This is a genomic window from Bradyrhizobium sp. WD16 (assembly GCF_024181725.1).
Lineage (GTDB): Bacteria > Pseudomonadota > Alphaproteobacteria > Rhizobiales > Xanthobacteraceae > Bradyrhizobium_A.
Map to the genome: position 1 here is coordinate 5,443,706 of NZ_CP028908.1, position 115,343 is coordinate 5,559,048.

Consider the following 115,343-nt stretch of genomic DNA (forward strand, 5'->3'; position numbering starts at 1 on the left):
CGACATCGTCACGCTTGGCAGCGAGCTCGCCGGCGAGCTTCAACGCGATCTCGTTGAGGTCCTTCTGGTAGTTCACATTGGTCTGCAGGATCGCGTCCTTGGTGCGCTGGATCACCGTCGGCACGATGTTCTGATAGATCTGGTTGGCTTTCTTGATGGTCAGAAGCTCGGTGGCGGCGGCGACGGCGCTGGCCGACGGCGGCGTCGCGTTGGCCGCCTTCTGCGCCTGGGCATGCGCGCTGACGGTCAAGGCGAGACCGAACCCGGCGATCAGCAGGGCTTTCGACAGTTTCATCATTCCATTTCTCCTCAGATTGCGGCGCGCGGCCGCTCGATCACGCGAATACCGTTTGAGCCCGCCAGCACCGCGGCGCTGGCCAGGCCGATGAACAGACCGTGTTCGACGACGCCTGGAATAGCTGCGAGCGAGGCAGCAAGCGCGGGCGCATCGGGGATGGCTCCGAGATGAGCGTCGACGATCCAGTGGCTACCATCGGTGACGAAACCAAGACCGTGATTGGGGCCGGTCCTGACCGTGCGCAGTTCGAGCCGCCCCGTAAGACCGTGTGCGGCCAGCACCTCGGCGATCTCCCGCCGCGTCGCCGCGATGCCGAACGGAATCACCTCGATCGGCAGCGGGAAGCGCCCCAGCGTTTCCACCCACTTGCTATCGTCGGCGATCACGATCATGCGATCGGACGCTGCGGCGACGATCTTCTCGCGCAGCAGCGCGCCGCCACCACCCTTGATCAGGTTGAGCTGCGGGTCGATCTCGTCGGCGCCATCGACGGTGAGATCGAGGTGCTCGATCTCGTCGAGGCTGCCGAGCGGCACGCCGCAGCGCTCGGCATCGGCCCGGGTCGATTCCGAGGTCGGCACGCCGATCACCTTGAGCCCCGCCCGCACCTTCTCGCCAAGCAACTCGACGAAGTGCTTGGCTGTAGAACCGGTTCCGAGTCCGAGTTTCATGCCGTCGCTGACGAATTCGAGCGCGCGCGCCGCCGCCTGGCGTTTCAAATCTTCGGAGTTCATCGAATGCTCGTTGGGCCGGCGAGCACCGCCGGCAGGTTGCGGAGGCGCAGTTCTAGTGTGGTGCCTCCCAATTGCCTACCCCTTTGCGGCAGGGCCGATAGGCAATTGCAAGACATAAGCCACACTAGCCTCGATCAGGGCGAAGGAACAGGCCGGCAAAGAGTTTCGTGGAACCTTTCCTCACCGATCCCTTGCATCAGGCGGAGGGGCCCGGTAGCCAAATTCCATGACAGTCACATCCCTCGACGCTCCGCTGGTGGTTTTTGACTTGGACGGCACTCTCGTCGACACTGCCCCCGACCTCGTCAGCGCCCTCAATCATGTGCTTGATCGCGAGGGACTGCGACCGCTGCCGCTCGCCTCAGCCCGAAAGATGATCGGCGCCGGCGCCCGCCGGATGCTCGAACGCGGCCTTGAGGCCGACGGCCGGGCCGTGGAGCCCGGCGATCTCGACCGCCTGACCGCCGATTTCATCGGCTTCTACGCCGAACACATCGCCGATCTCTCTCGCCCCTTCGAAGGCGTGGTGGACACCCTGGATCATCTGGCCCAGCGTGGCTTTCTTCTCGCGGTCTGCACCAACAAGCTGGAATGGCTGTCGCGGCGCCTCCTCGACCAGCTCGGACTGACCGAGCATTTCGCGGCCATCTGCGGCGCCGACACCTTCGGTGTGTCGAAGCCCGACCCGGCGATCCTGCGCCAGACCATCGCCCGGGCCGGTGGCAGCCTGAAGGCCGCGGTGATGGTGGGAGATTCCGGTCCGGATGTCGGTGTCGCCCGCCGCGCCGGCGTCCCGGTGATCGGCGTGGATTTTGGCTACACCGAAATTCCCATTGCGGAACTGGCGCCCGACACCATCATCAGTGCCATGGTGGAGTTGCCGCGCGCCCTGCGAGACCTGCTTCCCTCACACAATCAGTAGAAAGATGAGGAAGTCCACCTGCTTTTAGAGTGGTTATATGGTACCAACGTTAACCTTTTTTCAACACCTCGCGATCGGCCGCGTTGCATACGGTTAATGACGCCCCTATGGTCCGGCGCGGGGACTGTGGCGGCTAGCCGCAATAATGGACGGTGGAACATGCGTCGCGTCATTACGATCGCCGCTGCGAGCATCACGCTTGCCGGCTGTGGTTCAATGCCATCAATGGATTTTCTCAAGCCGACGCCGCCGAGCGTCACGGTTCGTCTCGAATCCGTGCCACCAGGCGCCGACGCGAGGACGTCGGTCGGTCCGGGCTGCAAGACGCCCTGCACCGTGTCGCTGCCGGCGAGCGACAACTTCACCGTCAGCTACACGCTCGAGAAATATCAGCCGCAAACCGTCGCCGTGACCACGGCGCAGGTTCCGGGGGATCTCGGCAGCCCGCCGACGGTGACCACCGATCCCAATCCGGTGTTCGCGGAACTGCAGCCGGCGACGCCGCCCAAGCGCGTCGTCAAGCATCGCAAGAGGCCCAAGGCCGCAGCAGCGCCCGCCGCTGCCGCTCCGGCGGCAACCCCGGCGACCGCGGATTCGGCCTTCCCGGCGCCGCCGCCCAGCCGCTAATCCGATCACGACGATTGTGCTGCGCACCATCGCGCGCGGCACAATCGCGCGACGGAGCTGCGACGCCTGGGCGCTTGCCGCAGAGGGGTAGGCAATTGCGAGGCGCCGCACTAGATTATGACAGTCGGTGACCTTCGGGTGCCGCGCGCCCGCTGACTGTCACGAAGCAAGGTCCCGGATGAACGGAGTTGCTCCAGGCCCCATGACCGATTCGTTCGGCCGCACCATCACCTATTTGCGGGTGTCGGTGACGGATCGGTGCGACCTGCGCTGTTTCTATTGCATGTCCGAGGACATGACCTTCCTGCCGAAGGCCGATCTCCTCACCCTCGAAGAACTCGACCGGCTCTGCTTTGCCTTCATCGCCCGCGGCGTGCGCAAGCTGCGCCTGACGGGCGGCGAGCCGCTGGTCAGACGCAACGTAATGGCGCTGGTGCGCTCGCTCTCGCGCCATCTCAGTACCGGCGCGCTCGACGAACTCACCCTGACCACCAACGGCTCCCAGCTCGCTCGCTTCGCTCAGGAGTTGCGGGATTGCGGTGTGCGCCGCATCAACGTCTCGCTCGACACTCTCGAAGCCGACAAATTCCGCGCGATCACCCGCTGGGGCGAACTCGACAAGGTCATGGCCGGGATTGATGCGGCCCGTGCCGCGGGCCTCCACGTCAAGATCAATGCCGTAGCGCTCAAGGGGCTGAACGAGGACGAAATCCCGGCCCTGATCGACTGGGCCCACGGCCTCGGCATGGATCTCACCTTGATCGAGGTGATGCCCATGGGCGAGATCGGGAGCGGAAGACTGGAGCAATACGTGCCGCTGTCGCTGATCCGAGCCCGGCTCTCCAGCCACTACACCCTGACCGACCTTGATGAGACCAGCGGCGGCCCGGCCCGCTATGTCCGCGTCGAGGAGACCGGCGGCAAGCTCGGCTTCATTACGCCGATGACCCATAATTTCTGCGAGGCCTGCAACCGGGTGCGCATCACCTGCACCGGGACCCTCCATACCTGCCTCGGTCAGGAGGATGCCGCGGACCTGCGCCGGCCGCTGCGGGCCTCCACCGACGACACCCTGCTCCATGACGCCATTGACCGGGCGATCGGGCAAAAGCCGCGCGGCCATGACTTCATCATCGACCGCCGCCATAACCGGCCGAGCGTCAGCCGCCACATGAGCGTGACCGGGGGCTGAAGCTCCTCGTGGAGTGGTCTCGCAATTGCCTCCCCTCTGCGGCGGGCACTGCAGGCAATCGCGAGGCGTAAGCCGCACCAGCTTTCTGATTTACCAGTGCCCCTACCAACGACGTAGTTGACGGCCCCGCCGGCCGCTGGAATGTTCCGGGCAAGGGTGGTAAACGCCCCGCTAACGCCCGGGTTTCAAAGCTCGCCAGCACCTACCGACCGCTCATTCGGGTCGGCAGGTGCGCTGACCTGCTCACGAACTTCGGACGCTGGGTTCTAGTGTGGCGTCTCGCAATTGCCTACCGCCTTTGCGGCCAGTCTGTCGTAGGCAATTGCGAGACATAAGCCACACTAGCGCTTTGATTTTTCTAGTGTCCTTTATGTCTCCGAATGACCGTGCGAGCGTGAGGCAAATGGAGCGGTAATTCGGAGACAGGACACTAGTGCGGTGGATCTGACGCTCGTTTCAGCATTGCAGCGAGTCCTTCATACGAGCGTCAGATCCAAAACCGCACTAGAATCATAATGGTGCTAGTGTCCCTTTGTTTCCAACGTTCGTAGAAGCACCTGCTGCAAAGGGATACGAACGTTGGAAACGGGACACTAGGTGGGGAAACGCACGGCGCCGAAAACGGCGGACCGGCGCTCGTTCCGAGACAAAGAGGGTAACTTGCAAGCGCTCCTTGGATTGAGCCGCGTCATCGACGCGGTGAACACGGCGATCGGCCGCTGGCTGTCCTGGCTCATCGTCGCCGCGGTACTGATCTCGACCGCGAATGCCATCATCCGCAAGGTTTTCGACGTCTCGTCAAACTCCTTCCTCGAGCTGCAATGGGTGCTGTTCAGCATCGTCTTCCTGCTCTGCTCGCCCTGGACCCTGATCGATAACGAACACATCCGGATCGACATCATCAATCACAGCCTGCCGCTGAAGGTGCGCGGCTGGATCGACATGATCGGCCACGTGTTCTTCCTGCTCCCCTTCATGGCCATTCTGCTCTACACCTCGATCCCCTTCTTCCTCACCTCCTATCATCAGAACGAGCAGTCATTCAGCGCCGGCGGCCTGCCGCAATGGCCGGCGAAGTCGCTGATCATGATCGCCTGCGTGGCGATGATCGCCCAGGGCATATCGGAAATCATCAAGCGCGCCGCGATGATGCAGGGCCTGATCCCCGATCCCAACGCCAAGGTGGTCAATCTCGCCGAACTCGAGGCCGAGCGACTGCTGAACATCGTCGGCGAAACGCCGACTTCAGGCCAACACTGACGCATTCATCCGATCCGAGCGACGGAAAGACACGGGGCTGATCTCGATGACCGCTTTGTTCATCCACTACATGGCGCCGATCATGTTCGCGTCATTGGTGATCTTTTTGCTGCTCGGCTATCCGGTGGCATTCTCGCTGGCGGCCAATGGCCTGATCTTCGCCTTCGCGGGGATCGAACTCGGCCTCTTCCGACCGGACTTCCTGCAGGCCCTGCCCGAGCGCGTGTACGGCGTGATGAACAACGACACGCTGCTGGCGATCCCGTTCTTCACCTTCATGGGACTGGTGCTCGAGCGATCAGGCATGGCCGAGGACCTGCTCGAGACCATCGGCCAACTGTTCGGCAGCATCCGCGGCGGCATCGCCTATGCCGTGGTCTTCGTCGGCGCGCTGCTGGCCGCCACCACCGGCGTCGTCGCCGCGTCGGTGATTTCCATGGGCCTGATCTCGCTGCCGATCATGCTGCGCTACGGCTATGACCGGCGGGTCGCAACTGGCGTCATCGCGGCCTCCGGCACCCTCGCCCAGATCATCCCGCCGTCGCTGGTGCTGATCGTGATGGCCGACCAGCTCGGCCGCTCCGTCGGCGACATGTATGAGGGCGCCTTCATTCCCGGCATCGTCCTGTCGATCCTCTATGCCTTCTACATCTTCCTCGTCAGCACATTCTTTCCGAAGGCAACGCCCGGACTGCCGCTCGAAGCCCAGACCCTGCGCGAGCCGGAGACCGCCAAACATCCGCTGAACGTGCCCGTCGGCCTCTTGGCCGCCGCCGGCGCGGCCTGGCTGTTCGCCGTGCATCTCGACCTGTTCACCTGGTCCGCGCCGCTGTTCGACAAGGTCAGCGCCAATCCTCTGGTACGCCAGGCGTTCTGGTTCGCGATCCTGCTCGGTGTCCTCGCCAGGCCCGGGATCGGCGTCGTCCGCACCATGACGCTGTCGCTGTTCCTGGTGGTGGCCGGCGCCACCGCGATCGGCATGATCGCGATGAGCTACACCAGCGTGAAGGCGGGTGCCGACTACGTCGTGCTGACCATGTCGATCACGGTCGCCGTCAGCTTCGTCCTCGCCGTGATCAATCGCGTGCTGAGGCTGAAGCTGTTGTCCAAGCTCGCCGAACAGGTGGTGTTCGTGATGGTGCCGCCGCTGGGACTGATCTTCCTGGTGCTCGGCACGATCTTCATCGGCGTCGCGACGCCGACCGAAGGCGGCGCCATGGGAGCCTCCGGCGCGATGGTGCTGGCGCTGATGAAACGCCGCCTGACCTTCGACCTGACCCGCCAGGCGGCCGAATCGACCGCGAAGCTTTCGGCATTCGTGGTGCTGATCCTGGTCGGCGCCCGCGTCTTCTCGCTCACCTTCTACGGCGTCGACGGCCATCGCTGGGTCGAGGAGCTGCTGGTCTCCCTCCCCGGCGGCCAGGTCGGCTTCCTGATCTTCGTCAACGCCTTCGTCTTCGTGCTCGCCTTCTTCCTCGACTTCTTCGAGCTCGCCTTCATCGTCATCCCGCTGCTCGGGCCGGCAGCTGAAAAGCTCGGCATCGATCTGATCTGGTTCGGCGTCATGCTCGGCGTCAACATGCAGACCTCGTTCATGCATCCGCCGTTCGGCTTCGCGCTGTTCTACCTGCGCTCGGTTGCGCCGCGGGACTCCTATATCGACCGCGTCAGCGGCAAGCGCATGGAGCCGGTGACGACGGGACAGATCTACTGGGGCTCGGTGCCGTTCGTGATCATCCAGGTGATCATGGTCGGCGCGGTGATCGCCTTCCCGGCCATGGTGATGCACTACAAGGGAGCGGCGTCGACGATCGATCCCAACAAGATCAAGATCGAGCTGCCGCAGATGCCCGACGAGCCGCCCCAGCTCAATCTGAACTTCAAATAGCGGGCACGACACCGAATACGACATTCGAACGAAAAATCCCCGGAGCACCGCTCCGGGGATTTTTTCTGACTGGCCTCATCCTCGACGGGGCACGGCGAAGCATCGGGCTATGACTCCCCAAAAAAGCGCCGGCCGCCGGGCCAGCGCTTTCGTCGGAGCTCGTTTGAAAGCTCAGCCGCGGGTGCGGGAGCGGATCATGAAGCTGTCGTAGGTGTATTCGGCGACCTGCCACCACAGATATTCGTCGGAGCGGTAGGCCTGCATGGCGTCGATCGACTTCTTGAAATCGGCGTTCTTGGCCGAGATCTCCGCCCACAGCTCGTTGGTCGCCTTGAGGCAGGCGTCGAGCACCTCATTGTTGAACGGACGGAGCTGCACGCCACCGGCGACGAGGCGTTTCAGGGCCGCCGGATTCTGCAGATCGTAGCGCGCCGCCATCCAGGTGTTGGTGGCCATCGCCGCGTTGGTGAGAATGCTCTGATAATTCTTCGGCAGCGCGTTGTACTTCTCGAGATTGGCGAAGGCATGCACGGTCGGACCGCCTTCCCAGAACCCGGGATAGTAGTAGTACTGCGCGACCTTCTGGAAGCCGAGCTTCTCGTCGTCATAGGGGCCGACCCACTCGGCCGCGTCGATGGTGCCCTTTTCCAGCGCCGGATAGATGTCGCCGCCGGCGATCTGCTGCGGCACGACGCCGAGCTTCTGAAGGACCTGGCCGGCAATGCCGCCGATGCGGAATTTCAGGCCCTGCAGGTCGGCAACCGTCTTGATCTCCTTGCGGAACCAGCCGCCCATCTGGGTACCGGTGTTGCCGGCCGGGAAGCCGATGACGCCGAACTTCTTGTAGAACTCGTTGGCGAGTTCGTTGCCGCCGCCCTGATAAAGCCAGGAGTTCTGCTGACGGGCATTGAGGCCGAACGGCACCGAGGCGAAGATCGCGAACGTAGGATCCTTGCCGACGTAATAATACGACACCGTGTGGCTCATCTCGACGGTGCCGTTGGAGGTCGCATCCAGCGCCTGCAGGCCGGGGACGATTTCGCCCGCCGCGAAGACCTGGATCTGGAATTTGTTGTCGGTCATCTCGGCGACCTGCTTGGCGAGATATTCCGCGCCGCCGTAGATGGTGTCGAGCGACTTCGGAAAGCTCGAGGTCAGGCGCCACTTCACCTCGGGCGACGACTGGGCGATCGCCGGCGAGGCGACCGCGGCGACCGCCGCTCCTGTCGCCGACACTTTGAGAAATTCACGGCGCTTCATAAGGCATCTCCTCCTGGGGACGTTTCTTCACACGCGAGAGCGGCTCTCTACCACGGAACCGCAGGGACGGAAAACGCGACATATCGGGCGCAAACCCGAATTCAACCAAAGTCGAAGGCCGGTTGAACCGCCCGGCGCCAGATCGCGGCAGAATCAGGCGAAGGTCAGGCGGCCGAGATCACCGGGGCGAGCTGGTCCCGGATCTGCGCAGCAATGGCGCGATAGATCTTGGCATGCGGCCCGTCCGGCTCGCTGTCCACCACCGGCCGGCCCTCGTCCGAGCTGGCGCGGATCGCCATGTGCAGCGGCACTTCGCCCAGGAAGGGCACCCCCAGCCTTTCCGCCTCGTGGCGCGCACCGCCATGACCGAAGACATCGGACCGGGTGCCGCATTCGGGGCAGAGGAAATAGCTCATATTCTCGACGATCCCGAGCACCGGGACATTGACCTTGCGGAACATGCCGATGCCGCGCCGGGCATCGATCAAGGCGAGGTCCTGGGGGGTCGAGACGATCACCACCCCCTTCAATGGCACGGTCTGGGCCAGGGTGAGCTGGGCGTCGCCGGTCCCCGGAGGCATGTCCACGACCAGAACATCGAGCCGGCCCCAGGCCACATCGCGCAGCATCTGGGTCACCGCCGACATCACCATCGGTCCGCGCCAGACCATCGGCGTCTCCTCCTCGACCAGGAAGCCGATAGACATGATGGCGAGACCGAACCTCGACAGCGGAATCATCTTCCGGTTCTGGTCCAGCTCGGGCTTGGTCTTCAGCCCGGTGAGACGCGGCACCGACGGACCATAGATATCGGCATCCAACAGGCCCACCCGCAGGCCCTGGTCGCGCAGTCCGAGCGCCAGATTGAGCGCGGTGGTCGATTTGCCCACCCCGCCCTTGCCGGAAGCGACGGCGATCACCGCCGAGACGCCCGGGATATCGGCCTGCTTGGCCGCCGGCGACGGCGTGCCGGCACCCGGATGACGATGAGCCGATGCCGGGGCCACCCCGCCCGGTACCGCGGCCGCACCCGGCTTGCGCTCGGCAGTCAATGCCACCATCACCGTGCCGACCCCGCCCAGCGACCGCACGGCGGCCTCGGCGCGGCTGCGCACATCCTCCCAGGCCCGCGCCTCCGCGGCATCGACGCCGATGGAAAAGAACACTTTGCCCTCGCCCGCCGAAATCTCCGACAGCACCTGCGCCTGGGTCAGCGGAACGCCGCGGGGCGTCGGCACCTTGGCGAGAGCGTCAAGAACCTGCTGCTTGGTGACGGTCACATCGCTCTCCCGGGAAACACCTGTCCATGAAAAACGGCCTGTCATCGCGCTTCGCTCCCCTTCGGTCAACCCGGGTCGCAGCGCCTCGCCGCAGCTCTGCCGCCTGCGTTTCGCGCCTTGCAATAGCGGACGGGCATTGGCACCTTGCCGGCGCGGCGGAGACTTCCAAGGAACAAGCCCCGCACCGCCCCGGTCGAGGAAACGGGGCCCGCGTCATCCTCCGATGCCAGCGCGGCCAAGGCGTCATGTCCGGTCGGCCGCCTCGTCATCGCATCAGAAAGCAAAGGTCGATCCATGGCTAAAGTCGCATTTCTCGGTCTCGGCGTGATGGGGTTCCCGATGGCGGGACACCTCGTCAAGAAGGGCGGCCACGAGGTCACGGTGTACAACCGCTCGCCCGCCAAGGCCGCGGCCTGGGCAGAGAAGTTCGGCGGCCGTACCGCGCCGACCCCGAAAGCCGCCGCCGAGGGCCAGGATTTCGTCATGGCCTGCGTCGGCAATGACGATGATCTGCGCCAGGTGACGATTGGCGCCGAAGGCGCCTTCGCCGGCGTCAAGGCCGGCGCCGTCTTCGTCGACCACACCACCGCGTCGGCGGCCGTGGCCCGCGAACTGTCCGCCGAGGCGGACAAGCGCGGCTTCAATTTCATCGATGCCCCGGTGTCCGGCGGCCAGGCCGGGGCCGAGAACGGCGTGCTCACGGTGATGTGCGGCGGCGACGAGGCGAGCTATCGACGCGCCGAACCGGTGATCGCCGCCTATGCCCGGATGTGCAAGCTGCTCGGCCCCTCGGGCGCTGGCCAGCTCGCCAAGATGGTCAACCAGATCTGCATCGCCGGCCTCGTCGAAGGTCTCGCCGAAGGCATCCACTTCGCCAAGAAAGCGGGCCTCGACGTCCATGCGGTGATCGAGACCATTTCCAAGGGTGCGGCCCAGTCCTGGCAGATGGAAAACCGCTACAAGGCGATGGACGAAGGCAAGTACGAGTTCGGTTTCGCGGTGGACTGGATGCGCAAGGACCTCTCGATCTGTCTCGCCGAAGCGCGGAGCAATGGCGCTCACCTGCCGGTGACGGCCCTGGTCGACCAATTCTATTCCGAAGTCCAGAAAATGGGCGGCGGCCGCTGGGATACCTGCAGCCTGATGGCCCGACTGCAGCGCTGAACCCGCCGCGGCTTGAAGCCCTTGACCAGCATGATCGCCCGCCGGCCGGCTCTGTCCGGCCCGCGGGCGGCACACCCGCCGCGCCGAGACAAAGCGGCCACAGCTTGCGAATTAATCCCACATTAACCTGGCCGGCGTCTCCTTTAAGGTCAGCGTTAACGATTTATCGTCAGAAATAGATAACGGCAGGAAAACCGTTCGCAACGGGCGCAGCCGTGTGTCCCGGTTGCATCGCGGACTTCCGGCGATGTCGACGTTTCAGAGTTGTGTTGCTGGTGATGAGTGCTTCCGGCGAGATTCCCGAGGTGTTGGCGGCGCCCGAGGCGCCTGCGCCCTCGCCGGCTCGCAAGCGCCGCGAAGCCGCCCAGCGCGTCCGCGAGGCGCGCGATCGATTGACCTCCACGAGCGGCACCCGCCCGGCGTTCGATCACGAACTGCTGCGCCAATACGCCCAGACCCGCATCTCGGCCTCCTTCGTCGTGCTGCTGCTGGTGGTGGCGAGCGGCATGCTCGCCGGCTTCTGGCTGGCGCCGCTGTCGGCCATCCTGTGGACCTGTGCCATCATCGTGATCCATGGCGGCACCATCCAGCTCTGCCGCAAGTTCCTGGCCGCGCCGGCTTCGCCCGGCGAGACGCTCAGATGGCGGCGGCGCTTCGTCGTGCTCGATCTCGTCTACGGCCTCGCCTGGACCGTGATCCTGCTGCATCCCGCCGGCATCGATGTCGTCTCCAACACCCTGATGCTGTTCGTCATGCTGCTGGTGGTGGCCGTCTCGAGCATGCTGGCGGCGAGCCTGCCGATCGCCGCACTCGCCGCGACCGTGCCGGTGACCTCGGCGATCGCCATCAATTTCGTGATGCGCGGCACGCTCGACGACTACATCCTCGCCATGCTCGCGGTCACCGCCGAAGGGTATTTCGCCCTGCTCGCCCATCGCCTGCATTCCACCACGCTGGCGACGCTCGAGGCGCGCGCCGAGAAGGACGCGCTGATCGGCGAGCTCGAGCAGGCCAAGTCGATCTCGGACGAAGCGCGCTATCGCGCCGAGGCGGCCAATGTCGCCAAATCGCGCTTTCTCGCTCAGATGAGCCATGAGCTGCGCACGCCGCTCAACGCCATTCTCGGCTTCTCCGAGGTGATGAAGAGCGAAATCTTCGGGCCCCATGCCGTCCCGGTCTACAAGGATTATTCGGCCGACATCCACAATTCCGGCGTCCACCTCCTCAACCTGATCAACGAAATCCTCGACCTCTCGCGCATCGAGGCCGGCCGCTACGAACTCAACGAGGAAGCGGTGTCGCTCGTCCACGTGGTGACCGACTGCCACCACCTGCTGAAGCTGCGCGCATCGTCTCGCGCTCTCACCATTCACGAGGTGTTCGAGCGCCACATGCCGCGGGTGTGGGCCGACGAGCGCGCGACACGACAGATCGTGCTCAACCTGCTCTCCAACGCCATCAAATTCACGCCCCAGGGCGGCGACGTCTGGCTGAAGGTCGGATGGACCGCGTCCGGAGGCCAGTACATCAGCGTCAAGGATACCGGCTCCGGCATCGCCGAGGACGAGATCCCGATCGTTCTCGCCTCGTTCGGCCAGGGCTCCAACTCGATCAAATCGGCGGAACAGGGCGCCGGCCTCGGCCTGCCGATCGCTAAGAGCCTGATCGATATGCACGGGGGCACCTTCACGCTGAAATCCAGGCTGCGCATCGGCACCGAGGTGATCGTCACCTTTCCTCCGGAGCGGGTGATGTCGGCGCTGGCGCCGCTGTATGAGCCGTCGCCGCCGCTCCAGCCGGACGAAAGCGCAACCCGCCGGCGCCAAAGCTCGCCGATCATGAATGCCGGAACCGGACTGTGAAGGGATGATACGCGTCCTCGCCCTCATTCTGTTGTTCGCCGCCACCGGTAGCGCCGTGCTGGCCTACGGCGATTCCGCCGATCTCGCCCGCGCCCGCAATGCCGTCGCCCAGGTCTTCGCAGCGCCGGGCGCAGGCAAGGACACCAATCATCGCTTCGCGCCGAGGCCGATGGTGGCGCGAACCGCCGAAGTGCCGCGCGGCAACGGCGGAGAATTCGCGCTGAAGGCCAAGATCAACGGCATCGCGGCCCCTATGCTGATCGACACCGGGGCCACGTGGGTGGTGCTGACCTGGGAGACGGCAAAGGCCGCGGGACTGCCGCTCGAGATGCTGAACTATGACGTCGAAGTCGAGACCGCCAACGGCAAGACCCGCGCCGCCCGCCTCACCCTCGATCGCCTCACCATCGGCAAGCTGACCGAACGCTCGGTGCCGGCGCTGGTCGTCCCCCGCGGGTCGATGAAGATCAACCTGCTCGGCATGAGCTTTCTCGACCGGCTGGAGAGCTGGGAAGTGCGCGCCGATCGCCTGATGCTGCGCGGCTACCCTTGAGGCAGCTGTCTCCGCCGGCGGAATTCCTTGATCGACTGTTAATCATGCCGCAGCTATCCTGCCGCCGGAGCGATTGCGCGGTGGAAAGACGGCCATGCTGGAACGACTGATGCGGGCGCGCAGGCATATCGGCTTCCGGACCAGATCGACCGGGCGGGATGCCGAGACCGATCGATCACGGGTCGGCGCCATCGCCGGCCTGATCGAGCGGACCCTCAGCGAGGTCGAGGCGGAGCGCGCAGGCCTGTCGCGCCGGATGGAAAACGTGCGCGCCAACGCCGCCATGACCGCCGGCAACGACATCGACGAATATTCGACGCGCGAGCGCGAAGACAATCAGCGGCTCCACGAGCTGGAGGACGAACTCGCCAATGGCGAGCGCCGCCTGAAGAAGCTCGACGCCGACATCGGCCACTTCAAGTTTCTCAAGGCCGCCGTCGCGACGCGATTTCCCGAGCAGACGCCCCCGGTCGCGTAACTCCGCAGCTCCGGTCACGCGCTACGCCGCGGCCGACACCTCGCGCGGGCGCACCCGCGACAGCGCCTCGCGCAACACCTCGACCCCAGCCTGCGGCGCCACGCCGTGTTCGGCGAGGTGCCGGCGGAAGGCCCGTGCACCCGGCACCGCCTGGAAGGCGCCGACGAAATGGCGGGTGAAGGCATGCAGCCGGCCGCCCCGCGCCAGATGGGCTTCGATCGCCGGAACCAGCGCCACGATCGCCGCTGTCATGTCCGGATGCGGCGCAGCTTCGCCGAACAATTCCGGATCGACCGCGAGCAACTGCCAAGGCTGCTGATAGGCGGCACGGCCGAGCATGACACCATCGACGTGATCGAGATGGCGCCTCGCCGCAGCAACGTCCGGAATCCCGCCGTTGATGATCACCGGCACGTCGGGCAACGCCGCCTTGAGGCGATAGACCCGATCGTAATCCAGCGGCGGGATGTCCCGGTTCTCCTTCGGCGACAGTCCGTCGAGCCAGGCCTTGCGCGCATGCACGATCAAGGCATCGGCGCCGGCATCGACCACGGCGCGGGCCAGGGTGTCGAGGGCGACCTCCGGGTCCTGATGATCGATGCCGATCCGGCACTTGACCGTTACCGGCACCCTGACGCCGCGCTTCATGGCGGCGACGCAATCCGCGACGAGCAGCGGATCGGCCATCAGACAGGCGCCGAAACGGCCATCCTTCACCCGGTCCGACGGGCAGCCGACGTTGAGATTGATCTCGTCATAGCCGAAGCCCTCGGCGATCGCGGCGGCCTCGGCGAGCGCCCCGGGGTCCGAGCCGCCGAGCTGCAGCGCCACCGGATGTTCGGCGGGATCGAAGCCGATCAGACGCTGACGCTGGCCGTGGATCACCGCCGCCGCGGTCACCATCTCGGTATAAAGGCGCGCGCGCCGCGTCAGCTGGCGGTGGAACAGCCGGCAGTGCCGGTCCGTCCAGTCCATCATCGGTGCAATGCAAAATCGGTGCGATAACATATTGATGTTATTTCGCTTTATCGTCTCGTCCGGAATAGTTGATTTTTGGGCCGACAGAAATTCAAAGCTGACTATTGGGGCATTTTCCTTTCGTTTCAAGTGTTTAGTCGATCGCTCGTTCATCCTTCGATGATGCCGCGCCTTGTCCGGTACAGCATTGCAGTACCGGATGAGCTCATGCAGTACCGCGGTGCTAGACGCCACCTACGACTCTCCGCAGCGTTCCCATTGGCGTCGAACAAGCGACTGGAAAGCTGATCAAAGTCAGAGGCAAAGTAACGCTGCGCTTTGCCGGTGCCTAGGCCCGCAATACTACGATCGTAGTTTCGGTGGCCTTGTCGTATGAACACTTGCGCGCGGCGGGACTTGCGATCGTACGGCCCCAAAACGTCGTAGGTCAAATCGGGGACACGCAACCACCGATATCGACATTCGCTGATGGTGGCCGTCCGAAGTGGACAGTTTGTTCCGAAGCAATCAGCACGATAGTCCTGGTGCACAACTAACCACCTCGCTACCGATCAACGACGCAGCGACTTCGCTTCTCGCATTCACGCTGGCAAATCTTACTGATCAACAATATTGCGCTTAGACAGGCGCCGCGACGGCGATAAGCGCGATCTCCACCACGGCGCCCCCGGGCAGAGAGGCGACGCCAATCGCCGCCCGGCTTGCAACGCCCCCTTCCCCGATGCGATCTTCGATGTGGCGCGAAGCGAAGTCGGCAAGGTGGGAGTGGCGCATATACCCCGGAGGCGCATTCACGTAGACCGTCAAACTCAAGGCCGAAGCGACACGTTCGCCCATGGCAAGTTGCGCTCCAGCAGCTTGCAGCGCATTCTCGGCCGCGAGTTCAACCGGCGCACGATAGGTCTCGTCCGGAGCGTCCAGCGTCACCTGACCGGCGTGGAGGAGCTCGCCATTCTTCCTCGGCGTCTGACCGGACACAAAGATCAGGTCACCGTGGCGTTTGGCCGGAACGTACAATCCTTGGGCTGGCGGAGCCGCTCGACCGTTCATGGCGTCTTACCTGCGATAGCGGTCGGCCATCGCGACGATGCGATGGGCTGCGGCAACTGCCGCGTCATGGTCCTGGGAAAAATTCAGGCGGATACTATCGTGGTGTGGACCAAACTCGCTACCAGACGTGACAATGACGTTCGCTTGGTGGTGGAGCAGCCGAACAAAATCATGCTGACTCACCGCAAGCGGAGGCAGCGTCGGAAACAGATAGCTGCCAGCCTGCGGCGTTCGGGTGGCCAAGCCCCCCTTGCGGAAGAGGGCAAGGAGGTCGTCCCGAATCGCCTGGTGTTGCCGGATCCTCTCGTCCAGCCAACCGACAGGTTCGTTGAACCATGTGCGAAGCACCGCTTGGTTATAGCCAGGGGCGCGCAGCGAGACGATCGCCTGTAGCTTCTCCATGCGTTCGACAGTCGGCGGCGAACCGAAGGCGATGCCGAGCCTATATCCGCTCAACGACTCGGTCTTCGACGGGCCCATGATGGTGATGGTGCGCTCCTCCGGAAGCCCGCAGGCGCGAATGTGCGTATAGGATTCGCCCTCATAGAGAAGCCGCGAATAAAGCTGATCGGCGATGATCGTGATGTCGAACGCCGCAGCAAGTTTAGCAAGCTCGCCGATCTCGCGCTCGGAATAGACAGCGCCGGTCGGATTGTTGGGGTTAGAGAAAAGGAAGACCTTGGCGCCAGCCTCAAAGGCCGCGCGCAACTGGGTGAGATCTAGACCTGCTTCGGACGAGCCGTCCATATAGTCCATCGCCACGGGAAGCACTTGTCCGCCGAAGAACTGGACGAGTTTGCGGTTGGCGAAATAGTCCGGCTGGACGATCGCAACTTTGTCATCCTGGTTCACCAAGGATGCGACCGCCAGGAAAAGCGCGCCTTGTGTTCCGGGCGTAATGATCGTGCCGTGCTCGGCGGAAATGGGCGCTCCGGTGAACGCGGCAAGCTTTTCGGCGAGCTCGGCGCGAATGTCGGCAGACCCGCGATATTCCGTGTAGGCCTGACGGCCTCCTGCCGCGACGGCCTCCGAGAAGCGATCGAGGGCCCCGGGCGTGGGGAGGAAGGCGTCTACATCGCCGTGCGAGAAATCAACCAGCCGCCCTGCAATAGATTCTCCGCGCATCAAGTTGCCGATGTTGCCGGCGGCCTGACGCAGCTCTTGACCGGGAGCGTTGTCGGTGGCTAAAGCGGCAAACTTATCGGTGGTCAGCATCGTGGCCTCGTTCTTCCTGTCGGTTTGCAAAGTCGGTTACGCCGCGTGATCGACGGGTCCGGCGCCTAAGTCTAAGTCCAGCGCCTCCTTGAACACGACTGGATCGACATTTCCGCCTGATATGACGACCATGATATTTCCTCCCCGAACGAGTTCCGGACTGCGCAGCACGGAGGCCAGCGCGATGACTCCGCCAGGCTCCGTCACCAACCTGAGCTCGTCATAGGCGAAGCGAATCGCCCGCAATACATCCAGGTCCGAAACGGTCAGCACCCGCGACAGGCGCCTGCGGTTGATCGTGAACGGCAGTTCGGCGGGTGTTGGGGCAAGCAGCGCATCGCAGAGGGATCCGGACAACGCCGGATTGACTTCCCTGTTACCGCTCGCAAGCGAACGCCGAGTATCATCGAATCCTTCAGGCTCAACGGCCCAGACCTCGGCCGGCGAGAGCAGGGCTTCGGTGGCAAGGCATGTGCCGGCGGCAAGTCCGCCGCCCCCGCACGGCACAAGAATAGTCGTCACGTCGGCGGCGCCGATCTGAGCGAGAGCTTCGGCGGCCGCGGTCCCCTGCCCCGCGATGATCAAAGGGTCGTCGCCGGGTGGGACCACCGCCACCGGCGATCTCGCCGCGATCTGCGCCGCGATTTCCTCGCGCGATTGCCGGTTGCGATCGTAAAGCACGATCTCCGCGCCGTTCTCCCTCGCCTTCTTGATCTTCACCGCGGGCGCGTCGTTTGGCATCACAATAGTGGCCGGGATGCTCAACATCCTCCCGACCGTTGCGATCGCTTGTCCATGGTTGCCGGTCGAGTAGGCAACGACACCGCCCGGATAGGCCTGGCGATCGAGGCGTGACAGGCAATTGTAGGCTCCTCTGAACTTGAACGCGCCCGTCCTCTGCAGGTTCTCGCACTTGATATGGACAGAAGCGCCGACAAGGCGGTCCAATCGCTCGGAACGCAGAATGGGGGTGTTGACGGCCACGCCTGCGAGCCTGCGGCAAGCATCGAGAACGTCTTCGGGACCAGGGATGGACAAATTGATCATGTCAGTGGGCCAGAATTCGTGAGAGAAAAAGGCGGGCGCGTTCGGAGGTCGGTGCTTCGAAGAAGCGCTTGGTCTCGCTAATCTCGACGATGGAGCCGTTGTCCATGAAGACCATCCGGTCCGCGGCGGCCTTCGCAAAGCCCATTTCGTGCGTCACGACGATCATCGTCATGCCTTCGCGGGCGAGTTCGAGCATGACGGCGAGAACTTCGCCGATCATCTCCGGATCCAGAGCGGATGTCGGCTCGTCAAAGAGCATAGCAACCGGGTCCATGGCCAGCGCCCGCACGATCGCAATCCGCTGCTGTTGGCCGCCGGACAATTGCGCCGGATAGGCATCTTCCTTCTCTGCTAGGCCGACCCGGTTCAGCAGCGCACGAGCCTTGGCTTGCGCCCCCTCTCGCGTCCGCTTGAGGACATGGATCTGCGCCAGGCAGATGTTCTGAAGGACGGTGAGATGCGGATAGAGCTCGAAATGCTGAAAGACCATGCCCACACGCGCCCGCATCTTGGCCGCCTCGCGTCCGCGAAAGCCGAAGCTGACGCCGTCAATCGTCACGCGGCCCTCCTGAAACTCTTCGATGCCGTTGACGCATTTGACGAAGGTGCTCTTGCCGGAGCCGGAAGGGCCACAGACGACGACGACCTCGCCGCGCTGGACGGTCAAATTGCAGTCCTTGAGAGCCTGCAAGGAGCCGAAGCTCTTCGAAAGCCCTTCGACATTGATCATTTCGTTCGTGGTCATCGGCACATCCATAGATGAAGAAACGTCAGTCCGCCGCGCGGCGATCATATCGCCGGGCGAATGCCTTTCAGCCGCACAGCAACGGCGTTCCCGGTCAGACAGATGAGCAGGTAAACCACAGCCGCGAAGGTATACATCTCGACAGGCCGGTTCGTATTGTTCGCCACAATGCTGACCGACGTCATGAAGTCGTGTAGCGAAACGACGTAGACCAGCGCGGTGTCCTGAAACAGGATCACTCCTTGTGTGACCATGAGCGGCATCATCGTCCGCAACGCCTGCGGCAATGCGACGAGCCTGACAGTTTGCAGATAACTGAAGCCCGATGCCTTGGCGGCTTGCCACTGTCCAGCACGCACGCTCTGCAGACCCGCTCGCATGATCTCGGAATAGTATGCACCCTCGAACATCACGAACGCGACCAATACCGAGTAGAGCGCGCCAACAGGTCTGCCCAGCGCCACCGGCACAAGGAAATAGAACCAAAAGATCACCAGGATCAGGGGGACCGCCCGGAACCCGTTCACGTAGAGGGCCGCGAGGCCGGCGGCCAAGCGTAGCCGCGACAACCGAACGACGGCGATGAACAGGCCGAGGATCAGACCGCCCGCCATGGCAACGACGGTGAGCACTACGCTGAGACCCAAACCTTCCAGCAAGAAAGGCAGCGAGCCGATGATCGTCGAGAGATCAAAACCGGACATGGACACCTCCCGAGATCGTACCGGGAAGCGCGGTCCAGTTTTCGACCCGGCGCATCATCAGCGTGACGGCCAGCGCGATAGCCACGTAGATGACCGTTGCGGCCGTGAAGGCCTCGAAGCCCTGATAGGTAATGCTCTGGATCTGCTGGGTTTGAGCAGTGAGTTCGTACACACCTATGGTGAGGGCGATCGACGAATTCTTGAAAATGGTCAGGATCTCGGAGGTCAGGGGCGGAATGATGATCCGCACGGCTTGCGGCAGCAGCACGAAGCGATAGGCCTGCCATGCCGACAGCCCCGTTGCCCTCGCTGCGGCGCGCTGGCCGCGAGGAACGGCGTCGATGCCTGCGCTCACCTGGACGGCGATGCGCGAACCCGTGAACAGGCCGAGCGCGACGATGGCGGTGACGATTTCCGGATGAGGCAGGTCGCGCTTCAACCAGCGCCCAGCACCGCCCGGCAGTATCTCCGGCACGACGAAGAACCACAGAAACATCTGAAGCAGCAGCGGCACGTTCCGAAAGACGCTGACATAGATACCTGTCATCACTCCAGCGACCCGATTATGTGAACTATGAAGAACCCCGACCCCGGTCCCGACGACCAACGCGATCGCCAAGGCTGCGACGGAGATCGTCATCGTCATCGCGAGGCCCCAGACGAGCCACTGCGCGTAGGGATCTTGGACGAGGACGCTCCAATTCCAGGAATAGTTCATCGCGGCGTCCTTCCGTGACGTTCGACTGGCGGCCGCCCGAATGTCATCACTCGGGAATCGCGATGATCTTCAGGACGGTGGCAAGGACCGGCGAGAGCGGAACGTCGATCGGCACGAACCATTTTTCGTAGAGCTTCTGCAGTCGGCCGTCCCGAGCCATGCGGGACAACGTCGCGTTGACGAGCGAAAGGAATACTGTGCTGTTCTTTTGAACCAGCAAGCCGTAGCTGTCATATGACAGCGGCGCGCCGACAACGCTGTAGTCTGATGGAGTGGGGGCCTTGCTGCGTAAGCCGAACAGGAGAATATCGTCGGTCGAAAAGGCATCGACGCGGTCGGTCGATAGCGCCAGGAACCCTTCCGCGTTGTCTTTCACTGCGACGACGCGGACGTTGAGCTTGTCCTTCTCGATGAGAGACTTGATCAAGCGTTCCGGCACGGAATTGATTGGAAGAGCGATGGCTTTGCCGTCCAGATCCTTGAGCTCAACGATGCCGGATTTGCTTTTCACCAGCAGCCGGGTTTGCGAGATGAAGAAAGGATAGGAGAAGTCCACCTGGCTCTGCCGGGCGATCGTGTTGACCGCCGACTCGCAGGAGATGTCCACGGTTCCGTTGGCAACCAGCGGAATCCGGTTCTGCAGGTTGACCGGGACCATCTTGATCTGGAGATCAGTCAGGCCGATCGCCGATTTCACGGTCTGTGCAACTTCGAGACAGATGTCGTTGGAATAGCCCTGAGGCTTGCCCTGGGCGTCGACGTAGGAGAAAGGGATCGACGAGTCACGGTATCCGATCGAAATCGCGCCTCTACTCCGAATGCGATCGATCACGCCATCGCTTGATTGAGCCTCAGCCCAGGACGCTGAGAGCATGCATATTACGAAAGCGCCCAGTACAGCGCGCGGCCGGATATTCATGACGTTCGCCTCCTCTGTTGGTTTGCTTGGCTTCAGCCGATCGCCTCTAGCATTTCGGCTAGGCTGCCGACGGTGAGGTCTGGACGGGCTTCCGCGGCGCCCTCGCCCGACAGCCCCAGAAGGCGCTTCGGTCGGTTGATCCAGACGCATTTCAGCCCGAGCTTGTTGGCGGGCGTAACGTCGGCGCGCAGGCTCTGGCCGACGTGAAGCACGCGAGATCGGGCAATGCCCATGGCATGGATGTCGGCGAGCGCGGTTTCAAAATGCTCCGGACTCGGCTTGTAAGCACCCACTCGCTCGGCCGTGACGACGATGTCGAATCCAACGCTCATCTTTTTGCAGGAGGACGTCAGCGACGCGTTGTCGATGTTCGAAAGAGCACCGATCTTTGCGCGGGCCTGCAACTGCTTCAGCCCGGCGGGAACGTCCGAATATGCCGGCCACTGGTGCGGTGTGGCCGAGAATGCCGCGCGTCGCTCGGGATCGATCGGCACACCGAAGTCACCGGAGATGCGATCGAAGCACCGCCGCAGGACTTCCGGGTAAAGGTGCGCCGGACGCTCCCTCTGGATGACCGCGCGGGCGCGATCGAACGACATGATCAGTTCTTCGCCGGTAGCCGTCACGCCGTGTTCGGACGCCCATCGCGCAAGGAACTCTACGATCGAGGGCTCCCAATCGATGAGAGTGCCGTAGACGTCGAAGGTGACAACGTCGAAATCAGAGAGGCGAAGCATCGAAATCTCACTGGCTAGATCCATTAACGATTAGCGATAATCGCTAACTATGCTCTTGTCAACATTTGGAACGCTGCGGATGTGATTTCCGGCTAAATACGAAAACTATGTGAGAAAATAGTTAGTTATTGATAAGGAGAGGCTTGCAATGTATACACTGACAGTCCGCAGAACAGCCGAATTCCATTGCATGATTATCGCTACTTTTGGTTGGGAGAATGGATCGTGAGCGCCACGGAAGCATCGGACGGACATAGCCGAGCCAACATCCACTCGGCGGCCGCCGTCGTCGTCGACGAACTGCGCGGAGCGATCTTGCACAACCGGCTCAGTGGCGGCGAAAGGCTGCGGCAAGATGCAGTCGCGACCCAATACGGGGTCAGCCAGATGATCGTCCGGGAAGCCTTCAAACAGTTGACGACCGAAGGATTCCTCAAGGCCGAGCCGCGCCGTGGTGTGAGCGTCGCGATTCTCGGCGCTGACGAGGCATGGGAGGTAACGCAGCTACGGGCGCTTTTGGAATGCCAAGCCTTGCGATGGGCGATACCCAATATGTTGCGCGGCGACTTCGTTCAGTGCGCGCGCATTCTGGACGATTTGGATCGTTCAGATACCGTCGATGCGAAGATCTTGCTCAACGCGCGGTTCCACGCAAGCCTCTACGCGCCGGCGCGAAGAGCACGGACGTTGGATTTGATCGACAATCTCAGGATGAACTTCGAGCGATACCTTCGGTACACTTGGGAAGAAACTCATCACCTGGAGCAGTCGCAGGCCGAGCATCGTCAGATCTTGAACTTTTGCGAGCTACGCGATGTGGAGCGAGCTTGCGACGCACTTCGCAAGCATGTCTTGGCGACCGGAGACTTGCTAGTCGATAGTTTGAAGGGCCTGCCTGGCGAAGGGCGGTGACCACGCATCGGGCGCCAACTGCCCAACAGTTTTTGGCATGGATCTTTGAGAGCTAGATCCCCACGCCTCACCGGGGCATGATGATAATGCCGAGTTTCACTAACTGCTTCACGGTCACGGCTTCGCCTTCCCGGCGGAGCGCGATCAGCCGGAGAATGGTCGCGAGCGAGCCAGTCACACTGAAAGGTTAGGTCCGAGATCCACCCCGATCTTGGATTTGCTCACCAGTTTGTAGCCGACCACGAACCGCAGCTTCGCGCCACAAGCAGCCATTCCATCGCTGTTCATTCTGCGAATTGAGCTCTGGCGGCGACTGGCCTCGAGCATTTTTGGAGACGAAAGCCGTAGAGAACCGCCGCTGAGCTTTTCAAATTCGGCTGAGCCCAAGCAGCGAACGGTGACAACGACGCGCGCGATATTCGCAGCCTCCACCACCTCGATAAACGAGACAGAACGCCGCCTTCGTTCGAAGGAGCACAATCGCGCAGATTGGCGTAGTACGCTGCTCTACGCGCGAGTGACCCAATGCACACCAAATTGCGACATCAATCGCCTGCGTACGCCTCAAACCAGATCGGTACTGCATTTGGTACTGCACGCTTCATTTGGCTGTCGCTAAGTGATGATGATACTTCACTTTTCTGGAGAGTCGGTCCAGTCCATCATCGGGGCGACACAGAAGCGAAAGTCTTCAAGATTCAACACTTTAGGATCTGATCTTCAGTCAAATTCGGGATCTTGGAGGCGGCATCAATAGCCGATCGCACGCCGGGTTGGCGATCAGAAAGATGGGGCCAATGCGGCATGCAGCAACCCTCCCCTTGGCATCTCCGGCCGCCGCCGCACGGGGCTGGTTCGAAAGCCTCGCTCAAATCCATCAGGCGTCGCGCTGGCCGCGCGATATTGCCTCAATGCTTCTTCCTTCGCTGGTCCACCACGAGCCAGGATTCGACGATCTCGATCGCGCGGTTCGTATTGCCGCGATGACCATTTGCCTGCCGCTCCGGCACGCGCAACAGACCGACAATCACAGCGGGAGACGCCACAAATTTGCAATGGAGAGAATGCTATCCTTTGCCATCCGATCCACGCGAGCAGAATTACGATGAAATGCCGGCCGCATGGCACTTCATATGTCAGCGCACCACATCGAACGTTCATCCTAATGGCGATCGCAGTAACGCTGTCGTCCACCGTGGATGCCGCTGAATTCACGGTCGTCAACGCCTCGACGGTTGCGCTTCAGCACCTCTATATATCGCCGTGTGGAGCAAGGCATTGGGGGCCCGACCAGCTCACTGAAGCGCTTCCGCCTTCGAGGTTTTTCACGATCTCCAGCATCGAGCCGGGCTGTTACGACGTCGAATTCGTGGTTGCTCCTTGGAACGTCTGCGTGATCGCCGGCGCCGCTCTGCGTCGAAGCGAAGTCTGGAAGGTAACGCAGTGGACCGTGTTCGGCTCCCAGAGCGGCGATTGCTCCCATGTCGCAGGCTACGTTCCAGCAAAGCGACGGCCGTGGGTCCGGCAACCGGCGTCGGCATCGGAAATGACGAGATAGTGACATGGCAAAGGTGCTGGTGACCGGCGGTGCCGGGTTTCTCGGCTCGCACCTCTGCGAGCGCCTCATCGATCAAGGCCACGACGTTCTTTGCGTCGACAACTATTTCACCGGCAGCAGAGCCAACATCGCGCATCTCATCGGCCACGCGCGCTTCGAGATGATGCGACATGACGTAACCTTCCCGCTCTACGTCGAGGTCGACAAGATCTACAATCTGGCCTGCCCTGCCTCGCCCATCCACTACCAGTTCGATCCGGTGCAGACGACCAAGACCAGCGTGCACGGCGCGATCAATATGTTAGGGCTCGCCAAGCGCGTGAAGGCAACGATCCTGCAGGCCTCGACCTCCGAGGTGTACGGCGACCCGGAGATCCATCCGCAGACCGAGGCCTATTGGGGTCGCGTCAATCCCATCGGCCTGCGTTCTTGCTATGATGAAGGTAAGCGCTGCGCCGAGACGTTGTTCTTCGACTATTGGCGCCAGCACAAGCTGCGGGTCAAGGTCGTGCGGATCTTCAACACCTACGGGCCACGCATGCACCCCAACGATGGTCGGGTGGTGTCGAACTTCATCGTCCAGGCACTCAAAGGCGACGACATCACCATCTACGGCGACGGCAATCAGACTCGCAGCTTCTGCTATGTCGACGATCTCATCGAGGCCATGATCCGGGCGATGAACACGCCCGACGATTTCACAGGCCCCGTGAACATCGGCAACCCGCGCGAATTCACCATCCGCGAGCTGGCGGAAGAGGTCATTGCGCTGACCGGGGCACGGAGCAGGTTGGTGTTCCGGCCATTGCCATCCGACGATCCGCGCCAGCGCCAGCCGGATATTTCGCTGGCTCGCGCCGTGCTCGACTGGTCACCGAAAATCGATCTCAAGAGCGGGCTAGAGAAGACGATCGCGTATTTCCGCGGCGAGATGCTGGACGCCGCCGAGTAACACCGACCCCAACCGCGCTCTCGCGGCCACCGCTTCCACAAGGCCGACGTTCCCCCAAAGTCCGATCGAACCGGGGGGAGCATAAATTCACTCAACGACGGCTCACGCAGCCCTGCGGCGCCAGAAAGCATGCAGGGTCAGGTTGACCTTCAAGACGGGATCCGCGACCGCCCGCTCACCGGAGCCGGCCGGCTGCATCGCCAGCGCATCGACAAAGACGTAAGGAGCGCCGCTCTCGAGCCGATACAGCAGCCGCTGCAGGGCGGGAATCGTGGCATTCAACGTGATCTGCAGTCGGATCGCGTCGCTCTTGTCGTCACGATCGGCGGGCGCGACCCCGGATGAGACAAGGACAGCGCGCTGTTCCGTAACGATCTGCGACAGATAGGCCTGAAACTGGGCCGTGGCCAACCCGCTGGTGGGCGCATCCAGAAATGCAAGCGCGGGAGCTGCCGCGGCTCGGGTCTGCTGGCGTCGGTCGGTACCCGAGCCGGTGCGGGCCTCGAGGCTCTTGAGCCGATGGCGTTGCTCAATGAGGTTTCCCACGGCTTCGGCGCGTGCCTGCAATGTGACCACCACGACGAGGACGCAGACGAGCACGAGCGCGCAGAAGCCGCCCACCGCGAATATCTGCTCCCGATCGAGTCTCAGGACGTTCAACCTCTTCAGCATGGTCAACCTCTATCGATCTTCGGATGTGCCTCGACGCGGGCCTCGATGTGAAATATGAAGCGTCGACCGTCGGCGCCGCGGGTGGTCGGAGCGAAAAAATGCACATCCTTGAGGTGTCCCGATTGCTCGAGCGGAGCAATCAGTGCCGGCGCATCGTCGGCCAGGCCGATGATGCGCAACGTCGCGCCATCGAGATTAAAGTCGGTGATATAGGACGTCTCCGGAAGCGAGCGGGACAGCGCCTCGACGACAATGACGGCTACCGGGGCAGTTTCCTTCAACGCCCATGCGCGCTCCGCCGGCGCCAGTGCAGCGACCGATTGCTGGGGGCGCGCCCCCTGAATCTGGTGCTGCAGCGTGGCTATGCGGGCGACGACACTTTCGCTCTCGCTGTCCGCGGAGGCCGCGTCGAAGAAAGCCCACAGGCTCACAACAATGGTCATGCAGGCCATGGCGGCGACGAGACTTCCGATCGCCAGGCGCGCACGCCCAACGCTCTTGTCGGACGCGTCCGCGAGACGGGACCACAGCGTGATGCGAGGAGCCGCATCGGCAAGGTGCTTGCCTGCCACGACGCGATCGACCCGCAAGCCCAGCGCACCGAGGCGGCTGCACGCATCATCAAGCTGGGCGCGCGAGGTGATGAGCACGCGCACGTCGAGGCTGGTCATGTCACCATTCGCCTGCGCATCGAAGCCATAGGCGGCCTGACCGGCACGCCACGGCGACAAGCGCTCGATCTGATTGCGCACGATGCCGGGCAGCAGGTCCCGAGCCTGGGCGGGAACGCTCATACGACGCGAAATGACCTCGTCGGCCGCGAGTTCCAGGATCACGAAACACTTCCGAGCGGCGCTAACGATCTCGATCGGCATCGCGGCACCCGCGGAAACGGTATCCAGACGGATTTTTTGCTGTCCCCGCATCTGCTGAACGATCAATTGATCGCGCTCCTGCACGATCTTCAGCCAATTCCGCGCGCGTCGGCCTTCGCGCCGGCTGAGCAACAGGCGAGCCAGCACCTCGATCCAGCGCATCAATATCTTGTCGACATGCATCAGCGCCCTCCCATCAGTACGGCGTCACCGCGCGAACCAGCGAAGATGTCGGATTCCAGGCGAGAACCCGATAGGGCTGCTTGTCGTCGGTGAGCAAAACAATGAAAGCCTTGGCCGCGGCCGTATATCCGTCCGACGTACTGGCGACGAGATCCACTGCGACGACCTGCCTTTGCTGAACCTTCAGATATTTCTGTGCAGGACCGAGCAGAAAGGCGAGGCGCTCGGGGTCCACCACAGGCGCACTCCGCATGTCGAGGAAGGTGTCCAGCCGGGCCTCTTCGAAAAACGGCAGCGCCCTGAGGACCGCGACCGGCGCGGTGAGCGGATTTACGGTATCGCTCCCGTAGACGGTGACCAGGGGCGCCATCGCTTCGATCCATTCCGGCCGCATTCCGGGAACGCCCGCAAGTTGCCGCACGTCGGTGAACACCGCGAGAGGCGCGGGCGGGTCGGATGTGACAGGCTTCGCCGGCGGCGCCTGCAGCTTCGCTGCATCGTTCGGCCGGGCCCGCTGATCGGAACCGCGCTGCATGACAACCTCCCGGGACACGATCTCGGCATCGTCGTCCTCGGCACCGACATACCGTAACAGCGACGCAAGCAGGTCGACGGGCGCCTTTCCAATGTCGATACGACCGCCCTCGTCGCTCACGCGGACAACGACCGATCCAGTCGACAGCGCCACCGTGGTGCCGCGCTCCGTGAGCGGTGTATCACCGATGGCTCCAGCCATGCTGGCCGCCACCTCGAGCCCCGCGCTCAGCAGCGCGTCAGCCTGAACGCGGTCGCGGTCGATCACCACGATTCCCGCAAGACCGCGAAACGTCGTCGACGTCGCCATGACAAGCGTCGAGCAGAAGGCGATTGCCCATAGCACGGTGAACAGAACCATGCCTCGTCGGGGGTCACTCATCCCCGCCCCTCCGACGGCTCATTCGGCGATCCGCCCCCGGCCGGCGCGATCGGTGCCTTGCCGCCCCTCAGACACGCCGCGGTAGCCCCGAGCTGCGCGCAATCGACCGGAGCGTCGGCACGCAACACGAAATCCGCTCCGGGAACGAGTTCGGCCCCGCTGGCGCGATCCCGGACCATCAGCCGCACCAGGCGCGGCAGCAGCGGTTGTCCGCTCCAGGTATCGCTCCAGGTCACAGTCCCATCCGTGGCGATGCGCCCGAATGCGAAGGTGATATCGACCTGCCCGTCGAGCAGATCGACGGGATCGCGCACGACGGCACTTTCGAACTGCGTCAGTGGCCCGAGCCATGCGGCGCGGCGCCGGATCAGATGGCTCACGCCGTTGATCTGCTCGACCGTCAGACCGACCACCTCCTCGCCCCGCGCTCCAGTCGCGATCCCGCCCGCCGCGACGAATTTGACCTCGGTCGATGCGCCAACGAAGGCGGCTCCGGCGCTGTTCTTGCCGCCGGACTGCACCAGACGGGCCGATCCGAAGTCAGCCGCCAGACGTTCGACCGCGAGCAGCAGATGGTCCGCCTTCCCCACCCGACCGGCGCCACGATCGAAATTGAGCGCGACGTTGTGAATGAGCGCCGCGGTCGCGATGATCACGACAGAGGCGATCGCCAGCGCGGCGAGCACCTCGATCAGGGTGAAACCGGGTGCGCCGCCGCGCGCCCCGGGGCGGGCGGTCGCGATCATTCATCCGCTCCAAGTCGCAGGGACTCGGCGCTGACCATTTGCCCCGGCGCCCACGAGGCTTTCGCGACCAGCCGGAAGGCCGTCCACTGCCGGCGTTTGGCGGCGGCAGTGTCGGCTGGCTCCTTTGCTGGTTCCTTGGACGTCGTCATCGCCTGCGCCGCCTCCCTCTCCCGCGGGAGCATGGCGTCGATGAACATCGGCTCGGCTGATAACGACCAGCGGATGCCACCGGTCTCACCTTCGCGGGGGCCGTTCGCCAAAGCGAAACGATCGAACGGCGCATCAAGGATCGCGCGCAGCAGCACCTGCGCCGCTATGCGGCCGTCGACCTGGTCGGCGATGCGGCGCGCGTGAAACAAATGCGGTCCAATCACCGATACGAATGCCAGGAGCAGCGCCAACGCGACCAGCGCCTCGATCAGGGTGAAGCCCGCCCGGCTGACGCTGTCCTCACGGCAGATCGGTCGCAACGCCGCCGGTGTACCAGTCGACCTTGACCTCATAGCGAGCTCCTTCCCACGAGAATGCGAGCACCGCGCCGGTCGACGCGCCGTCCGGTTCGAATTGGACCACCGCCTTGCGGCCCGACCATAACTCGCCCACACCGACGACATCGAGCACGATGTCGCGCGGAATCACGATGACCGCACCGCCGTCCCCGATCAGCGAGCGGTCCCTCGCATCCAGCGACACCCGCCGGCTGCGTCCGGTCAGGATCGCCGCGAGGCGCTCGCGCCGCAGCAGCGCGGCGGTCTGCAATGTCAGGGCCTTCAACTGCGCCCGGCCGGTGCCGGGAACCGCCGTCACCACCAGCGTGGCGATCATGGCGATGATCATCATCACCGCCATCATCTCGATCAGGGTGGAGCCAGCGCACGGATCGGCGATCTTCGCTCGCGACATCGGCCACCTACATCGCCAGCTCGGTGATGCTCAGCAGGGCGCTCATGATCGACACGACGAGCCCCCCGATCCCGACGCTGACCAGAATGATGGTGACCGGTCCGATCGCACCCATCAGGCGATCGAGGCCGATCGCCAGCCGCTGCTCGTAGAACTCGGCAGCATGCCGCGCGATCGACGACAGATCGCCGGTCTCGTCCCCGACCCTGAGCATGCGCACGGCGAGCACCGGCACCAGATCGCTCTCGGCCAGGGCATCGATGAAACGGCGCCCGTTGCGGACCTGCTCGTGAATCTCGTCGACAACGGCCGCGTAGCGCGGCTCGGTGACGACGTCGCGCAAGATCTTCAGAGCCGTCGGTAGCGCCACGCCATTCTCGACCAGCAGACCAAGCGTGCCGATGAAGCGGGCGGTTCGGCGGTCGCGCATCGGTCCCGCTATCCCCGGCATCGATGCCAGAGCGCCCACCAGTCCCGCCCGGGCGACCGGCTGCCTCAGTATCATCCAGCCGGCGACGATGCCGGCCACGCAGGAGCCGAGAAACAGATCGAGATGGGTGCGCAACCAGGTCGAGGCCGACAGAGCAAACGCCGCACCGGAGTTCAGCCTCCCGCGCAACTCCGTGAAGACCGACTCGAATTGCGGCACCACAAAGAGCAGAAAGAAGAAGAGGATGAGCATGGCCGATCCGACGAGAAACATCGGATACTGGATTGCCGAACTGATCCGCTGCGACAGCTGTTCACGCCGCGTCCTGTCCTCGACAATCGCCCGCAGCACCACTTCGAGTTTTCCCGACGCCTCACCGGCGCGGATCATCGCAATGTAGATCGGCTCGAAAATCGAGGCGTGGCGCTCCATCGCCTCGGCGAAGCCGTCACCGCCGGACACCGCCGCGCGCAGGCCGGCGGCAAAGCGGGCCACCGCCTTGTTGGCGTCGTCCTCCAGCGTCTGCAGCGCCGCCTCGACCGTTAATCCGGACTTCAGCAGCAGCGCCAGCAAACGCAGAAAGGTCGTGAGCTCGCGGGGGCGCGGCAATCCCCCGCCAGACAACGACAGGCCGGCACGCAACGCATTGCCCGCCGCGATTTCCGCCTCGACCGGCAGATGTCCGAGATATTCGATGCGCCGCAGCACGTCCTCGCGCGAGGCCGCCTCGACGTCGCCGAGGATGATTTCGCCTGCCTTGCTCAACGCGCGGTAGCGATAATGCGGCATGGACGCCCTACAGACTCATGGTCAAGCGGAAGATTTCGTCGAGAGTGGTCTGCCCGGCACGCAGTTTCGCGACCCCGTCCTGTGTCATGGTGGTCATGCCCTCGCGCCTGGCGACGGTTTCGAGATCGGTGGCATCCGTCCTGGGGCCGATCGCCCGCCGCAGCGCCGGACCGACCTCCATGATCTCGAAAGCCCCCTTGCGCCCGCGAAATCCGGAGAAACCGCACCATTCACAGCCTTTGGGACGGCAAACGGTCTCACCCGCCTCGATGCCGAGCGCCGCAAAACGCTCGTCGGCGGCGAGATCGGCCGCCGACAAACGATGCGTCTCCTTGCAATGGTCGCACAGAATTCGCACCAGACGCTGGCCCACGATCGCCCGAACGCACGAGGCCAGCAGAAAGCTTTCGACACCCATGTCGACCAGGCGTGTGACGGCCCCAGCTGCGGTATTGGTGTGCAATGTGGTGAGGACGAGATGCCCGGTCAGCGCTGCCTGGACCCCGATACGCGCCGTCTCGGAATCGCGCATCTCCCCGACCATGATGACATCCGGATCCTGCCGCAAGAACGAGCGCAGGGCGGACGCGAAAGTCATCCCGATGCCCGCATGCACCTGAGTCTGATTGATGCCCAGGATCTGATACTCGACCGGATCCTCGATGGTGAGGATCTTGCGGGTCGGCTCGTTGATGACGGCGAGCGATGCCGCGAGCGTCGTGGTCTTGCCCGATCCGGTCGGCCCGGTGACGATGATCATCCCGAACGGCGCCTGCAGCGCCTTGCGCAAGGTCGCTTCGTCCCGCGGGCTAAGGCCGATCTGATCCAGACTGGCGAGACCCGCGCCCTTGCGCAACAGCCTGATGACGGCACTCTCGCCGCTCATGGTCGGCATGGTGGCGACGCGCAGGTCGATCTCAGCGCCGCTGACGACGATGTGCGCGCGCCCGTCCTGCGCCAGCCGCCGCTCGGTGATATTCAGGCTGGCCATGATCTTGAGCCGCGACAGGATGCCTCTGGCCATGCTCATGGGCGGCGCCGGAACGCTCTTCAGCAGGCCATCGATGCGCAGGCGCACCTGCAGCGCGCCGCCATAAGGCTCGATGTGCAGGTCCGTGGCGCGCTGCTCGACCGCGAGCCGCAGCAAATCGTCGAGCGCGCGCACCACCGGCGCACCGCGCGCGAGGTCGCGCAGATTGTCGAGATCGTCCTCGCCGGCCGCCGTCGCCGCCTGCGGCGCGGCACTGGGCTGGTCGACCTCGAGCTTCAGCGTCAGCGCAGCTTCGAGATCCGCGGCGGTCGCAACCGCGAGCGCCACCGGCCCACGCAGCGCGAGCTCGACCGCCCGCAATGTATCCTCATCGATGGGCGCCGCGACCGCGAGCTTCAGGCTCCCCGGAGGATTTTCATAGGGAAACAGCCTCCCCTCCCTCAGGAAGCGGGTCGACATCTCGCCACCGGCGAAGCGGCCTTCCACCAGATCATCGCGCCGGACCCGGCCGCAGCGATAGAACACTGCAAGCTCATCGGCGAGTGCCGAGGGCGCGAGTTTGGTCACCGCACTCCAGTCGGGATGACCGGGTGATCCGTCGGCGTTGCACCCCGCGCGTGCCACGTCCGTGCCCTGGCCATCGCGTAGCGCCCCTTTGGCCGCGAGATGGCTCAGAAAGTCCGCCGGCAGCGGCGGACGTGTCTCACACACATCGTTGACGGTCGCTATGATGTTCATGTGACATCGCCGAGGTGGAGAGGTGCGGCGGGCGTCATGTGCTTTTTCTGTCGTCGCCGGGCCCGTCGCCGCAGGTCGGGTTTATCTGATAGGCAAGGCACTGCGTTTATGATCGTCGTCACCGGGACAAGCCCGGCGGCGCCGATGGCAGCAGCCACCGGATGTGAAGCGAGATGACAATGCCGATCGACGACAATGCCGATGCGATGCGCGAAGTCACGACGCTCGAGGCCTTGCGGCCGGACCGTCGCGTCGTGCTGGCGGGATCTGCGGCCGTCGCGCTGATTTCCGCGGCGACGTTGCCGTGGCCGGATGCGGTCGCGTCGACCGTGCTCGGGGCTTTGATGATCGCTGGCGCCGATGTCGATGCGCGCAGCTTCCTCCTTCCCGATGTTGTGACCGGCGGCGCCGTGGTGTGCGGACTTGCTGTGGCGAGCGCGCTCGATCCGTTCGCCCCCTGGCCCGGTCTTGTCGCGGCCGCCGCTGGCGCCGTTCTCGTTGGCGCTATGCTCTGGCTGGCGCGCTGGACGTATGCACGGCTGCGGCACCGCGAGGGAATCGGGCTCGGCGACGTCAAGCTTGCCGCCGCCATTGGCGCGTGGTTGCCGCTCGACGCCGTGCCGATCTGCTTTGCGATCGCCACCAGCGCGGCCCTCGTCGCAGTGTCTTTGGCACGGCTTCGCGGCCAGTCCGTCGACCGCACCGCTCGGGTGCCGTTCGGAGCTTTTCTCTGCCCTGCTCTCTGGCTCGTCGACTACGCGACGCGATTTTTGCATGGATAGCGGCTGCATTTCGGCATCCTCATTCCGGCGCCCCAGATCTTGGGGCACCACGTCATCTACCGCCGCCAATCGGCCAGCGGCGCGCAGCCGCTCCATCGGCTGGCGGCGGCGTGCGGTGCGCGAGATCCCTGCGATCGAATGGACCCGGCCGACGATAAGCCGCGCCGGAGACATTCATGCCGCGATCAAGACGCACCGCGCAGTGCGCCAGAGCCTGTTTGATTTCGACCTGGACGGTTCGCACACTGATACCGAACCGCTCGGCGACCTGGCGCAGCGGCTCCTCGTCCACGAAGATCGCAATGAGAATTTCTCGGCGGCGGAGCGGCAGTTCGTCGATCACCCGCTTGAGCGCATCGATCTCCGAGCGGGCCTCGATGATCCTGTCCGGACCGGGACTGTCGTCGGGCAGATCGAAAAGTGCGTCGGTCTCCGACACGGTGAGACGGCGGCGCTCCGCGACGCGCCGATTGCTGGCGACGCTCATCGCCACCCTGAACAGATAAGCGTGCAGGTCTCTCACCGGCCCGATGACCGTCGCGCTGTTCAAGCGCAAGAATGTGTCCTGCAACACTTCGTCGGCGACGTCCGCAGACCCCGCACGCCGCGTCAAACGTTGCTTGAGATCGTCGTAACTTGCGACGAGAAGCGTGAGCAACGCCGTTCGATTGGTGTCGCTCATCGCAGGGACCCCATCCCCAGCTTGCGGCGTTGCGCCGCCACAATTCGGCCCTGCCGTTTCTAGCTTGGGTTGATGACACGACAATGAAGTCGTTGCGCGTGCATGATCGACGATGTACGCCGTCAGTGCTACGAAAAGGCGTTCGATATCCAGTACATAGGCGCGTCGCGCCTTTGCAAACGGTGCCAGTGCGACTCCCGCTGTTGCAAGTCCCGCTCTTGCAATTCTCGCATTCGACGCAAGATTTCGTCCGCGTTTGATCCGTGCCATGCGCGAGCGCGTGCATGTCATGCAGTCTCGGCGATGGCCGCACAATCATCCGGGGCCGGCGCATGTTCGATCCCGCGCAGCGCAGCCGGATTGATCTGATCGACGGCGAGCGCGCGACGGAAGCTCGCCTCGGCGTCCGCCGGACGCTCGAGCACGAGATAGAGATCGCCCAGCGCGCGATGCGCCGTCACACACTGCGGATCGAGCGCGAGCGCATGCTGCAGACTGATTTCCGCGCCTTGCAAATTGCCGCGCGCCGCGCAGGCGCGACCCAGGGCCTCGTAGAATTCCGACGATTGCCGCTGGTTGATCTTCGTCGCCGCCAGGAAATGAATCATGGCGCCGTCGAGATCGCCGAACTCGCACAGGGCAAGAGCGTACTTCGCATGCACAGCATCGTCGGTCGGCGCAAGCTCGACCGCCCTTTGATACTGGGCGAGCGCCTGCTCGTTTTTCTGCGCGTCGCGCAGTGCATCGGCCAGCGCTATCCGCGCCGGTGCGAGATCGGGTGCCAGCACGACGGCGGTCTGCAGCAGCGCGAGTGCGCACGGACCATAGCCCAGGCCGAGCTCCAGCGCGCCGAGATTGCACAGCGTATTGACGTGCCCGGGGTCGAGGGAAAGAACGTGCTCGAAAAGCGCCTTCGAGCGATCGAAGTGTCCCAGGCGATGATGCCGGGACGCCTCGACGAACAGCGCGTCGCAGATTACCGGATCGCTCCCGCGCGTTGGCGTCGACGTCTTTGAGGCGGTCGCCATGAGCGGGTCCGCCATCCCGGTTGCCGGCGACGGCACGCCGGCCCCGGCAAACGACGTCAACTCGGCCTGCAGCCGACTGACCACGTCGGCCCAATCGCCGAGCTTGTGCTGCCTGAACAACCGCGCCTGCGGATACCAGGGGCTATCCTCGCGCCCCCCCTGCCAGCGCCAGTCGGCGCTCCTGGCGAGCAGGATCCAGACCGGCTTGCCGATCGCGCCGGCAAGATGCGCGATCGCGCTGTCGATCGAGATCACGAGATCGAGATTGGCGACGATCGCCGCCGTGTCGGCGAACGAGCCGCTGTCGATATCTGCATTGGGATCGACGATGCGATCGTCGAGCTCCATCAACGGCTCCCGTCCTGGGCCGACCTGCAGGCTGACGAAGCTCACCCCCGGGCAATCGAGCAAGGACCGCAGGCAATCGAGCGGGATGGAGCGGCGCCAGTCGTGGGGATGCGCCGGATTGCCCTGCCACGCCAGGCCGACGGACATCCCGGGCTGCGCGCCAAGGCGCTCGCGCCATTGCGCGACCAGGTCGGGATCGGGCGTGATGTAGGGCACTGCCGCTGGAACCGTGCCGGCCTGCGTGCCGAAAATCAGCGGCAGCGACATCAGAGGCACATGCACATCGAACGGCACGTCGGACGCGGACGCCGCCGACTCCGGATGGACGACGTCATCGACGCCGGCGACCGTCCGCATGAGCGGCAGCAGCGCCTTGTGCGCGCGCAGGATCACCCGGCCGCCGCGCGCCTTGACCATCGGCGCGTAGCGCACGAACTGCAGCGCGTCGCCGTAGCCCTGCTCGGATTGCAGCAGGATGGTCTTGCCGGCGAGATCCTCACCTTGCCAGCGCGGCCGGTCGGTCGGCAACAGGTACCTGTTCACCTCCGGGTCCTCGAGCCGCCATTCGTAGTCCGGCCACGCCGCTCGCCAGTCGCCGCGTGCGAACAGGCAGGCGAACAGCATCGAGTGCAAATCCGCATGCTCGGGATGCCGCGCCAGCGCCTCGCGGAGCAGCGCGATCGCCTCGTCGTGCCGACCGCTGTCATTGAGCAGCGCGGCGAAATCCACCACGGGTTCGATCCATTCGGGCGCGCGGGCCAGCAGGTCGCGGTACGCATCATCGGCAAATTCGATGAGGTCGAGTTTGGTCAGCGCCTGGGCCAGGCCGAACAGCGCCGCCACATTGTCCGGCTGCAGCGTCAGCGCCGAGGCGTAGGCGGCCAGCGCCTGCGGATGCTGGCGGTGTTTGAGCAGGAGGACACCGAGATTTGCGTGAGCCTCGCCATCGGTGGGATCGAGCCGGATCGCCTCTTCGAGGAATTCCAGTGCCCGCTCCTCCTCGCCACGTTGCAGCGCGATCACGCCCCGGATGTGCAGCACCCGCGGCCGCACCGCGGGCTCGGAATCCACGGTCTCGAACAGCACATCCGCGCTGTCGAGCTGGCCGCCGCGATACAGCGCGAGGCCGCGATTGATCACGGCCTGGACGAATTCCATCCGCCGCTCGGCCGACGCCTGCTTCAGCATCGCGGGCCCCGCCGACGCCAGCGCCTCTCCACTCGCTGCCTTCGACATGTGCACGGTCCCTTCTTCTTCAGCGATATCCGGTTTTCTCTGTCATGGCCGGGCATATCCCGTTTCCGATCACGGACGCAGCGCCTTCCGACCCGGGGTCACCGGGACAAGCCCGGCGACGACGACGGGAGAAGCGATGAACTACGCCGCCGAGCGCGCACTGCGCGCCCCGCACCATTCGGTCCACAGCCGCATCAGCTCGCGCGAGAGATTGTCGGCGAAGCGCGGCGCGTCGCACAGCGGCGAGGCCGCGACTCGTGCGCGCAGACCGCGGCGCAGGTCAGCGAGCTCGTCGCGCCGGCGCGTCCACTCGACCGCCATGGCGACGTAGTCGTCGACGCTCGCCGTGCAGAAGCCATCGAGCCCCGCGGCGATCAGATGCGTCGCCGCGTGACGGCCGGCGAAGGTGTCGCCGACGAAGGTCACGGTCGGCACGCCCATCCACATCGCCTCGAGCGTGGTGACGCCTGCCGAGTAGGGAAATGGATCGAGCGCCAGGTCGACCTCGCCATAGGCCTGCAGCAGCTTCGTCTGTTCGGTTTCGCCGACCAGCTCGACGCGCTCGCGCGGCACGCCGCCGCGCGCGAGCACGCCGTAGACGGCGTCGCGGGTGCTGGCCTCGCCGAGACCGCCATAGACCATCAGGACGCGCGAGTCCGGCACCTCATCGAGAATCCGCGCCCAGGCCTTGCCGACCTCGGTGTTGAGCTTCGCGGGCCGGTTGAAGCATCCGAAGGTGAAGCGGCCGCCGGTCGCGCTCGGCAGCGGCGGCACGTCCGGCGCATCGGCGGGCGGGTGATAGCAGACATAGCAATCCGGCAGCCGGATCGGCCGCTCCAGATACGTATGGTCATGCTCCGGTGGAATTTCCACCGGATCGGCGATCAGGCCGTCATACGTATCGAGCCCCACCGTGCCGACATAGCCGGCCCAGCCGAGCTGGATCGGCGCCGCGCGCGTGGCGAACAGCGAGAGGCGGTTGCCGGTGGTGTGGCCGGCGAGATCGAACAGGACATCGATGCGATCATCGGTGATCCGCCGCGCCAGCGCCCCATCATCGATCCCCGACACGTCGCGCCAGTCGGCCGCGATTGCCTTGTAGCGATCGCTGAAATCGTCGTTCAGCCGCTTGTTGTCGGTGTTGTAGCAGACGATCTCGTAGCCGAGCGCTGCAAGCGCTTCGAAGGCGCGCAGGGTGAGGAACGCCACCGCGTGCCGATGCAGGTCCGCCGATACCAGGCCGAGCCGCGGCTTGCGCGCGACGTCCGGCGTGTTCGGGAACGCGAGCCGATCCGCCGGCGCGCCCGGCCGATACAGCAGTCCCCACCGCTTGTGCTCGCGCAGCAGCTCCTCGCGCGTGACGCCGGGCTTGTGCTGGAGCGCGAACAACAGCGTGCCCGCGACCGCGGCATTGGCGGGATCGAGCTCGCCGGCGCGCCGATAGGCAGCGACCGCGTCCTCGACGCGGCCCTGCCCGAGGAATCCGAAGCCGCGCCCGACATGATGCTCGGCCTGCAGCGGATCGAGCGCGAGCGCGCGATCGATATAGCCGAGCCCGCGCTCGAACTGGCGATGATTGATCAGGAAGTGGCCGTAGAGATATTGCGGCAATGCGACGTTCGGCGCGCTTTCGGCGGCGAGCTCGAACAGCCGCGCCGCCTGCTGGTTGCGCTCCGCAGCGCCGAAATTCATGCCGAGCTCGAGGATCGCCTTGTAGTTCTGGCTGTCGATGGTGGAGGCGGCGCGGAGATCGTCGACGGCCTTGTCGAACTGGCCATCCATCACATGGGCAAGGCCGCGGGTGCGATAGGCCTCCGCATAGCCGGCGTCCAGCGCCAGCGCCCTGTCGAGCGCCGCGAGCGCCTCGCTGCGGCGGCTCTCGGTCAACAGCGCGAGGCCGAGACTGTATTGCGCGAGCGGCATGTTGGGCAGCAGGCGCAGACCCTCCTGAAGGTAGGGAATGCCGTCGCGGGCGCGGCCGACGCGCGCGAGACACGTGCCGATCTCGGCCAGCGCCGGCGCATGGGTCGGCGTCACCCTGACTTCCGCCATGAACGCCTCGCGCGCCTCCTCGAAACGATCGAACCGGCACAGCGCGACGCCTTTGCAGTAATTGAAGGCCGGCTGGTCCGGCGCGAGCCGCGCCGCTTCGCCGAATGCGCGCAGCGCCTGGCGCCAGCGATCCTGCCGCGCGTGCGCGATGCCCTGCTGATGCAAGTCCCGCGCACGTTTCAAATCGGCCGACGGGCGCTCGCCTCCGTTCGCGGGCACAAGATCATGACCTGCAGAGGCCTTGGCGGATGATGGCGGCACCTGTCGCGCCATGATTGCATGGCCGCCATGCTCCGCGCGTATCGCGAGTCGCCCGCCCGAATTGTCTTTCATGTGGGAGGCTCCGTTTGAAACGAAATCCCGCGTTGGTCGTGCCGTCGGACCGCATCAGACTTGCGGCGATTGATAAATCATCACTGATCGTACTGCCAAGATTTTTTTCAGATCACACTCGAAAATATTCTCTGCGCGATGCCGATTGTTCAGTTGTCTATTAGACGTGAGCCAATCACCGGCGACGGCGACATCCCTTCGACACACGAACTACTTGTACTCTTCTTGAATCCACCTCACTGGATTCCGGACGAATGACAATAATACGTTCGCTTATCTTGCAATTCCTTGGCGAACTCGTGACGTCGGGATGACGGCGAAGCAACGCCGCTGATACAACCCCACAGGACCAGCGCAATGAGAATGCAATCGTCTACCAGAGACCTGCTCGGCACCGCTTCGGTGCTTGCACTGACAGCCGCGGCCTTCCTTGCATCGTCGGGCGCGCCCGCGAGCGCGGCAGCCAACAAGGGCATCTACGTCGGCGGCAGCACGCTCGCCTCGGAAGCCTTCCGCCAGATCTTCAACTGCTATACGGGCGCCACCGTCGGCGGCGACGGCTTCAGCTTCTCGTCCAGCTTCAATGCCGCGACGCCGACCCCGGGCTTGTTGCCGTCCACCTGCACGGTGGCGTCGACGGTGCAGGGCATGTATGCCGGCGTCGGCTCCGGCAACGGCTTCCGTGGCTTCATCAGCAACAATCCGGCGCAGTGGTACGGCGGCACGGTAACGCCTGTGACCACGATCGCTCCGCCGTTCCCCGCCAGCCAGCCGCCATACATCGACAGCGCCAATTCGACCAATTTCGGCAGCTATCCCTATCCGCGCGTCGACATCGGCCTGTCGGACTCGCCGCTGGCCGCAACCCTCGCGGCCCTCACCACGACGTCGATCAGCTTCACGCCGACGAACAACTGGACGGCGACCTCCGCGGTCACCGCGAGCGGTAGCTCCGTGGTCACCTACAGCACCGGCACCTACGGCAACCCGATCCAGATCCCGGCGTTCGAAGTCAACGTCGCGATCCCGATCAACGTCCAGAGCACCTCGCTCCAGATCAACTCGCAGATCAAGTCCGGCGGCAACATCGTGGGTGGCGGCGCCATCCAGCTCACCGAAGGCCAGATGTGCGCGATCTTCTCGGGCCTGGTGACCGACTGGAACAGCACCGCCACCATCCCCTACCTCGACAGCACCGGCGCGCAAAAGACCGCGAACTTCTACTATGCGAACGTCGGCAACGGCATCAGCGCGGCCCAGCCCTACGCGAACGCCTCCCTGCCGATCCGGGTGGTGTTCCGCACGGACGGCAGCGGCACCAGCTTCATCCTGACCAACTACCTGAAGGCCGTCTGTCCGCTGCTCGATCCCAACGACACCTACAAGTACAAGTCGATCTTCAGCACCGGAACCAAGACGCTCCCCAGCAACGGCTTCGCCGACCTCGTCACCAACATCCAGGCCGCCCGCGGCAACGGGCCCTGGACACCGGCCACGACCGTTGCGGGCGCCTGGGTCGGCGCAAGCGGCAGCGGCGGCGTTCAAGCCGCTGTCGGCATCACCTCCACGCAGGCGGGCCGCATCGGCTACGTCAGCGCCGACTTCACCAAACCCTACGCCATCGCCGCAGTTGCGCCGGATGCAGCCTCCCTGCAGAACGAGCAGTTGCGCATCGCCGGCACCGCCATCCCGAACACGTCCACAAGCCTGACGTTCGTTGCGCCGACGCCGGCTGCCGCCGACGCCGCGTGGAGCGACACCAGGCTGCAGGCGCCGGCCACCACCTGGACCTGGGCCGACTACAACATCTACAACAACACCTTCACCGGCACGGTGACCCAGGGCGGCGTGAACGTGTCTGGTCTGTCGGTGTTGCCGCTCACCAACGTGGCGGCCGCCTATCCGCTCAGCGGCACCACCTTCCTCGCCCTCTATAGCTGCTACAGCGTGCAGACCGACACAGCGCGTGTGACCAATCTCAAGAACTTCCTGAACTGGTACATCAAGGGGGCCGATTCGACCGACCCCAATTACGATGCGAAGGTCTCGCAAGTGATCCAGAACAACGGCTTCCACCACATCCCGGTCAGCTACAAGACAAACATTGTCGCCCAGTACCTGGCGATCGCCGCTAACGGCCTCATCTCCGCTGCGCCCGCATCGGGCACCGGCACCAAGGGATGCGCAAGCGTCACCGGTGGCGCCCTCTAGGCCCTCGCCGCCGCGACAAACGCAATCTCGATTGCGTCGGGACGAGGCGACATTGAACGCGTGACCCGGCCGGGCGCCTCGATCGAGGCGCCCGGCTTCTTTTTGTGCGGGTGTTTTCCAGGAAACGCTTCGCCACCCACCGCCGTCACCGGGCTTGTCATCGCAAGTCGCGATCTATCCCACTTGCGACATTCAAGAAGGTCGCAACTCGGCTCCGCCGAGTTGCTATCGACCTCGATCAGGGAGACACCGCGCCCTACGTGCTGCAAAAAATAACGCGAAAGCCGCTGCGCTTCGCGCCCACTCGAATTGTCTAAGACATGTGAGTCACTGCACCGGCGTCATCATTGATACGGCGCACGGGGCCGTTCGGCCCTGCGCGTCTTGCCGCCGCCCGTCCCGGACTTCCCCGAAGGTCTTTTTCATCGCCTCCAATTCATCGCATCGAACAAGATCTTTTCGGTCCCGGGCCCATGGACGGGCCGCGCGACGCCGCATCACATCGTGAAACAGGGAAGTATCAACATGAAGACGAAATCCTTTGCCGGACGCCTGCTGGGCACGACCTCGCTGGTCGTGCTGTCGGCCGTCGCCGTGATCGGAAGTCAGAAGCCGGCCGCGGCGCAGATCTCGACCGGACTGTATGGCGGCGGCAGCACGCTGTCGTCGCTGGCGCTGCGGCAGATCTTCGACTGCTATGCCGGCACCACGCTCGCCAATGACGGCCAGACGTTCTCGCCGAGCTTCTCGACGGGAACGCCGAGTCCGAACCTGCTGCCGACGAGCTGCACGATGTTCTCCACCACGGTCGAGGGGCTGTTCGCCGCCGTCGGGTCCGGCAACGGCCAGCGCGCCTACATCGCCGACGATGCGCGGCAGCTGTTCCGCGGCAGCCCGGCCACGGCGCCGGCGATCGTGCGCAAGCCCTCGGCCAAGCCGCCGTACCGCGACATCGCCAACGCCAATTTCTCGAGCTATCCGTATCCGCGGCTCGATTTCGCCACCAGCGACGCACCGCTGGCGAGCCCCGTCGCCGGCCTGACCACGATCTCGTTCGGCAGCTTCGTGCCGTCGACCAACTGGCAGACCTCGCAGCTGATCGCCGCGAAAACCAGCGCGACGGCGAGCTTCAGCACCGCGGCCGTCGGCGCACCGATCCAGATCCCGGTGATGGAAGTCCCGATCGCCATCGCGGTGAACACCGCGAACTCGGTCGGCGGCGTGACCTGGACCAACCAGTCGGCGCTGTCGCCGAACACCCAAGCCGGCGGCGCGATCCAGCTCTCCGCGGCGCAGCTCTGCGCGATCTTCTCGGCCACGGTGACCGACTGGCACGACACCTCGAGCCTGATCCCCTATCTCGATGCGAACGGCGTGCAGCAGTTCCAGCACTTCTATGACGACAACACCAACGGCACCCTGACCCCGGTCGCCTATACCAGCGGCCGCCTGCCGATCAAGGTGGTCTACCGCGCCGACGACGCCGGTGCGAGCTACATCCTCACCAACTATCTCGCCAACGTCTGCCCGCTGCTCGACCCCACCGGCACCTCCAAGTACAAGCAGATCTTCACCGGCGTCGGCATCACCCGCGGCGGCGGCGTCGCGACGACGGCCAACCTGCCGTCCAGCATGTTCTCCAACCTGCTCGACAACATCAAGGCGGTGAAGGGCGCCGCCGATCATGAGCACCATGATCCGTACGACGTCGACGACGACGAGGACCGGCCCGATCCCCGCTGGATCGGCGCGGAAGGCAGCAACCAGCAAGCGCTCAAGATCGGAACGGGCGCCCTCCTCGCCGGCCGGATCGGCTATCTCAGCGCCGATTTCATTCAGCCCTACGCGACGACCGTGACCGAGGAAATCGGCGGTGCCACATTCTCCGCCCCGGCCCCGCTGTCAGCCAGCATCCAGAACGAGGCGCTGCGCCTCCTCGGTGTCCATCATCCGGGCCAGACCGGCTTCGACGGCGTGGCGCATAACTTCGCCGCGCCGACGCCGGGCAACGCCGCACAGGCCTTCCAGGGGCTCTCGGCCCCGGCGCTGACCAGCGGCTACGATGCCTGGAACATCTATGCGCAGCTCTATCCCGCCGGAACCATGGTGGGCGGCGTGGCCTATGACGGCCTGTCTGTCATCGGCCTTCCGCTCCAGTCGGAGGTCGACTACCCGCTCACTGGCGCGAGCTTCATCAACGTCTACAGCTGCTACAGCGATGCCGCCGGCACGCGGGTGCCCGCCCTGAAGAACTGGCTGGCCTGGCTGTTCGGCGGATCGCTCGCCGCATTGCCGCCCTACAATCCGGCGACCTCGAATGCCAGCTCCCCCGGCTACGATCCGAACGTCGCCCGGGTGATCCGCAACAATGGCTTCCACGAGCTCGACGGCGCCTGGGCCAGCAACGTGCTGCGCGCCTATCTGAAACCGAGCACGGTGGGCGGCCTGCCGAGCGCGATCGCGGCCTCCGGCACGTCGGGCGCGCAGACCGACGGCTGCCAGGGCGTCACCGGCGGCGCGTTGTAACGCGAGCGGAGATCGCGATCCGGTCAAGCCGGATCATGACCTGAGAACGACAACAGACGGCAGCGGCCGGCCCTCGATCGAGGCCCGGCCGTTTTTTTTTCATCGATGGTTCGCGGGGGCCATTTTCGACTTTTCACTTCGTCGTCACCGGGCCTGTCCCACTGACCTCGATCAGGGTCGCAGTGCCTTACTGCCCCCGATCGAAAGGCCGTGCCTCCCTGATCGGGATGGCCGGGAGACGCCCGACACCGACGGAGAAGAAACCAGAGCGACGTGCCTGGTGCGGTGGATCTGACGCTCGTTTCAGTATTGCAGCGAGTTCGTCATACGTGCGTCGGATCCAAAACCGCACTAGTGTGGCGTCTCGCAATTGCCTATGCCCTTTGCGGCAAGCCCCTGTAGGCAATTGCGAGACATAAGCCACACTAGCACTTTGATTTTGCTAGTGTCCCTATGTCTCCGAATGACCGTGCGAGCGCGAGGCAAACGTAGCGGTAATTCGGAGACGGGACACTAGAATCATAATGATGCTAGTGCCCCCTTGTTTCCAACGTTCGTAGAAGCGCCTGCTGCAAAGGAATACGAACGTTGGAAACGGGACACTAGCAGCGGCGATGTTTCGGCAAAACGGCGCGATCGAATGGGTTCGCGACGACTACTGCCCCTGTCCGCGACGGCGGCTTTGATCCTCGCCGCTGTTCGATGTGCCGGCGTCGCCGCCACCATAGCCCACCACCTCGACGATGATGACGGAGGGCTGCTCGTTGGGTCGGTTCTGCGCCGGCAGGCCGGTCTGCTGCGTGGCGGCGGTGACGTTGGAATTGGTCGTCAGCGCAACGTTGGGCGTCTGGGTAAAGGTGAGGCCCGTCACCGTGCCGCTGGCCTGGATGTTGAAGGCGTTGAGCACGATCTGCGCCACCAGCGTGATGTCATTGCCGCGCAGACCGGCCGAACCGACGTCGATGGTGCCATGGGGCGCGACCAGCGTGACGTTGCTCTTCTTCGGATCCTGGCCGGGCAGCGTGACCAGCGCGGCGATGCCGGCGCCGGTGACCAGCCCCTGCGGACTGGTGTAACAGTAGCCATTGACGGTGCAGACTTCGCTGACCGCCGGACTGGAGACGTAGGTCTTCGGTCCCGCGCCGGCGTTGATGTCGCCATTGGCAGTGAACAGCCCGATGTCGCCGCCCTGCAGGGTCATGATCCGGCTCTGGTTCAGCAGAACCGAGTCGTCGGCGAAGCCGCGAATGGCGCCGCCGGCGAGCGTCAGGATGCCCTCCTGGTTCGGCGCGAGCGTGTCGAGCGAGGTGTGGCCGACGGTGATGCCGCCGCCCGGCCCCAGGATGTTGATGTCGCCGCCCATCTGGGTCTCAAGCAGGGACGCGGCGACGTTGAGTTTGCCGGTCGGCAGCTTCACGGCCGCGCCGCCGCCGCTGCTCGCGCCGTTGTCGGTGTAGCCGGAGCCGGCCGGGAACAGCGTGGCAATCGCCGTATAGGCGCGGCTGTATTGCGCATAATACGGGCTCGACGAATTCTTGTAGTCGTGCGCCACCTCGAAGAGAAATTCGAGAAAGGCGCGGTTGACCAGCAGGCGTTGCCGCGCCGGCGACAGGCCCTGGAAAGTGGCCCAGGCCTGATCCCGTGGCTGGCCGAGAACGGCGGCGATGTCGGCGAGAAAATCGATGCCGCCAGCGCCGGCGTTGGCCGGATCGACATATCGGGTGATTGCCGCCGCGTAATCGATGCCGGGCCTGACGCCGAACAGCAGGTCGATCTCGGCGCCCTGCGCCGGCAGATAAGGCTTGACGGCCGGCCCGCCGAACGTGTCGCCGACCGCGCTGCCGTTGCCGATGGTCGCGATGCCATTCGCCACGGTCGTGAACGGACCCAAATCATGCCCGGCCTGCACCACGAAGGTGCCGGGGCCGTACAACGCATAGGAGCCGCCTACCAGGTCGTTGCCGGCGACGATGCTGGTGATGTCGTCCGGATTGTTGTTCTGGCCGATGAACTTGAGGCTGGCTGCCTGGACGCCGTTGCTCGTCGTCGCGAGCCCTCCGCCCTGAGCTATCGCCGCATAGATGTTGTTGCCAGCCTCGATCTGCGCCGGCTTGATCAGCGTCAGACTGGCGGTAAGGTTGGTGGCGGGGTTGACGGCATGGATATCCTGGCCGGCCGCGATGACGACGGGCGCGGGATCGTTCGCATGCAGCGCCTGGGTCAAAGTGGGCAACGGCACCCCGAGCGGGCTGATGTAGTTGGCGTAGTCGGTGATGTTGCCGCTTGCGCCAAGATACTGCGTGATCGACGCGCTGAGATCGGGCATCACAAGGCCCGCCCCGAGGGCAATGGATCCGGCTGCGACCATGCTGACGGTGCCGGTGTCGCTTCCGGTCCAGGTCGGATACGGCAGCAGGTTGGCGTTTCCGACGCCGCCGCCGGCCGCTCCGCCGCTGTTGAAGACGATGTCGCCGCTGAGCGCCGTCAGGTCCAGCGTGGCCGGCAGCATCAGCCCGATCGTGGTGGATTTCGCACTACCGCCGACCTCCTGCACACCAGGATTGTGCACAAAGAGCCCGGCGATCGACGACGGGGCGACGGTCAGGGCCGTCACATCGCCCATGACACTGGTCAACGCAATCCCGCTGCCCTCTCCATAGCTGGTGAACAGATTGCTCCAGGTCGGATTATCGTTCTTTGCACCAGCACCAGGCAGAGCTTGACCTCTCGTCCGCACCGCGTTGTCGAGCGGCAGCGACGCCGGATCGTAGACGTTGCCGAGCGTCACCGAGCCACGGGCGGCCAAGGTGATGAAGCCGTCCTGCACCGCCAGCAGCAGCGGCAGCGCATACAAGCCGACGACCTGACCCGACGTGTTCGTCGTGATCCCGAGGGTCGGCTTGTCCTGGTTAAGCGGATTGCTGGTGGTGGCCTGGACCACCCCGCCCACCCGGATGACACCGGCGCCGCGGCCGACCAGGAAATCGCTGCTCAAGAGATCGCCGCCGGCGCTGACGCTGAGGTTGCCGCCGCCGTAGTAGGTCGCCGCCGGTCCGATCAGATTGCCTTTCGCATCACGGGCCCCGGTCCCGCCGCTCACGACCAATGTTTCCGGCAGCGACGCGCCGACATCGACGATGTCGGCGCCGGCCGACAGCGCGATGTTGCCGCCGCCGAGCGCTCCGAAACCCTGGAAGAAGGTGGCGTAGTTGATCCAGGCCGCGGTCTGGCAGGCCACCGAACTCGCGGATGCGCAGTCCGCGAACGGCGTCGCGCTGCCGTTCGATTTGCCGTAGTGGACGTACCAGTCGCTCCATATCTGGCCGGTCGAGGCGCCGGCAATGCCGGTCCGGCTGCCGTCGGAATCGGTCGGCATCTCGATGCCGATGATGGAGCCGCCAGCCGTGACCGTGACCGCACCGCCGCCAGTGCCCCAGGCCGGCGTGCTGACAAGGCCATTCGGATTGCTCGTATAGTACGATGGCACCGTCGGCGCCCTGAAGTCCGCCGGCATCGCCGTAGCGGCGCCGGCGGTATAGACCGCGCCCGGCGCGACCTGGTCGCGCAGTTCGACATCGCCGGCCGCCGCGATGGTGATGGAGCCGGTGCCGGTGCGCACCAAAGTCGGGATGTCGACGGTCAACGGCTGGGGGCTGTAGGCGATGGTGTCCTGATAGGAGGTGTGGCCGTCGATGGTAACGCTGCCGACCGGGTTTGTCGCGGCGACGGGCGCGGTCAACGACACGACCGCGTTGGGATCGACCGAAGGGGCGCCGGTGGCGACCGTACCGGTGGCGCCACCGAAATCCGCGCCAGCGACGAAGTCATAGGAGAAGGAACCTTTGCTGCCGGCGAAAGCCACCGGCATCAGCGGCGTGGCCGCCGTGGTGTTGTACACCGCTGATCCGTTGAATATCGCCGGATTGTTGGCGATCAGATCGGCCGGCGGTTGCGGCGCCGGTGCTGGCGCTGGCGCCGCCACATATGTGTCCGCGAACAGCATCGTATAGGCGGGCGGCGCGGACGGCGGCGCCACCGCATAGCAAACAAGGCAGAACGGACCGTCGATACCGGCGACGTTGCCGAGCGTCTGCGGCTTGCCATTCAAGGTCTTGGAAAGTGATCCAACTCCGACCTGAAGCGCCGCAGATTGATTTCGAAAGTTCGCATCGATGACACCGAAGAAATAGCTTGCCCACGCCGATGCGTAGTCGTTTCCGCTCGCCGAATGGGCGATGTCGTAGTACAGGGTCGTTGCCGTCGGAGCCCTAGGGATAGTTGGCGGCAGCACCACTCCTCCTGCTCCTACCAGTTGCTCAACGTAGCGCGCAACGTCGGCATTGGAGAGATAGCCGCCAAAACCAGGGGAAAGGCCGACATCCTGACTGGTGCCGGCAACGGTATTCGTCGCAACGATCTCGGCTTCGTAGGCGTGATACATGTTGACGTATTGAATATAGAACTGGTTGTATTGGTCGATCACCTGGGTATCGCCAGTCAGGCTGGCGATGTTGCTCGGCTTCTGCAAATGGAATTGCAGCGCATTGAAGACGTCGTCTGTGACGTCGTACACACCCGGGATATTGAAGAACGCTGCGCCAGCACGGGAAACCGTGGTGAAGCTTCCATCGTTGAGGGCGACGGCGTCGAAGACGGTTCCGCTGTAAATCAGCACGCCGCCGCTGAACAGACTTTCATAGGCGGCGTAGGTTGGCGACGCGGTTTCGTTGGCGTAGGCGCTCGCCGCGCCGCTCACCACCGGCGGTGGCGTATAGGGCAGATAAAAGCCGTCGCTGATGGTGGCGTTGATCACCACGTTGTTGAGCGCGCGCAGCGCCAGGCTTCCGGGCTCGCCCGTGGCGGTGCGATAGTTGAGCGTGGTCTTTCCTGAGCTGTCGGTCACGCCGGAGCCCAGATTCCAGTTGCTGGCGACGGTGATGTTGCCGTTGTTGACGTCGGCGCGCGGATTGCTCAGGTCAATCCCGGGCCGCAGGTGGACATTCGGGATACCGGCAAAGCTGCCGGCATTGGTCAGATCGAACGTCTGCACGAACCCCAGCAGCGTCGTCTGGTAGAACGTTTCGTGGTTCGTGTTCACCGCGTTCGGCACGAACAAACCGGTATTGCTGTCGGTGATGCCGGCGACCGGCGTGCGCACCCCGCCGCTCTGGGTGGCGATGACGGTGTCGACGCCGTTGATGACATCGTGCCAGGTCCCGTCGACCATGGGGACGACCCAGGTGCCGTCCGCCTTTTTCTGGCCACTCGCGAACCAGCCGGCCGGATCGACGACGCCGTCGAAGTGCCTGGTCGGATCGGTGACCGGATCGTTGGTGCTCCAGAGCGCATAGGCGTTGAGCACCACGCCGTTACCGCTCGGATGGCCGCTGGCGTCGGCCGTGCCCTTGACCGTGCCGTCGAAGCTGATGTTGACGCTCTTGTCGGCGAGGATCGGCGCGCGCAAATTGATGGTGCCGCCAGCGCCGTTGGGACCGCCGCCGACATCGAGGATGGCGCCCGCGGCGACGGTGATCTTGCCCGAGGTCACGACCTTCTCGTAGCCGTAGGTGGCGTCGGTCGCGCCATTTGCATCCGGCGTACCGGTGGTGCCGAGCGTGATGGTGCCGCCGTTCTGCGCCTGGTTCGCGGTGCCGCTGCCCGAAGCGGGATCCTTCGCATCGTCGGCAAGGAACGCCGCCCGCAGGACGGCAGTCGAATTGATGTTCACGCCGCCGTCGGTGCTGGTCGGTACGCCGTGCGCGTCGAACTTCGTCACGCCGGCACCGTAGAGCGCGATCTGGCCGCCGCTCGGTCCGCTCGCATCGATGGTGCCGTCGACGGTGACGCTGCCGCTGCTGGTGACCAGCAGCACCTTGCCGGAGACGAGGGTCTGGCCGGCCGCGATGGTGATGTCGCCGCGACCGAGGCGCACCGCGAAGCCGCCGGTGAAGCCGCTGGTCAACGGCAGCGCGCCGGACCTGCTGCCGGCCTGGAGCACGAAATCGCCGCCGAGATCGTTGTAGGCGGCATGGCCGTCGAGGGTGCCGTCAAGCGCCGCATTTTTCGCGGCCAGGACGGACAGCGCCCCGGCGAAGCCGTTACCGGCAGCCGCGACGCTGACGGTCGCGCCCTGGCCAATGGTCACGTTGCCGGTGGCCGAAGTGATCCGCACATTGCCGCCCGGCGTGTCCTCGATAATGTCGAGGACAGCGATGCGCGAGCCGGAGGCATCGATGATAGCTCCCGCGCCGAGCACGACGTCGCCTGCCGTCGCGGTGAGGCTGACGTTGCCGGACAGCGCCCGAATGATCGCGGTGTCGGTGATCGACGCGGCGGTGACGGCGAGCGCGCCGCCGATATTGGTGGCGGGGTTGGCGGGAGCGGTCCCCGCGGCGGTGACCAGGGTGACACTCCCCGATGTCGCGAGCGACTGCGTCGCGCCGCCATTGACCAGGATGACCGGGGCGGACAGCGCCATGTTCGCCGTTCCGGCATCGAGGCCGCCGGAGCCGCTGAACGCAATGGCCTGGCCGGCAACGAGATCAATCTGGCCGAAGCCCCGCAGGCTCTTGGCGCCGATATCCCCGGTGATGGTATCCGAGGCCTCGAGCGTCAGGGTGCCGCCGGCGGCGGCGATGCCGGTGCCGGTGACGCCGCGGCTGTTGGCGAGATCGATGTTGCGGGCATTGACGGTGGTGCTGCCGCCCTGGCCGTACAGCCCGGCGCTGTCGAAGGTCAGCCTGCCGATGGGGTGCGCTGCGTCGCCGATCCGCAGCCCGCCGGCGTCGTAGAGATTGACCACCGACGCGCTGCGCAGGCGAACCGAGACCGCATCGGCGAATCCTGCGAGCACCGCCGGGCCCAGCACCACGCCGGAGCTGCCGCCGCCGATGTTGATGACCGAGCCGGCGACGTCGTAGTTCGCCGCTTTCAAGATCGCGCTCGAGGCGAGCGCGCCGCTGCCGCTGGTGTCCAGCGTCAGGGCGTTACCGCCGTCGATAACAGCGCCGGCGCCGATCGAGAACGCTCCCTGCGCCGTGGTGCCGCCCGGCTTCGGACCGGCGCCGGTATATTGGCCCGGCACATAGTGGCGCGTCACATTCACGGTGGTGCCGTTCGAGACGCGCAGCAGCGAGCCATCGCCGCTGATCCCCGCAGTGTATCCGGTCAACTTTCCGGTTGTGCTGTCATACTGCGCGACGGGATCGGCTCCGACCGAGATATCGCGACCGGCGCCGCCGGGCACCACGCCGGCCGCCATGATGACGGCGCCGGCATCGACCTTGATGCCGCTGCCGCCGGCGAGCGAGACCAGAAGAAGCTCCGGAGCGGTCAGCGGATGCGCCGCATCGGTGGCGATCTCGAGGTTGAGGGCGCTGGCGGTGATGCTTTCGACGCCGTTGACGACGGCGGCGGTGCCGCCGATCAGTACGGCACTCGCGCCCAGATTGCTGATCTGGTCGGCGTCGAGCACAAGGTAGCCGGCCGGGCTCGACGGCAGCGTCCCGTCGGCCCCGGGCGCGGCGACCAGGATGTTGGTAGCGCTGATCTGCACCTGGCCGCCGCCGCCCGCGAGGCCCGGCGCCAGATCGCTCACACCCCGCGCAAATCGGTTGGCGCCCGCGAGGTCGAGCGACTTGATGGCGCCGAGCACCAGCGCGCCGCCGTCGATCGGCAAAGGCGGCGGGGCCTTGCCGGCGGCGAGCGCCTGGCTACGGAAGAAGCTCGTGCCCGAGGTGATGTCGATCCGCGAATATTGCGACCAGACCGCCTGCGACTGGAGCTGGAAGATAGCCGACTGCGATGACCGCGCGCCGGTGAGCGCATTGCCGAGGGTGCCGGTGACATATTGCGAGCCGTCGGGACCGGTGTAGCTCACGGTGACGTTCGGATTGACGTTGCCAGCTACCTGCACCACCCGGTAGGCACCGGGCAGCGTCGCATACATGCCGGGCAGCAGCGTATAGGTGCCGGCCGGAATGCCGCTGCCGGCAGCGATGGTCACCGACTGGCCCGGCACGATCGCATTGGGGAACGTCACGCTGTTGCCGGTGCTGCTCCCGCTCGGCGCGCTCACGCCGGACGAATAAGGCGCAGCGGCGAAATTGGGATCGTAGGCCGCGACAGCGGCCTGGTTGGTCGGGACCAGGGCGTAGACCTGGCGTCCGTCAGAATAAGTCGGCGTGTAGGTGCCGGTCGCCGGGTTCTGCTGATAGGTCGCGAGCACATTGCGGGTACCGCCGGTGCCGGCCACATATTCGGTGGCGTAGATGTCGCCGCCGCCGCTGAGGTCAAGCACAGCGCCGGACCGGGTCGCCACGCTGGTGCCGAAAATACTGATCGATTTGCTCGGCGGCGCCGTGAGCACCGACGGCAGGTTGTCGCTGCCGGGCGAACCTTGATACCAGGTGGTGCCATCGACGGCGTAGCCATCGGGAATGACGAGGCCGGCGGCCGACACCGAGGTCAGGCTGCCCGCGCCCAGGGTGACGCTCTGGGTAACCGCAAATGGCCCGACGTAATTGGTAAAGCCGGTCAGAAAGACAAACGCCGCGCGCGGAATCTGGCTGGCGCTCTGCATGCCGAGGACAATGCTGCCGAGCGGCGCCCACAGCGTGCCGTTCTGCACGATGGTCTGCGCATCGAACAGGAGCGAACCACCGGCGGAGAGCGGCGCCGTCGGGACGCCGTTCTGGGCGATGGTGATCGTGCTGGCGGAAGCCTGGGTGCCGGTCGACATCACAAGAAAGTCGGTGTTGCTGACGGGATAGATTTCGGCCGCCCGCAGCGTCAGGTTGCCCGGCGCGACCAGCGCGCCGCCGAAGGTCGACCGCCCGTCGCCACCGCTGCTGGTGACAGAGCCATAAGTGTCAGGCAGCAGCCGGATGGCGGCGGCGCTGGTGAAATTCGCGCTGACGATGTTGTCGAGCGCAATCGCACCCTGGAGGTCGATCCATCGGGCGGTGACGTTCAAGGTACCGTCGGCGATGCTGGGAGGCACGAAGCCGTTGCCTAAGGCGACTTTCCCGACGACCCGGACATAGCCCGCATCGAGGTTCACGGTGGCGCCGCCGATGCGCGAGATGCAATCCGCCCCACAACTGCCAACCCCAAAGTTGTTCGTCGAATCGTCGAGGTGGACGCCTGACGGCAGCAGGCCGGTACTCGCCGGCAACAGCACGAGGTTTCCGCCGCGGGAACTGAGGGTCAAGGCGCCGGGGACCGATACATCGACCGAACCGCCGAACGCGATGGCGGAAACGGCGTTCAGGGTCACGGAATCGAAGCCGCTGTTGCTCAGCGTGTCGGCACCGATGAAGGCCCCCGACGTGGCCGCCGCGCCTGCCGCCGGCAGGTTCGCCGCGACGATACCGGCGGGCTCCACCACGATCGTGTTCGGTGACGGCGAGGTCGCCGTGCCAACCACGCTGCCAATGGTCAGGCTGCCGCCGGTCGCGAGCGGCGCGCCGCCGGCCGCATCGACGGCCCCGGCAAAATAGATCATCGTGCCGAAGAGCTGGAGATTGCCGCCATTGCTCCACGCCGCCTGCCCCGACAAGCCTTGCGTGAAGCCACCCTGCGGCAGCTGGATCAGGTTGCTCGCCGCCGTTACAGCCGCACCTTGCAGATCGAACTGCGCCCCCGGCTCCGCCGCCAACACCCCGGTCCGCGCGCTGAGCATGATGGAGCCGCCGCCGAGCACCTTGCCGGTCGAATAGGCGACGACCTGAGGATCGGGCACGAACACCCCGCTGACGTCGAGCACTGCGGTCGCGCCGATCCGTACCTCCGCGCCCGATACGTTGATGGTGCCCGCCGGCGCAACGATTCTGCCGAGAACGCTTGCGGTCGCAAGCGCGCTCAGCGTGACCGTGGCCTGCGGATCGGCGACAACGGCAGCGCCGCGATCGAACAGAATGCTCGTCCCATCCAGCGTCAGGCTGACCGGCTTGCGCAGTCCATCAGGCAATACGCCAACGGAGGCGAAGTCGCGCACCAACGCACCGGTCGGGATTTGCGTTGCGCCGCCAGCGGGCAAGACGGTCGACTGCCGCAGCACCACCTGCGTGCCGGCGGTGACCGTGGTGCCGCCATAAGTGTCGTTCAGAACATATTGAGAGAAGCCGTCGATGAAGAACGCCGGCGGCAACACCATCTGGCCTGCCTTCGCATCCGAGACGGCGACATCGGCAGCCGGCAACCCGATCGCGGCGGCTGTCGCGCCGGACACGTAGGACGTCACTCCCGCTGTGGCGCCATCGATGACGATGGTCGGCACCGTCAGCGTCAGCGTGCCGCCGCCATCGAAGCCCTGCGCATAGATGGTGCCGTCCAGCAGAATGTTGGCCCGGTTCGGCTGGTTGACAGTGCCGTCAGGATTCGCGCCATGGGGGCTAACGTTGTAGAGATTTCCGATATTGCTTGGTTGGCTCCAGCCGCCGGCGTAAGTCGTCAGCGAGATGCTGCCGCCCTTGCCGACCGGCAGGCCGTCGGCCCCGGTCTTGAGCTTGCCGGCGGTGTCGACATAGCCGCCGCCCGACACATCGATGATGCTGCCGGGCGACAACACGATGCTCTGGGTGACGTCGGTGAAGATGCCATCATCTTTGCCTGGCCCATTGCTGGCGGCCAGCGTCGAGATGCTGACGCTGCCGCCGTTGACATAGGCGCGGCCCTCGAGCTGATCCGGCGACAGGCCGCTGTCGTTGACCCAGAGGCCGCGCACATCGAGCACGGCATCCGGCCCGATCACCAGCGCCGGCGTCGGCGGCCGCATCGGCGCGCTGGTCCCGCCGCCATAGGTAAAGCCGGTGAGGCTGATCTTGCCGGCCGGCGCGCTGAGCACGCCGTCGATCCTGGCGACGCCCTCGAGCGTGATGCTGCCGCCGGGCCGCACGACAAGCGAGGCATCCGCCGGCATGCTGAGCTGGTACGCACTCTTGATGGAGATCGCGTTGAGCGCGGCACTCGACAACACGTCGGAAAAGATCGGGAACACGCCGTTGCGGAGCACCGGCATCCAGGTGGACGCATTGGCAAAGCTGAAGCCGCTCAGGCCATACGGATCCGGCCCGGCATCCGCCTGCGGCTCCAGCACCACACTATAGTTAAACGTACCGGTGGCGAAGGTGATGCTCAGCGACGCGCCGCTCGGCATCCGGTCGGAAACCGCGATATTCGACGATCCCGCCTGTGCGCGCTGGCGATTGCCGGCGACCACATTGCCGATGATGTCATTGACGATCGGATTGATGGCCGCCACGCTGACGGAGCCGGCATCGGCGCCGGCGATATAGCCCGCCTCGTAGCGCGCCCCGCCGCCGCCCCAACTGAGATAGACTTCGGTCAACTTCGTGTCGACGGCGCCATTGACCTTGTGCTCGACGGTGAAACCGTCGGCAAGGCCGACATAGCGCATGGTGGGATCGGCGCTACCGATGTCGACGATGCGCCCGTCGGCACCGCGCAGCCGAGTGGTGGTGATGGTGCCGCCGGTGTACTGGACATAGCCGCCCGACACATTAATCGCCGCGCCCGGCTGCTGGATGACGTTCTGCGCCGAGGTTTTGAAGCTGCCACCGGCGGTGAGAAGCTGGTCGATGCGCTGGGGGATCAACCCGACATAGCCGGCGGCGTCGAGCAGCGGCGAGCCGACCCACTGCAGGCCGTCGGCGCGGGTGCCGCTGAGGCGCGCATCGATGGTGACGGTCTTGCCGATCAGGCTTTTGGCAAGCGGGGTATTCGCCACCTCGGCGGCAGTGAGAAGGATGCTGATCTGGTTGACCGACATCGGCAGCGTGACGCCGGCGATCCCCGAGAGATCGATGGTGCTGCCCTGCTCGAGCAGGACCGTGTATCCTGCTCCGACGGTCAACGCGGCGCTCGGCGCCTTGATCAGCGCGCCGTCGCCGCCATCGCCGCTGCCCCGCACGTCGACGCTACCCAACGCCTGGATGTCGATCTTTGGCTGCAGCACCGTCTGGAAATACGGCGCGTTGTTGGCGCCGTTGGCGTTCGTGGTGGAGTTGACGGTCGCGGTCGGCAGCGTGCCGCTGGTCTCGTCCGGCAGGATCGCGGTGAGGCTCGCCGACCCGAGCACGATATTGCCGTCCGCACCGCTCGCGCAGGTTTGCAGGCAGAGCGTGTTCAGGCTGATCGAGCCGGTGCGCGTGGTGCTGGTGGTGGCGACGATGCCGCCGAGCTGGCTGATCGAACCACCCGCCAGCGTCACCGCGCCGTCGTTGGCGATGAGCAGTCCATTGGACTCGTTGGTCACCGGGCCGCCGCCGGCGAGGACCTGAATTGCCGTCTTGACTCCGACGACGTTCGACGGCGGTGTGATCAGGGTGACGGACTTGTCCGCGGCCAGGATGATCTGGCCGTTCCGGGTGGTGATGGTGCCTGCATTGCTGACGCCGCCAGCGCCGAGCAGCGCCACGTAGCCGCCGTCACCGGTGGAAGTGAGCTTGCCGGTAGTGTCGACGATGGCGCCGGGCTCGACCGTGATGGTGCCGCCGCTGCCCTGATTGAAGATCGCGGCACCCTTTCCGGTGAGGCCGAGGTTTGTGGGGATCGTACCCGAGAACAGCCCGCTCTGCAGATAGACCTGATAATTGTTGTTGCTCTGGGTCGTGCCGAGATCGAGCGTCGAGGCGATCAAAGTATGGACGTTGACCTGGCTGCTGCCGCCAAAGATGATTCCGTTCTGGTTGATCAGGTAGACCGCGCCGTCGGCCTTGATCGCGCCCAGGATCTGGCTCGGCACGCCGGTGGACGCGATCTTGTTGAGCGCCGACCAGCTCGCATTGCCCTGCTGGTTGAAATTGACTGTGGTGTCCTTGCCGACATTGAAGGTCTGCCAGTTCAGCAGCGCATTCTGCCGCGTCTGGTCGATGTTGATCGTGGTCTTGCCGCCGCTGGTGGTCTGGGTCGGCGTGTTGGCACCGGTCCATGTAGTGACGGGATTGGCGACGCCGGGCGCCTTTAGCCCGCTGTCCGGAACGAGGCCGCCGGTGACAAGACCGTTCGGGACCGAACTTGGCGCGCCGGCCGCCACCGCCCGCGCTGCGCTCTGCATGGCCTGCAGCGCCTGGATCGCCCGCGTCGCTCGCGCCATCGACTGCTGGGAGTTCAGCGCCGCCTGTTGCGCCTGCTGCGCCGCGTCCAGCGCCGCGCTGGTGGCGGCCGTCGTCGCTGTGGACCCGCTGGCGTATCCGAACCGATGCGCGCTCGCCCCCGAACTCGCCGCCATCGCGACGATGCTGACCCCGGCGAGAAACAAGGCGCGACGCGAAGCCGAATTCGAACGGCGGAACGACAGCATACGGGGCCTTCCCAACGATGAGGTGATTGGAAATGAACTCGACGACACGCAACGACGGCCGGCCCGCGAGCGCCCTGCCGCGATGCCGACCGGTCGATGGAACCTGCCCCTATCCCGTCCGCCGCGCGGCTCCGGCCGATGGCTTGCGCCCCAGCCCAACGCGATCGACGACCCGAGGCGTGCCGGCCCCGTCTCTAAGACAGTTTGAGACGCGCTAACGCGAAGCGATTTACGAAAAAAAATCAAAAAAACGGGTGCCGCCGCGGCCGCCTCGCCTGCCCGCCCGAACGCCTGAAAACCAGTGTCGGGTCAATCGCTTGAAGGCGGCGTCCGAACCTGCCGCATACGCCGCTCCACGGCCTTGGCCACCGCCGACCTGGCGCCTTTTGCCGCACTGCCATTGAACATCGCGAAATCGACCGAGCGCTCGCCCAGCGTCAGCACCAGCCGGCGCGGCTCGATCCGCTCCACCTTCCAGCCCTCGACGTCGTCCCCCATCCGCACCCGGACAACCTTGTCGCCGGATTGCCTGATGGCGGCACGCCCGTCGCCGCCCTCGCGGACGATGCCGAGCAGGACCACGCTCGGCGGCGGCGCAGGCGTCGGCGGCGGTTCCAGACGATTGACGACGGCGACCGGCTTCGGCGGCGGCCGCCGTGTCGGCGAGAACAGCGGCCGCTCAACGGTCGCCGACAACTGACCGATCGGCTGACGCTCCACCGGATTGCCGACCACCGCCTCGCCGACCGCGTCCGCTGCGCACGCGAACAATGCGCCCGAAATCCATGTGCAAAAGCCGAGCACGATCGCGATCGAACATTGCCGCCGGGCGCCGAGCGAGATGCCGCAGAGAGAAAGGCCGCAGCGTGAGATGCTCATGGGTCCCTCGTGCAATCCCGATGACGACAAATTACGATCAGGGTGCATCACGCCATCACATGTTGCAAGGCATCATCGATGCCCGCGAGCCGAACATCGCGCTCGGATTTTTCGCCGACGTTGTTTGCATCAAATCTGTGAAGACGAATCACAGCCGGACATTCTCGCCATGCGCGGGATGCGGGCGGCTCTGCCACAACGGCGTCATCGAAGCCGATGACACTCCGCGCGGTTCGGCAGACGACACGCCGCCGAACGATCGATCCGCATACACTCCCAACGACACGCGCTTCGATCGACACCGAAGCCTCAACCGATAGACAAAGACGTCGCGTCATGCGTTCGAGTCGCCCCCCTGCCGGCCTTGCGCCGACGCTGCTCGGCGCCGTGCTCCTCTCGGCCGTGGTGCTGGCGGCGTGGTCGGGTCCGGCGGCCGCCGCATGCGAGCTACGGTCGCGCGGCGGCGCGATCAAACACGTGGTTCATCTCCAATTCGACAACGTCCACCTGCAGCGCGACAATCCCAACGTCCCCTCCGATCTCGAACAGATGCCGCACTTGCTCGACTTTCTGGTCGGCGACGGCACGGTCGGCGGGAACCAGCGCGTCGCACCGGCCGCGCAGAAGGCGAGCGAGACCCTCACCGTCATCACCGGTCTCCACGGCGATCGCACGGGCGTGCCGATCGGCGACAGCTACGGCACCTTCCGTAGCGACGGCGGTGTCGGCTTCACGTCCGCGTTCGGCTACTGGACCGCAACCGGCGGCGACGGCAGACCGCTGATGCTCTCGGACACCGGCAGGACGGTGCCCGCGCCCTGGGTGCCGTTTACCCGCGCGGGATGCGACGTCGGCGCCTTCGCGATCACCGGTCTCACGCTGCAGCAGCTCGGGTCCGACGTTGCAAATGTGCTGGACGCACGAGCCACGGCCGGCGACCCGGCCCAAGCGAGCGCGGACCTGCTCGGCATTGCCATTCATTGCGCGCGCAACAGCCCGTTGTGCGGCAACGCCGATGCGCGCCCCGACATCCTGCCCGACGAGCCCGGCGGCTATGTCGGCTTCGACGCGCTGTTCGGCAACCGCCATGTCCAGCCGGTGATCTCGCCTTCCGCTCCGGTGAAGGACATCGACGGCGATGTGATCGCGGACGTCGCCGGCCATCCCGGTTTTCCCGGCGCATCGGCGGCGACAGCGGCGGCGGCGCTGGGCTACGCGGCCGCGATGCTCGAGGCCGGCGTGCCGGTGGTCTACGCATCCATCGGCGATGTCCGCGCACGGGACGCGACCGGCCAGCGCGCAGCCGGGCCGGGCGAGCGCGCGATCGTCGCAAGACTGGCGGACGACGACGCGGCGTTCAAGAGGTTCGTCGACCGGCTCGCCGCCAACGGAATCAGCAAGCGCAATACCCTGTTCGTCGTGACGTCCACGGGGACCGATCGGTTCGTCGGCCGAGCGCCGCGTCCGCCGGCCTGTGACGGCGTCACCGTGCCCTGCAGCTATCCGCAGATCGGCGCGTTCGACGCCCTCATCAACCGCCTGCTCGCCACCGAACGGCGCAATGTCACCGCGTTCGATATCCGCCCCGGCAGCGCGCCGCCGTTCTACATCCACGGCGATCCGCTCGCCGCCGATCCCTTGACCCGCACGCTGCAGCAGGACGTCGGCGTGCTCGATGTCCGCAATCCGGTCACCGGCAAGACCGACCGGCTGGCCGCCATGCTGGCGGATCGCGCCGCGATGCAGATCCTGCACATGATCACGGCGAGCCCGGCGCGCTCGCCGAGCTTCATCATGTTCGGTGACCCCGACTATGTTCAGCGGACCGCACCGAACGGAAACGATTGCGCGCTGCCGCCCGCCTGCGTCGCGATCGATCCCGCCGTTGCCTGGGTTTCCGGCAACGTGCAACAGGCGGTCGGGAGCAGCTGGTTTGCCATCGCCGGGCCCGGCGTCGCCCATCTCGGGCAGACCACGGACATGGTCTCCGGACCCGCCGACCTGCGGCCCACGATGCTGGCGCTGCTCGGCCTCGCCGATCGTTACCTGCACGACGGCGTCGTGCTGGCGGACGTCCTCAACGCCGCCGCCCTGCCGACGGCGCTCGCTGCCAGCCGCGATGCGTTCACGACACTGGCGCAGGCCTACAGGGATCTCAACGACCCGCTCGGGCAATTCGGCCGCAACAGCCTTGCGCTCGCGACCCGGGCCATCAGGGGCACCGATACGACCTATGCGCGCTATCTCGATGCGATCGGCGCGGTCTCGGCCCAGCGCGACGCACTGGCCGGCGAGATCAAGGCGCGGCTCGCGGGCGCGGCGTTCGCGCACCGGCCGATCGCACCGATCGACGCCCACACCCTGGCCGGCCGCGCCGACGCGCTGATCCGCGACGTCGAGGATCTTGCCGGCAGCAGCATCGGCCCCGCCGACCGGCCCTGGAAAGCGGCAAGCGATGCACATTGACAACGACGCGGCCGGCATCGCCGGCGCGTCCGGAGGGAGAACAGTCGTGCAAGGTATCGAACGGTCCCGTCTCCCGCGCCCGTCGCTCGCTGGCATCGCCGGCCTGTGGCTCCTGGTCGGCGGCCTGCTCGGCGGCTGCATGATCGACAAAAGCATCGACCTGCCCGGCCGCGATCAGGTCACCGACCCGATCCGCGATGCGGATCTGCGCGCGCGCTGGCCCAATCCTGTCGGCGGGCAGGTTTCGACCGCCGGCGCGCCGGCGCCATCGCCGCAGCCCATGGTGTATCCGGGCGCCGACGCCGATCCCGCAGCCGCGCCTTCGCGCGAAATCGGCACACCCGCGCGCATCGCGTCCGCCGCGCCGGATGACGACGTGGCCACCGCCGGCACCGGCATTGAGATGAACTTCGACAACGCGGATATCCAGACGGTGGCGAAATCATTGCTCAGCGACAGCCTCGGACTGAATTACGTCGTCGACCCACGTGTTCAGGGCAACATCACGCTGGCATCGGCCCGGCAGGTCCAGCGCAAGGACGTACTGCCACTGTTCGAGAACGTGCTGCGAATGATGAACGCAGCGGTGCTGCGCGAAGACAATCTGATCAAGATCGTTCCGCTGCCGGAAGCCGCCGGCGCCGGGCCCGCCACGTTCGGCGGCGGGCAGCCGGGCTACGGCGTCTCGATCGTGCCGTTACGCTACGCCTCGGCCGCAGCCATCGGCAAGACGGCGGAGAATTTCCTCTCGCGCCCCGGCGCCGTCCGCGTCGACCAGGCGCGCAACGTTCTCCTGATCCAGGGTACGGCCTCCGAGCGGCAGGCCGCACTCGGCGTCATCGCGACGCTCGACGTCGAATGGCTGCGCAATCAATCGGTCGGGCTCTATCCGCTGAAATCGACCGCACCCGAGACCATGATCCGCGAACTCGAGAAAGTGTTCGACACCGCCGAAGGCGGCCAGGGACAGGGCGTGATCAAGTTCCAGCCGGTGTCGCGCATGAACGCCGTGCTGGCGGTGAGCCGCAATGGAACGACCCTCGAGCGCGCGACGCAATGGGTGCGGCGGCTGGACCGCTCCGATCCCACCGGCACCACGGTGCGGGTCTACAGCTTGCGCTTCGGCAACGCCCGCGGCATCGCCCGCATCCTCAACGAGATGTTCGTCGGACGCTCCTCGCAGGGCGGGTTGGACTCCCAGACGAGCCCGACGGCGCCCGGACAGAACGCGACGGCCTCGCGCATCGATTCCCTCGGCAGCGGCAGCATGAGCAACGCCACTCAGGGCACGACGACCCAGGGAGGCACCGACAATTCATCGACGACCGGCAACCGCGCCGGTGGAACGCAGGCCGCCTTCAGCACCTTCACGGATCGCAAGGACGCCGACCAGGACGCATTGGCGAACGCCGCCGGCGCGACGGGATCCGGCGCGATGCCGCGCGGCGTGTTTCAGAACGTACGGGTCACGGCCGACACCGCCACCAATGCGATCATGATCTATTCCAACCAGGACGATTATCTGGTGATCGAGCGGGCGCTGGAGGCGCTCGACCGCCCCAAGTTGCAGGTCGCTGTCGATGCCATGGTGGCTGAAGTGACCCTGACGGACCAGTTGCAATTCGGCGTCCAGGCCTACCTGACCAGTGCCAACGCCGGCGCCGGCCCCGACAAGGGATCGGTCGGCCTGTTCACCGCCGCGCAGTCGGCGGCGCAATCGGCCCTGCTCGCGCGCGTGCTGCCCGGCTTCAATCTGCTGCTCGGCGCCGAATCCAATCCCAAGCTGATCCTCAACGCGCTCTCCACCCTGACCACCGTCAAGGTGCTGTCGGCCCCCTCGCTCGTGGTCGCCGACAATCAGCCGGCCATTCTCGAGGTCGGCGACCAGGTGCCGGTCTCGACCGGCAGCGCCACCGTGCTGTCGTCCTCGAACACCGTGGTCAACACCATCACGCTGCACAACACCGGCATCATCCTCAAGGTGCTGCCGCACGTTCATCCGAACGGATCGATCGAGCTCGAGATCGAGCAGGAGATCTCGAACGTCGTCAATCCGGGCGGCAGCAGCGCCCAGAACCTGACACCGACCATCTCGCAACGGCGCATCCACTCGACCATCGGCACCAGCAGCGGCCAGACTGTCCTGCTCGGCGGCCTGATCAAGGAGGATGACGAGCGGACGGTGTCCGGCATTCCCGGGCTCAACCAGATCAGGTATCTCGGCGATCTGCTCGGCCAGAAATCCGACAACAAGACGCGCTCGGAGATCATCGTGTTCGTCACCACGAAACTCGTGCGCAACAGCCACGACGCGCAGGTGGTCGCCGAGGAGTTCAGGGACCGCCTCGACACCATGCGCCGCTCGCCGTCGGTCGTCAGCGTGCCTGGTCCGGCGCCGCGGCGTGCTCCGCCGCCCCGGCTGAAGTGAAGCCAAGTCTGATCAAGTCGAGAAACGAGCCCTCGATGTCGATTCGAACACCCGTGTTGGGCCTTCTGGGAGCGGCTGTCGTGAGCGCGACAGCAGCCGCGGCGGAACTGAGCGGCGTGACGCTGAAGGACGATGCGATCGTCGTGTTGCTGAGCGGCGATATCGCGGAAGGCGACGCCGACGCGGCCGAAGCGCTGATCAGGGCGGTCAACGACCGCGGCCGCCTGATCTCCGCGGTGCGGCTGGATTCGCCGGGCGGAAGCCTCGCGGAGGCGGTCAAGCTCACGGAGCTGATCCGACGGGCAAAGCTGCCGACGATCGTTGCCGCCGGTGCGCGATGCGCGTCGGCCTGCTTCATCGTGTTCGCGGCCGGAATCGATAAATTCGCGAGCTATGACGCCGCGATCGGCGTCCATGGCGTATCCGACAAGTTCGGCCACGAGACCGCGCGGACCGAGGCGGCGACGATCTCCATGGCCCGGATCGCAAGCACGTTCGGGGTGCCGCCGCGCATCATCGGACAGATGATCGCCACGCCGGCGCGGGATATCGCCTGGCTCACGCCCGATGACCTGCGCGCCATGGGCGCAATCATGACCGGACGGCAGGTGCGTTCCGCTCCGCCGATGCTGACCGACGACCCGCAGCTCGCCGCACTGGATCTTCAGCCTCCCGAAGCGACGGCTCTGCCGTCGGTGCAGGCTGACCGCCGCGACGCCGACGCCACCGCGGCGGCCGGCCGCGGCGACTATTCAGATGCGATCCGCCTCTGGCGGCAAACCGCCGATGCGGGTGACGGCATGTCGCAATACAACCTCGCCCGAATGTACGCGGCCGGTCATGGCGTGACACGGGATCTCGCCAAGGCCGCCACCTGGTATCACCGCGCAGCCGAGCGCGGCATCGCGCACGCCCGGCTGAGCCTCGGCATCGCCTACGCCCTCGGCCGCGGCGTCCCCCCGGATCTGCTTCAGGCATATAGATGGCTCGACCTGGCGGCCTCAGCTTACACCGCCGACCAGGATCGTCGCCGCGCTCTCAAAGCCCGTGATCTCGTCGCGGTGAAGATGACGTTGCCCCAGATCGACGAGGCGCAACGTCTTGCGCGCGAATGGAACGGGCAACGCGGCGCGGATCACCGCAAGCGGTAGTCACGGATGGTGATTTGGCTCGCGCCGCCGCGAACCCGATGCCTGCCCCCATTCATCGACGCCCAAGCGGTAACGTATACACCGGTGCCGACGGGCGATACGGGTAGACCGAAATGCCGAAATTGCGGCCATATTGCTGTTGGACGCCCGGCACGTTCACGACACCAATCTTGAGATCGGAGGATTTGGCATCGATCGGCGGGGTGTTGGTGACAGGAGGGTTCACGCGATCGACCTCCCGCTTCAGCTTCTCGTTGAGGCAGCGGAACGAACGCTCGCTCGCCCCACTGACACAGCGTTCCTGCGTCCCGGCGGCGGCGTTCCGCGAAGCGCTCGGTCCCTGTTGCACGGCAGGCCCCGCCGTCAGGGGGGGCGGCGGAGGCGAGCCAACAATAATTTCGGGTAAGGCGGTTCGCTCTTCCGCGCTTACCGGCACCGCAGCCAGCATCGCAATTGTCATCGCAACGATGTGCGCTTTCATCGGCAGCTCCTCGCCAGTCAGATTTCATAGCGTCATCACCGCTCGTCCCACCGGGATCCGCGTTGCAGTCAACCGACGTAATGCCGTGCGGCAAGTGGCATTTGTGCTGAAGGCACTGCGATGAAACATGGTCACCGGCGGCGGCAAGATCAATACGGCCTAACGCCCTCCTCGAGCCAGGACCACGATCGCGCTGAGCCGCGTATTGAGGGCGGCGAGATCGACCCTTCCGATCTGCGAACCACCGAGGCCCCGGCACTTGCGGGCACATCCACTGCCGCCGCGGCCCGGTTCACCGAATGTCGCAACCGGAACAATGCCCGTGACCCGAAAGCCGCGGGCGGCGAGCCTGGATCGCACAGCGAGACAGTAATTGACCGAGAGGTAGGAGAACCTGGTTTCTCCATGACCAGCGCGGTATTTCATGACCGCCGTGCAGAGATCGCCGCCGGCAAGACGCCATGCCTGCGCGAGATAGGTCACGCCATAGCGAATATTGGTCTCCGGCACAGCGAGGTCAGCAAGCGAGCCGGTGAACCCGAGCATCCGCGCTGTGGACGGCAGGACCTGCATCAGCCCGATCTCGCCGACGCCGCCGATCACGCCGGGATTATAGCCACTTTCCACCCCCATCACCGCTTCCGCGATCTCCGCAGCAAGCCCCGACCCCGCGACCTGTTTTTCAATCAGCGCGCGATAGCGTGCGCGCTCGTCAAGTCGGCGCGGCGCAGGCCCGTCATCCATTACCGGGCTTTCGCCACTCTTGGCCGGATCGGACGCGGTCTTTGGCGTCGCGTTGCCGGCTTGCGGCGGCGGTTCGACCGCCGCAACGCGCGTATCGAACGAGGCGGACGGCGCCGCCCCTTCAGCAAAGGCAATCTCCGACGCAAGGACGACGCTGGCAAGCAGAGCCCATGCCGCCGGCCGCCCGATCCCCGCGCGTGGTCGGCACAGATGCAAGCGACCTACAGCCGTCGGCATGTCATTTCCCCTGCGCCGGCTGAACGTCCGAACGGAGGGTCAGCCGCAGATGCAGCGGCTGCAACATGTCGGATGGCGGTGCGCCGACATTGTCGCGTGTGAACAACGCGCGCAAATCGACGGCTGCAGCCTGATCGAGTCCATTGAATTCGAGGCGCTCGACGCTGCCGTCAGGCAGGATCCAGGTTCGCACGGTCACCGCAACCGGTGTGGCGCTTCCGGCCTCGCCGCGCTTTTCGACTTGATCGTGGAACCGCCGCGCGGCGGCGTCATCGGCCGCGAGCCGCTGCTGAAACCGGCTCTGCAATTGCCTGGCGAACGCCTGCCACGCCGCAGGCGCAGACACCGCAGAGCGGTAGCTCCGTTGTTGCGCAGCGGCGGACGTCGTCCCGGTCGCAGCACCGACGCCGCCCAGTAGCCCGACGACGGCGCCGAGCCGTCGAAACAGCGCTCTCCACCGTCCGACACGGCTTGGCTTGGTTGTGACGTTGTCGACGTTCATCGTCGCGTGCGCTCCGGCAGGACGTCCTACGATCCACTTTCTTCCCGAGAGTTATTGAATGGTGGCGGGGGCTCCGGCGTCGACGGCGCGTTCGCGAGGCGGCTCTTCGGCTGTCGCCGCCTGCTGCGCGACGGCCGCCGTCGCACCGTTGGCGGCGTCCAGTTTGCGCAATTCATCGCGCAGATAGCCGATCAGCTCCTGGACCAGCCGGTCCCAGATTTCGACCTGCGCGCGCAGATAGCTCGGCGCGACGCCGCCGGCAACCGAAACATCGAGGCAGAATACCAGGAAAGGTCGGCTGAGCTGCAACCGTCCGAAACGACGCGTCGCGTTCCAGCCATTGACGACATCGAGCGGCAATTCACCCTGCACCTGGAGAGCGGCGACGAGCGCTATGTCGACGAACCCCTGTTCTTCGCCAACGAACCGGTTGCCCGGGCGGATATCGAATCCAAGACCTGCGGTCGCCGACCGCAAATAAGGCAGATCGGCGACCGGATCGGTCAGCGTCTCGACGCGGTAACCTGCGTTCTGAAAACCCTCGCGCAGCGTGTCGAGGGTGAGCTTGGTGATGGTGACATCGGACATGGCATTCTCCGCGTAGCGGCTATTTTCGGGAACTGTCGAGCAGGTTCGACAACGCGAGTTCGTTCAGTACCGGCGGATTTCGCTTTTGCAGTTCCGCGATATAGGCGCGTCGCAGCATGGTTGCCCGCTCGGAGCGGATCTGCTGTACGAGCTGGTCGCGGACCTCGGGCAGCGTACGGGTGTAGGATGCCTTGGTATCGATCAGCTTGAGGACATGCCAGCCGTCGTCGAGCCTGACCGGATCGGACACGGTGTTCCTCGAGAGCCCCATGACCTGCGTGCGAATTTCCGGCCTGATCTGGTTTTCGGCGACCCAGCCGAGATCGCCACCGTCCTTTGCGTCATTGCTGGCAGCGTTGGCGATGGCGGCGAAATCCGCGCCCGGCGCCTTCAGCTTGCGGACGACATCATCGAGCACCTGCCTGGCCTTGTCTTCCGCGGCCTTGTCGCCTTCCTTCGCCGCGATGAAGATCTGCGCCAGCTGGAATTGGCGCGGCATCAGGAAGGCGCTGCGATTGGCGTCATAGATCTTCTGCACGTCGTCATCGCTCGGAAAGTCCGCCGGCGGCGTCGACACCGACTGCAGGTAGAGTTCGACCACGGCGCTTTCCCGCATCCGGTCGAGCTGCGCAGCGATCGCCGGCTTCTGGTCCCACTTCTTGGCAAGCGCTTCCTGCAGCACCAGGCGGTTGGCGAGCAGCAGCCGCACGGCCTGGCCGAGCAGCGCCGGATCCTTGGCAAGCGCCGCCTGCTCGCGCGGCCCAAGCGCCGCCACGTAGCTGCGCAAATCATCCGCCGACACGTTGACTTTGCCGACGCGCGCAATGACGTCCTCGCCGCCGGACGTCTTGCCGGCAGCCAGACCTTGCGCCGCTCCTTGAGCGCTTCCCTGCGCCGCCTGCACCGGCGCCGCCTGCGATTGAGCCGCCGTCGGCTGCGGCGCCAACTTCGGCCTGACCGGCGCCTGGACGTGGCGCGGCGCGGGTGTCGTCGAGGTCTGCGCCAGCGCAACCACCGGGATGCAGAACACCGTTGCGGCGACGGCCGCGGTTGCGGCCGACTGCGCCACTTTGACGAGGATCGATGCGTTGGTCATGGGTTTGCTCTCTGATCTAGAAACTTGTCGTAAGTCTCCTGCAGCTGGTTCTGCAGTTCGACGCGACGCAACTCGAGCAGGGGCTCACGTGCGACGATGGTGTCGCCGATGGTCACCTCCTTGTAGCGTTGCACCAGATCCTTGCCGGCCTTGACGAGCAGCGTATTTTTCGCGACGCAGCTTTTGGTGCTGGCCTTGTACGCCGTGGCCGCGCCCTCGAACTTGGCCCGCTCGGCATCCCTGGTGCGGGCAACGGCGGCGGCCTCCTCATAGGCAGTCTTCCACTTGTCCAGCGTCTGGTCACGATCGGCGAGACGCTGGTTGAACTCGCCCACCGCCTCGCGGTGCTCTTTCTCGATCTTCTTCACCTGCGCCTTCGCGACCTCGATCTCGGCCTTTGCCGCCGCCTTGTCGCGATCGGCCTCGGCAAGCTTGGCTTGCAGCGCCGTGCGCTGATCTTCCAGCGCACGGGTCTGCATGGTGGCGCTGCGCAGCGCCTCGCGCAGACGGTCGGTTTCGGACTGGGCTAATGCGGCGCTGGACAGCAGCGTCACCGCCGCAATCACCACAAGACGGGTACAGATACGCATGATCAGAACCTGGCGTTGAGATCGACCTGCAGAACGTCGACGGCATAGGGATTACCGGCGATGTTGTTGGCACTCATCCAGCGCATCGTCGCCCAGACGTTTTCGCTGAGACCGAGATTGCCGCCGAGGAAATAGCCCTTGAGGTTGGTGCCGCCGAGACCGAAGTCCGAATCCACGAACGCGTCGAGCGTGGCATCCGACTCCAGATACTTGTAGCCGGCGTGCACGTTCCAATCCCACAGGTGTTTGATTTCCCTGCTGCCGACGGTGACGCGTCCGAGCCAGCCCTGGTTGCCGCCATTGAACACCGGCAGAGATCCGTTTACGGAGGGGCTGAGGTTGTTGACGATGATGTCGGGATTCATGAGATTGCGATCGAACGCCGTGTTGACGACGTATTCGCCGTCGAGCACGATATGGAACGGATGAAAATGACCGAGATCGAGCTGCCCGCTCGCGACCAGCGGCCGGTATTGGCTCACTAGTCCAAGATACTGAAAGAGACCTGGTCCCGCTCCGTAGTTGTTCGCCGCAGTCTGTATGATGCTGCGTAGCGGCATGTAGGTGTTACCCTTCTGCGCGAACGACGGTCGGGTCAGGTCCGTATCGCAGACATCCGACGCTGAGGTCACCAAGCAGGGGCTTGAGATCTGCCCCTGGACGTTGGTGAAATCGTAATAGGCCACGCCAAATCTGAAGGCGTAGTCCGGGTTGAACCGGGCGTTGAAGCCGACCTGTCCGCCGAACAGCCATTTGTCATGACTCGGGAACCTTGCGCCGTCGGTTGCCAGATTGATCCCGGCGTTGAAATCGGTGTTGTAGATCGGGAATGCTCCAGCCACCGCAAACGGCGTGAAGCCCTCGAACACCTCATGCCTGGCTTGCACGGCAAACCCATCGAAGCCGAGTTCGCGGTACCAGACCAGATCGGTCGGCGACCAGAACGGATTGTCGAACCGGCCGGCGGACAGCTTCAGATCGCCACCCCAGGCTACGTACGACAGATAGCCGCGATCGAGCCACAGCGCATACTTCGAGAAGTCGCCACCGTTGTTGCCGAACGTCTGATTGGTGGAGACCGGTGAACTGTTCTCGCCGGTGGCGATGCGCAGTCCGGCGGTGAAGCCGTTATACAGGTCAGCCTCCATGCCGAGCCGGGCGCGGAGCCGGAACTGGTTGCGGTTCTGAGTAGAATTATAGGACGGCGGAAGAATTCCACTCGCATTGAAAGGATCGAAAGGCGACCCGGTGTTGATGGCATTGTAGTTTTGCGTACCGAACGGGTCGTTTCCTGCCGGAAAGTAGTTACCCTGATAACGGATACGCGCGTCACCGTAGAAATGGATGCGCCGCGCCCACTCCGGATAGGCGCCGGGCGACGCCCAGTTTTCTGACTGTGCCTTGGCCATCACCTCCTTCCTAATCTCGTCGCGTAACTGTCTTTTGACAATTTCCGGGACGTAGGTGACGTGCCGAGTTCCCGGCGGCTGCCCCGCGGAAGCCGCCGCGCTCGCCGCCCTCGCGGCATCGTCGGCCTTGGCGGTCGCGTCCTTCGCCGCCTGGCGCGAGATATACGCCTCGTCCTCGGCCTGCTTGATCAGCGTCTGGGCCTGCTCTTCCTTCAGGATGCCCTGCTGCACCAGGAGGTTGACGAGGTTGATGGTGGCATTGGGCGAAGTCGGCTTGGTGCTGGACACCGCCGGCCGCTTTTTTGCCGACGCAGTTTCTGCCGCGGTCTGGCCCACGGCCGGCGTCGCGCAGGCGAGTGCGCACAGCGACACCGCAAGCGGGATCGCGCGCCAGTCCGCGTCTGCTTTGTTCTTAAACATCAGTCCCCCAGTTTCCCACTCATCACGTCAGGTGTTGAATCTCAGATCACGTCAGCTCGGACGCCGCGCGGTCACGCGGGTGACCACCGGCATCGGCATGTCCCTGGGCGGCGGTTCGCGTAGCGTCAGGCTGCCGATTACCTCGTTGCGAAGCGCCGCATCGATTTCGGGATCACCGGTCGACGGCGTCAGGATGACCCGGTTGATGCGACCCGAGCTGTCTGCCCATAACCGCACCTGTATCTGCCCGGCCATGTTGCGCGTCTTGGGATTGGCGCGGATCGCCGCCTCGATCTGCGTCGACACGATCGTGGCGTACCAGCCCCAGCGGCTGCCACCTCCACCGCCGCCCCCGTAGGGATTGCCGCCCGGCTTGCCGCCGAGATTGAACAGGTCGCCCGGGCCGGTCGCCTTCGCGTCCAGCGAAAGCGGACCGGGAGGCTCGGCGTTCTTTGCGTCCTTGATCGGCTCGTCCTTCGGCTTCTCCAGCGGCTTGTCTTCCTTGAACTCCGGCTCGGCCATCTTCGGCTGCTCGACCATTTTCTGTTCGGGCATCTGCTGCGGTGGCGGTGGCGGAGGTGGTGGCGGCGGCACGATATTGACAATGGTCATCTCGCGGACCTGGCGCGGCGGCTGCATATCGTCATGGCCAAGGAAGAAATAGCCCACTCCACCGAAGACGATGACGATCAGCGCCAGCGCGATACCATAGCGCAAGGCCGAATTGCGCTCCTTGCGGACGGTCGGTTCGGATTGGGCGACCTTCGGCACCGACGGCGTCTGCATCTCGCCAGCGGCCGTTTTTCCCGGAACACCACCCAACGCGGCTACTCGCGCGGCGATCACTCTGTCCTGATCTCTCACCAACACACTCACGGCGCCGCCTCCAGGACTGTCGGTTCGGATGACCTTCCGGCGACATACTCCATGACGAACCTGACGAGCGTTTCGAAGTCGGTCGTCTCCAGGGTCACAGTCGTCTCGGCGTCCGCCTCGACCGCAAAATGATACGTCGATCGATCGCTGCGAAACTCGACATATGCGACACCGTCGATCCACAAACGCGATATCGGACCGCGCGACATCAGCAGCAGCAGATGATTCCGCTCCGGACCGCCATCTGCGATGCGGCTGCGCACAACGTCGGAAAGCTTCACCAACAGCGCTTCGCTGTGAATCGGAAAACGCAGGATTGCTCCATTCATCTGACCGTCCAGATCCCGCTGGGCGACCTCCACATCGGCCACCGCCGCACTTTCAGCCGGAACCGCACGCACCGACATGGCGCCGCGCCCGCCGCCACCATGATCGAAGGACGAGACCGCATCGCGCAGCCGAGACCAAAGCGTCCTGCGCGGTGGCTGACGATCGTGCGGCACTTGCGCAACCATGGCGGACACCGTTCTGCTCGTTCACTTCACAAGCGGCTTGGTGGCAAGACCGACCTGGTTGAGACCGATCCGGCCCAACAGGTCGAGCACGTCCATGACGTTCTGGTATTGCGCCTGCGCGTCACCGCGCAGCACCACCGGAAACTCCGGCGTCAGCGCCTTCTGCTGCACCAGGCGCTGTTCGAGTTCAGGCAGCGTCACCGGAATGGTATCGAGAAAGATCTTGCCGTCGTTAGCCACCGTGATCGCCTTGGTGGTCTGGGTGGCGAGACTTGGCGCGGCCGACGCCTTTGGCAGATTGACCTTCTGGCCCTGCACGGTCGCCGTCGTCATGATGATGAAGATCACCAGCAGGACGTAGGCGAGATCCAGCATCGGCGTGATGTTGATATCGTCATATGGCTTGCTGTCGCTCTGGACCTGCATCGCTGTTACTCCGCTGCGATGCGATGTTCGATCGGGTCGGGCCGATCGGCGGAATAGAATTCCGCCATCTTCGTCACGAACTCGTCGACGAAGACCTGAATGTCGCTGGTCAGATCCTTGATGCGGGAGATCAGGTAGTTGTAGCCAAACAGCGCCGGAATCGCGACGCCGAGGCCGGCGACGGTGGCGACCAGCGCCGCGGCGATGCCCGGCGCGATCGCATTGACGTTGACGTCGCCGCTTGCGGCAATCGCCGCGAAGGTGATCATGACGCCGACCACGGTGCCGAGCAGGCCGAGGAACGGCCCGCCAGAGATCGCAATGGTCAACACCACCATGAGCCGATTGAGCCGCTGCATCTCCTTGACCACCCCACTGTCCAGCGCGGCACGAATGGCAGCAATCGACACCGCGGACAGAACGGGCGCGCGGCTGCCGTTTCCGGCAAAACGGTGACGGATCTCCGCGGCGCCGATGTGGTAGATGCGATAGAGCGACGAGGACCGCATCATCTTGGCATCGGCCTCGGTCAGGCGTCCGCCGAGCGTCGACACCTCGTCGGCATCGCCACGATCCAGCATGGTCAGATCCGAGGCGATCTCGCTAAATCCCTTCATGAAATGCGCGTTGGCCTTGGCCTGCTTGTTCAGATACGAGGCACGGTCGTACATCACGACCCAACTGACCGCGGCCATGATCATCAAGATGCCGATGACGACCCAGCCGTCGAGCGTCACCGATTTCAAGATCACCGCGAAATAGCCGGACAGCCAGCTCGCGGTTTCCTCGTCGACGCTGAACGAAATCAGCTTGGCCTGCTCGGGCCCTTGCCCGATCGCAGCGAGCTTGATGAAGCCCGTCGGCCGCGCAATCTTGCCGATCTGCAGTTCGTCAATGTCACCGGCGAAGCCAGCCGTTGCAGAAACCGGGGGCGGCGTAGCGGCCGCGGCAACCGGCGCGGTCGCCGCGCCACTGTCCGCAGCCGGCACGTCGGGGGACTCCGGCTGAGCGGCTGCGGACGGCGCCGTCGCGGGCGTAACCGGGGAAACACTGGAGGCTGACGTGTCGCCCCCGATCGAGGCGACGGTATTGAGCGCGGGCATCGCCGCGGCGAGCGACGCATAGGATGCGCCATCGAGGTAAAGTGTGATCTGACCGTTGCCGGCGACGACCGCGACGTGGTGCCAGCCGTTCGGCGCGACCGGTGCGCCGGCACCGGTGCGTTGCGTCGTTCCCGCGCTGGTGATCTCGATGAACGGCGAGCCGTTGTCGAGGCCGATGACCAAGGCGCTGGCGCCGTCGTGACGGCTATAGAGCGCGGCGTTCGGCTGCAACGCGGCCGGTTTGATCCAGGCAGACCACGTCAACGGCGCATTATCGGTCAGCGCAAGCGACGACGAGGCCGGCAGGGTCACGGCGGCGCGGCCGTCGAGCCGAAGCCCGGTGCCGATCAGCGATCCGTCGGCCGGCTGACCGACGCTTTGAGCGTTGTTCGCCCACACGGAGGAATCGAGCGCCGGCGTGCCACGTTCGTTGAAGTGATAAACCAGTTGCGTATCGGGATCATAGGTTCCCTTCGGATCGGCAGTCGCGATCGCTTTCTTGTTGCCGTAGTAAAGCCAGATATCGGTCTTGGCGCCCGACGGCAGGCTGGGCACCGCGACCCATACCAGGGCCTCGCCGAGCAGCGAGTCGTATTTCTCGACATGATGTTTCAGCGGGGTCTTGTCGTCACCGGCGACGAAGCGCAGGTCGCTGCCGTCGTCTTTCGCCGATGCGAACCGGAAGTTTCCGACATGCAACCGCACCAACACCGGAGCGGCGCCGATCGGATCGGTGATGTTGGCACCGGAGGCACTGGTGTCGATGGTGATCTTCTTGCGTAACGACCATTCGTCGTTCCACCAGGCCTTCGCCGGCGAAGGAAACAATGTCAGCACGGCGACCAGGCCGAGCAGCAGCCCCGACAGAACCGTCGCGCTCGCTCGCTGGAAGGTCGATCGGCGCACGCCCCGCATGTGATCCCATCCCATTGTCATCAGAATTCACCCCAGATCCGGAAATTAACCCGCGGGTCCCGCGCCTGCGTGTAAGCCTGACTGATCATCGGCACCGAATAGGCGATCATGCCGCTGACGTAGTCGAACACCTTGAAGCGCGTGCCGGCGCCATAGCTCCAGACGTCGAACTGCGACACTTGATCCGGAAGCGGCTTCAGCACGGTCGCATGGCCGCCATCGGCAAACACGAAGAAGCGCCATTCGTTGAACGTGGTGAAACGCGGCGCGCCTTCGCCAGTCTCGTTCTTGAGCCGCTTCTGCAGCAGATCGCCAATATTGGGGCTGCGCAGTTCGAGATTGCCGGCGGCCCCGTCATCCCCGAGCACCTCGGATTCGAGATAGCCGCGCACCGTATCGAGGCCGCCGAGGCTGAACTGCTCGCTCGACACCAGCGGCCCGTCCGCCAATTGACCCTGAACCTTGGCGTAGATCTGGAAGCCTTCGGGCAACTCGTGGGTGTGAGAAACGTCCAGATTGAGGTGCGTGAAGCTCGGCGATGCCAGATAGCGCTTGGCGTCGAACTCGTCCAAGGGGCTGCTCGGCGGGCGCAGATTGTAGGTGATGCCGGCGTTGAACTGGGTGGTGAATTTCTCGTTCTGGAACGTCGCACCGTAGCTTGCGACCAGCGGGAAATACGTAACCGGTGAGGAAAATCCATCAACACCGAGCTGCACTGTCTGGTTGAAGTGCTTGTAGTCGATCCCGACCGACAGGGTATGGAACAGGTTCTCCCGGGGCGGCAGCGTGATTACCGCCCGCTCGCCGACGATCTGGCCAGGGCCGATGACGTTCGAGCCGCCGACGGTCGCGACGCTGCTGTTCGATTTCACGGCGTAGACCAGCAGGCTCAACCAATCCACGTCAGGAACTCGCGCCAGATATGATCCGGAGAACACCTCGGCATCGGTCGGACGTTTCGGAGCCACTTGATAGGAAACGCTTAGCGAGTGGCCGAGTTGCCACAGATTGTCGTAGTGCACGGTGGCACTGAGGCGCGTCGCCGTGGTGCTGGGCGACTGCCGGTTGTTGACTTCCAGGCTGGCGTGCAGCGGAGGCTTGTCTTCCACATTGAGGTCGACGTCGACCGTGCCCGGCGTCACCCCGGCGCGCAGGGCCGGTGTGATCCGTCGGTCAGGCCATTGATTGAGCGAGACAATGTCCTTGGTGACATCCCCGAAGTTGGGCACGGTCCCCTCTTTCAGGGACGGCGCGCCCCCTTTGATCCGGCCGAGATCGAAATAGCGCGAGTTCTTGACCCGCAACCGACCGACCTTCAGTTCGATCACCTTGAGGGCGACGACACCGCCTTGTACGTTCTGCTGCGGAACCGCGACGCTGACGGTCTGAAAGCCTTTGTCGTGATAAGCCTTTTCCAGCGCCGCACGCGCCTTCTCGACGTCATCGGCACTTTTGTCGGGGCCAAGGAAGGGATAGATCGCTTCCTCGATTTCAATCTGCGGTAGCGTGTCGGCGCCCTGAACGGCGAAGTCGTCGATGTCGAAACGCTGCGTCGCCGCTGGCTTTAGCTCCGGCGATGCTCCATTGGCCGCCGCTGGCGCAGGAGCCGCGGCTGTAGCCGCCTGCTTCGCCGCACGAGCCGGAAAAGCCCCGGCAAGAATTCCGACAACCGTTAGCGCCGCGGCACCCAGCCGCAGCCCTGTCCGGCATCGCACCCGATGCCTGCAATTCTTATAACCACTTCGACTTCGCACTGACGTCCGCTCATTCCTGCAGGCGCATGCGATCACGGCGGAAATACCGCAACAACAAGGCCTCATTCATGAGACGCCTGGGCGGCGGCCAACCCGCAAAACTATTTCAGCAAATCGGGAAAAATTTTGAGTTTCTTCAGGAATCGTCTTCGGCCGAACTCTTCGAGCCTTTCGCCACGGTCAGCTCAGAAGCACGACACCGCCCGGAAGCGGCGTGATCCGGGCGCCGAACAATTGCTCGACCTGGGCGACGAAATTTTCAAGCTTGTCGAGCTGAAACGTGCCGTTGACCAGGCGGCGCTTGAGCTCCGCGTTGGCAATGATGATTTTTCCCATACGATAGCGATTGACCTCGTCGACGACGCTTGCCAGCGGCCGGTCGCGAAAAATCAACAAGCCCGTCTGCCACGCCGCAACCTGCATCGCGTCGACCGGCACCGGCGCCTCCAATCCGGAGCGCGAATAGGTGACCTGCTCCGCTTTATGAAGCTGCACGGTGTTGCGCCCCTGCTCGACCGTGACAACCCCATCCAGACAGGTCACAGAGACCGTCCCGTCAAGGCAACGAGCGTTGAAGCTTGCCTGCAGAACGGTGATACGACCGTCGCCAGCCAGCATCACCAGCGGCTTCGGCGACGAAAGCTTGGTCGCCGACGCCTCGCCTGAAATGAGCTCGATCCGGGTTTCGTCAGACGCGGATTGCAGCGCGATACTGGTTTGCGTGTTCAACTCCAGCGAAACGTCGGACGCTACCCCGACCTTGCGCTGCTCGCCCTTCCCGGTGCGATAGTCCGCCGACAATTCCGCGAGCGAAGGCCACAGCCCGAGCGGTGGACGAATCACCACGAAGCCCACCGTCGTCGCAATCGCTCCACCCAACACGGCGCGGCGCGCGAGGTGACGTGGCCGTTGCAGCGTCGCGGACGCAACACCACCGGATGCGCGCTCCTCGACGAGTTCCTGTGCTGCGGTTCTCGCACTGCGAAAAAGTCGGGCGGCGGTCCTGAACGCGTCCTCATGCGCCGGGCTCTGCCGGCGCCAGCGCTGCAGGACGTCGACATCCGCTTGCGTCGGCGTGCCCGTTTTGAGCCGAACGACCCAGTCAAGAGCCTCGTCCAACAACGGGTCGGGTTCCGATGTACGAGTCGGCACGGTCACAATTGATCGCTCATCGCCATACTCGCCAAATCAAAACCTCCTGTTCGGATCCTGGGCGCCCTGATGACATATAAATGATTCCGCTTCAGATCCGATGCTTCAACGTGTTGCGTGCACCTTCGGCGAAACCGATGGCCACAGGAGCCTCGACCGGCTCTCCCGCCATTCCCTCCAGCATTGCGCCTAGATCGCGCCCGTAGGAACTCTTGCAAAAGGCCCCTATTCGACAGACGACTGGAAAGGCGCTATCCCGAAAGAGGAATCCCGAAAGAGTTGCAAAATACCTTGCCGCACCCGGGCCGTGACCGGCAGCGGCTATTACAACAAACAGGGATAAGGTGGAAGCAGCCAGGTCAAGCCGCATATCATTCGCAGTGAATCTGTTCACGAACGGGGGCGCGGGCCACCAAGGCGACGGATCAGCGTCCGATCGAGACAGTCGGCGCAACGGCTCAGGGCCAGCTTCAGGTCGCTCTCGACGGTTCGCACGCTGACGCCGAGTTCGGCGGCGACTTCGTGCGGCGACCTTCCTTCGATCGAAACACTGCGGAGCACTTCCCGGGGCCGCGCCGGCAGCTCGGCCAACGCGCGTTTGAAAGCTTCGATCTCTGAACGCGCCTCGACAACCCTTGCCGGATCTGGTCGCTCGTCGCAAACGTCGAGCAGCGCATCGATCTCCGACGCACTGACACGATAAGTCCGCGCCTTTTGCCGGTCCTTCGCAACATTGACAGCGGTGCGAAAGATGTAGTCCGCGGGACTGCGGACCGGAACTGCGTCCGTCACCCGATCCAGGCGCAGAAACGTCTCGTGCAGAGCTTCGTGGGCAAAGTCTGACGAGCCCAGTCGACGTGTCAGCTTTCTGACGAGACCGCCATAGTTCTCGACGAGCTGGCCACGTAACCGCACTCGGTTGCTATCAGCCACGTTTCGCGAGCCCCTGCACACGCAAACCCTGGAGCTTTGCGCCCTCAAGGCTGCCCTGTTTCGTAACGGCCGTGGACTACAGATTTATGACGGCTGTGAGACACCGCTGAAGCGACGGCCGAGCGCGGATTTAGGGTTCTACACCTGCGCCGGTCGATGGTCTCAGGATGGCTCGAACATCAGCGTCACCTGAATGTTCAGCCGCTCCGGCAGTTCGGAAGGAATTGACGGCAGCGGCTGGGCCCGGCGGATCGTATCCACGGCCTCCTTGTCGAGCACCACTCGTCCTGAACTGGTCTTGACCCAGACTCCGAGAACCGTACCGTCTCGTCGCATGGAAAATAGCGTCTCAACCGATCCGCGCAGCCGACCAACCCGGGCAGAGTTGGGGTAGTGCTGATATCGCGCCACATGACGAAGCAGCGCCTGCTGAAATTTGACGGTTGCACTGCTCGGTGGCGCGTCCTCCGCTGACGGCTTCGAGCGGATGATCGGAAGGGACGTCTCGGCCGAGGTCGATGCCGGGACCGACGGTGTTACGGCTGCGTCATCGACGGACCCCGGATCGGGGTCGTTGACCACCACGTCGGTACGATTGGCAAGGCTCGCCGCAATCGCCTCGGAAGCTTGCGCCACCGGGATCGGTGCGGGATCAGGCCGTGAAAGGAGATGAACCTGCACGATCGAGGCTCTGTCCCGCTCCGCTTCCCGACCTGCCGGCAGTTGCTGCCGAACCCAATAGATTCCGCCGATAACAATTAATGTGACGACCATCGGCGCCAGAAGCAGGCGGAGAATCTCCCCCGACGACCATGCGCTCGGATCATCCGGATGAAAGGAAGACGCTGCGGCAGGAATGATCCCGGGCGCGCCCCCTCGTCCGCTGGGTTCATTGAGCTTCATTGCAGCGGCTTCACCACGATCACAACACGGACGGGTTGCGGCGTGTTCGTCGGTGCCGGTCGGCTAATCGTGAGACCACGGATAGCAGCGGCCACGGCGGTATCGCGGTCCAGATTCCCGGTCGACCGCAACAGCTCTGTTCGCTGAACCGTACGTGACGGATCGATCCAGAGGTCGAGGATAGCCCGATAACTTCCGACACGTGTCTTGGCATTTCTTTTCAGCGCCTTTTGAATGTCGAGCTGGACGCTTTCGCTATAGTCGTGGAGACGGCCCGTTTCGTCCCCGTCACCTGGTGCACGCACCCGCAGCGTTCCCAAGGATAAGTCCGCAGTGACGAGCGGGTCGGCAGGAGGCGTGCCATCCGCCGCAGACGGAAGAGCAAGCGTGATGGCATCCGGTCGAATGTACTGAACCTTCAATCCGGTTCCATTCAGCAGCCGGTTCAGAGCATCCTCCGGCGTGAAATCGCCTTCAACCGCAGCCGATCTCCGACCGGTGGCGGAATTGCTTTCGTAAAGAACCTGAACACCGGTTCTCTCGCCATAGACCTGCAGCGCGTTCGCCAGTGGCTGCGCCCGGATATGGAATGCGATCAGGCGCTCTTCAGCGCCGGCGACACACATGCCGTCAATCGCCACAGCCGCACAGACCACGGCAAGACATCGTCGACCGGAGCGACCAAAGCCACGCCCGGCCTCTACCCAGCCGCTGACATATGATCTCATTGCCATCATAGCCCTGCTTCGACCGGCGGTGAACGCGACAGATAAAACACGAGCCCAGTCAGCCCACCGCGTGCGAGGACGTGCGATGGGCGAGCGCATTTTCTATATCCAAAATGCGACAGTCATCTAACCTCTGGTCGCGCGTTCACCCCCAACCTGTAGTCACTGCCAGCCTGTCTAAGTTGCAACGCAAACAATCTACCCGCATCACGCGCAATAAACCTCTTTCTTGAGTTTGCTCATGTTTCCGTGGACGCTATCATGGAGTATGTTCCATTGGGTCAAGGCAGAAACCCATAGCCAATGGCACTCATCGATCAGGCTAATGCCACAGAAGGCACCACAAATCCTTCGTGGCAGCTCAACGCAGGAATGACCTCAATGACGAAGTTGCGACCATCACTTGCTTTTTCGACATTCGCGGCGATCGTGCTTTCGCTGTCGGCTGCTTACGGCCAGGGCAGTTCGCTCAAGACGATCGATACTGATAATGACGGCACGATAGATCTGGCCGAGACGAAGAAGGTCGCATCAGCTCTGTTCGCCAAATTGGAACACGATCGCGACGGGACGCTCGACCGGCACGAATTGCGCGGCAGGCTGAACGCTCGCGGGCTCTCGGAGGCCGATCCCGATCACGACGGTACCCTCACCGAGGCCGAATACCTCGCCGCGGTGGAACAGCGCTTTAACGCAGCGGACCCTGACAAGGATGGAACCCTGGACGCCAAGGAATTGAGATCCCCGGCTGGCAAGGCGCTTCTACGCCTCTTGAAATGATCAAGAACGCCGATGGACGGCCAGCATTCGCATCCCGTCTCGGCGGGCGTGTTTGCGAATGTTGGCATCGAAGGACCAGGAGATCGTAAGATCTCTTCAAATTTCGGCGATACCGTCTGAATGTGATTGCGAGCAGCGGCGGATTGGAGCCAAAAGTGCAATCCGCCGCTCATCACTTAAGGCCGCGCCGGCTGGCGCATCCCCGCTCTGCCTTGGTGCGGTGGATCTGACGCTTGTTTCAGTGTTGCAGCGAACTCTTCATACGCCCGTCAGATCCAAACCCACACCAGCGTCTTGTCTGCGAATGACCGCTCCATTTGCCTCATGCTCGCACGGTCCTTCGGAGACGTAAGGACACCAGCAAATGAGCTGGTCCCGGTTGTTTGAACAGACTTTCCGCGTCGACAAGTGGAGCCCCTGCCGTTCGAACGTCTCCACATCGACATACTCATCGCATCTTGAGCTGGCTGCGGGCCAGCCTGATACTGAATGCGCTTCGTCCAGTGGCAAGCAACTCAGGACCCTGGTGTCTCTGTCGGAGATCATTCGATGTCGCGAACCCTTGCAAAGTATCTGATCCAGCTCGGCGCGGCGTGTGCGCTAGGTTTAGTCATCAGTACGCCATCCTTCGCCGCCGATGTGGCACATGAAGATCAAGCCTTGCGTGCCGCGATCAACGGATCGCAACGAAGCGCGCGATTTTTGGCCCGCGACGGCGCACGGCACCCTTACGAAGAACTGACGTTCTTTGAAATCACCCCGCGATACACCGTCGTCGAAATCTGGCCCGGCGCAGGATACTGGACCGAGATTCTCGCGCATTATCTGAACGAATCCGGCGTCTACTATGCCGCGGTCGAACCGCAGCGCGCCACCGCGGCACCGACGGCCAACGCGTTCAACACCAAGCTTAACTCCGACAAGGCCATTTATGGACGGGTCCGGATCACTGAATTCAGTCCGCCGGCAGCCGCCACCCTCGCACCCGATGGATCTGTCGACCTGATCCTGACCTTTCGCAACCTGCACAACTGGCTGAAACAGGGCAACGCGGCGGAAACGCTCGCCGCGTTTCACCGAGCGCTCAAGCCTGGCGGAATTCTCGGCATCGAAGATCATCGTGGCCAACGCGACGTGCCGCAGGATCCGCAGGCGTCGGACGGGTATGTCCGGCAGGACTATGCCATTGCGCTCGTCGAGAGCGCCGGCTTCGAATTCGTCGCTGCCTCAGAGGTCAACGCCAACCCGAAGGACACTGCGAACTGGCCAAAAGGCGTGTGGACGCTGCCCCCGACATTCGCGCTCGGCGATACCGACCGCGAAAAATATGCGGCGATCGGCGAAGCCGACAATTTTGTCCTGAAGTTCAGGAAGCCGCGTTAGCGGCCATGGGTCCGGGTTCGCGTCGGCGCTTCAGCAAGTCGGTCTTCCGAAGGGCGCTGTGCTTCCGGCGCTCGGGGCCTTCAATCTCAGCTGGGACAGATGCTGATCCGTCGGCATTCTGGTTCCAGTACTGATCGGTCATGGTGGAACTCCCGCAAGCGGCGCCAGCCCGACCGGCGACATTCGCCTATCCGACGTCATCCGCAATCGCCGTTGCGATATTGCGATCGTGATCGACCGCAAACAGAGCCTCTGCGGACGATGCCCGGCGATGCCCCGAGCAGCCTGCTCCGCCGCAGTTGCGTAGCGGATGTATGAAACACGCTGAACGCCGCACTGGCCGATTCGCAGTAACAACGTCCGTACGCCGCCAGCACCAGTCGCCGGACTTGACGCTCCGTCAGCGGGATCTTCACGAAGCTCCGATACGCGCTCAGCTGGCGGCTGACCGCCAAGGGAGTGATCCCGAGCTGATCTGCTCCTCCGCGAATGTCAAGTTTCGGCTGAACGGATGGCTTTCCCCACCGCCGTGGCCTCGGCCACTTCGTTCAGAAGTCCTGTTTTTACGTCGTAGATGAAGCCATAAATCGGTATGTGCCTTGGCACGAGAGGATGTGACCGAATTCGTTCGACGTCTTCGACGACACTCCTCGGGTTGTCGACGATGGTATGCCAATGGATGAATTTTCCAGCGACGGAGCCGCCGCCGTGCTTGGGATTCGACCAGGTCTTGCCGTCGAACTGCGCCGTTTCCAGATTATCCACGAGGAGGTCGCCAATCACTTCATTCGTAAACAGCTGCATTCCACAGTCGCTGTGGTGGATCACGAACCATTCGTTCGTTCCAAGCAGCTTGTGGGAGATGACGAGCGAACGAATGGCGTCGTCGGAAGCGCGGCCGCCTGCATTGCGGATGACGTGCGCATCGCCCTCCGCGAGCCCCGCATACTTCGCAGGATCGAGCCGCGCATCCATGCAAGTGAGAATCGCAAACCTCCGAGCCGGTGGCAGTGCCAGCTTGCCTTTGTCACCGAAATCACCTGCGTATTGTTCATTCGCAGAAACGACTTCGCCGAACACAGCGCTGCGCTTCGTCATTTGAAATATCCTTGCGTTAGAAGCTCGCGATCATCAGATCGGACCAGCCCACGCTCGATCGGTCAAGAAAATTGAATTCCAATGTCCGCAGCAATGTAAAATGATCTGAGCTAAGATTTTTCCGCGAGTGAGATGAACCATCCCAACCGAACATCCGCCCAATTCCAGCAATGAGATTCCGTGACCAAGGATTCACGCCCTCCTGACAATCTGGCAACGGCCGTTTTCCAGATCGAAGCCCAGGCGACCCGAAACCCTCAGAAACAAGTCCGTTGCATCCTCGACGATCCCGCAACGCCGAGCCCCGTCACTGAGAACATCGGTCCCGCGGACAAGAGGCGCTCCATAGCCCCCTCGTCCGGGACAGGCCTGCATGGCTCATACCGGCGCAGCCGGCAGCGCCGGGCCTCTTCGGCAGGACGTCTGACTGATCGAGGCCATGTGAAGCGTGCGGGTCGACGTCGTCGCCTGCTTACCGCGGCCGGCTTGGAGGACGACGACTACATCGTGGCGCCGTGTCATGGCGACGGCGCCAACCACCTGCTTGAGGTCGGCGCCTGCTCGAGATATCGGCAGGTCACAGGCGCTGGCCTCCACTCGCATCGATGGCCTGCCCGGTGACCCGGCCTCCCGCTTCAGATGCCAGAAAAGCGACCAGATTCGCGATATCATCGGGCTGACCGACGCGACCAAGCGCAATGGCGCCGGCGATGGCACGGCTCGCAACCGGATCGCGCCCGCCCTGGCTCATGTCGGTCGCGGTCGGCGATAGAGCGCCTCTATCCCCATCCGCTGCATCAGTCAGCTCCCCGATCTTAGCATGGAGCGACTTCACATCGATCGCTGGGATGGCCGGCGCTCCGCCTCCCGATCCGACAACCTCAGACGCGCTGCCCTCGAGCTGCGATTTCCACGCTGTGATCTGATTGGGGTGAACGTCGAAATGCTCGGCCAGTTGAACGATCGTCCGATCGCCCTTGATGGCAGCCAGGGCCACCTTCGCCTTGAAGGCCGGTGAGTGGTTCCGGCGGGGTCGTCTCGTCATGGTCTCTCCTGTTCGCGGCGATTATCGCCGTTGTCAGGCAGAAACTCCACTTATCGTCCTGTCCAGATTTCCGGAGCCAGCTCGCACCACGTGGTATTTGCACTCCCATTTGCTGTGGCTTAGGCTTTCGTACTCGTCCATCGGGAAACTCCCTTCGTGTGCGTGGTGGCTCACGAGTGGGGAGTTTCATCGATGGACGGCTCCTTGAAATGTCAAACTTTTGCTGCCTCCCCGGCAGAGCCGGGGGGCCTCCCTAATGGGCTAGTGCTTATGATCCTGATCGAACTCCTTACGATCGTGATCATGATCATGATCGAATCGAAACAACTCCATCAGGTCGCCGACTGCCGGTGCGTTGATCGGAATGTAGGGATTACGCCCGGTGATCGGATTGGGAAGATTGTCGCGGCTCCTCGCCGAAAGAGTCGCGAGATGCCAATTTCGCTCGATGAACTTCACGACGGAGGCATGATCAGAATAAACATGCCCAACATGACCACCACGCGAATAGGGTGAGACAACAAGCATCGGAACCCGGACGCCATCGCCAAAGAAGTCAATTGGCTGAACATAGCCAGAGTCCCAGAAACCGCCACCTTCGTCGAAGGTGACGATAATGGCGGTGTCGGCCCAGAGCTTCGGTTGCGCCTGAACCTCTTCAATGAAGACTTTCACATAGTTTTCAAAAGAAGACAGTTTGGAGGAATCCGGGTGGCCAGCCGGGGCATCTTCCGGGCGAAGGAAGGCGACTTCCGGCAGTTTGCCACTGCGAATCTCGGTGATGAGTTCTTCCGCGTCGTGGAGATGCGCCGCGCGACTCTCCGCGGTCGACATCACCGCGGTCGAGAACTGGAACGGATTGCAATTATCGCAATAGCCTGGCGAAGCCGTATGGTTCGGATCGGCCACATAGCGATTGTAACCGCCGGCATACCAGGACCACGAAATTCCCTTGGCGCTTAGCCGTTCTCCAATCGTTGGCACGCTCGAGGGCGGCAAGGCATTTGGATGGGTATCGATCGTGCCATCCGGAAAGTAACCCGGATGCCTGCTCGCGACGTGATAATAGCTATTGGGCGCGCAATGCGGGTCGGGATGATATGGCAGCGAGGCGATATAGGAGCGAATTGTCGCCACGCCCGGTTGCGTCTGATCCGAGCAATTGACGAAAGTGGCGCCGTCGTTGATTGGCGTATTGTTCGCGCCAGGCCGAGGGTCGGGGTTCATGACCAGGCTCGGATCCGGAGTTGCAGGATTGCCGCGACCGTCACTGAAATAGACTTCATCGGCGGTCCCGAAGAAGATCCAGTTCGGCGACGAGGGTCCGCGCATAGGCTGATGATAATTGTCACTCATCGTGTACTCGCGCGCCAGCGAAGTAAAATAGGGAACGTCGCCATTCGCGACATTGTAGAAACCGAGTGATGCGCCGCCGCCGCCGATGCCATTGGCACTGCGTGTTGCTTCGACCCATGGGAACAAATCGTTCAGGCAGCCGCTTGGATTGTCTGATGTCGCATGGGAAATGTCGCAATCCGCCTCTTGCCATTCGGCAAAGAAGCCGTGGTTCATATCGGTCTGATAGAAATCATAAGGCGTCAAGCCCGTCACCTGGAACGGCCCGTTCGGCAAGTTATTGACGTTGGCGATACGGCCGTCCGGCACATATTTGGGAAACGGATTGGCGCCAACCGTCATGTCTTCCGGATGAAACAAGGACGCATACTGGTGATAAAACATCGTCTCCCACGCAAGGGCGCCAGCAGCGGTCGCAAAGGGCGGCCCTGCCGTGTCGCTTCCACCTAGTGGCAGGTTGCCCGTCGTCTGCGGTGGCAACAGTGCGTAGGTTTGTTTATTGCCCGGCGCCAGTTGGTAGGTTCCATTCTCGACGGCGCTCGATTGCGCACCTGCGGCAAAATTCCGACCCGGCCGGCCGTTGATATCGATGATGCCTTTGGACAGAAGGTTCGATACATGATCGCCCGAAGGCGCACGATAAGTTGCAAACACATGATCAAAGCTCTGATTCTCGCCGATAATGACGAGAAGATGCTTGATCGGCGTTTCAGTGCGTCCGCGGTTTGGTTCAGCGTGTACAGATCCCGAAACTTCGAGAAGAGCAAGCGCCGACGCGAGCGCCGTGCTACCGAACTGACGGCATCGCTTCCACCCGCGAACAGTTGCTCGTGGTGCGAGCCGTCGATCACCGCAAACCCTCATCTCTCGGTCCTATTCTCAGAGTTGATGTCATGAGAGTTCGTCTAGTAGGGGCGAGTTACAACGCGCGTGTGACATCGAAGTCAGAACGACGAAGGAGAAGTCGGTCAGTTTCGGCCCGCTGAGGTGATGGCGCATACGTTCGGCAGCGTCAAAGCAGACGCCGCTGGCCGATGGCTGTCATCGACCAGCAGCGCTCCGACCGCGACCGCGCGCGGGGTCCCACAAGCCCCGACCCTATAGAGAAGCCGGCCAGCATTGAAGAGAGTACGACGCGTTCCTATTCCACCTGCCTTGAACGCCGTCGCGATCCCGTTGCCACGGCACCTGGACCGGATGCAGTCGCGGCCTTATTCGCCGGCGCTCATCGCGGCGACACGGCTCGGCTGCGTCGAAAGAACGCGATAGACGAGGCCACCTGCGGCCGCGCCGATCAACCATCCCCAGTCGCCGACGTTGACGATCAGGCCGTACGCGCCGAGAAGCGCCAGGCCGATCGACAGCAGGCCGGAAATCGCGAGAGCGATCAGGGCCTTGTGGTTCCAGCCCCCGTCGTAGTGAAAGGCGCCCCTGGGCGACATTGTGTAGAGATCATCGACGAACACGACCTCCTTCTTCACCAGATAGTAGTCGGCGATCATGATTCCGAACAGCGGTCCGAGCGCGGAGCCAAAGATACTGACGAAGAGGGTGATGGCCGACGGGCTAGCCACAAACAGCCAAGGGCAGACCAGGACCGACAGAATGGAGGTGATCAGGCCGCCCATTTTGAAGTTGATGCGCTCGGGCTTGAGATTCGAGATATCGTAGGCCGGCGAGACGAAGTTCGCCACGATGTTGATGCCCATGGTTGCCACGATGAACGTGACCGAACCGATGATGACGATGAACGGATTGCCGATCTTTTCGACGATCAGGACGGGATCCATGATCGCCTGCCCGAACACGCCGAGGGTGCCCGCAGTCACGATCACGGTAATGATCGAAAAGACCAGGAAGTTGACGGGCAGTCCGAGAAGGTTGCCCATCTTCATGGCGGCCTCGTCCTTGCCGAAGCGTGCGAAGTCGCCGAAGTTGAGCAGCAGCGCCGCAAAATAGGCAACGATCAGCATCGCCGCGTTCGCCATCACGCCGAGCGTGGCGAGATTGGATGAGGCCGGCGGGCTGAGTTGCAGCGAAAGGCTGGAGAAGCCCGTCTGCCACAGCATCCAGATCGCCAGCGCGAACATCACCACGTAGACGACCGGGCCGCAGAAATCGATGAAGCGGCGAATGCGCTCCATCCCGCTGAGGAAGATCAACAGCTGAAACAGCCACATGAAGATGAAGCTGAACCAGGCGAGCGTGGACAGGCCGATGATGCTGTTGTGGGTGAGGCCGACCGCCGACGGCACCATGGTCACGATCAGAACCTGGACAGCCTTGGAGGCGAAGTAGGTCTGCACACCGTACCAGACGATCCCGACCACGCCCCGCACGATGGCGGCGAGGTTGGCGCCCATGACGCCGAAGGAGACGCGCGCCATGACCGGAAACGGAATGCCGTACTTCAGCGACGGCCGCCCGATGAGGTTCATCAGGAAGTAGACCGCCGTGATTCCGACCAGCATGGACAGCAGCACCTGCCAGCCGGTCAGCCCCAGGAAGAACAGGCTTGCAGCGAAGGTATAGCCGCCAACCGAGTGCACGTCGGACATCCACATCGCGAACAGGCTGAAAACACCCCAGGTCCGGCCCTCGGGCGCGGTCGGCGCGAGATCCTGGTTGTAGAGCCTTGGGTCGGCGCCGGTGACGACAAGTGTAGGAACTTCGCCATTGTGGGACGACATGGTTCGACCTCAACATCGTTGGTCGGGGCACACTACCCGTTTTTGCCTCCGAGCGTGCGCCGCCGACCGAACCATCTCAGACGGCACCAGGGTCTGCCGTCCGGCGCCCACACCATGCGAAGCGCGTGTAGCAATCTGCAATGTGTATGCCAGTTTTGAACGATTTGTAAAATATTTTGAACGATTGAAAAACGAGGATAGAGATGACCCTGGAAGCTGTTCGCAGGACGCAGGCAGAGCTGTTCGTGACTTGAGGTTGCACGTCTGTCTCGAGCTTCGGACAGGGCAGGAAAGGCGTGATCGCCACTGCGATAACGGTTGATCCGGTTGCCGCCGCCTTAATCGCGGGCCGATGACCGTCTCTTGGCAGGCTTGCCGGACGCCCTGGGCGTTGGCGGAGAAGGAATATTCCGAGCCGACCTTGCTGCGAGATCGAGCCCGAGGCCACCAAGAACGAGTTGAACGATCGTGGCTTTTGCCGCGTCGTAGTCGGCTTCCTCGAGCGTTCGCTTGCGCTTCATGATGACCAGCTGGCTGGCAAAGTCCGCATAAAACTGGGTCATCGCCCAGATGCAGAAGAACAGATCGATCGCGCTGATCGGCCGAACCACCCCGCTCGCCGCCCACGCCTCGACTGCTCCGACCTTCTCCATGAGCTGCGGCGTCGAGATCTTCTCGATAAAACTGCCAATGAAAGGAGCACCGCTGATGATTTCATTGGCATAGAGACGCGACAAATGCGGATGGTCGCGCGAGAAATCTACCTTCTTGTGGATATAGCGGATGAGGATCGTTTGGATGTCGGCCTCGGTGTCGAGCGTACCGAGTTCCCTGGCCCACATGTTCATGGCCCGCTCCAGGATGGCCCGGTAGAGATCCTCCTTGTCCTCGAAATAGTAGTAGATATGGGGTTTTGCGATCGCCGCCTTCTTGGCGATGAGCGCCGTGGTTGAACCGCGAAAGCCGAAATGGCCGAACACGAACTCCGCCGCATCGAGGATCTTGGCTTCGATGTCGGGCCCAGGCGCGGGCTTGCGGCGCCCGCCCGGGGGCCGGCGAATGCGGTGCAGCTTCAGATCGCCAGTAGACATTCGCAGACGTCACAATCCTTGTGATACCGGAAATTCAGAGAGTAGAGCATCCACCTGCTTTCGTCTGCACCCTTTACACTACGCGTGCAACTGTTGCCAAAGGCTCGAGCGAACGGAGCGACCCGCCGCCCGACCTTCGGATGCGCGGCGAAAGCAGCTGTGACACCGGTCCCGATCAAGCCAGAACCACGGTCAGAACCTGACCGTTTCCTCGACGACGTGCTTCAGCGGCGTTCCTTCCGCGGTCAGGGTCATCCGTAATCTGAGCACGCCGCCCTTGAGTTGGCCATCGCGCGCCAGCTTCTCGATTTCGCGCTGCGATGTAACCCCGACATGCTTGAGAAACTTGCGGACGGCCATGTTGAAACGATCCTCGTCCAATTCTGTCATGGCGGTTTCTCCCTGAAATCAGGCGGTCGGCGGATTCGGTTGAGGCAAGATGTCCTCCGGCAGCCGCCGTTCGGCGAACTCGTCCAGCACCTCGGTGAAGCGATCCACGGCCCAATCCACCTGCGATTGCTCGATCATCAAGGGCGGCGCAAAGCGCACCGTATTCCGGTGGGTGTCCTTGGTCAGCACCCCTGCTTGGAGCAGCCGCCTGACCACCGCGCCGGCGCTCGCCATGCTCCGGTGCAACTCCACGCCGGCGAACAGTCCGCGGCCGCGCACCTCGCGAACGAGCGGGTTTCTGATCGACGACAATCGACCGAGGAGGTGCGCGCCGACGGCAGCGGCGCGTTCGATCAATCGCTCGTCGATCAAGGTCTCGAGGGCAGCCAACCCGACCGCCGCGGCAATCGGGTTGCCTCCGAAGGTGCTGCCGTGGTCGCCAGGCGTGAACACCTGCATGACCTCGCGACGGGCGAGAAAGAGCGAGACCGGCAACAGTCCCCCACCCAGCGCCTTGCCGAGCATCAGACCGTCCGGCACCACTCCTTCATGCTGGCACGCGAGCAGCCGACCGGTGCGTCCCAGGCCACTCTGGATCTCGTCGCACAGCAGCAGCACGTTGCTCGCCTTGCAGATCCGCGCGACTTCGGCGAGGTAGCCAGGCGGCGGCACATTGATCCCGCCCTCACCTTGAATCGGCTCGACCAGGAAGGCCGCGGTGGCCGGGGTAATGGCCGCGGCGAGCGCCGACGCGTCGCCAAACGGCACGAGCGTGAAGCCGGGCGGAAACGGCCCGAAGGCGTCGCGATATTGCGCCACGGACGAAAAGCCGACGATCGCGATGGTCCGGCCGTGGAAGTTCCCCTCGGCGGCAACGATTTCGGCCCGGTCAGGCGGTACCCCCTTGACCTTGTAGGCCCATTTGCGAGCCGCCTTGAGCGCGGTCTCGACGGCCTCAGCGCCACTGTTCATCGGCAACGCCGCATCCATGCCGGTGAGGGTGCACGCCCTGGCGAGGAACGGGCCCAACTGGTCGCTGAAATAGGCCCGGGAGATCGTATCCAGATGCCGCACCTGCCTCGTCAAGGCGTCGACGAGCCGCGGATGGCAATGGCCGAAGCTCGCAGCCGAATACGCTCCCATCATGTCGATGTAGCGCCGATCCGCCTCGTCCCACAGGTAAACTCCCGCTCCACGCACGATCGTGACCGGCAACGGAGCATAATTCGCGGCGCCGAAGCGCGCTTCGAGACCGGCGAAATCAGTCATGACAACGCTCCTTCAAACCGCGCCGGCAATCAGATCGAACATCAGTTGCTCGGTGCGTCTGAACTTGTCACGCGCCGGGTTGTATTCGACGATCTCGAGGCCTACGCACCTGCTGTCCCTCGTCATTTCGCTCCAGGATGGGAGAAACGCCGCTGCCCGAACGCCGTCCGGTGCGGGCGTGCCCACACCTGGAGCTTCCGAAGGATCGAAGACGTCGAGATCGAGCGAGACGCCGAAACCAACCGTTCCACGCGTGACGACGGCGTGAGCTTCGGCCAGGACCGCCTCGACGCCGCGCCTGTGCACCTCCTCCATGCCGATCACCCTCACCCCCAGACGCTCGGCGAATGCGACTTCCTCCACCTCGAAGCTGCGGGCACCAATGAGACAAACGTGGCGCGGATCAAGTGCCGGACCTCCTTCAGCGATCGAGGTCAATAGAGGCTCGCCGTGGCCGAGCAGGCACGCCACAGGCATGCCATGAATGGCGCCGCTATGTGTCGTTTCCGGCACATGCATATCCATATGGGCATCGATCCAGACGAGGCCGAGCGCTCCCCGATTCCGCAGTGCATCGGACACACCGCTCCACGTCCCGATCGCGCAGGAATGGTCGCCGCCGACCACCACGAACCGATCGCCGCTGGCCGTCAACCGCCGCGTGACGCCCGCTGTCCAACGAGCGGTCCGGGAAACCACCTGGAGCGGATCGGCATCGAGTGCGCAAAGGTCGGCCGGCATCCGCCGCCAGTCGAGCGCGATCCCCCTCGACCGCAGCACAGACGCGCTGCTCTTGCGAAAAGCGACCGGGCCCTCTCTGCAGCGACCATCTCCCGCCCCGGCCCCGCACGCCACTTCGACCGACGTGACGGCGCGAAGACGGGCCAGCGTCGCGAGATCACCGCTCATGACGCACCTCCCGATCCAGGCGTTCAACCAGATCCACGCCTCGGCTCTGGTGATCGATGTAGGTAGTCCGGCGCAAAAAAACAGGGACGACGCTCTGCGGCCGGCACCAAGACAGTTCGCACTTCTGCTATAGTGTCACCATGACGATCGGGATTACCGGGCCCGAACGAAAGCCGCCAAGGCGACAGACCATGGCCGGCCTCGTCATGGCTGCCATCGCCGTCGGCATCCTGTTGATCCTGCTCGGGCTCGCGACCGATTTCCTGGTCGACTGGATGTGGTTCTCCGCGATCGGCTACCTGCCGGTCTTTTGGACCATGATCGGCGCGAAAGCCGCCGTTTTTCTTGGGGTCTTCCTGGCCACCGCCGTCATCCTGTGGGCGAACGCACGGCTCGCACTTGAGCTGACCCGGCGACGAGGCAGCCTCCCCACCGGCTTCGCCCACACCCTCGCGGCGACCGGAACGCCGCCCGATCCGCTCCAGTTCATGCGCCAGTCGATCGGCCAATTTCTGCCATGGTCCATCGTCCTCGCCGGCAGCGCCGGACTGGTCGCTCTTTTTATCGCCGCCGGGGAGCTCAGCCGCTGGAGCGTTGTTCTACAGTTCCTTTATCAGGTGCCGTATGGCGCAAAGGATCCACTGTTCGGCAAAGACATCGGGCTCTATCTTTTCTCCCTGCCCGCCTACATCGCCATCAAGAACTGGTTGCTGCTCACGCTGCTCTCCAGCGCGCTGTTCGCCGGAGCGGTCTACTGGCTGCAGGGCGACATCGAACACCAGGCGCAGTCCCGATCGATCTCGCCGACAGCAATCGCGCACGCCTCGGCGCTTCTCGGCTTGTTCTTTGCCGTCAAAGCGTGGTCCTACGCCCTCGATCGCTACCTTCTCCTCTATGGCGACAATGGCATCCTGGTCGGAGCAAGCTACACCGACATCCACGTCGAGCTGCCGGTGCTGTGGCTTCTGATCGGCCTTTCGACCGCCGCGGCATTCGCGTCATGGGCGAACCTGCGGGCGCGGACGTCCATCCTCCCTGCGGCGGCGATTGCAATCGTCTTCGGCGGCGTCTTTCTGTTCTCCGGCGTGGTCCCTGCACTGTTTCAGCGCTTCTACGTCAAACCGAACGAACTCGCGCTGGAGCGCCCCTATATCGAACGCAGCATCACGCTGACCCGGCAGGCCTACCATCTCGACCGGATCGTGGCCAAACCGTTTCCAGCCGAACAGGATCTCACCCTCGAGACGCTGGAGGCCAACAAGGCGACCATCGACAACATCAGGTTATGGGACTGGCAGCCGTTGGCGGATACCTACGCCCAACTGCAGGAAATCCGCACCTACTATAAATTGCGCGAGCTTGATGTGGATCGCTATTGGCTTGGCGGCGCCTATCAAAGCGTGATGCTCTCCGCCCGCGAACTCAACGCCTCGCTGCTGGCAACTGAAGCACAGACGTGGGTCAACCTGCACCTTCTGTTTACCCATGGCAACGGCGCGGTGATGAGCCCGGTGACACGGAAGAGCGCGGAAGGGCTGCCATTGCTCTATTTGCGCGACATCCCTCCCGTAGCCCATGGCGGCCCCGAGATCCGCGAGCCCCGCATCTATTATGGCGAGGAGAAGAGCCGCTACATCATTGTCCATGGAACCACGCCGGAATTCGATTATCCGAAAGGGACGGACAACGTCTATTCCAGCTACGGCGGCGCCGGCGGCATTCCGCTGCGGGGAATCCTGCGGCGTTTCATTCTCGCCAATTACTTCAGCGACGTAAACCTCTTGCTCTCGAGCTACGTCACCGACGACAGCCGCGTCATGATCCGTCGCAACATCCAGGAACGGATACGGACGATCGCTCCATTCCTCACCCTCGATCACGATCCCTATCTCGTCATCAGCGAGGGCCGACTGTTCTGGATGCAGGACGCCTATACGACGAGCGAATACTTTCCCTACTCGCGTCCCGCTCCCGGCATCAACATGAACTACATCCGCAATTCGGTGAAGGCGGTGGTCGATGCCTATAACGGCACGGTCGATTTCTATCTGATCGACCCGGCCGATCCGATTGCCGCCACCTATCAGCGCATTTTTCCCGGGCTGTTCAAGCCGTTCGCGGCCATGCCGCCTGATCTGCAAAAGCACATCCGCTATCCCGAGGATCTCTTCACGATTCAGGCGAGGCTTTACCAAGCCTACCACATGAAAACGGCCGACGTTTTCTACAATCGCGAAGACCTTTGGGATTTTCCGCGCCAGCCGACCGCCGACGGCGGGGTCGCTCCGATGGCCCCCTACTACATCATCATGCGGCTGCCCGGGGAATCCCAGGCCGAGTTCTTCATCATGATTCCCATGGTGCCGAGCCGCCGCGACAACATGATCGCGTGGCTCGCGGCCCGTTGCGATTCACCGGATTACGGCAAGCTGATCGTCTACGAATTTCCCAAAGAGAAGCTCGTCTACGGACCGTTCCAGATCGAGGCGCGGATCCATCAGAACACCGAGATCTCTCAACAGATCTCGCTCTGGAACCAGATGGGCTCGCGCGTCATCCGGGGAAACCTGCTCGTCATCCCGATCGAGAATTCCATTCTCTATGTCTCGCCGCTCTATCTGCGCGCGGAACAAGGACACCTGCCAGAGCTCAAACGCGTGATCGCCGCCTATGGTGAGCACGTCGTGATGAAGGAGACGCTTGCCGAGGCGTTGACGGCGCTCTTTACCGATGGCGCCGCGCCGGAGAGACCGGTCGCGGCAGCGGGGGCACCAGGCGCCGGCGCTCGAGGCGCGGCAACTCGCGCCCGAGAAGCGCTCGATCGCTACAATCGGGCGATGGAGCTGTTGAAGTCCGGCGACTGGGCCGGATTCGGCGCGCAGATCGACACCATGCGCGGCGTGCTCGAGGACATGAGCCGGCAATCGGCCGGCCACTGAGAGCATTGAATGTTGCCCGACACCTTCGGGAAGTGCGCCGACCCGATTTTGATACCGCCACGGACGACGCACCGTTTGACCTAGCGCAAAGGCGGCGGCCTCGCCGCGATTAGCCTTAACTTCAGGTCACAGTGCAGGAGAGTTCCATATGGCTGAAGCAGGCAAGATTCCCTTGAAGGTCGATGAAAAAACCCCGCCCCGCGTTCCGCTGCAGGCGCCACTGCAGGCATGGCGCCCGTTCGAAACCCTGCGCGACGAAGTCAATCGCCTGTTCGACGATTTCGGCGGCAGTCTCTGGCGCGGCCCATTCCGGCACGCCCTGCCCGATCTCGACGCGCTGTGGCAGCGCAGTGGCGGAGCCTTCGCTGCCGTCGACGTCGCCGAGAAGGACAATGCCTACGAGATCACCGCCGAGCTTCCGGGCCTCGACGAGAAGAACATCGAGGTGACGCTCGCCAATGGTGGCCTGACCATCAAGGGCGAGAAAAAGGAAGAGAAGGAGGAGAGGAAGAAGGACTACTATCTCAAGGAGCGGCGCTTCGGCTCGTTCCAGCGCTCCTTCGCGCTGCCCGACAGCGTCGATCCCGACAAGATCGAGGCGAGCTTCAACAAGGGCGTGCTCACGGTGAAGCTGCCGAAGAAGCCCGAGGCGATCAAGTCCGAGAAGAAGATCGCGGTCAAAGCCGGCTGAGGCACGGGCGCTTCACGCCGTTCCGGCGTCCCGGGCCGCCCGAGCGGCCCGGATCGCCATCCAGAGAACCGATGACGAGGACACCATGCCGACACCACCGCCACTGAGCATTGCTCCGGAGAAGGTCTTCTTCGTCATTGCCAAGGCCCGCCAGTTCGACGCCAAGGACGTGGTTACCGATCCCGACCCGGGATCGAACGCCAGCGACGACGGCATGCGCGCCGTACTCGAGGACCATGCCGACGATCCGGTGCGCCTCGAGCTGTCCCGCTTCATCCGCGGCCTCAATGTCGACGAGCAGATCGATCTCGTCGCCCTCGCCTGGATGGGGCGCGGTGACGGCGATCTCGACAGTTGGGACGAACTGCGCGGCGAGGCGGCCCGGGCACACAACAACCGCACCGCTTCCTATCTGCTCGGCATGCCGCTGCTCGCCGGCCATCTCGAGGACGCCATGGCGACGTGCGGCTTCGACGAGGAAGACTTCGAGACCTGACCACGCGCATCGAGCGCGCCCGCTGCGGCGACGACGTCGCGGAGAGCAGTATGCCCTATCGCGACAACGCCGATCTTCCGCCGTCCGTGCGCCATCACCTGCCGCCGCACGCGCAGGATATCTATCGTGCGGCCTTCAATCATGCCTTCGCTGCCCACGCCTCCGATCTGCGCCGGGAGGAGATCGCCCATCGCATCGCCTGGGCAGCCGTCAAACGGTCCTACGTCAAAATCGGCGATGAATGGGTCGAGGTCGACCGTGTCGACCGGACCTGAGTATCGGCCCGCATTGCGGCGCAACCGGTCCTTCTGCGGTGCACTGATGACAGGCAGATGACGAGACCGGCGTTTTGCACGGTTGCGGCGCGAAGCTGGGTTGAGCTGATGCGGACTTGACTTGGAACAACATATGGCATTGTTCCACGCCATCTGATCTCTCAACGCACTGAGTATCGTGTCGACTTTCTGCATCACATCGTCGAGGCCGGGACGGGTGTCATGGCGCTCGTGACTGCTCTCTACCTGATCTACCTGTTCACCCCGATCGTGCTGCTGCTGATCGGCTCCTTTGGCGAGAACTGGTTCAACACCCTGCTGCCGAACGGCTTCACCGCCGACTGGTATCGGCAGGTCGCGACCGACGGCAGCTTCCGGCGCGCCTTCTGGACCAGCCTCGAAGTCTGCCTGCTGACCTGCGGCTTCGGCACGCTGATCGGACTGCCGCTGGCCTATGCCATCTATCGCGCGGCCTCGCAGAAGGTCCGCGCCGCGGCGCGCATCGTCTATCTGCTGCCGGTCGCCGTACCGCCGCTGGTGCTGGCATTCGGCTTCATTCTCGTCTTCTCCTCGGACGAGTTGCCGTTCCTGGGCAGCCTGTGGGTGCTGGTCGGCGGCCATCTCGTCATCACCCTGCCCTATCTGCTGCATACCCTGATCGGCGACATGCGCCATCTTCGCCTGGCCGATCAGGAGCTCGCGGCGGAATCGCTCGGCGCCGGCTTTGCGCAGCGGTTCAGGGACGTCGTGCTGCCGGCGCTGCGCCACAGCCTCGCCTCGGGCCTGATCACCGTCGCCGCGCTGTCAATCGGCGAATTCCAGCTGTCGAACCTGGTGTCAGGCTTCCTGACGCGGCCCTATCCCGTGGTCCTGCTGCAGGCCTTCTATGGCGCCACCGGCTTCGCCTGCGCCGCCACGGTCGTCCTGCTGGTTCTCGCCCTCACGGCATCGGGCTTGAGCGCGCTGACGGCGCGCAGCACCCAGGGCCTGCCCGGAGCCGCCGCATGAGCGCACGCGAGCAGGCAGCGGACACCATCGTGCTGGAAGGCGTCAGCTACACCTATCCCGGCACGACGATCGGCGTTCACGACATCAATCTCGCCATCCGGCGCGGCGAACTCCTTGCCGTGATCGGCTCGAGCGGTTGCGGCAAGTCCACGCTGCTCAAGATCATCGCCGGATTCATCCAGCCCTCCCGCGGCCGGGTTCTCATCGCCGGCAAGGACGCGACGCGCGTCCCACCGCGCGAGCGCGACGTCGGCATCGTCTTTCAGAACTACACGCTGTTTCCGCACATGCGGGCCTGGGAGAATGTCGCCTATCCGCTGAAGCTGCGTGGACAGGCCGCCGAGGCGCGCCGCAAGGCCGCCCTCGACATCCTCAACCGGGTGGGCCTCGCGGAACGCGCCGAGCAGTTTCCGGCGCAATTGTCCGGCGGCCAACAGCAGCGGGTGGCGCTGGCGCGGGCCCTGGTGTTCGATCCGCGCGCCCTGCTGCTCGACGAGCCGCTCTCGGCGCTGGACGCGGCGCTGCGGGTCGAAATGCGCGACGAGATCCGCCGGCTGCAGCGCCTGCACCAGATCGCCACCATGCACATCACCCACGACCAGGAAGAGGCGCTGTCCATGGCCGACCGGGTCGCGATCATGCGCGGCGGCCGCATCATCCAGGTCGGCGAACCCCACGAGATCTACGCCCATCCGGCCAGTCGCGAGGTCGCGGCCTTTGTCGGCCATGCCAATCTGTGGCCTGGGCAGGTCAGCGGCACCGACAGCGTCGTGACGCCGCTCGGCACGCTGATGAGCGGGCCGCATGGCCGCCCGGTCGGCGACAATGTCACCGTGCTGGTGCGGCCGGAACGGGTACGGAGCGGCACCGCGCCGGACGGGGTCAACACCTTCCGCGGCAGTGTGACGCGCGACCGCTTTCTCGGCAGCTTTCGCCGCTTCGACTTTCGCACCGGCGACACGGTGCTGCTCGGCGAGACCGGCGAGATGACCGAAATTTCCACCATCCATATTCCGCCCGCCGCCGTGCAGATCCTGCCGGATGCCGACGGCCCAGCATGACACGCAAACCACCGGAGGCGACGATGAGCGTCCTGAAGACAACCGCCGTGATCCTGACCTGCTTGGGTCCGATAACGGCCCATGCGCAGACCGTACTCGATTCACCCGAGCTCTATCCCGGCGAAAAGGCACTCTACGAGGCGGCCACCAAGGAAGGCATGGCGGTCTCCTTCGACACCGGGCCGACCTGGGCCAACTGGGCGGCCGAGTTCGCCGCGTTCAAGAAGCGCTATCCGGCGATCGAGCTGACCTACAACGATATCGGCTCGGCGGCCACCGTGCTGGCCCTGGAGAAGGCGCGCAATCGGCCGCAGGCCGATACCGCCTACTACTTCGCAGCCTCAGGCGTCGACGCCGCCGCCAAGGATGTGATCGCGCCGTTCAAGCCGGTGAATTTCGACAAGCTGCCGGAGGTCTTCCGTCATCCCGAAGGCAAGTGGTTCACCATCCACTCCCTGACGATCGCGTTCGTCGTCAACACCAGGCTGGTGAAAAACGTGCCCCAGTCATGGGCTGATCTGCTCAAGCCGGAGTACAAGAATTCGGTGGTCTATCTCGATCCCCGCTCCACCGGCGTCGGCCAGGTGCTGACCTTCGCCGCGGCCTATGCCCATGGCGGTAGCGTCGACAATGTCCAGCCGGGCATCGATTATCTCGGCAAGCTGCACCAGGCCGGCAACGTGCTGCGCGTCGTCGGCACGACGCCCTACGCGCAATTCGTCAAGGGCGAAATCCCGGTGTGGATCTCCTACGAGAATGACGGGCTCAAGGCCAAATACACCGACGGGCTCGGCGATCAGGTGGCGGTGGTGATCCCCAAGGAAGGTTCGGCCGCCGCGCCCTACGGCATCAGCCTCGTCAAGAACGGTCCCAACCCGAACGCGGGCAAGCTGTGGCTGAACTTCATCATGACCGATCTCGGCCAGGGCATCTTCGCCCAGGGCTTCGTCCGTCCGGCGGTGCCCGGTGTGCAGCTGTCGGCCGATGTGGCTGCCAAGCTGCCGCCCGCGCCGCAGGTCCATCCGCTCGACGTCCAGAAGGCCGCGGCCAAAAAGGCCGAGATCGATGCCGGCTGGGCCAAGGCGGCGATTCAGCACTGACACGCGAACGCAAGGGAGCACGGACATGCGCCCGGGATCTTTCCTGATGATGGCGGCCCCGGGCGCGGCCGTGCTGATCTTCTTTTTCATCGTTCCGCTCGCCGCGGTGTCGGCCGATGCCTTCACCGGCGGAGGCAGCGCCTTCCTGCGGGTGTTCCAGAACGAGTTGTTCTGGGCCGGACTGCGCGGCACGCTGATCCTGGCCCTCACCGCCTCGGTCTTCTCGCTGGCCATCGGCTTCGCTGTGGCGCTGCACCTGTCGCGGCTGCGCGAGGGTCTGCGCACCGTGCTGGTATTCTTCATCGCGCTGCCCTTGACCTTCTCCGGGCTGATCGTCGCCTATGGCTTCATCCTCTCCTATGGCCGCGCCGGCTTCATCACCCAGATCGTCGCCTTCCTCGGCATCGATCCGGTCGATTTCTCCCGCCTGCTCTATTCGCCGGAGGGACTCGCCTTCGCCTCGTCCTATTACCTGATCCCGCGGGTCGTGATGCTGCTGCTGCCGATTCTGATCAATTTCGACGCTGCGCAGATGACTGCGGCCGAATCCCTCGGCGCCAGCCGCGGCCGCGCCATCGTCGACATTCTCATTCCGCAGATCCTGCCCACCGCCTTTACCGCCTTCTGCCTGATCGCGGCGGTGGTGATCGGCGCCTATGGCACGGCGCTGGCGCTGGTGGGCACCCAGGTCAACATCCTGCCGCTCCAGCTCTACAGCATGGTCTCCGAATCCGGCGCGGATTTTCCCGCGGCCGCCGCCCTCTCGCTGCTGCTGATGGCGGCCTGCACGACGGTGATTGCGGTCGGCGAATCCGTCGCCGCGCGACATGAGGGCTGAAGATGTTCACACTCGATGAGGCGACGGGGCGACTGTTCCGGAACGGCGGCGGCGAATGCTTCGATCCGGCACGGCGTTGCTGGACACCGGCCTCGGCTGCGGCAGGGCTGGAGGTGTCGGCGATCGCGGCGGCGACCTGGCTGCAGCGACGCTCTGGACACCGGCTGCGGCAGCCGATCGGGGTCATCGGTCCACGCGACGCGGGGCCTGACCGGCTGGCGATGGCCGAAGAGATCGGCGAGGCCCTCGGCTCGATCGGCTTCGCCGTCGTCTGCGGCGGACGGCAGGGCATCATGGAGGCGGTGTGCCGGGGCGTCGCCGGCGCCGGCGGTATCAGCATCGGTCTGCTGCCGGAAACCGACCCCAGCGAAGCCAATCCCTATGTCACCGTTCCGATCGCCACCGGCATCGGCGAGGCCCGCAATGCGCTGGTGGCGCGATCCGCCTTCTGCCTCGTCGTCATCGGCAACAGCTACGGCACCCTGTCGGAGGTCGCGCTAGGACTGCAGTTCGGTCGGTCGGTGATCGGGCTGGCCGGCGCAGCCGAGGTCGACGGCGTCCATCACGTGGCCAGTGCCCGCGACGCAGTCGAGCGGGTAGCACGACTGGCACTGGCCTGCCCGCTGCCATAGAGCGTTTTCCCGCGAAGTGGATACCGGTTCGCGCGGAACCACCTTCCACCACTTGTCATTGATTTGGCGCAAGCATGAACCGCTCCTTCGGTCTAGCCTGCGCCCAAAACGATTGACGGTGCAGCCATGCGGCTCAGATCCAGCGCATTCGCCGACGGCGCAGCAATTCCTCGGCGATTCACCTGCGACGGCAACGACCTGTCCCCGCCCCTGCAGTGGGACGATCCGCCGCCCCGGACCCTCAGCTTCGCCGTGCTCTGCGATGACCCCGACGCGCCAGCCGGAACCTGGCACCATTGGGCCGCCTACGACATTCCGGCAGATCGCCGCGGCCTGCCCGAGGGCGCCGGCGGCGCAGGCGGCAAAGACGGGCTGAGCGAGGCCGTCAATGATTTCGGCCGCGACGGCTACGGCGGTCCGTGTCCGCCACCACGTCATGGCCCGCATCATTATCGTTTCCGCCTGCTCGCGCTCGACGTCGCGCACCTGTCGATCGCCAAGCGATCATCCTTCGTCACGGTGGAGCGCGAGGCACGCAAGCATGTCATGGCGGAGGCGGTGCTGACGGGATTGTACGAGCGGCATTAAGGTACGTCCTGCGGTCTTTCGACAATACATACGCAACCTATATTCAAGGCGCCGGCGACTCCCGGCCGTGGCGTCGCCGCTGAGATAATCCCACTGTGAAAAGGAGAGGATTATGAAAGTCCGAGAAGCGATGCACAAGGGAGCACACTGCGTCGAGCCCGCCACGCCGGTGCGCGAGGTTGCCAAGCAGATGCGGGACAACGATATCGGGGCGATCCCGGTTCGAAGCAACGGCCAGATCGTCGGCATGGTCACCGATCGCGACATCACGTGCCGTGCGGTCGCCGACGGCAGCGACATCAGCCGATTGACCGCCGCCGACATCATGTCGAGACACGTCGTCTGCTGTTCAGCGGACGACGCAATCGACACCGCGCTTCAAGCGATGGAGCAGAAGAAGGTGCGCCGGTTGCCGGTCACCGACAGCCACGGCCTCGTCGGCATGCTGTCGCTCGGCGACATTTCGCACAAGGCCGCCGACGACCTGTCCGGCGAGGTGCTGCGCGCAGTCTCGGGACATCATCGCTCATAAATCGCGACGCGGAATCGCGCCTGCTCCAGGCGCCGTGACCGGGAGCGGCGCGGTCTGCGTGCGCAAACTTCCGCTCGGGGCGATCGCGGTCAGCGCGCGAGCAGCTTCCGCAATTCCGCGAGCGGCCGGGTGTTGACGACGTCCGCCGCCGTCAGCCAGCCGCGGCGCGCCTGGTCGATGCCGAAGCGGATGTTTCCGAAGCCTGCGACCGAATGGGCGTCGGTCGAGATCGCGATGCGGACCCCGGCGGCCTTCGCCACCTGCACCTGAATGTCGGTGAGGTCGAGCCGGTCCGGATCAGCATTGAGTTCCAGCACGCAGCCGCGATCATGGGCCGCCGCGCATAGCGCCTCGAGGTCGATCGCAAAGGGCTCGCGCTCGCCGATCAGCCGCCCGGTAGGGTGAGCGAGAATCGAGACGTAGGGATTGTCGAGGGCGCGAATGATGCGCTCGGTCTGCGCCTTGCGCGACAGATCGAATTTGTAGTGGACTGCTGCGACGACGAGATCGAGGCGCGCCAGCACCTTGTCCGGCAGGTCAAGGCTGCCATCCGCCAGGATGTCGACTTCCGCGCCCTTGAGCACCGTCAAGCCGACGAGTTTGGCATTGAGGCGATCGATTTCGTCGATCTGGCGCGACAGCCGCGCCGGATCGAGACCATGGGCGATGGTGACATGGCGGCTGTGGTCGGTGACGGCGATGTAGCTGTATCCGCGCGCCTTGGCCGCCTTTGCCATCTCCGCGATGGGAGCGGTGCCGTCGCTCCAGTTCGAATGCACGTGCAGATCACCACGCAGATCGTCGCGCGAGATCAGCTTCGGTAGCCGCTTGGCCTTGGCGAGCGCGATCTCGCCGCGGTCCTCGCGCATTTCCGGCGGCACGAAGGCGAGGCCGAGCTTCTTATAGACCTCCTCCTCGTTGGCGCCGGCGATCCGCCGGCTGCCGTCGAACAAGCCATATTCGTTCAGCTTCCAGCCGCGCTCGCCGGCGAGCGCGCGTAGCGCGATGTTGTGGGCCTTCGAACCGGTGAAATACATCAGCGCCGCGCCATAACTCTCCTGCGGCACGACGCGCAGATCGACCTGAAGCCCGGACCGCAGCACCACCGTGGTGCGCGTCTCGCCCTGCGCCAGCACATCGGCCACGTTATCGTACCTCGTCAGCTTTGTGCCGGCCGCGGCGCCGCCCCCCGCCACCATCAACAGATCGAGGTCGCCGACGGTATCGCGCCGGCGGCGATAGCTTCCCGCCACCATCACCTGTTCATTCAGCGCGGCACTGCGCAGGTGGTCGACCAGTGCCGTGGCCTCCGCCTCGGCGACCGGTAACTTGAAGCGCTTCTCGGCCTTGGGCTTGGCGAGCGCGGCTGCGAGCTTCTCTTGGCTCTTGGCGCCGAACCCGCGCAGATCGCGCAGCCGTCCGGCCTTGATCACGCGCCGCAGATCGGCGAGCGAGCGCACGTGCAGCTTGTCATAGAGCAGCTTGACGCGCTTGGGGCCAAGCCCCGGCAGAGCGGCGATCTCACCGAGGTCGCCGGGCAACTCGCGCTTGAGGCGATCGAGCAGGTCGAATCTGCTGGTCTTAACGATGGCGGCGATCTTGGCGGCGAGATCCTTGCCGATACCGGGCAATTCGGAGAGGTCCTCCCCCGCCTTGATCAGGTTGGCGAGGCTTTTCGGCAGGCGCTCGACGACCCGCGCCGCGCGCCGATAGGCGCGACTGCGGAACGGATTGTCGCCCTTGATTTCGAGGAGTTCCGCAGCCTGGTCGAACATGGCCGCGACCTCGGCATTCTGGACCGGCATGGCTCGCGCTCCATTTGCACTCGACATTAAAAACGGCGCGGCAGGTGGCTCTTGACCCAGATCAGAGACCCCGGCCGAGCGATGGAACCCGGGAGTTGCGGTCACCGGCCAGCCAGCCGGCGCGATTGCCCGGCCCTGGCGAATCACCGATTCTCATCAGCCATCCCTCCCCCTAGGAATCCGCCGTGGCCGCAATCCTCGATCGTCTCAACCCCGCGCAACGGCGGGCCGTGGAGCATGGCGTCGGCCCGTCGGGCGAGCCGGGGCCGCCGCTCCTGGTGATCGCCGGCGCCGGCTCGGGCAAGACCAACACCCTCGCCCACCGCGTCGCCTATCTGATCCTCAAGGGAGCCGATCCGCGCCGCATCCTGCTGATGACCTTCTCGCGACGCGCCGCCGCCGAGATGACGGCCCGCGTCGGCCGCATCGCCGGCGAGATGCTCGGCGGCAAGGCCGCGGCCATGACCGAGGCGCTGACCTGGGCGGGCACATTCCACGGCATCGGCGCGCGGCTGCTGCGCGACTATACCGAGGTGATCGGGCTCGATCCCGCCTTCACCATCCACGACCGCGAGGATTCCGCCGACCTCATGAACCTGGTGCGGCACAACCTCGGCCTGTCGAAGACCGAGAGCCGTTTTCCAGCCAAGGGCACCTGCCTTGCGATCTATTCGCGCTGCGTCAATTCCGAGGCGCCACTCGAACAGGTCCTGGGGAGCGCCTATCCTTGGTGCGCCGGCTGGGCGGCCGAACTGAAGGATCTGTTCGCCGCCTATGTCGAAGCCAAGCAACGCCAGAACGTGCTCGATTACGACGATCTGCTGCTCTACTGGGCGCAGATGGCGACCGAGCCGCAGATCGCCGCCGATCTCGGCGCGCGGTTCGATCATGTGCTGGTCGATGAATATCAGGACACCAACCGCCTCCAGGCCTCGATCCTCACGGCGCTGAAGCCAGACGGCCGCGGCCTCACCGTGGTGGGCGACGATGCCCAGTCGATCTATTCCTTTCGCGCGGCGACGGTGCGCAACATCCTGGACTTTCCCAAGCGCTTCGCCCCGCCGGCCGACCTCGTCACGCTCGACCGCAATTACCGCTCAACCGAGCCGATCCTCGCCGCAGCCAACGGCGTCATCGCGCTGGCACGCGAGCGCTTCACCAAGAATCTATGGACCGATCGCGCCTCGGCACAGCGGCCGGCGCTGGTCGCGGTGCGGGACGAGACCGACCAGGCCCGCTACATCGTCGAGCAGGTGCTGGAAGCGCGCGAGCGCGGCGCTACTCTCAAGCAGCAGGCGGTGCTGTTTCGAACCTCCCATCACAGCGGACCGCTGGAGGTCGAGCTCACCCGCCGCAACGTCCCCTTCGTCAAGTTCGGTGGACTGAAATTTCTCGACGCGGCCCACGTCAAGGATCTGCTGGCGCTGCTGCGCTTCGCGGAAAATCCGCGCGATCGCGTTGCAGGCTTCCGGCTGATGCACCTGATCCCCGGCGTCGGCCCGGCGACCGCGCAACGCGCGCTCGATACCATGAGCGCGTCGGCTGATCCGCTCGCGGCGCTCGGTCAATCGTTGCCGCCTCCCCGCGCCGGCGACGACTGGCGCGCGTTTGTCGCCACGATATCCGCGCTTGCCGCCGGCGCCGGCTGGCCGACGGAGCTCGAACTGGCGCGACGCTGGTACGAGCCGCATCTGGAGCGCATCCACGAGGATGCCGCTATGCGCCGGGCCGATCTCCTCCAGCTCGAGCAGATCGCCAGCGGCTATCCCTCGCGCCAGCGATTTCTCACCGACCTGACGCTCGATCCGCCCGACGCGACCAGCGACCAGGCGGGCGTGCCGATGCGCGACGAGGATTACCTGATCCTCTCCACGATCCACTCCGCCAAGGGACAGGAATGGAAATCAGTCTACGTGCTCAACGTCGTCGATGGCTGCATGCCCTCAGACCTCGCCACTGGCACCACCGCCGAACTCGAGGAGGAACGTCGCCTGCTCTACGTGGCGATGACTCGCGCCAAGGACGAGCTGCATCTGATGCTGCCGCAGCGCTTCTTCACTCACGGCCAGGCAGCGGGCGGCGATCGTCATGTCTATGCCGCGCGGACCCGCTTCATCCCTGACGCCCTGCTGTCGCTGTTCGAGCGCACGAACTGGCCGCAAGCGGCGGCCGCCAGCTTGCGCCGCCCGGTCGAGGGCGTGCGGGTAGACCTCGGCGCGCGGATGCGGGGCATGTGGCGCTGAATCCGCCGCCGATCCAGTACGGGAACTCTGTCCGCATATGCACTTTGGTTCCTCCGCTTTGTTCTTTATCAATGTCGGCGGCTCGAACGCGTCGCAGCATTGCCGCCAACGAAGATCGATCAAGCAGGAGCCGTCATGTCCTTCGCTCTTTTCGCCGGTGGCCGTCAGATCAGCCCGGCTGTTGATACTGAATCGGACGTATGGGTCTATGCCGAGCGCCTTGATGCCCTCACCGAGGTACCGATCCAGGAGGACGATGCCCAGGTCGAGCGCGTACTCGCGCCGGGTTTCAGCATCCGGCCGTGCGCTGCCGACGCAGTGCCCGACCGATCAACGTCGATGGAAGATCTGATCGTTCCCAAGGGCCTGACCTGACCGCCTCCGGTTTCCCGGCCTCCTCACTGCATTTCGATCACGAGCACATTTCCGATCACGAACACATTGGCGCGCGGAACAGCGGCGCGACTGGCGCTTTGGCCTTGCACCATTCCTTGCGAGACCCGCGCTTGCGCCCCACCACCGTTACCGCCTTCATTGCCCTGTTCTTGATCCTGATTGCAGCCGGCAGCTACGCCTATGTCGGTCTGGCAAGCATTGGCGCGCCACTGCCCGCCGAAGGCTATACCGCGCTCGCGCTCGGTGCGGGCTTCTCGATCATGGTCGGCTTCGCACTGATGGCTCTGGTGTTCTACAGCAGCCGCTACGGCTATGACGAACCGCCCCGGCTGCGCGACGACAGCCACCGATAGCGCTTTGTTCCACCGGTGGTTTCAGGAACGCTCAGGCAATGAGAACGTTTTCTGACCTGCGGCAAAGTTTTTTTTCAGGCCGCGTGGAGCGCGCGGCCTCCATTTGTACAGGGGCGCCGGCGAATGTGAGAAGACACGAAGCAGCAAAGCGAAATCATGAGCAATGGCCTCAATACCGGAGTCTGGACTCCCGAGGACACCGAAACGCTGCGCAGCATGGCAGCGAGCGGCAAGTCGAAAATGGTGATCGCGGTACGGCTGAAGCGCTCGGTCCAGGGCATCGAACGGGAAGCGCGCCGCCGCGGCATCGAGCTGCAGCCGAAGAAGCGCGGGATGGCGTTCCGCGAGTTGCAGGCGCAGATGGTGGATGCCGCACGCAAAATCTAGCGGTGCCGGTGTCGAGCGGTTTTCGACCCGCCAGACCAACCTTCAGGCTGCGATGACGCTCTTCGGCCGACGCGGTCCCAGGAGGCGCACAGAAGCGGCCCGGCCAGACGTCACAGAATCCATCATGGCCGGAATCCCACGACATCGACCTTGAGACCTGGCACAAGTCGAACACGCATTGACGCCGCCGGCGGCGCCGGCGGAGAATATGGAGGCCTAAAGCTGCTGAGTCGGCTTGTGCGGCGTCTCGCAACCGCCTGGCGGGTGGACCCAGCTGAGAACGGGACCGCTGAACGCGACGCCAATGGCAGTCAACGGCGGGGGGCCGGCGCGGTGTCGTCCACGGCCGCAGACATGCAAGACGACTGACCTGCAAGACGACTGACTTGCAAGACAAGACTTGCAAGACAACTGACAATGCGAGACCTCGATGGCCCGACGGACCGGCAGCGCCGACCTTCCGCTTCATGGCGGACGCGTACCCGCCTGGCTCGCCGGGCGCATGGCGACGCTCGGAGCCATCATCACCGAAGCGATCGTGCATCATTACGGGCGCGACGCCTTCCTCCAGCGTCTGTCCCATCCCTTCTGGTTCCAGTCCTTCGGCGCCGTCATGGGGATGGACTGGCACTCGTCCGGCATCACGACCAGCGTCATCGGCGCGCTCAAGCGCGGACTGAAGTCCCGCGAAGATGAACTCGGGATCTATGTCTGCGGCGGTCGTGGCCGCCATTCGCGCAAGACCCCCGACGAGCTCGCAGTTCTCGGCGACCGGCTCGGGGTCGATGGCGCGGCGCTGACGCGGACCAGCCGCCTGGTCGCCAAGGTCGACAGCGCCGCTGTACAGGACGGCTTCGATCTCTACCTTCATGGTTTCTTCGTTACGGCGAACGGCACTTGGACCGTGGTGCAACAGGGCATGAACGAGGCCAGCCGTCAGGCGCGGCGCTACCATTGGCACTCGCTCGGACTGACCAGTTTCGTCGAGGCGCCCCACAGCGCCATCGACGGCAAGCCCCGGGGCGACATCATCAATCTCACCGATCAGCGCGCCGCGCCCTCGCGCAGCGCCCAGCTCGAGCTTCTGACGATGCTCGGCCCCGACGCCATCGTCCGGGAATTCGCCGCGCTCGGCGACGACAACGGAGGGCCGGAACAGCCGCTCCTGCCTCATCTGGTGATGCCGGCCCATCACGACGTCCGGGCCAGCGACGTCTTCACCCGACGGCTGCACGGCACGCTTGCAGCCGCCGCGGAAGCCGGACCGCGGGACTTCCCCGATCTCCTGCTCACGCCCGGCGTCGGCGCCCGCACTGTGCAGTCGCTCGCCATGGTCGCCGAGGTGGTGCATGGCGCGCCATATCGGTTTCGCGATCCGGCGCGCTTCTCGCTCGCCCACGGCGGCAAGGACCGTCACCCCTATCCGGTGCCGCTCGCGGTCTATGACGAAACCATCCGCGTCATCAAATCGGCGCTGTGCAAGGCGCGGCTCGGCCGCGACGAGGAGATGCAGGCGCTCAAGCGACTCGACGACCAGGCGCGTCGTCTGGAAGCAGAGGCCGAGGGCCCCTCGTTTGACGCCTTCGTCGCCGCGGAACGCGCGGCCTCTCCCGCCCGCGGCGGACGCAGCGTCTTCGGCTGGGAAGCAGAGAATGCGGCTGCGGCAACCGGTGCGGACCGACGGCGCTGACAACGACCGCTCATGGTCGCTGGCGCGCCGCGAAGCGGGCATCGAATCGGGGCCGCTGACATGCATTTCATGGCCTGTCCAGACAGGCGCGCGCCGCCCAGTTTTGGCATGATCACCTCGTTCGATTCGCCCGCGATGGCCGGCTGCAGCTCAGCTGCTGCTCGACCCTGCATACGACGGGCGAATCGTCGTGACCGGCGTCGATTGTGCGGTGCGCGGTGAGGCTCGAGAGCCGGTAGCCGCGCATTCGTTCGGATCACGTTACGCTTCGGGCCTCGTCAGGGGCCGCGAGCGGAGCGTGTTAACATCTCGTTAACCAAGCCGATCCTAGCCTTTCGAGAGGCTTTTGCGAAGAGGTGCTTGCGGTGGCGATTCCGTCGTCGTGCGCACCGGATTTCTAAGACAAGTGACGTGAGGACAGTGATGAAGCTCGAACAGGACGCCATCCGCCTTCTGCAGTCCATGCAGCGCAGTGACGGCCGCAAATACACCGCCGGTGCGATCGACCGCAGCCGCTACGAGCTCCTCGAGCAGGAAGGTCTCATCCAGGGCACCCGCGTCGGTCCCACCGACATCGTCTACACGCTGCTGCCCGCGGCCGAGAAGATTTTGCACCCCTCCGACGCCCTGCATTGATCGACCGGGCCGCGCGCGGCCCGTGGCACAGGTGCGCTGAAGACCTTAGAATCAGGACGCTGGTGTCGTGCCCGGCGGCGCTCTATCCGGCGACCAGCGGAGCCGACGCCCGGCTCGATGCCATGATGAATGATCGCCGCGTGTTGCGAGACGTTGAAAACAGAAGGCCGTCGCATGCGACGGCCTTCTGTTCGTCCGATCCTTGACGTGAGATCTAGCGGACCCACCACGACGAGAACGGGTCACCGGCAACCTGTCGCTGTTGCGGCACCATCGGTTGCTGCTGGTAGTAGTAGCGTCGGGCGACGCGGCGACGTGCGGGCTTGCGCGCTGCCACCTTCGTTTCCTTCGCGGCGGAACCGGCGGCCGCCAGCCGCGCCGATTGTTCGGCCGGGATCTGTGCAAAGGCTTCGCGGGCCGCCGGCTTCGGCTCAGCTGCAACCGCCGCAACCGCCGTTGTCGCCGCCGACGGAACAATGGTTGGAAGCGACGTGTCGATGACGACGCGCTCCGGCCCTTTCCTGGTCGACTTGATGCGGATGGTCGACGGGTTGAAAGCACGCGGCGACGATGCCGTAGGTTCGGGCGGCGGCAGATAGGCATTGGCCGTGAACATCAGCGCCACGAGCAAGCCACCAGCTCCGGCGAGAAAACGAAAATAGGACATGGCGGCGGATCCAACTCTTTGACTGGCACGACCGGATCGGCGCGATCGCTCGACGCGAATGCGGCCCCCGCAGGCTCTCGACAATGCCGGTAACGGACGGTAGTTCCCGCCCATCATGCGCAGCGACGAGAGTTGGTCGCATTGCATATTATTGTGGTTCAATCAGCGTATGGAGGGCTTGATCTAGATCAGCGATTTGGATCAACGCTCGGCAGAGGCAAGACGCGTCGGCGCACGGCCACGGTCGATCCGGTGCCCCGTTGCAGCTCTGGCAATTGTGGCACCCTTCCTTGCATGACCGGCCTTGCCGCGACGCGCGAGCCTCTGACGAGCCTCGGCCGCCTTGCGGCGCGCGGCCATCGCGGCTTCCTTCACCTTTTCGAGAAGACCACGGATCTCGGGCGCCAGTTCCACCGGCACCGCCATCGCATCCCTGGCGCTCGACAGGCCGCCGAAGCCGACACAGGGCGCGTCAGGAGGAAGCTCCCGCGGTACCGTGAGGCGCCGATCGGCGGTCGTCCAGCTCTCGGCCACATTGCCGGTGATGCGGCGGACATAGTTGCGGGTTTCGTCCGGAAGTGAGCTACGGCGGGCCAGCCAATTCTGGATTCGCCCGGGGCCGGCATTGTACGCTGCAGCCGCGAGGCCGATATTGCCGAGTTGATCGCGCAGCTTGCGCAGCAGTCGTGCCGAGGCAGGCAACGCCTTCAGCGGATCGAAAGGATCATCGAGCCCGACCTCGGTCGCCGTCTCCGGCATGAACTGGGCAACGCCCTGGGCGCCGACATGGCTGACTTCATCGAACTTGAAATTGCTTTCCTGCCAGATCAATCGGGCGAAGAAGCTCACCGGAAGATTATTGGATTCGGCGGCCGCAGTAAGGGCATCGCAAAACTGCGCCATGGTGACCATCGGCCGCGGCGGCGGAGTCGGTTCCTCGGTCAGCTTCGGCAAACCGGCTTCCGGCGAAATTGTCAGATCGGAGGAATCCATCAACGCGACAGTGAACACGAAACGCTGCTCGAACGTGGCAAATGCCTCGGCATCAGCGGGTTCAGCGGCGCCGGACTGTACGGCACCTGAAGCCCGCTCGATGGAACCGAGACTCACATCCCCAAACAAGCACGGCGCCGCCACCAGCGCCGCTAGCACATACCGCATCCCCGACCGACTCCCCAAGAGACGGTCGGTGAGTGCGCGTCCAAGCGGCCGCTTTGATGGATGAGTTGGGGCAAATTGATGATTTGTTAACCAAACGCAACAGATCCCGTGGATGGAAGCGGTTGGTCGATGATCAGCGGTTTCAAACCATCACGCGTGCCCTCCGCTGCGTGGTGGCAGCGGCACCTTTCTACCGCGCAAGCGTCTGGTGCCAGGAGTGCGCCTAATGGGCCTTAGTGCGGCGCCTACATCAGCTCGCCGGCTACTTCGATACCGCTTCCGATTTGAGGCCGATCAACGTGCCCGCCGTAATCGAATGCATTCTCGATATCCTCCCGCCGAAGCTCGGGACGTACGAACGCAGATCAATCGGTCACGACCGGTGACCACGGCAACGCGTCTGTCGCGTGATCGGCTGCGGACGCTCGCTCAGATGAGGGGCATCCATGGCTCACAAACAGATTTTATTTCACTCCGCTGCCCGCGAGAAAGTGCTCCGGGGTGCAACACTGCTGGCCGATGCCGTGCGCGTGACCCTTGGTCCGAAGTCGAAATCGGTTCTGATCCAGAAGAGCTGGGGCGCTCCCATCGTCTGCAACGATGGCGTGACCATCGCCAAGGAATTCGACCTCAAGGATCCGGAGGAGAATCTCGGCGTTCAGGTACTGCGCCAGGCGGCTGAGAAGACTGGAGACGTGGTCGGCGACGGCACCAGCACCGCCACGATTCTGGCCCATGCCATTTTGGCCGACGGCGTGCGCAACGTCGTCGCCGGAGCGAGCGCGATCGACCTCAAGCGCGGCCTCGACCGCGGCCTGCGAGCCGCCATCGGAGCCCTGCGCGACATGGCTCGTCCCGTCACATCGAAGGCGGAGAAAGCCCAGGTCGCCACCATTTCCGCGCACAACGATCCGGTCATCGGCCAACTGGTCGCCGACGCGATCGAAAAGGTCGGAGCCGAGGGAGTGATCTCGGTGGAAGAATCCAAGACGACCGAAACCACGCTAGTGTGGCGTCTCGCAATTGCCTACCGCCTTCGCGGCAACCCTCTCGTAGGCAATTGCGAGACATAAGCCACACTAGCACTTTGATTTTGCTAGTGTCCCTATGTCTCCGAATGACCGTGAGAGCGCGAGGCAAACGTAGCGGTAATTCGGAGACGGGACACTAGACGTCGTCGAAGGCATGAAGTTCGAGCGCGGCTTCATATCGCCCTATTTCGTCACCGACCCCGAGAGGATGGAGGCGGTGCTCGAGGATCCCTATGTCCTCGTCTGCGACCACAAGATCGGCGCACTGCGCGACCTCGTCAATCTGCTCGAGCAGATCGCGAAATCGGGACGACCGCTGCTGATCATCGCCGAAGATGTCGAAGGCGAGGCGCTCGCCACGCTGATCGTCAACCAGATCCGCGGCGTGCTCAAGGCCTGCGCCGTCAAGGCACCCGGCTTCGGCGACCGGCGCAAGGCGATCATGGAAGATATCGCAGTGCTGACCGGCGCCCAGGCCATTTCAGACGAGCTCGGCCTCAAGCTCGAGAATGCGACGCTGAATCAGCTAGGCCGGGCCGTGCGAGCGGTCGCCGACAAGGATTCGACGACGCTGATCGGCAGCAGCGGCGACAAGAGCCGGATCGACGGACGCATCCAGCAGATCCGGCGCGAAATCTCCAACACCACCAGCGAATATGATCGCGAGAAGCTCGAGGAACGTCTGGCGAAGCTGTCCGGCGGCGTCGCTGTCGTCCGCGTCGGAGCGCCGACCGAAGCCGAGATGAAAGCGCGAAAGGAAGCGCTCGATGATGCCATCAATTCGACCAGGGCGGCCGTTGCCGAAGGGATTGTCCCTGGCGGCGGACTGGCGCTGCTGCGCTGCATCGGTTCAGTCGCCCGGGAAGAAGCGATCGCCGACGGCGACGAGCGCACCGGACTTCAGATCCTGAAACGCTCGTTCGAGGCGCCCGCCCGGCAGATTGCGGCCAATTCCGCCGTCGACGGTGGAGTGGTCGTCGCCCGCATGATCGATGGCAGCGGCAATGTCGGATTCGACGCCGCGCGCAAGGAGTATGTCGATCTGGTCGGAGCCGGGATCGTCGATCCGGCGAAGGTCGTGCGCACGGCCCTGGAAAACGCCGTGTCGGTCGCCGGCGTCCTGCTTTTGACGGAAGCGATCATGACCGAGATCCCGGAGCCGAAGCGCGAGCCGGCGACCTCTCCCGACACGGCGCTATGAAAATCGCGTTATGAAATAGACGCGCGAGGGCCGGATCTCTTCAGGCCTCCGATGATGGCGGCGCAGACACACCTGGCGATCCAGCTGTCGAGGCCAACGCACTGCCATCGCCGTAGCGCGCCAGCAGCACCTGAATCAGGATCACCGTCTTGGCATCCTGGATCTCGCCGGACCGGACCATCCCGGCGGCTGTGTCAAGCTCCACTTCGAGGATGTCGATGAACTCGCCTTCCTCGGCCAGACCACCTCCCGACGTGAGACGGTCAGCCGGCGTATAGTCGCAAAGAAAGAACGTGATCTTCTCTGCGACCGCCGCAGGCGTCATGTACAGGCTGAACAGCCGCTCCGGTGCAGTGACACGCAGTCCGAGCTCTTCCTCCGCTTCCTTGACGATGCGCACCTCCGCCGCCTCGTCGTCGAGCTTGCCGGCGCATGCCTCCAGCAGCGCAGGCGCATGTTCCTTGAGGAACGGCGGCAGCCGGATTTGGCGCGTCAACAGCACGGTCTGCCGTGCCCGGTTATAGGGCAGCAGTACCGCGGAATCGCCGTTGTCATAGACTTCGCGACGCTGATCCCGCCACTCGCCGCTGCGAAGACGCTGCTGATAGTCGACCCGGGTGAGCGTACCGCGCGACTTCGCCAACTCCTCGCGCCTGATGATGCGGACCGGATCGTCCGCCGGCGCATCGTCCGCCCGCTTGGGCGTCGCCGCCTCCGCCGCATGGGAGCTCACCTCGGCCACCCGCGGCGTTACGCCCGTAATTTCACTGACCAAAGATCTGAACAGATCGGACGATGTCATCGATCACCCCTATCGCCAGTAACGGGACGCCGACCGCGAGGTTCCTTCTCGCCGCCTCTGGCGGCACCAATCCCTCGAGTCGATCTGTTGCATCAACCGGTCATTTCAATCCTGCGTCATGTCGATCCATTGCTGTTGCGGGCGAACGCGTCGCCGCGATCAGGCGATCGCGTTGCGCAAGTGCGTGCTGCAATTGCCGGCGCAGCACGAACAGCTCAGCTTCCGCCGCCGGAGTGCGCGCAGCCTGCAGGGCACGCTCGTGAGCGCGCATCCGATTCCACAACCGGATCACTTCACGACTTTGCACCGTCACGGCGGCGCCGTCGACCGATGGCGCGCTATGATGGATAGGACCGGCGGACGGAAGGTGGACGATTTCACTCATGACGATTTCATTCATGATCCGGTCTCATTCACGTCCCCCTTTCCAACGTTCGTATGAGCGCCTGCTGCAATGGGATGCGAACGTTGGAAACGGGACACTAGAACAAATCAGGAACAATAATCAAGCCACCGCAACCAAGACGCCTTTCCGTGCGGCCATGCGTCAGCGCAGCAACTGTCGCGCCTCGTCCGCAACCAGCGCCAGCGGCCGCGCGGCATCGAGGCGATGCCAGGTGACATCCTTCGGCGCCCGCGCGAGCTGCGCATGTACCACCGCGACATTGGCGTCCGACGCGTCGCCCCGGCGGGCTTCGATGCGGTTGACCAGCACCTGTTCCGGCGCTTCGAGCCAGAGGCCGGTCATGGCTACGCCAGCACGACGCGCCAGTTCCCCCACCCGGACTCGATCCTCAACGCGATCGAACACCGCTTCCATCACCACGGCAACGCCGTCGTCGAGCAGTCGCTCCGCTTCCCTGGCTGCCTGTGCATAGACGCTGGCCGAGACCGCCGGGCAATAGGCATCCGGCGGCAATCTGGTTTCGGCGGTCACGCCGTGCAGATGCTTGCGAATACGGTCGCTCGACAGCACCCGTGCGCCGGGCGGCGCGCCGATCTCGGCCGCGAGGACTGCAGCGAGCGAGGACTTCCCGGTGCCGCTGAGACCACCGACGGCGATGAGCCGCGGCGGCACCGGTTTGCAGAGCGCCGCGGCAAGCTGGAAATAGCCGCGCGCCGCCTCGATCAACGGCGCCGACGCAGCGGCCGGCCGACCATGCGCCTGGCTCGCCAGCACGTGCGCGCGGATGATCGCGCGCAGGCTCATGAAGAACGGCAGCAGCCGCACGCCGTCGCTTTCATCGGCGACGTCGAGATAACGGTTGAGAACCAGATTGGCACCGGCCTTGAGATCGCGGTGCCACAGATCCATCAACAGAAAGGCAAGGTCGTAGAGCACGTCGACGGTCGCGAGCGCATCGTCGAATTCGATGCAGTCGAACAAGGTCGGCACGCCATCGACGAGGCAGATGTTGCGCAGGTGCAGATCGCCGTGGCAGCGCCGGATCTTGCCCGCCTGCGCCCGGGCATCGAGCAGCGCGCCGAAGCTGCGCAGGAATTCCTGCGCCCCCGCTTCCCAAGCGCTGACGTCTTCGGCCTTGAACAGGTCAGCCTCGACCAGCGATCGATGATTGACCGCAAGCACGCCGGCGATGTTGGCAAGACCGGCGCCACTGCGGTCCACCGCGGCGCCGGCATGGAAGCGAGCAATGGCCCGGGCAAGCTCGGTCAGAAGCGGCGGAG

General features: G+C 64.3%; 94 protein-coding genes and 3 pseudogenes (2 of these 97 running past the window's edge). 38 read left to right on the top strand and 59 right to left on the bottom strand.

Going from position 1 to position 115,343, the window contains the following annotated elements; all coding sequences use genetic code 11:
- Together DB459_RS25200 and rpiA are read right to left on the bottom strand one after the other, a co-directional pair.
- Positions 1–298 carry the 5' portion of a DUF2059 domain-containing protein gene (locus tag DB459_RS25200; RefSeq protein WP_253709424.1) on the bottom strand. 221 nt of this gene lie to the left of the window's left edge, so the window shows 298 of its 519 coding nt (coding positions 1–298); the start codon lies at positions 296–298; its stop codon lies off the left edge, out of view.
- A gap of 11 nt (positions 299–309) precedes the next feature.
- Complete coding sequence (rpiA, locus tag DB459_RS25205; protein WP_253709428.1) at positions 310–1,032, bottom strand: ribose-5-phosphate isomerase RpiA; 723 nt, start codon at positions 1,030–1,032, stop codon at positions 310–312.
- A 226-nt stretch (positions 1,033–1,258) separates the two neighbouring features.
- Here rpiA and DB459_RS25210 point away from each other — a divergent pair, with 226 nt between their 5' ends.
- The 5 genes from DB459_RS25210 (at position 1,259) to DB459_RS25230 (ending at position 6,921) form a co-directional block, all read left to right on the top strand.
- Positions 1,259–1,954 carry an HAD family hydrolase gene (locus DB459_RS25210; RefSeq protein ID WP_253709432.1) on the top strand — a complete coding sequence of 232 codons (696 nt, stop codon included), beginning with the start codon at positions 1,259–1,261 and terminating at the stop codon, positions 1,952–1,954.
- A 159-nt stretch (positions 1,955–2,113) separates the two neighbouring features.
- Positions 2,114–2,581 (top strand): hypothetical protein, encoded by a 468-nt coding sequence (locus DB459_RS25215; protein ID WP_253709435.1) that lies wholly within the window; start codon positions 2,114–2,116, stop codon positions 2,579–2,581.
- A gap of 178 nt (positions 2,582–2,759) precedes the next feature.
- The gene (moaA, locus tag DB459_RS25220; protein WP_253709438.1) at positions 2,760–3,773 is read left to right on the top strand and encodes a GTP 3',8-cyclase MoaA; all 1,014 of its coding nucleotides are present in this window, start codon (positions 2,760–2,762) and stop codon (positions 3,771–3,773) included.
- Between the two features lie 660 nt (positions 3,774–4,433).
- A complete protein-coding gene (locus DB459_RS25225; protein WP_253709441.1) occupies positions 4,434–5,033 on the top strand; it encodes a TRAP transporter small permease subunit in 600 nt (199 codons plus the stop codon).
- Positions 5,034–5,079: 46 nt separating this feature from the next.
- Positions 5,080–6,921: a TRAP transporter large permease subunit gene (locus DB459_RS25230; protein WP_253709444.1), complete on the top strand. Its 1,842-nt coding sequence runs from the start codon at positions 5,080–5,082 to the stop codon at positions 6,919–6,921.
- A 171-nt stretch (positions 6,922–7,092) separates the two neighbouring features.
- On the opposite strand, the gene DB459_RS25235 is transcribed toward DB459_RS25230, so the two are convergent.
- Together DB459_RS25235 and DB459_RS25240 are read right to left on the bottom strand one after the other, a co-directional pair.
- Positions 7,093–8,181 (bottom strand): TRAP transporter substrate-binding protein, encoded by a 1,089-nt coding sequence (locus DB459_RS25235; RefSeq protein WP_253709447.1) that lies wholly within the window; start codon positions 8,179–8,181, stop codon positions 7,093–7,095.
- 164 nt (positions 8,182–8,345) lie between these two features.
- On the bottom strand, positions 8,346–9,461 hold the full coding sequence (locus DB459_RS25240) for an Mrp/NBP35 family ATP-binding protein (RefSeq protein ID WP_253709453.1): 1,116 nt from the start codon (positions 9,459–9,461) through the stop codon (positions 8,346–8,348).
- A gap of 294 nt (positions 9,462–9,755) precedes the next feature.
- On the opposite strand from DB459_RS25240, the gene DB459_RS25245 reads away from it, so the two are divergent.
- The 4 genes from DB459_RS25245 (at position 9,756) to DB459_RS25260 (ending at position 13,518) form a co-directional block, all read left to right on the top strand.
- Positions 9,756–10,625: an NAD(P)-dependent oxidoreductase gene (locus DB459_RS25245; RefSeq protein WP_253709459.1), complete on the top strand. Its 870-nt coding sequence runs from the start codon at positions 9,756–9,758 to the stop codon at positions 10,623–10,625.
- Between the two features lie 278 nt (positions 10,626–10,903).
- The gene (locus DB459_RS25250) at positions 10,904–12,487 is read left to right on the top strand and encodes a HAMP domain-containing sensor histidine kinase (RefSeq protein ID WP_253709464.1); all 1,584 of its coding nucleotides are present in this window, start codon (positions 10,904–10,906) and stop codon (positions 12,485–12,487) included.
- Positions 12,488–12,491: 4 nt separating this feature from the next.
- The gene (locus DB459_RS25255; RefSeq protein WP_253709467.1) at positions 12,492–13,040 is read left to right on the top strand and encodes a TIGR02281 family clan AA aspartic protease; all 549 of its coding nucleotides are present in this window, start codon (positions 12,492–12,494) and stop codon (positions 13,038–13,040) included.
- Between the two features lie 94 nt (positions 13,041–13,134).
- A complete protein-coding gene (locus DB459_RS25260; RefSeq protein ID WP_253709470.1) occupies positions 13,135–13,518 on the top strand; it encodes a hypothetical protein in 384 nt (127 codons plus the stop codon).
- A 21-nt stretch (positions 13,519–13,539) separates the two neighbouring features.
- On the opposite strand, the gene dusA is transcribed toward DB459_RS25260, so the two are convergent.
- The 9 genes from dusA to DB459_RS25305 all read right to left on the bottom strand — a co-directional run bounded on the left by dusA (position 13,540) and on the right by DB459_RS25305 (position 21,631).
- Positions 13,540–14,526: a tRNA dihydrouridine(20/20a) synthase DusA gene (gene dusA, locus DB459_RS25265; protein WP_256519232.1), complete on the bottom strand. Its 987-nt coding sequence runs from the start codon at positions 14,524–14,526 to the stop codon at positions 13,540–13,542.
- A 588-nt stretch (positions 14,527–15,114) separates the two neighbouring features.
- The gene (locus DB459_RS25270; protein ID WP_253709479.1) at positions 15,115–15,546 is read right to left on the bottom strand and encodes a RidA family protein; all 432 of its coding nucleotides are present in this window, start codon (positions 15,544–15,546) and stop codon (positions 15,115–15,117) included.
- Between the two features lie 6 nt (positions 15,547–15,552).
- Entirely contained in the window at positions 15,553–16,761 is a 1,209-nt protein-coding gene (locus DB459_RS25275) for a pyridoxal phosphate-dependent aminotransferase (protein WP_253709485.1), read from the bottom strand.
- A gap of 36 nt (positions 16,762–16,797) precedes the next feature.
- Complete coding sequence (locus tag DB459_RS25280; RefSeq protein WP_253709487.1) at positions 16,798–17,808, bottom strand: threonine/serine dehydratase; 1,011 nt, start codon at positions 17,806–17,808, stop codon at positions 16,798–16,800.
- A gap of 1 nt (position 17,809) precedes the next feature.
- The gene (locus tag DB459_RS25285) at positions 17,810–18,538 is read right to left on the bottom strand and encodes an amino acid ABC transporter ATP-binding protein (protein WP_253713699.1); all 729 of its coding nucleotides are present in this window, start codon (positions 18,536–18,538) and stop codon (positions 17,810–17,812) included.
- A gap of 59 nt (positions 18,539–18,597) precedes the next feature.
- Positions 18,598–19,257, bottom strand: coding sequence for an amino acid ABC transporter permease (locus tag DB459_RS25290; RefSeq protein ID WP_253709489.1), 660 nt, complete (start codon positions 19,255–19,257; stop codon positions 18,598–18,600).
- A complete protein-coding gene (locus tag DB459_RS25295) occupies positions 19,244–19,975 on the bottom strand; it encodes an amino acid ABC transporter permease (RefSeq protein WP_253709491.1) in 732 nt (243 codons plus the stop codon). The genes DB459_RS25290 and DB459_RS25295 overlap by 14 nt, the downstream gene beginning before the upstream one ends.
- Before the next feature lie 46 nt (positions 19,976–20,021).
- Positions 20,022–20,894: an amino acid ABC transporter substrate-binding protein gene (locus DB459_RS25300; RefSeq protein ID WP_253709493.1), complete on the bottom strand. Its 873-nt coding sequence runs from the start codon at positions 20,892–20,894 to the stop codon at positions 20,022–20,024.
- A 32-nt stretch (positions 20,895–20,926) separates the two neighbouring features.
- Positions 20,927–21,631, bottom strand: coding sequence for an HAD-IA family hydrolase (locus DB459_RS25305; RefSeq protein ID WP_253709495.1), 705 nt, complete (start codon positions 21,629–21,631; stop codon positions 20,927–20,929).
- Between the two features lie 225 nt (positions 21,632–21,856).
- Here DB459_RS25305 and DB459_RS25310 point away from each other — a divergent pair, with 225 nt between their 5' ends.
- A complete protein-coding gene (locus tag DB459_RS25310) occupies positions 21,857–22,543 on the top strand; it encodes a GntR family transcriptional regulator (protein WP_253709497.1) in 687 nt (228 codons plus the stop codon).
- A 908-nt stretch (positions 22,544–23,451) separates the two neighbouring features.
- On the opposite strand, the gene DB459_RS27435 is transcribed toward DB459_RS25310, so the two are convergent.
- Positions 23,452–23,574 carry a hypothetical protein gene (locus tag DB459_RS27435; protein ID WP_256519233.1) on the bottom strand — a complete coding sequence of 41 codons (123 nt, stop codon included), beginning with the start codon at positions 23,572–23,574 and terminating at the stop codon, positions 23,452–23,454.
- Between the two features lie 531 nt (positions 23,575–24,105).
- Here DB459_RS27435 and DB459_RS25320 point away from each other — a divergent pair.
- The gene (locus DB459_RS25320) at positions 24,106–25,053 is read left to right on the top strand and encodes a UDP-glucuronic acid decarboxylase family protein (protein ID WP_253709500.1); all 948 of its coding nucleotides are present in this window, start codon (positions 24,106–24,108) and stop codon (positions 25,051–25,053) included.
- 102 nt (positions 25,054–25,155) lie between these two features.
- Here the strand turns inward: DB459_RS25320 and gspM are convergent, their stop codons facing one another.
- From gspM to DB459_RS25360, 8 genes are read right to left on the bottom strand one after another with little or no spacing between them, the layout of a single operon-like run.
- Positions 25,156–25,725, bottom strand: a complete 570-nt coding sequence (gene gspM / locus DB459_RS25325) for a type II secretion system protein GspM (protein ID WP_253709503.1) — start codon at positions 25,723–25,725, stop codon at positions 25,156–25,158.
- A gap of 2 nt (positions 25,726–25,727) precedes the next feature.
- The gene (locus DB459_RS25330) at positions 25,728–26,783 is read right to left on the bottom strand and encodes a PilN domain-containing protein (RefSeq protein WP_253709506.1); all 1,056 of its coding nucleotides are present in this window, start codon (positions 26,781–26,783) and stop codon (positions 25,728–25,730) included.
- Positions 26,784–26,796: 13 nt separating this feature from the next.
- Complete coding sequence (locus tag DB459_RS25335; RefSeq protein WP_253709509.1) at positions 26,797–27,678, bottom strand: type II secretion system protein GspK; 882 nt, start codon at positions 27,676–27,678, stop codon at positions 26,797–26,799.
- A 17-nt stretch (positions 27,679–27,695) separates the two neighbouring features.
- On the bottom strand, positions 27,696–28,445 hold the full coding sequence (locus DB459_RS25340) for a type II secretion system protein J (protein ID WP_253709511.1): 750 nt from the start codon (positions 28,443–28,445) through the stop codon (positions 27,696–27,698).
- Complete coding sequence (locus tag DB459_RS25345) at positions 28,442–28,915, bottom strand: prepilin-type N-terminal cleavage/methylation domain-containing protein (RefSeq protein WP_253709514.1); 474 nt, start codon at positions 28,913–28,915, stop codon at positions 28,442–28,444. Before DB459_RS25345 ends, DB459_RS25340 begins: the two co-directional genes overlap by 4 nt.
- Positions 28,896–29,348 carry a general secretion pathway protein GspH gene (locus DB459_RS25350; protein WP_253709517.1) on the bottom strand — a complete coding sequence of 151 codons (453 nt, stop codon included), beginning with the start codon at positions 29,346–29,348 and terminating at the stop codon, positions 28,896–28,898. The genes DB459_RS25345 and DB459_RS25350 overlap by 20 nt, the downstream gene beginning before the upstream one ends.
- A 7-nt stretch (positions 29,349–29,355) precedes the next feature.
- Positions 29,356–30,567 carry a type II secretion system F family protein gene (locus DB459_RS25355; protein WP_253709519.1) on the bottom strand — a complete coding sequence of 404 codons (1,212 nt, stop codon included), beginning with the start codon at positions 30,565–30,567 and terminating at the stop codon, positions 29,356–29,358.
- Between the two features lie 7 nt (positions 30,568–30,574).
- Positions 30,575–32,296 (bottom strand): GspE/PulE family protein, encoded by a 1,722-nt coding sequence (locus DB459_RS25360; protein ID WP_253709522.1) that lies wholly within the window; start codon positions 32,294–32,296, stop codon positions 30,575–30,577.
- 173 nt (positions 32,297–32,469) lie between these two features.
- Between DB459_RS25360 and DB459_RS25365 the strand changes: the two genes are divergently transcribed.
- Positions 32,470–33,078, top strand: a complete 609-nt coding sequence (locus DB459_RS25365; RefSeq protein WP_253709525.1) for an A24 family peptidase — start codon at positions 32,470–32,472, stop codon at positions 33,076–33,078.
- A 52-nt stretch (positions 33,079–33,130) separates the two neighbouring features.
- Here DB459_RS25365 and DB459_RS25370 read toward each other — a convergent pair whose 3' ends face one another.
- From DB459_RS25370 to DB459_RS25380, 3 genes are all read right to left on the bottom strand, one after another.
- Entirely contained in the window at positions 33,131–34,030 is a 900-nt protein-coding gene (locus DB459_RS25370; protein WP_253709528.1) for an RNA polymerase sigma factor, read from the bottom strand.
- Positions 34,031–34,047: 17 nt separating this feature from the next.
- Positions 34,048–36,372 carry a tetratricopeptide repeat protein gene (locus DB459_RS25375; protein ID WP_371926821.1) on the bottom strand — a complete coding sequence of 775 codons (2,325 nt, stop codon included), beginning with the start codon at positions 36,370–36,372 and terminating at the stop codon, positions 34,048–34,050.
- A gap of 141 nt (positions 36,373–36,513) precedes the next feature.
- A complete protein-coding gene (locus DB459_RS25380; RefSeq protein WP_371927009.1) occupies positions 36,514–38,697 on the bottom strand; it encodes a tetratricopeptide repeat protein in 2,184 nt (727 codons plus the stop codon).
- Positions 38,698–39,114: 417 nt separating this feature from the next.
- On the opposite strand from DB459_RS25380, the gene DB459_RS25385 reads away from it, so the two are divergent.
- Positions 39,115–40,968: a substrate-binding domain-containing protein gene (locus DB459_RS25385; RefSeq protein ID WP_253709533.1), complete on the top strand. Its 1,854-nt coding sequence runs from the start codon at positions 39,115–39,117 to the stop codon at positions 40,966–40,968.
- Between the two features lie 525 nt (positions 40,969–41,493).
- On the top strand, positions 41,494–43,494 hold the full coding sequence (locus DB459_RS25390) for a substrate-binding domain-containing protein (protein ID WP_253709535.1): 2,001 nt from the start codon (positions 41,494–41,496) through the stop codon (positions 43,492–43,494).
- Positions 43,495–44,149: 655 nt separating this feature from the next.
- On the opposite strand, the gene DB459_RS25395 is transcribed toward DB459_RS25390, so the two are convergent.
- Both DB459_RS25395 and DB459_RS25400 read right to left on the bottom strand, forming a co-directional pair.
- Positions 44,150–56,818 carry a filamentous haemagglutinin family protein gene (locus DB459_RS25395; RefSeq protein WP_253709538.1) on the bottom strand — a complete coding sequence of 4,223 codons (12,669 nt, stop codon included), beginning with the start codon at positions 56,816–56,818 and terminating at the stop codon, positions 44,150–44,152.
- 309 nt (positions 56,819–57,127) lie between these two features.
- A complete protein-coding gene (locus DB459_RS25400; RefSeq protein ID WP_253709541.1) occupies positions 57,128–57,697 on the bottom strand; it encodes a hypothetical protein in 570 nt (189 codons plus the stop codon).
- Positions 57,698–57,913: 216 nt separating this feature from the next.
- On the opposite strand from DB459_RS25400, the gene DB459_RS25405 reads away from it, so the two are divergent.
- The 3 genes from DB459_RS25405 to DB459_RS25415 are packed head-to-tail and all read left to right on the top strand — an operon-like array spanning position 57,914 to position 63,742.
- The gene (locus tag DB459_RS25405) at positions 57,914–60,163 is read left to right on the top strand and encodes a hypothetical protein (protein ID WP_253709544.1); all 2,250 of its coding nucleotides are present in this window, start codon (positions 57,914–57,916) and stop codon (positions 60,161–60,163) included.
- A 46-nt stretch (positions 60,164–60,209) separates the two neighbouring features.
- Positions 60,210–62,591, top strand: a complete 2,382-nt coding sequence (gene gspD / locus DB459_RS25410) for a type II secretion system secretin GspD (RefSeq protein WP_253709548.1) — start codon at positions 60,210–60,212, stop codon at positions 62,589–62,591.
- A 35-nt stretch (positions 62,592–62,626) separates the two neighbouring features.
- Positions 62,627–63,742 (top strand): hypothetical protein, encoded by a 1,116-nt coding sequence (locus tag DB459_RS25415; RefSeq protein WP_253709551.1) that lies wholly within the window; start codon positions 62,627–62,629, stop codon positions 63,740–63,742.
- A gap of 52 nt (positions 63,743–63,794) precedes the next feature.
- On the opposite strand, the gene DB459_RS25420 is transcribed toward DB459_RS25415, so the two are convergent.
- The 16 genes from DB459_RS25420 to DB459_RS25495 all read right to left on the bottom strand — a co-directional run bounded on the left by DB459_RS25420 (position 63,795) and on the right by DB459_RS25495 (position 79,123).
- Positions 63,795–64,223, bottom strand: a complete 429-nt coding sequence (locus DB459_RS25420) for a hypothetical protein (protein WP_253709553.1) — start codon at positions 64,221–64,223, stop codon at positions 63,795–63,797.
- Positions 64,224–64,382: 159 nt separating this feature from the next.
- Complete coding sequence (locus DB459_RS25425) at positions 64,383–65,204, bottom strand: transglycosylase SLT domain-containing protein (protein ID WP_253709556.1); 822 nt, start codon at positions 65,202–65,204, stop codon at positions 64,383–64,385.
- A 1-nt stretch (position 65,205) separates the two neighbouring features.
- Positions 65,206–65,706, bottom strand: coding sequence for a hypothetical protein (locus DB459_RS25430; RefSeq protein ID WP_253709559.1), 501 nt, complete (start codon positions 65,704–65,706; stop codon positions 65,206–65,208).
- A 51-nt stretch (positions 65,707–65,757) separates the two neighbouring features.
- Positions 65,758–66,294: a YbjN domain-containing protein gene (locus tag DB459_RS25435; RefSeq protein ID WP_253709561.1), complete on the bottom strand. Its 537-nt coding sequence runs from the start codon at positions 66,292–66,294 to the stop codon at positions 65,758–65,760.
- Positions 66,295–66,313: 19 nt separating this feature from the next.
- The gene (locus tag DB459_RS25440) at positions 66,314–67,390 is read right to left on the bottom strand and encodes a peptidylprolyl isomerase (protein WP_253709564.1); all 1,077 of its coding nucleotides are present in this window, start codon (positions 67,388–67,390) and stop codon (positions 66,314–66,316) included.
- Positions 67,387–67,980, bottom strand: coding sequence for a hypothetical protein (locus tag DB459_RS25445; RefSeq protein ID WP_253709566.1), 594 nt, complete (start codon positions 67,978–67,980; stop codon positions 67,387–67,389). Before DB459_RS25445 ends, DB459_RS25440 begins: the two co-directional genes overlap by 4 nt.
- 2 nt (positions 67,981–67,982) lie before the next feature.
- A complete protein-coding gene (locus tag DB459_RS25450; protein ID WP_253709569.1) occupies positions 67,983–69,809 on the bottom strand; it encodes a putative porin in 1,827 nt (608 codons plus the stop codon).
- Between the two features lie 51 nt (positions 69,810–69,860).
- Positions 69,861–70,595, bottom strand: a complete 735-nt coding sequence (locus tag DB459_RS25455) for an energy transducer TonB (protein ID WP_253709572.1) — start codon at positions 70,593–70,595, stop codon at positions 69,861–69,863.
- A gap of 86 nt (positions 70,596–70,681) precedes the next feature.
- A complete protein-coding gene (locus DB459_RS25460; protein ID WP_371927010.1) occupies positions 70,682–71,200 on the bottom strand; it encodes a hypothetical protein in 519 nt (172 codons plus the stop codon).
- A 21-nt stretch (positions 71,201–71,221) separates the two neighbouring features.
- Complete coding sequence (locus DB459_RS25465) at positions 71,222–71,626, bottom strand: biopolymer transporter ExbD (protein ID WP_253709577.1); 405 nt, start codon at positions 71,624–71,626, stop codon at positions 71,222–71,224.
- Positions 71,627–71,631: 5 nt separating this feature from the next.
- Entirely contained in the window at positions 71,632–73,665 is a 2,034-nt protein-coding gene (locus DB459_RS25470) for a DUF2341 domain-containing protein (protein ID WP_253709580.1), read from the bottom strand.
- Positions 73,665–75,341, bottom strand: a complete 1,677-nt coding sequence (locus DB459_RS25475; protein WP_371927011.1) for a ShlB/FhaC/HecB family hemolysin secretion/activation protein — start codon at positions 75,339–75,341, stop codon at positions 73,665–73,667. The genes DB459_RS25470 and DB459_RS25475 overlap by 1 nt, the downstream gene beginning before the upstream one ends.
- A gap of 237 nt (positions 75,342–75,578) precedes the next feature.
- Positions 75,579–76,517: a FecR domain-containing protein gene (locus tag DB459_RS25480; protein ID WP_253709585.1), complete on the bottom strand. Its 939-nt coding sequence runs from the start codon at positions 76,515–76,517 to the stop codon at positions 75,579–75,581.
- 423 nt (positions 76,518–76,940) lie between these two features.
- Entirely contained in the window at positions 76,941–77,483 is a 543-nt protein-coding gene (locus tag DB459_RS25485; RefSeq protein ID WP_253709588.1) for an RNA polymerase sigma factor, read from the bottom strand.
- 162 nt (positions 77,484–77,645) lie between these two features.
- On the bottom strand, positions 77,646–78,386 hold the full coding sequence (locus DB459_RS25490; protein ID WP_253709591.1) for an energy transducer TonB: 741 nt from the start codon (positions 78,384–78,386) through the stop codon (positions 77,646–77,648).
- On the bottom strand, positions 78,383–79,123 hold the full coding sequence (locus DB459_RS25495) for a secretin and TonB N-terminal domain-containing protein (protein ID WP_253709594.1): 741 nt from the start codon (positions 79,121–79,123) through the stop codon (positions 78,383–78,385). Before DB459_RS25495 ends, DB459_RS25490 begins: the two co-directional genes overlap by 4 nt.
- A 363-nt stretch (positions 79,124–79,486) precedes the next feature.
- Between DB459_RS25495 and DB459_RS25500 the strand changes: the two genes are divergently transcribed.
- A complete protein-coding gene (locus DB459_RS25500; RefSeq protein WP_253713701.1) occupies positions 79,487–79,894 on the top strand; it encodes an EF-hand domain-containing protein in 408 nt (135 codons plus the stop codon).
- A gap of 549 nt (positions 79,895–80,443) precedes the next feature.
- Positions 80,444–81,277, top strand: a complete 834-nt coding sequence (locus DB459_RS25505; RefSeq protein WP_253709596.1) for a class I SAM-dependent methyltransferase — start codon at positions 80,444–80,446, stop codon at positions 81,275–81,277.
- Between the two features lie 197 nt (positions 81,278–81,474).
- On the opposite strand, the gene DB459_RS27660 is transcribed toward DB459_RS25505, so the two are convergent.
- From DB459_RS27660 to DB459_RS25550, 10 genes and pseudogenes are all read right to left on the bottom strand, one after another.
- Positions 81,475–81,768 carry a LysR family transcriptional regulator gene (locus tag DB459_RS27660; RefSeq protein ID WP_371927012.1) on the bottom strand — a complete coding sequence of 98 codons (294 nt, stop codon included), beginning with the start codon at positions 81,766–81,768 and terminating at the stop codon, positions 81,475–81,477.
- Between the two features lies 1 nt (position 81,769).
- On the bottom strand, positions 81,770–82,375 hold the full coding sequence (locus DB459_RS25510) for a carbonic anhydrase (RefSeq protein ID WP_253709599.1): 606 nt from the start codon (positions 82,373–82,375) through the stop codon (positions 81,770–81,772).
- A 577-nt stretch (positions 82,376–82,952) separates the two neighbouring features.
- Entirely contained in the window at positions 82,953–83,189 is a 237-nt protein-coding gene (locus DB459_RS25515; RefSeq protein WP_256519403.1) for an SDR family oxidoreductase, read from the bottom strand.
- Positions 83,175–83,420 (bottom strand): annotated as a pseudogene (locus tag DB459_RS25520) (transposase); the annotation flags it as partial. The gene DB459_RS25515 and the pseudogene DB459_RS25520, both read right to left, overlap by 15 nt.
- Positions 83,421–83,681: 261 nt before the next feature.
- Positions 83,682–85,640 carry an alkaline phosphatase family protein gene (locus tag DB459_RS25525; protein WP_253709602.1) on the bottom strand — a complete coding sequence of 653 codons (1,959 nt, stop codon included), beginning with the start codon at positions 85,638–85,640 and terminating at the stop codon, positions 83,682–83,684.
- A gap of 347 nt (positions 85,641–85,987) precedes the next feature.
- Positions 85,988–87,466: an NCS1 family nucleobase:cation symporter-1 gene (locus tag DB459_RS25530; RefSeq protein WP_253709605.1), complete on the bottom strand. Its 1,479-nt coding sequence runs from the start codon at positions 87,464–87,466 to the stop codon at positions 85,988–85,990.
- Positions 87,467–87,804: 338 nt separating this feature from the next.
- Positions 87,805–88,557, bottom strand: coding sequence for a TetR/AcrR family transcriptional regulator (locus tag DB459_RS25535; RefSeq protein ID WP_256519234.1), 753 nt, complete (start codon positions 88,555–88,557; stop codon positions 87,805–87,807).
- A 192-nt stretch (positions 88,558–88,749) separates the two neighbouring features.
- Positions 88,750–88,938, bottom strand: a complete 189-nt coding sequence (locus DB459_RS25540) for a DUF6494 family protein (RefSeq protein ID WP_371927013.1) — start codon at positions 88,936–88,938, stop codon at positions 88,750–88,752.
- Between the two features lie 27 nt (positions 88,939–88,965).
- On the bottom strand, positions 88,966–90,216 hold the full coding sequence (gene rocD / locus DB459_RS25545) for an ornithine--oxo-acid transaminase (protein ID WP_253709615.1): 1,251 nt from the start codon (positions 90,214–90,216) through the stop codon (positions 88,966–88,968).
- A 12-nt stretch (positions 90,217–90,228) separates the two neighbouring features.
- Complete coding sequence (locus DB459_RS25550; RefSeq protein ID WP_253709617.1) at positions 90,229–91,125, bottom strand: arginase; 897 nt, start codon at positions 91,123–91,125, stop codon at positions 90,229–90,231.
- A gap of 191 nt (positions 91,126–91,316) precedes the next feature.
- Here DB459_RS25550 and DB459_RS25555 point away from each other — a divergent pair, with 191 nt between their 5' ends.
- The 11 genes from DB459_RS25555 (at position 91,317) to DB459_RS25605 (ending at position 101,285) form a co-directional block, all read left to right on the top strand.
- Positions 91,317–94,064, top strand: coding sequence for a UPF0182 family protein (locus tag DB459_RS25555; RefSeq protein WP_253709620.1), 2,748 nt, complete (start codon positions 91,317–91,319; stop codon positions 94,062–94,064).
- Between the two features lie 148 nt (positions 94,065–94,212).
- A complete protein-coding gene (locus tag DB459_RS25560; protein WP_253709623.1) occupies positions 94,213–94,755 on the top strand; it encodes an Hsp20/alpha crystallin family protein in 543 nt (180 codons plus the stop codon).
- Positions 94,756–94,840: 85 nt separating this feature from the next.
- The gene (locus DB459_RS25565; RefSeq protein ID WP_253709626.1) at positions 94,841–95,251 is read left to right on the top strand and encodes a DUF3775 domain-containing protein; all 411 of its coding nucleotides are present in this window, start codon (positions 94,841–94,843) and stop codon (positions 95,249–95,251) included.
- A gap of 50 nt (positions 95,252–95,301) precedes the next feature.
- Positions 95,302–95,526 (top strand): ChaB family protein, encoded by a 225-nt coding sequence (locus tag DB459_RS25570; RefSeq protein WP_253709629.1) that lies wholly within the window; start codon positions 95,302–95,304, stop codon positions 95,524–95,526.
- Positions 95,527–95,748: 222 nt separating this feature from the next.
- Positions 95,749–96,534 carry an ABC transporter permease gene (locus DB459_RS25575; RefSeq protein ID WP_253709632.1) on the top strand — a complete coding sequence of 262 codons (786 nt, stop codon included), beginning with the start codon at positions 95,749–95,751 and terminating at the stop codon, positions 96,532–96,534.
- Positions 96,531–97,595 (top strand): ABC transporter ATP-binding protein, encoded by a 1,065-nt coding sequence (locus tag DB459_RS25580; RefSeq protein ID WP_253709635.1) that lies wholly within the window; start codon positions 96,531–96,533, stop codon positions 97,593–97,595. Before DB459_RS25575 ends, DB459_RS25580 begins: the two co-directional genes overlap by 4 nt.
- 23 nt (positions 97,596–97,618) lie before the next feature.
- Complete coding sequence (locus DB459_RS25585; RefSeq protein WP_253709638.1) at positions 97,619–98,695, top strand: extracellular solute-binding protein; 1,077 nt, start codon at positions 97,619–97,621, stop codon at positions 98,693–98,695.
- A gap of 25 nt (positions 98,696–98,720) precedes the next feature.
- On the top strand, positions 98,721–99,533 hold the full coding sequence (locus DB459_RS25590) for an ABC transporter permease (RefSeq protein ID WP_253709641.1): 813 nt from the start codon (positions 98,721–98,723) through the stop codon (positions 99,531–99,533).
- 2 nt (positions 99,534–99,535) lie between these two features.
- Positions 99,536–100,165 carry a TIGR00725 family protein gene (locus tag DB459_RS25595; RefSeq protein ID WP_253709643.1) on the top strand — a complete coding sequence of 210 codons (630 nt, stop codon included), beginning with the start codon at positions 99,536–99,538 and terminating at the stop codon, positions 100,163–100,165.
- 126 nt (positions 100,166–100,291) lie between these two features.
- Positions 100,292–100,753: a YbhB/YbcL family Raf kinase inhibitor-like protein gene (locus DB459_RS25600; RefSeq protein ID WP_253709644.1), complete on the top strand. Its 462-nt coding sequence runs from the start codon at positions 100,292–100,294 to the stop codon at positions 100,751–100,753.
- A 112-nt stretch (positions 100,754–100,865) separates the two neighbouring features.
- Positions 100,866–101,285, top strand: a complete 420-nt coding sequence (locus DB459_RS25605) for a CBS domain-containing protein (RefSeq protein WP_253709646.1) — start codon at positions 100,866–100,868, stop codon at positions 101,283–101,285.
- An 89-nt stretch (positions 101,286–101,374) separates the two neighbouring features.
- On the opposite strand, the gene polX is transcribed toward DB459_RS25605, so the two are convergent.
- Positions 101,375–103,090 carry a DNA polymerase/3'-5' exonuclease PolX gene (gene polX / locus DB459_RS25610; protein ID WP_253709648.1) on the bottom strand — a complete coding sequence of 572 codons (1,716 nt, stop codon included), beginning with the start codon at positions 103,088–103,090 and terminating at the stop codon, positions 101,375–101,377.
- Positions 103,091–103,275: 185 nt separating this feature from the next.
- Here polX and DB459_RS25615 point away from each other — a divergent pair, with 185 nt between their 5' ends.
- From DB459_RS25615 to DB459_RS25640, 6 genes are all read left to right on the top strand, one after another.
- Positions 103,276–105,333, top strand: a complete 2,058-nt coding sequence (locus DB459_RS25615; protein WP_253709650.1) for an ATP-dependent helicase — start codon at positions 103,276–103,278, stop codon at positions 105,331–105,333.
- A gap of 135 nt (positions 105,334–105,468) precedes the next feature.
- The gene (locus DB459_RS25620) at positions 105,469–105,708 is read left to right on the top strand and encodes a hypothetical protein (protein ID WP_253709652.1); all 240 of its coding nucleotides are present in this window, start codon (positions 105,469–105,471) and stop codon (positions 105,706–105,708) included.
- 131 nt (positions 105,709–105,839) lie between these two features.
- A complete protein-coding gene (locus DB459_RS25625) occupies positions 105,840–106,082 on the top strand; it encodes a hypothetical protein (RefSeq protein ID WP_253709655.1) in 243 nt (80 codons plus the stop codon).
- Positions 106,083–106,238: 156 nt separating this feature from the next.
- Positions 106,239–106,469, top strand: a complete 231-nt coding sequence (locus DB459_RS25630) for a hypothetical protein (protein ID WP_253709657.1) — start codon at positions 106,239–106,241, stop codon at positions 106,467–106,469.
- 430 nt (positions 106,470–106,899) lie between these two features.
- A complete protein-coding gene (locus tag DB459_RS25635; RefSeq protein WP_253709660.1) occupies positions 106,900–108,159 on the top strand; it encodes a DUF763 domain-containing protein in 1,260 nt (419 codons plus the stop codon).
- Between the two features lie 411 nt (positions 108,160–108,570).
- Positions 108,571–108,795, top strand: a complete 225-nt coding sequence (locus DB459_RS25640) for a hypothetical protein (RefSeq protein ID WP_253709662.1) — start codon at positions 108,571–108,573, stop codon at positions 108,793–108,795.
- A 214-nt stretch (positions 108,796–109,009) separates the two neighbouring features.
- On the opposite strand, the gene DB459_RS25645 is transcribed toward DB459_RS25640, so the two are convergent.
- On the bottom strand, positions 109,010–109,462 hold the full coding sequence (locus DB459_RS25645; protein WP_253709680.1) for a hypothetical protein: 453 nt from the start codon (positions 109,460–109,462) through the stop codon (positions 109,010–109,012).
- A gap of 201 nt (positions 109,463–109,663) precedes the next feature.
- A complete protein-coding gene (locus DB459_RS25650; RefSeq protein WP_253709682.1) occupies positions 109,664–110,614 on the bottom strand; it encodes a lytic transglycosylase domain-containing protein in 951 nt (316 codons plus the stop codon).
- Between the two features lie 455 nt (positions 110,615–111,069).
- Here DB459_RS25650 and DB459_RS25655 point away from each other — a divergent pair.
- Together DB459_RS25655 and groEL are read left to right on the top strand one after the other, a co-directional pair.
- Positions 111,070–111,618: pseudogene (locus DB459_RS25655) on the top strand (TCP-1/cpn60 chaperonin family protein); the annotation flags it as partial.
- A 161-nt stretch (positions 111,619–111,779) separates the two neighbouring features.
- Positions 111,780–112,855: pseudogene (gene groEL, locus DB459_RS25660) on the top strand (chaperonin GroEL); the annotation flags it as partial.
- Between the two features lie 40 nt (positions 112,856–112,895).
- Here groEL and DB459_RS25665 read toward each other — a convergent pair.
- From DB459_RS25665 to DB459_RS25675, 3 genes are all read right to left on the bottom strand, one after another.
- Positions 112,896–113,657, bottom strand: coding sequence for an NUDIX domain-containing protein (locus tag DB459_RS25665; protein WP_253709685.1), 762 nt, complete (start codon positions 113,655–113,657; stop codon positions 112,896–112,898).
- A 100-nt stretch (positions 113,658–113,757) separates the two neighbouring features.
- Complete coding sequence (locus DB459_RS25670; RefSeq protein ID WP_253709687.1) at positions 113,758–114,057, bottom strand: hypothetical protein; 300 nt, start codon at positions 114,055–114,057, stop codon at positions 113,758–113,760.
- A gap of 147 nt (positions 114,058–114,204) precedes the next feature.
- A protein-coding gene (locus tag DB459_RS25675) for a bifunctional aminoglycoside phosphotransferase/ATP-binding protein (protein ID WP_253709690.1) crosses the window boundary here: on the bottom strand, positions 114,205–115,343 show its 3' portion. 379 nt of this gene lie beyond the right edge of the window; 1,139 of the gene's 1,518 nt are visible here — the last part of the coding sequence; its start codon lies beyond the right edge, outside the window — the gene reads right to left on this strand; its stop codon occupies positions 114,205–114,207.

Excerpts from the sequence above, each read along its gene's own strand:
- DB459_RS25210 (WP_253709432.1), top strand. The coding sequence starts at position 1,259 with ATGACAGTCACATCCCTCGACGCTCCGCTGGTGGTTTTTGACTTGGAC.
- DB459_RS25435 (WP_253709561.1), bottom strand. The coding sequence starts at position 66,294 with ATGTCCGATGTCACCATCACCAAGCTCACCCTCGACACGCTGCGCGAG.
- DB459_RS25430 (WP_253709559.1), bottom strand. The coding sequence starts at position 65,706 with ATGAACGTCGACAACGTCACAACCAAGCCAAGCCGTGTCGGACGGTGG.
- DB459_RS25470 (WP_253709580.1), bottom strand. The coding sequence starts at position 73,665 with ATGACAATGGGATGGGATCACATGCGGGGCGTGCGCCGATCGACCTTC.
- DB459_RS25330 (WP_253709506.1), bottom strand. The coding sequence starts at position 26,783 with ATGCATGTCGACAAGATATTGATGCGCTGGATCGAGGTGCTGGCTCGC.
- DB459_RS25415 (WP_253709551.1), top strand. The coding sequence starts at position 62,627 with ATGTCGATTCGAACACCCGTGTTGGGCCTTCTGGGAGCGGCTGTCGTG.
- rpiA (WP_253709428.1), bottom strand. The coding sequence starts at position 1,032 with ATGAACTCCGAAGATTTGAAACGCCAGGCGGCGGCGCGCGCGCTCGAA.
- DB459_RS25400 (WP_253709541.1), bottom strand. The coding sequence starts at position 57,697 with ATGAGCATCTCACGCTGCGGCCTTTCTCTCTGCGGCATCTCGCTCGGC.
- DB459_RS25365 (WP_253709525.1), top strand. The coding sequence starts at position 32,470 with ATGACAATGCCGATCGACGACAATGCCGATGCGATGCGCGAAGTCACG.
- DB459_RS25620 (WP_253709652.1), top strand. The coding sequence starts at position 105,469 with ATGTCCTTCGCTCTTTTCGCCGGTGGCCGTCAGATCAGCCCGGCTGTT.
- DB459_RS25295 (WP_253709491.1), bottom strand. The coding sequence starts at position 19,975 with ATGAACTATTCCTGGAATTGGAGCGTCCTCGTCCAAGATCCCTACGCG.
- DB459_RS25405 (WP_253709544.1), top strand. The coding sequence starts at position 57,914 with ATGACACTCCGCGCGGTTCGGCAGACGACACGCCGCCGAACGATCGAT.
- DB459_RS25560 (WP_253709623.1), top strand. The coding sequence starts at position 94,213 with ATGGCTGAAGCAGGCAAGATTCCCTTGAAGGTCGATGAAAAAACCCCG.
- DB459_RS25270 (WP_253709479.1), bottom strand. The coding sequence starts at position 15,546 with ATGAACGGTCGAGCGGCTCCGCCAGCCCAAGGATTGTACGTTCCGGCC.
- DB459_RS25580 (WP_253709635.1), top strand. The coding sequence starts at position 96,531 with ATGAGCGCACGCGAGCAGGCAGCGGACACCATCGTGCTGGAAGGCGTC.
- DB459_RS25600 (WP_253709644.1), top strand. The coding sequence starts at position 100,292 with ATGCGGCTCAGATCCAGCGCATTCGCCGACGGCGCAGCAATTCCTCGG.
- DB459_RS25670 (WP_253709687.1), bottom strand. The coding sequence starts at position 114,057 with ATGAATGAAATCGTCATGAGTGAAATCGTCCACCTTCCGTCCGCCGGT.
- DB459_RS25635 (WP_253709660.1), top strand. The coding sequence starts at position 106,900 with ATGGCCCGACGGACCGGCAGCGCCGACCTTCCGCTTCATGGCGGACGC.
- DB459_RS25350 (WP_253709517.1), bottom strand. The coding sequence starts at position 29,348 with ATGTCGCGAGCGAAGATCGCCGATCCGTGCGCTGGCTCCACCCTGATC.
- DB459_RS25275 (WP_253709485.1), bottom strand. The coding sequence starts at position 16,761 with ATGCTGACCACCGATAAGTTTGCCGCTTTAGCCACCGACAACGCTCCC.
- DB459_RS25420 (WP_253709553.1), bottom strand. The coding sequence starts at position 64,223 with ATGAAAGCGCACATCGTTGCGATGACAATTGCGATGCTGGCTGCGGTG.
- DB459_RS25535 (WP_256519234.1), bottom strand. The coding sequence starts at position 88,557 with ATGTCTACTGGCGATCTGAAGCTGCACCGCATTCGCCGGCCCCCGGGC.
- DB459_RS25495 (WP_253709594.1), bottom strand. The coding sequence starts at position 79,123 with ATGATGGCAATGAGATCATATGTCAGCGGCTGGGTAGAGGCCGGGCGT.
- rocD (WP_253709615.1), bottom strand. The coding sequence starts at position 90,216 with ATGACTGATTTCGCCGGTCTCGAAGCGCGCTTCGGCGCCGCGAATTAT.
- DB459_RS25320 (WP_253709500.1), top strand. The coding sequence starts at position 24,106 with ATGGCAAAGGTGCTGGTGACCGGCGGTGCCGGGTTTCTCGGCTCGCAC.
- DB459_RS25595 (WP_253709643.1), top strand. The coding sequence starts at position 99,536 with ATGTTCACACTCGATGAGGCGACGGGGCGACTGTTCCGGAACGGCGGC.
- DB459_RS25300 (WP_253709493.1), bottom strand. The coding sequence starts at position 20,894 with ATGAATATCCGGCCGCGCGCTGTACTGGGCGCTTTCGTAATATGCATG.
- DB459_RS25440 (WP_253709564.1), bottom strand. The coding sequence starts at position 67,390 with ATGACCAACGCATCGATCCTCGTCAAAGTGGCGCAGTCGGCCGCAACC.
- DB459_RS25455 (WP_253709572.1), bottom strand. The coding sequence starts at position 70,595 with ATGCAGACGCCGTCGGTGCCGAAGGTCGCCCAATCCGAACCGACCGTC.
- DB459_RS25425 (WP_253709556.1), bottom strand. The coding sequence starts at position 65,204 with ATGCCGACGGCTGTAGGTCGCTTGCATCTGTGCCGACCACGCGCGGGG.
- DB459_RS25395 (WP_253709538.1), bottom strand. The coding sequence starts at position 56,818 with ATGCTGTCGTTCCGCCGTTCGAATTCGGCTTCGCGTCGCGCCTTGTTT.
- DB459_RS25250 (WP_253709464.1), top strand. The coding sequence starts at position 10,904 with ATGAGTGCTTCCGGCGAGATTCCCGAGGTGTTGGCGGCGCCCGAGGCG.
- DB459_RS25525 (WP_253709602.1), bottom strand. The coding sequence starts at position 85,640 with ATGAGGGTTTGCGGTGATCGACGGCTCGCACCACGAGCAACTGTTCGC.
- DB459_RS25245 (WP_253709459.1), top strand. The coding sequence starts at position 9,756 with ATGGCTAAAGTCGCATTTCTCGGTCTCGGCGTGATGGGGTTCCCGATG.
- DB459_RS25530 (WP_253709605.1), bottom strand. The coding sequence starts at position 87,466 with ATGTCGTCCCACAATGGCGAAGTTCCTACACTTGTCGTCACCGGCGCC.
- DB459_RS25490 (WP_253709591.1), bottom strand. The coding sequence starts at position 78,386 with ATGAAGCTCAATGAACCCAGCGGACGAGGGGGCGCGCCCGGGATCATT.
- DB459_RS25355 (WP_253709519.1), bottom strand. The coding sequence starts at position 30,567 with ATGCCGCATTATCGCTACCGCGCGTTGAGCAAGGCAGGCGAAATCATC.
- DB459_RS25235 (WP_253709447.1), bottom strand. The coding sequence starts at position 8,181 with ATGAAGCGCCGTGAATTTCTCAAAGTGTCGGCGACAGGAGCGGCGGTC.
- DB459_RS25645 (WP_253709680.1), bottom strand. The coding sequence starts at position 109,462 with ATGTCCTATTTTCGTTTTCTCGCCGGAGCTGGTGGCTTGCTCGTGGCG.
- dusA (WP_256519232.1), bottom strand. The coding sequence starts at position 14,526 with ATGTTATCGCACCGATTTTGCATTGCACCGATGATGGACTGGACGGAC.
- DB459_RS25465 (WP_253709577.1), bottom strand. The coding sequence starts at position 71,626 with ATGCAGGTCCAGAGCGACAGCAAGCCATATGACGATATCAACATCACG.
- DB459_RS25340 (WP_253709511.1), bottom strand. The coding sequence starts at position 28,445 with ATGATCGCGACCGCCCGCCCCGGGGCGCGCGGCGGCGCACCCGGTTTC.
- DB459_RS25550 (WP_253709617.1), bottom strand. The coding sequence starts at position 91,125 with ATGAGCGGTGATCTCGCGACGCTGGCCCGTCTTCGCGCCGTCACGTCG.
- DB459_RS25565 (WP_253709626.1), top strand. The coding sequence starts at position 94,841 with ATGCCGACACCACCGCCACTGAGCATTGCTCCGGAGAAGGTCTTCTTC.
- DB459_RS25585 (WP_253709638.1), top strand. The coding sequence starts at position 97,619 with ATGAGCGTCCTGAAGACAACCGCCGTGATCCTGACCTGCTTGGGTCCG.
- DB459_RS25375 (WP_371926821.1), bottom strand. The coding sequence starts at position 36,372 with ATGTCGAAGGCAGCGAGTGGAGAGGCGCTGGCGTCGGCGGGGCCCGCG.
- DB459_RS25285 (WP_253713699.1), bottom strand. The coding sequence starts at position 18,538 with ATGATCAATGTCGAAGGGCTTTCGAAGAGCTTCGGCTCCTTGCAGGCT.
- DB459_RS25510 (WP_253709599.1), bottom strand. The coding sequence starts at position 82,375 with ATGACGAAGCGCAGCGCTGTGTTCGGCGAAGTCGTTTCTGCGAATGAA.
- DB459_RS25630 (WP_253709657.1), top strand. The coding sequence starts at position 106,239 with ATGAGCAATGGCCTCAATACCGGAGTCTGGACTCCCGAGGACACCGAA.
- DB459_RS25460 (WP_371927010.1), bottom strand. The coding sequence starts at position 71,200 with ATGGTTGCGCAAGTGCCGCACGATCGTCAGCCACCGCGCAGGACGCTT.
- gspM (WP_253709503.1), bottom strand. The coding sequence starts at position 25,725 with ATGCTGAAGAGGTTGAACGTCCTGAGACTCGATCGGGAGCAGATATTC.
- DB459_RS25575 (WP_253709632.1), top strand. The coding sequence starts at position 95,749 with ATGGCGCTCGTGACTGCTCTCTACCTGATCTACCTGTTCACCCCGATC.
- DB459_RS25390 (WP_253709535.1), top strand. The coding sequence starts at position 41,494 with ATGAAGACGAAATCCTTTGCCGGACGCCTGCTGGGCACGACCTCGCTG.
- DB459_RS25555 (WP_253709620.1), top strand. The coding sequence starts at position 91,317 with ATGGCCGGCCTCGTCATGGCTGCCATCGCCGTCGGCATCCTGTTGATC.
- DB459_RS25280 (WP_253709487.1), bottom strand. The coding sequence starts at position 17,808 with ATGATCAATTTGTCCATCCCTGGTCCCGAAGACGTTCTCGATGCTTGC.
- DB459_RS25590 (WP_253709641.1), top strand. The coding sequence starts at position 98,721 with ATGCGCCCGGGATCTTTCCTGATGATGGCGGCCCCGGGCGCGGCCGTG.
- DB459_RS25665 (WP_253709685.1), bottom strand. The coding sequence starts at position 113,657 with ATGACATCGTCCGATCTGTTCAGATCTTTGGTCAGTGAAATTACGGGC.
- DB459_RS25450 (WP_253709569.1), bottom strand. The coding sequence starts at position 69,809 with ATGTTTAAGAACAAAGCAGACGCGGACTGGCGCGCGATCCCGCTTGCG.
- DB459_RS25230 (WP_253709444.1), top strand. The coding sequence starts at position 5,080 with ATGACCGCTTTGTTCATCCACTACATGGCGCCGATCATGTTCGCGTCA.
- DB459_RS25570 (WP_253709629.1), top strand. The coding sequence starts at position 95,302 with ATGCCCTATCGCGACAACGCCGATCTTCCGCCGTCCGTGCGCCATCAC.
- DB459_RS25360 (WP_253709522.1), bottom strand. The coding sequence starts at position 32,296 with ATGAACATCATAGCGACCGTCAACGATGTGTGTGAGACACGTCCGCCG.
- DB459_RS25500 (WP_253713701.1), top strand. The coding sequence starts at position 79,487 with ATGACCTCAATGACGAAGTTGCGACCATCACTTGCTTTTTCGACATTC.
- polX (WP_253709648.1), bottom strand. The coding sequence starts at position 103,090 with ATGCCGGTCCAGAATGCCGAGGTCGCGGCCATGTTCGACCAGGCTGCG.
- DB459_RS25260 (WP_253709470.1), top strand. The coding sequence starts at position 13,135 with ATGCTGGAACGACTGATGCGGGCGCGCAGGCATATCGGCTTCCGGACC.
- DB459_RS25290 (WP_253709489.1), bottom strand. The coding sequence starts at position 19,257 with ATGTCCGGTTTTGATCTCTCGACGATCATCGGCTCGCTGCCTTTCTTG.
- DB459_RS25380 (WP_371927009.1), bottom strand. The coding sequence starts at position 38,697 with ATGGCGCGACAGGTGCCGCCATCATCCGCCAAGGCCTCTGCAGGTCAT.
- DB459_RS25445 (WP_253709566.1), bottom strand. The coding sequence starts at position 67,980 with ATGCGTATCTGTACCCGTCTTGTGGTGATTGCGGCGGTGACGCTGCTG.
- DB459_RS25335 (WP_253709509.1), bottom strand. The coding sequence starts at position 27,678 with ATGGTTCTGTTCACCGTGCTATGGGCAATCGCCTTCTGCTCGACGCTT.
- DB459_RS25385 (WP_253709533.1), top strand. The coding sequence starts at position 39,115 with ATGAGAATGCAATCGTCTACCAGAGACCTGCTCGGCACCGCTTCGGTG.
- DB459_RS25605 (WP_253709646.1), top strand. The coding sequence starts at position 100,866 with ATGAAAGTCCGAGAAGCGATGCACAAGGGAGCACACTGCGTCGAGCCC.
- DB459_RS25215 (WP_253709435.1), top strand. The coding sequence starts at position 2,114 with ATGCGTCGCGTCATTACGATCGCCGCTGCGAGCATCACGCTTGCCGGC.
- DB459_RS25370 (WP_253709528.1), bottom strand. The coding sequence starts at position 34,030 with ATGGCACGGATCAAACGCGGACGAAATCTTGCGTCGAATGCGAGAATT.
- DB459_RS25255 (WP_253709467.1), top strand. The coding sequence starts at position 12,492 with ATGATACGCGTCCTCGCCCTCATTCTGTTGTTCGCCGCCACCGGTAGC.
- DB459_RS25505 (WP_253709596.1), top strand. The coding sequence starts at position 80,444 with ATGTCGCGAACCCTTGCAAAGTATCTGATCCAGCTCGGCGCGGCGTGT.
- DB459_RS25305 (WP_253709495.1), bottom strand. The coding sequence starts at position 21,631 with ATGCTTCGCCTCTCTGATTTCGACGTTGTCACCTTCGACGTCTACGGC.
- moaA (WP_253709438.1), top strand. The coding sequence starts at position 2,760 with ATGAACGGAGTTGCTCCAGGCCCCATGACCGATTCGTTCGGCCGCACC.